This window comes from Marinococcus salis, from assembly GCF_054971365.1.
In genome coordinates this window covers 115,343-226,505 of the sequence record NZ_JBQOJB010000002.1, presented here as the reverse complement: position 1 = coordinate 226,505, position 111,163 = coordinate 115,343, and the positions used below count along the sequence as shown (strand labels likewise).

Below are 111,163 nucleotides of genomic sequence, written 5' to 3'. Positions count from 1 at the left end.
CAGGTACGTATACCTTCTCCAGAGGTGCATCCTGTACTGGTCCTGGTACCTGAGAGTTTTTCCTTTCCGGCTGTTGGAGAGGATTGCTCCTTCGGTGCTGTAAAATACGTTTACAGACTCTCCCAATACATTCATCTGCGAAACCAATATTTGTGTTAATTTCAGTTTAAACATCCCTGCTGGAAAAGTAAACCTATTTTTGACAGCCGGATCTTAGCAATATACTGGAGAGAATCGGTGTAGAAAGGACTAAAGCAGGCGTACAGCTGTATTTAAGCCGTGAGTCAAAAAAATATAGTGCGGGCTTTTCTTTTAGGCCGTTATGGTTCATGATTTATTAGGAGAGAGATTTAATCGCCGTACTGTTTGTGAGTTCACGGAGAAAGAAGGAAAGGATTTATGCCTGGGAAAATAAAAGATATATTAATTATGCCGCAGGATTATAATAATCAGTCGCTGAAAAAGGATATGGCTGCGGGATTTACCATCTTTGTTATGATTGTCCCGCAGGGGATGGCCTATGCCGTGCTTGCCGGCCTGCCGACGGTCATGGGGCTGTATGCCTCTCTGCTTCCACTCATTCTTTATGCGCTGTTTGGCACGTCAAAGCATCTGGCCATCGGGCCGGTAGCGATGGCATCCATTCTTGTGTTTTCCGGCGTGTCCCTGTATGCAGAGCCGTCGACGCCGGAATACGTAGGGCTTGTGCTGCTGCTGACGGTAATGGTCGGAGTGGTGCAGGTCTCTCTTGGCCTGTTGAACGCCGCTGCGTTTGTAAAGTTTATTTCCCCGAATGTGATCAGCGGGTTCACGTCGGCAGTGGCGATTGCAATCGGCATGAGCCAGCTTGGCCAGTTTATGGGCATCAGCGTAGGCAGCCAGACACAGATTATTCCGCTGCTGCGGGATGTGATCGTGCATCTGCCGCAGATACATATCCCGACCCTGCTTGTAGGAATAGCCAGTCTTCTAGTGCTGATCGGGGGCCGGAAAGCAAAACGGAATTTACCGGTTTCCCTCATCGTCGTCGTGCTGAGTATTGCGGCGGTGGCGCTTTTCCGGCTCGATAACCAGGGAGTAAGCGTCGTCGGAAGGGTGCCGCAGGGACTCCCGGATTTTACCATTCCGGGCTTTAACCTGGCGGACATACAGGTGCTGGTCCCGACCGCGCTCACCATTGCGCTGATCGCGATGATGGAGACGCTTGCGATTACGAAAACGCTGAGTGATAAAAATGATTCCGGTATTAACCTGAATAAAGAAATCCGGGCGATCGGGTATGCCAATATAGCCGGGCCGTTTTTTTCCTCCTATGCGGTGACCGGCAGCTTTTCAAGAAGTGCGGTCAGCTACCGGTCGGGAGCGGCCTCCCAGGCGGCGATGATTATTACCGCAGCCGGTGTGCTGGTGACGCTTCTCTTTTTCACGTCTTTATTTTACTATCTGCCGTATGCGGTGCTTGCAGCGATTATTCTCGTTTCGGTCAGCGGCCTGATTAATATCCGGTCGTTAAAGGACGCCTTTCGCGTAAAGCCGGAGGACGGCTGGGTGTGGATCGTGACATTTGCTGCGACGCTTCTCGTCGGCATTCAGTGGGGGTTGTTAATCGGGATTGGCTTTTCCATCCTGCTGCTTTTGCGCCATATTTCCCGCCCGAATATTGTCGAAATCGGCTACGAGGAGGACACCCACAGCTATCTGGATCTGCAGCGGTTTCCGCACGCAAAGCGGGTGCCGGGCACGGTGCTCGTGCGGGCGGATACGCGCATTCATTTTTCGAATGTCGGCTATTTCGTGAAAATGGTGGAAAAAACGATTCAGGACCGCCGCAAAACGGAAGGCGGAGGACTGAAGGCCGCGATTGACATGTCCGGGGTGAACGACATTGATACTACGGGCATCGGCGCTCTGGAACAGATTATTGAAATGTTCCGGAGGGACCCAGGCGTGCAGGTATGGTTTGTGGAGCTGAAGGGTCCGGTCCGGGATCTGCTGCTGCGGGCCGGCTGGCAGGAAAAATACCCGGAAACGATTAAATACCAGACCCTCGAGGGCTTTCTGGAGCACGAAAGAAACGTACCGTTTAAGCCTCCCGAGGAGCCGAAGCAGGATTCCTGGGATTATATGATTTAACATGTGTATAGTTATGGATGAGGCTGGCAGGGAAGTCCCCGCCAGCCTGATTTGTGCTTCACCAGGATAAGGGAACTGCCTTTGAAAAACTGCTGTGCCAGGGTGCATAGCTATATACTACGAATTTAAAAAATTCGGAATAACTGTTTAAACCATAAACTACCCGGGTAAAAGTGAATAGATTTCCTAAAGGAGGTAACAGCATTGAGTAAAGACCGCAATAACGAACACGACGAAGAAAAAAACGACGATAAGCAATATAGGAATGAAGACGGTACGCTGACGACGAGACAGGGCCACCCTGTCCGGGACAACCAGAACTCGAAAACCGTCGGCAATCGCGGACCGACGACGCTTGAAAACTACGAGTTCCTGGAAAAAATCAGCCACTTTGACCGTGAACGTGTACCGGAACGGGTAGTTCACGCCCGTGGGGCAGGTGCGCACGGCTACTTTGAAGCGTACGGTTCCTTTGGCGATGAGCCGATTTCCAAATACACACGCGCAAAAATCTTCCAGGAGGAAGGCAAGCGGACACCGGCATTTGTTCGTTTTTCCACCGTGATTCACGGCGGGACCTCCCCGGAAACGCTACGGGACCCGCGCGGATTTGCCGTGAAATTTTACACGGAAGACGGCAACTGGGACCTCGTCGGCAATAACCTGAAGGTGTTTTTCATCCGGGACGCCATCAAATTTCCGGACGTTATTCACGCGTTGAAGCCGGATCCGGTCACGAACGTGCAGGACAGCGAACGGATCTTCGACTTTATGTCGCAGACGCCGGAAGCTATGCACATGCTGACGTTTTTATTCTCCCCGTGGGGCATTCCGGCTAACTACCGGCAGATGCAGGGCTCCGGGGTAAATACGTACAAATGGGTGAACGAAGACGGTGAAGCGGTGCTCGTGAAGTACCACTTTGAACCGATCCAGGGCATCCGCAACCTGACCCAGGAAGAAGCGGACAGCATCCAAAGCAAAAACTTCAACCACGCCACCCAGGATCTGTACGAAGCCATTGAAGAAGGCAACTATCCGGAATGGGAGCTTCGCGTCCAGGTGATGAGCGACGACGATCATCCGGAGCTCGACTTTGACCCGCTTGATGATACGAAGCTGTGGCCGAAGGATCAATTCCCATGGATTCCTGTCGGCAAGCTTGTGCTTGACCGCAATCCGGAGGACTACTTCAACGAAGTGGAACAGGTCGCCTTTGGTACCGGCGTTCTTGTCGACGGCATGGATTTCTCCGATGATAAAATGCTGCAGGGCCGTACGTTCTCGTACTCCGATACGCAGCGGTACCGCGTCGGCGCCAACTATCTGCAGCTGCCGATCAACCAGGCGAAGAAAAAGGTCGCAACCAACCAGCGCGGCGGACAGATGTCGTATAAAGTCGATAACGACGAAGGCCAGAATCCACACGTGAACTACGAGCCTTCCACAATGAATAACCTGAAGGAAGCACAGATGAGCGGCAAGCCTCACACTCCTTATACCGAAGGAGAAGTGAAAAAAGAAGCCATCGACCGCCAGAATCCTTACCAACAAGCGGGAGAAACGTTCCGCAAGTTCAAGGAATGGGAAAAAGATGAATTAATCAAAAACCTCGTGGACAACCTGATTCCATGTAAAACGGAAATTCAGGAAGAAATGATTGCCCACTTTAAGAAGTGTGATGAGGAATACGGCCGCCGTGTTGAAGAAGGGCTGAAAAACAGCACCTCCACAGACGGCGCAGACCAGGATTCCACGCACGGCGGGCCTGCAGGCGCCACGAAAACGGAAGAAGGCGTCCAACAGGCTGAAGAGCATGGGATTCCATCGGATCCTTATTAATTCGAAGACAGCCTGAAACAATAAAAGCTGAAGCTGGAGATCATTCTCCGGCTTCAGCTTTTTAATTGTTTACGATTATTTATGAAAAGTATTTACATGTTCGAAAGCATATTGGAAGCCCTGGCGCGAGGTGCCCGGCAGGCGCCACTCCGGGCTCAGCACTCTGATCTTAATCAACCGCAGCAGGGTTTTTGGATCTTTCTGAAACGCTTCAATATCGAGGTTTCGGTGCAGATCAATGCGAAAGAAATCATCAGGTTTTTTTACATCCTCCTGGAAGGTGATACTGACTTCGGCTAAACGGTTGCGGCAGTGAAGAACAAACTGATACGAGCCAATGCAGCGCTGATTCTGGAAGACACTGCCGGAAAAACTGCCTGTATGGTCATCAGATGGAGGTTCTTCGTGTACAGCAGCCAGATCGAGTCGAAACATGGAAAGCACCCTTTCGTAAATTTAATGGTATTTACTCTTCATTGCTATCGGGGGAACTGTAAAACTTCTTTAGGAGAAAAAGGAGCTCTCATCAAGAAAGCAGTGATTATTGCATAAATCATACGCCGCCCACGGGGCTTTCAACACGGCTGCATCAGAAAGAAACCGGAGCGGTGTGCCGTCCATCGCAAATGGGTGAAGGGAGTGAAATAGTTTGTCGATATTGTTGTACATTTGAGGGCATGCTTCCTGGATGTACGGTGCTAAGCTCCCGGCAGTACCGACGAGCAGTTCATTGCCGTTAAAAATATAACCAAAAGTAGATGTGTGCATAAACGTTGGCTCCTTTATTATGCATTAAAAAAAGCCACTCCTATCCAAAGGATAGAAATGGCCCGAAAAAAGCATTAATTCTTTTTCCTAAACCAGTTGTATATGACGCTGGGTGAACACTGAATCACTATTTGGAGTCCAGAGAAATCTGGACCCATTGTAAATATTACCCTTTAATTGATTATATATTCATGCCAAAAGAACTAATCTGCTTAAAATTTCGGAAAATAATTTCCAGGCTGTACATGTTTAAATGCAGCTGCAGTTATTGTAAATATATTACATTTAGAAGTATTCGCTTACAGATGTTTGCCGGAAAATCATTCAAGGTATAAGAACAACGTATTCGATACTGCAGGAACCAGCTGACGAGGCACAAACACTTCATGAAATACAGGAGGCTTTAACGATGGAATACATTTATTTAGGAAACTCCGGACTGCGCGTGCCAAAGTATATACTCGGGACCATTCCGTTCAGCGGAACGAAAGGATTTGAGCCGACGGGAAATATTGATGAAAACGATGCCCGCCGGATTGTGGATATCTCGCTGGAAGCAGGCATGAACATGTTTGATACCGCAAACCTGTACTCGAAGGGCGATGCGGAACGCGTGTTGGGCTCTGCGATTAAAGGGCGCCGGGATGAAGTTCTCTTAACGTCCAAAACCGGCTTTCATTTTGACAATGATCCGAATGCCCGCGGCGCGTCCCGCAGCAACATTGAAGCGTCGATTGACCGGACGCTGGAGCGGCTCGGCACGGACCATCTGGACGTGTATTTTGTGCACCTATGGGACGGACGCACGCCGGTGGAAGAAACCGTGGAAACGATGACAAACCTCGTGAAATCCGGGAAAATCCGGTATTGGGGCGTTTCCAACTACAGCGGCTGGGCGCTTGCAAGAATATTCTCCGTGGCTGAGCGTCCGGGCTACATCCCGCCGGTTACCCAGCAGATCTACTATACGCCGGAAGCCCGCGAAGCAGAATACGAATTGCTGCCGGCAGGAAGGGAGCTTGGCGTAAGCTCAATGATCTGGAGCCCGCTTGGCGAAGGACTGCTGAACGGTAAAATCGGCCGGAACAAAAAAGCACCGGCAAATACCCGTCAGGGCGAAGGCTGGCCGGAGCCGTGGATTCAGGATGAAGAACGGCTGTATCAAGTGATCGATGCCCTCGAAGAAGTAGCTGACGGCCGGAACGCAACCGTTCCGCAGATCGCCTATGCGTGGGTCAAAGACCGCCCGAACGTCGGCCCGATCGTCATCGCCGCCCGCAACGAAGAACAGCTGCGTGAAAACCTGGCGTCGGCAGATATGTACTTGACGCAGGAGGAGCATGACCGGATTGAATCCGTTGCGCGCCCAGCACCTATTTATCCACTGTGGCACCGGACGATGACCGGCTTTGAAATGGGAAGCCCGTCTGAAATGCCGTATTTGGAAGGATACAAGAAATCGATGGGAATGGATGAGTAAATTTTAATATAATGCACTGGCAATGGAAGATCTCATTGCTGGTGCATTTTTATTATGCCAGTGTATATTATAATCCGCTATTATTAATAGAAAAGATGAATTATTGATAGTTTCTAGAACGTAATTGATAGATTATGCATGTGGGCTATAGTACATTAAAAAGGGCAGATCAATATAAAATAAAGGAACGTCCGTGATGACTAAGAATTATGAACGATTCCGTTCGCAATACGAACAGGAAATAGAGAAAATGAACCAGGCAGAAAACGAGGAGCTGGTGGAGCTTTATAAGGCACAAAACCGTTTTTTCGACTGTATTTTCCGCAGCCGGAAAAAAGAAGCTAAAAAAGAGCTCGCGACAATATACCGGATTATTTCGCTCGAGCCGGAAGATGAGAAGCGGCTGCAGGTGCTGAAGCAGTATTATTTCTTTTTAATAGGCGGATTTCTGGACCGCTATACTCAAACCTTTTCGTTTGATAAAAAAGCGCTTGCCGCCTCAGTAGCCCTGATTAATGTTATGGAAGAGTGGAACCTGGAAGAGGAATTTTTTGAAGGAATCAATGTATTGGTCGACGGGATGCTTGATACCACCTGGAATGAAGACATACAAGCCTATAATAATCCGATCATTTCCAGATTTATTACGCTTGTGGAGCAGCAGCTCTACCAGGCGTTAAATACGAACATCCTCGTAGGCCAGCTGGAGGTCTCCAAAAGCCATATCTCCCGGCTGGTGAACGAAGAGCTTGGCATGTCCATCCCAAACTACGTGACCCAGAAACGAATACAGGAGGCGGCATATCTCCTGCAGACTACAACGAGTCCGGTAAAAGCCATCGCTGAACGGCTGCGGTTTTCGAGCGCCAGTTATTTTGGGGTATGCTTCAAAAGCGTCTACGGATGCACACCCAGACAGTACCGTACGTTCACCGCTCAAAGGTAACAAATAACGCAGACAGAAAGGGAGAGAGACAATGGTGGTCTCCTTGCAGCATTATAAAATTCAAAAAGCATTACGCAGTTTGTCAAAAGCACTGCATTGGGATCTTGGAGAAGCACTTTTGCGGAAAGACAGAGTATATCTTTCCATTCCCTGTACAGAGCGCCACCGGGTGGACCCCTATATTCGTATTCTTCAGGAATCAGAGACCGTTTATTTTTGGGAAGTAAGTGAAGAATTGATGAATGGGCCCGTCAAAGAAGTGCTTTATGTGGGAGCAGCTTCGGAAGCCTTTGAGCGATGGGCCTGTTCACCAATTAATAGCAGTATTAGGCAGGAGAAGGGAAAAGAAAGAATCTATGCGCACTCAGGATTTGAACCAGGCGGTAATAACCTGTTTGGCGGCAAATGGCTGTGAAATGAAGATATCTGCGCTGGTCCGACAAGTAAGCCAAACGCAGCCATTTCCAGTACATGCTAAAGAAATAAGCGACAAAGTTAGCAGTTTAGAACAGATAGACGCCGTGAAAAAAGTTAGATCTTCGTCAGGAGCATTGGCTGTTGTTTTACGAAAAGAAGCTTCCAGCGGTATCAGTCATTTATATGAAGAAATAACGAGGAGCCGTCTCTAAGCGAATAGAGGCGGCTTATTTGTGTAAATAATAAAAATTTTCTCTCTGAAGTCAGTCAATAACGTTTAAAATGTCCCGGCTGGCTCGGCGCCGGTGGGACTCCATAATGGTTCTGGCCGCTTTGCCGTCGTTTGTTTTTAGGCAGGCCACAATTGCTTCATGCTCTAAAATCGAATTGGTGGGGAGCGGGCGTTTATTTACGGTATATAAACGGGCCCGGAATAAATGATCGGCGTGAAATTCGATTAAATCGTTCAGCCGCTCGTTTCCGGCCGCTTGAATGATTCGTGAATGAAAATCATCGTCCAGAATAGCCCAGTTTTTCAGGTTTTTGCTTTCCAGAGCGGTTTTCTGTTCCGAAATTAAAGCTTCGAGCTGGGAAAGGGTCCCCTCGTTTGTATTTCGGACAGCCAACTCGGCAGCCAGGCCGTCCAGGCTCTCCGCAATTTCGTAGATTTCCATTAAGTTCTTACGTTCAATAGGGGTAACTGCGAAGCCCTTACGGGGGATGACCCGCACTAAGCCTTCGGTCTGCAGACGTATCAAGGCTTCGCGTACCGGCGTGCGGCTCATATCCAAAACCTCCGCCATCTCCCTTTCTAGAACCATTTTTTCCGGGGGAAGGTAAAGATTCCGAATCGCCTGCCGGATAATTTGATACGCTTTTTGAGGCAGGCGCTTTTCTTCTATGGAAGAAGAAAGCTGTGTTAAATGCTGGTGCAGGGTTTCATCATAAAGAATTGAAGGGGAATAATCGTTAGTGTTCATCGAAAGCCTCTCCCTGTATATAAGTTTCTATCCGTTCATATAAAAGTATAACACCTCCTTTTCGGTTAAAAAGGAGGTGTTATACTTTTATTCTTTTATTTGCGCTTTATTACGCTTTGACGTAAACCTTCGCGAGGGCTTCCAGGATAGCGTCAGTCATTTCTTTGGTGGAGGTATTTCCTCCGATGTCAGCTGTTAAATAACCGGCGGCCGTTGCATCCCGGATAGATTGATTGACGAGCTGGGCTTCTTCGGCATAGCCGAGCTGTTCAAGCATAAGTGATGCGCTTCCGATCGCACCGATAGGGTTTGCGATGCCTTTACCGGCGATGTCCGGTGCGGATCCGTGGACGGATTCAAACATGCTTGGATATCTGCGCTCCGGATCCAGGTTCGCACTGGCAGCGATGCCAAGACTTCCGGCAAGAGCACTTCCTAAATCAGAAAGAATATCTGCTAGCAGGTTGGAGGCAACAACTACTTCGAGGTCCTCCGGATGGAGAACAAAGTTGGCAGCCATGGCATCTACCAGCCACTGGTCCGTCTCGACGTCCGGATATTCCTTGCTGACTCTCGCAAATACTTCGTCCCACAGCACCATGCCATATTGTTGGGCATTACTCTTTGTAACGCTCGTTACTTTTTTCTGCTTTCTGGTTCTCGCTAAGTCGAAAGCGTAACGAATAACACGTTCGCAGCCTTCTTCGGTAAAAAGAGAAGACTGGACAGCTACTTCCTTGCCAGGACCCCGGCCGGTAAAGTTTCTGCCGCCAATACCGGAGTATTCGCCTTCGGAGTTTTCGCGAACGAGCACCCAGTTCAGCGTATCTGTGTCCGGGTGGTTTAGCTTGCTCGGCACTCCAGGGAGAAATTCAACAGGACGAATGTTTGCCCACTGGTCAAAGCCCTGGCATATCGCAATGCGGAGTCCCCATAAGCTCACATGGTCGGGTACGCCCGGGAAACCCACAGCCCCGAAATAAATAGCATCATAATTTTTCAACCTCTCAAGCCCATCCTCATCCATCATACGGCCATGCTCGAGATAGTATTCGCAGCCCCATGGAAAGTAATCGGTTTCAAAATTGAAATTGTTTGGAGAATGTTTGCTGATGAAATCTAATACCCGGATCCCTTCCTGTACCACTTCTTTTCCTATACCGTCTCCTGGAATAATCGCTAGTTGATGAGTTTTTTGATTGTCCATTTTTTTCCCACCTTTTTTGTATTTGACTTCATTATCTATAACGTATACGTAAAAGTCAATAAAAAAATAAAATTAGAGATAATAAGAAAAATAATTGACTTAACGTATACGCTAATATAAGATTTGGTTAATGAAAGCGTTATCAATAACAGGGAGGGAAAGAAATGAATTTCACAAAAACCTGGAACCACCTTTGGCATTGGAATGACCAAGTTAAAAGTCAATTAAAAAACAGCGTCAAAATCTTAACGTTTTCGCAGCCTGATCCAAAGCATGCAGATAATGTCCGGGAAGCCGAACGCCAGGAGCTGGAACAGGAAGAGCCAAACCCGCCCAATCAACCCCGGCTGTATTCCAAATTACAATTGATCGGGTTATTTTTAGGCCCGTTGCTTTTCTTATTGATACAGTTCGTTGTTCAGCCGGAAACCATGTCTGAAGAAGCGGTCTCCATGCTTGGAATGATCGCCTGGATTGCCACGTGGTGGGTAACGGAAGCACTGCCGATTCCGGTAACTTCCTTGCTGCCGATCGTCTTGTTTCCGGTACTCGGCATTATGGAAATGGAAGGAGTTACAGCTTCCTACGGCGATCCGCTCATTTTCTTGTTTGCGGGAAGCTTCATGATCGCTTTAACGATGGAGAAATGGAACCTGCATAAACGTATCGCCCTAAGCGTTATTGCTTTTGTCGGTACCAACCCCAACACAATCATTCTCGGGTTTATGATCGCCACCGGATTTTTATCAATGTGGATCTCCAATACCGCGACCACAATGATGATGGTACCGATCAGTATTGCGGTAGCCAAACATGTGTCAGATTCTTTAAAAGAGACAGAAATCGATACCTCACCCGGCGTGTTTCCGTTTGGTACGGCTTTGATGCTTGGTACAGCGTATGCAGCTACGATCGGAGGGTTTGGCACATTAATTGGAGCGCCAGCCAACACGATTTTAGCGGCAACGTTAAATAATTTATACGACGTGCAAATTGCTTTCGCCACTTGGATGATGTTTGGCGTGCCATTAGTAGTCCTGCTGGTCCCGTTAGTGTGGTTTTATCTGATCAAAATAGCTTTTCCGATGAAAGTTAATCACATTCCCGGCGGCAGGGAAATTATTAAAGAAGAACTTCGTAACCTGGGGAAGACACAGTATGAAGAAAAAATTGTACTTACGATTTTTTCGCTGACGGCGTTTGCCTGGATTACGAGAAGCTTTCTATTGGAAAACTTCATTCCGGGCATTAATGACACCATTATTGCATTATGCGGCGCTTTATTGCTTTTTCTTATTCCATCCAAAAATAAAAAAGACACAATCCTGGATTGGAATACAGCTTTAAAGCTGCCATGGGGAATTTTATGGCTGTTTGGAGGCGGGCTCGCGCTTGCTGCTGGTATTACAAACAGCGGCCTGGATAGCTGGCTTGGTGAAAAGCTCGTTGCTTTTTCCAACGCACCACTGTTTATCATATTACTGTTTATCATTGGATTGATTACCCTGCTCACCGAATTCACCTCCAATACAGCGACATCGACCATGGTTTATCCAATTGTAGCAGCAGGAGCTGCGACACTCGGCACGGATCCGGTCGTCTTAATGATTGCTGCCTGCATGGGTGCGACTTTTGCTTTCATGTTCCCGGTAGCGGCTCCGCCGAATGCGATTGTATTTGCAAGCGGTTACGTGAAGATGAGTAAAATGGCATCAGCAGGGATTTGGTTAAACTTAATATGTATTGTTATTTCCTGCTTGATCGTCTTGTATTTTGTGCCAATTGTTTTTGGCAATTTAAGCGTTATGTAATATTTCAATACCGTCAATGGAGGAAAACTATGAAAATCGTCATTGCTTCGGATTCGTTTAAAGAAAGCTTAAGTTCAGTGGAGGTGGCAAATTATTTTCGTCAGGGATGGGAACAATTTTCCTCGCAAAAAGTGGAATTTGATATTATTTCGATGGCAGACGGAGGAGAGGGGACTTCAGAAGCACTGCAGCACGCATTGGGTACAGAAGAAATTCAAGTGCCGGCTCATGATCCGCTGATGAAGCCGATCACCGCCTCGATGCATATTTCTAAGAAACATAGTACCGCTGTTATAGACGTAGCTTCTGCCTCAGGCCTGGATAAAATACCTGAGGGTGAACGAAATCCCTCCCTCGCTACTTCCTATGGAACAGGGGAACTCATCAAGGCCTGCCTGGATTATGATGTTGACCGGATCCTCATTGGACTCGGAGGAAGCGGTACGAACGACGGTGGAGCCGGCATGCTGCAGGCGTTAGGAGGGAAGCTGCTGGATAACAACCACCAGGAGCTTCCGTACGGCGGAGTGTTTTTAAAACAGCTCGATACATTGGACATGACTTCGCTGGATCCGCGGCTGGCAAAGAAAGAAATAATCGGTTTATGTGATGTAGATAACCCTTTAACCGGGCCGCGGGGAGCAAGCTACACGTTTGGTCCGCAAAAAGGAGCATCTGAAGCAGCCATGGCTTCGCTGGAAAAAGCATTAAGCACATTCGGCAAAGTACTTAACACCTATACAAATAAAGCTGTAGGTGAACAACCTCATATGGGAGCGGCTGGAGGTCTGGCGGCCGGACTGGCCGGGTGTTTGAAAGGCCGGCTGGAGTCGGGGATTTCATTTATTTTAAAAGAAAACAATTTCTATGAACGGGTGCAGGGCGCTTCCTTAGTCATTACGGGAGAGGGAAAAATAGACTTCCAGAGCGCTTTCGGAAAAACGCCGGTGGGTGTTGCGAAAGCCGTGCAAAAAATAAATCCATCGATTCCAGTGATTGCGATATGCGGCCAGCTTGGGGAAGGCTTTGAAAGTGTATATGAGGAAGGAATTACAGCCGTTTTTAGCGTCAGCGAAGGTCCTTCCACCCTGCAGGAAGCTCTCAAAGACTCGAAAAACCTGTTAGCACATCTGGCAGGCAATTTGTCTAAATTCTATGGACAAATGATGAATTAGAGCAAAAAATAAAGAAGAGAGAACGAGCAAAAAAAGTCGTAACAAAACGCTTGAAGCTGGATATTATCCGGCTTCTTTTTTATTTTGCCTCCATTAAAACCTCGAACAGCTATTCTATAATTCGTTTAATTTTGCAACTATTTTTAAAAAATCCGCTTTCACAGTTGAATAATTGATTAGTATGTTTTATATTTCAACATGTAAGCGTTATTATATTTACTGTTGCAAATTGCAAATATTAAAAGGAGGTTGTATAATGCGTATTAAAGCGAACATGGAGAAAATCCCTGGCGGCATGATGGTCGTGCCATTATTGCTTGGGGCTCTGATTAACACCTTTGCACCTGGTATGCTGAGGATTGGAGGCTTTACCCAGGCGCTTTTTGTCGATGGCGCGCTGGTTTTAATTGCTTTATTTTTACTTTGTGCAGGGGCGCAGATTAATGTAAGAAACGTCGGAACCACTGTGGGTAAAGGGGTCACATTATTAACAGTGAAATGGGTGGTAGGGGCAGCCTTCGGTTTAATCGCCTACGCCTTTGCCGGCACGGACGGTTTATTCCTTGGCCTGGCTCCGCTCGCTATCATCGCAGCTATGACCAACAGTAACGGTGGATTGTATGTAGCGCTAGTCGGCCAGTACGGAAAAGGAGATGACCGGGCGGCCTATTCCATACTGGCGCTTAACGACGGTCCTTTTTTAACCATGGTTGCCTTATCGATATTTGGTGCGATTGGCTTTGTGGACGGCCTGTTCTCGGTTGTTGATTTTGTCGCCGTGCTACTGCCAATTATCATTGGCGCGGTGCTCGGTAACCTGGATGAAGAAATGAGAGATTTTCTGGATTCCGGAAGCAATATGTTAATTCCGTTTTTCGCCTTCGCGCTGGGGATGGGGATTAACTTTGCGGACATTTTAGCCGGTGGGCTCGGCGGGATCGTGCTCGGGCTGATGACTGTATTTCTTACCGGCAGCGCTGGCTACTGGGTATTCAAACTGTTCAACTGGAACCCGATTGTAGGCGCATCGGAGGGCTCTTCAGCAGGAAACTCAGTTGCCACTCCGGCAGCGATAGCTTCGGCCAATGCCGCCTTCGCCAGTGTGGAATCTGTGGCCACTGTCCAGGTCGCAGCGAGCGTTGTAACTACTGCTATCCTGCTGCCTATTTACGTAGGCTTTCTTGTAAAACGATTGGAGAAAAAAGGAAAACTTCAAGCGTATCTTCAATGACATTTAACGTAAAATGAGGGGATTTCAAAACATGAAGTCCTCTTATTTTTGCCAGACGAGGTGATTTTAATATGGATATATGTATTGTGGCTGACGACTTAACGGGAGCCAATGACTCCGGGGTGCAGTGCGCCCGGTACGGCTACCGGCCGTCGGTGGCTGTAAATGCAAGTGATACAAATGCGTTTGTGCATAAAGAAGCGCTCATTATTGACACAGATTCAAGGGAAATGGCTTCTGAGCAAGCCTACCGGACCGTCAAAGATGCTGTCCGTCCATTGACAGAAAGCCCTCCGAAATTAATGTATAAAAAAATTGATTCTACGATGAGAGGAAACATTGGAACAGAATTAGACGCCTTATATGAGGCTTTTTCCCCGGATTTTATTCTGGTGAACCCCGCATATCCCGAGAACGGAAGAAGGGTGATAAACGGGGATTTATATGTTAACGGCAAATCTTTAACAGAGACCGGCATATCTACGCTTCCGAATCAGAGCGTCATTTCTTCAGCAGTCATCGATCTCCTTCAGGCACAAAGCAGTAATAAAGCTTATCACCTTACGGAAGGGGAAATATCCTCCGTGGAGCTTCCGGCACTGCTGAAACGCCTGAAAACGGAGGGCGTGGTATATCTCAGCTTTGACGGGGAAACGGAGAAGCAGATGGTAGATCAAAGCCGTGCGCTTGCAGCTGCCGGATATGACCTCATCTGGGCAGGATCCGCGGGGATAATGAAATTTTTACCCGAGATTTATCGTTTAAGCGGGAGCGAATCATCAGCCGAAAAAGCAGACCGGCTACACGAGTGCGAATCCGTGTTGGTTGTTGCTGGCAGCCGGAGTGATATCACCCAAAAACAAAAAGCTCACCTCGAGGCGGGTTATCCCGGGTGGACGGTGCCTCCGGAGATTTTTCTGGATCCCGGGTGGCAATCCGGGCCTTCCATCCAAGAAGTGCTCCAGGCGGTTTCAGAGCACAGCCATCCAGTGATGCTTATTTCGACGGATACCACGTCAGAGGCTGTAGAGAACGTGAAAAATAAAGCAGAAGAGATAAATATGCCCATGGTGGAAGCGACGAAAACAATTGCCGAAGGTTTAGGCAAATTAACTCGCCTGGTGTTCGATATTAATACGTTTGATGCGGTCGTCATGACGGGCGGGGACGTAGCGAAAGCAGTGTGTCTTTCGCTCGAGAGTACAGAATTTGAACTGATCCAGGAGTTTGAGCCGGGGATCCCCCTGGGACGGCTGCACGGATATTACCATCCGCTCGCCATAACGAAGGCAGGGGCTTTTGGGACGGAAAAAACATTCGTGCATGCGATCGAAATGCTGAGAGGAGAGATTTTAACATGACAAAGCCAGTTATTGGAATCACGATGGGAGATGCGGCAGGCGTAGGGCCGGAAATTATTGTCAAAGCCTTAGCAGGCCCATCGGTTTATGACTACTGCACGCCCGTGGTAATTGGTGACACCGGACGTTTAGAGGATGTTATAAAAATAACGGGCACCGGCCAGACGGTGGTGTCGATATCGGAGCCCTCGGAAGCAAAAGCGGATCCGGCCGTCATTTATTGCATCCAGGTAGGAAATCTGGACCCGGGTCTTCCATTTGGGCAATTATCCTTTGAGGCAGGAAAGCATGCATTTTTATATTTGGAAAAAGCCGTGCAGCTGGCCATGGCCAAGCGTATTGATGCTATATGTACAGCGCCGTTAAATAAAGAAGCTCTTCAGGGGGCAGGATACAATTATCCGGGGCACACGGAAATCCTTGCGGACCTGACCGGAACAGAGGATTATTCCATGATGCTTTCCGCTCCCAATCTAAAGGTGATTCATCTAACGACCCATCTGGGGCTGAAGGATGCCATTGAAGCGATAACGCCGGAACGCACGTATAATGTGATTCGTCTAGCTCACCACACGCTCTCCAAGGCCGGTGTTACCCAGCCAAAAATTGCCGTATGCGGCATTAACCCGCATGCCGGGGAAAACGGATTATTCGGCTACGGCGAAGAAGAAAAACAGCTGCTCCCGGGCATCCAAAAAGCTCAGGAGGAAGACATCCATGTGGAAGGGCCGTATCCAGCAGACACTTTATTTTTTCGTGCGGGACGCGGCGATTTCGACGTCGTCGTAGCATGTTATCACGACCAGGGCCATGCGCCGGTGAAGGTACTGGGCCTGGAGGCCGGCGTGAACATTACGGTTGGCCTCAATTACGGCGTCATACGCACGTCGGTCGATCACGGCACTGCCTTTGACATAGCAGGAAAAAATATCGCGGATGAGCGCAGTCTTCTGGAGGCGCTCACCATTGCAGCGGAGCTTGCTCCTAAATAATTCATTCTCCATAGTGTGCCTTTTTTCGTGTAAAATATGAAGAAAATTGCATTAAAGGGAGTAAGCAAATGTTGAAAATAGGAATTATAGCTCCTTATGAAGGCTTAAAGGAAGTAGCAACCAGGATTAGTGCTTCTCACCAGGAAGTAAGGATAAACGTAGAGTCAGCAGACCTGGAGGAGGCTGTGGAGCCGGCCCGGCGTCTGGAGGAGCTGGGTTATCATGTATTGATCAGCCGGGGAGGGACAGCGCAAATTCTGCGTGAACGGTCCTCTCTGCCCGTGGTGGAAATTGATGTTTCCGGCTACGATATTTTGCGCACGCTGCTTTTGTTCAAAGACTCGAAGGACCCTATAGAGCTGATTGGATTCCCCAATGTCTGCCATGGGGTGAATCAGGTGGCGGAGCTGCTTGGCATATCCATTTCCTATCAGGTTATTCACAGCTCTCAAGAAGTGCAGCAGGCAGTAGAAAATGCCATCAGCCGGAATATTCAAGTTATCATTGGAGACACGGTAACTTTAACAACCGCCCGCCGTTTTGGACTGGAGGGAATCATGATCACCTCCGGGCCGGAGTCGGTGGAACAGGCTGTGGTTCAGGCTAAGGAAGTCGGGAGCGTGCTGCTTTACCAGGAAGCCATGAACACAAGCTATCACCATCTGCTGGAGCATCTACCGGAAAGTATTGCCCTTGTTAAAGAAACAGGAGAATTAATGTTTGCCAACCAGCCTTTTTTAAACCTGTTTCAATTAACATCACATGCAAGTAATTATGCTGATAAAAACGATATTTTACAGAGCTTACATCAAAAAATGCTGAATTACGCCTTCCTTCAGGAAAACTTTAGCATTAATGGACGCAGTGTAATTGCAGAAGGGGAATTTTTAGTTGAAGGAAAAGAAAGGCTTTATTTTCTGAAAATCAGTGATGAAAACAGATACAGGGTGGAACAAAACGGTTTAGTTATTCAGCCGCTTCAGTCAGACATTGTCTCCTTTGGCCAAATTTCGACAGCTGATGAGCGGGTACGTTCCATTGTGGAACGGGCGAAGAAGTTTACGGAATCCGTATACTTTCTCCAGGGTGAAAATGGTACAGGGAAGCGTTCCATTGCTGCTGCCCTGCATCATTATCGTAATAACTATATTGAAAATCAATGGGAAGTAATACTGGACAAAGACTTCGATGAAATGGCGATGAAGCGGCTCGAAGCGATGATTTTATCGGGGAACGGGACGTTTTACATGAAAAACTGGGAGGCACTTTCAGCTGAACGGCTGGAACAGCTTTTTGAGGCTGCCTTTGATTCTGTGGCGGTAATTATTTTTGCTGCTGCAGACACCAACCAACCTCTGCTTCAGGAAAAGTTTCAAAAGAAAAGCATCGTGCTTTCGCTTCCGCCTTTACGGGAGAGAATTGAGCATTTGCCTGAGTATATACGCACCTTCATTGCCAGAAACAATTCAAAATACGGAAAACAGGTGGTGGGAGTGGAAAGCGGGCTTTTGCTGGAATGGAAATCCTATCGCTGGCCTGGGAACTTGCACGAACTGCAGGAAATGGTTGAAATGGGAGTGAAAAAATCCGAAGGCCCGTACATTTCCAGGGAAGCCGTTCAAACTAATCCAGCATCCGCATATGGCGCCAGGGAACTGCTGGACCTGAATCAGTCACTGGATAACATCGAGAAGCAAGTAATCAACTTGGTGCTGCAGGAAGAAAACATGAACCAGACCCGGGCGGCCCAAAGGCTGGATATTAACCGGTCCACGTTATGGCGCAAGCTTAAAGGCTGAAAAATAAAATTTATATAATGAGAAATAGACAAGCACCTCCACCAATGGGGGTGTTTTTTCTTATGGGAAAAAGCGTAAAGCCTTTTCCTTGCTTTAAAGCGGACTGTACGGGTTACACTGAATGCATCACTTCTCCAGGGATTGCGGAGAAGTGAGGGGAAGAACAAACATATTAATGACAAGGTGGGACTCAGCTATGAAAGCAAATATCATGTACGAAGCGGGCGACGTCCGCGTAGAAGACGTACCGAAGCCGCAGCTCGAGGAATCGACAGACAGCGTATTGAAAGTCGTCGCTGCCTGTATCTGTGGAAGCGACCTGCATCCGTACCGCCATATGCATGCCGATGAACAGGGCGGAGGCGAACCGATGGGCCACGAAGTGATCGGCCGAATCGAAGAAATGGGCTCTGGCGTGACGGACTTCAAGAAGGGGGATCTCGTCGTGGTGCCATTTGCATATGGAGACAATACGTGCCCGTACTGCCGGGAAGGGCTGCAGACATCCTGTATGAACGGCGGATTTATGAGCGGCTGCCAGGCCGAATACGTACGCATACCGCAGGCGCAGGGAAGCATGTTTAAGCTTCCGGACGAGATCGGTGATGATTCGCCGCTGCTTCCGTCCCTGCTGACGATTTCGGATGTTTACGGCACCGGCTACCATGCCGCAGTGATGGGCGGCGTAAACGAAAACACCACCGTCACGGTCGTAGGCGACGGAGCCGTCGGGCTGCTTGCGGTGCTGTCTGCGAAAAAGCTCGGAGCCCGAAAAATCATATTAATGGGGCGCCACAAGGAGCGTACCGATCTCGGAGTGGAATTCGGTGCCACCGACGTTGTTTCCGAGCGCGGAGATGAAGGCATTGCCAAAGTCCACGAGTTGACGAATGGGGAAGGCACCCACGTCGTACTGGAGTGTGTCGGGCTGATGCCGGCCTATGACATGAGCGTGGGCGTTGTCCGTCCCGGCGGCGTGATCAGCCGTGTGGGCGCGCCGCAGTACGAAGAGGCAGGGGTAGGCTTTGCGAGTCTCTTCAGGCACAATATTACGCTCACGGGAGGGCCTGCTCCGACACGTGCCTATATGGACGAACTGCTGCCGGACATTCTGGACGGTTCCCTCAATCCGGGCCGCGTGTTTGACGTCACGATGGGAATTGACGACGTTCCGGAAGGCTACCGGGCGATGAATGACCGCGAAGCACTTAAAGTATTGGTAAAGCCGTAGAATAAGCGGATAACTGTTAAGGGGAAAGCACAATTATTTGTGGTTTCCCCTTAAATTTTCAGTGCGGAAGCCGACAGCAGATCTGGCGAAGCGGGGAAACCAGTAAAGAAGCAGTTGCTTTCAGGGGAGGCTTCTCTTATACTAAAATCACTATGAATACAGAGGTGAGGCCGTGTGGATGACCCCCGATCATGGAGGTTATGGCTGCAGATACAACGGGAGTAGCCGTTCGGGATTAGCGTTGAAAGAAAACTAAAACCTAATCACGGAGGTGAAGCCTGTCTCTTTAAAGGACAGGGAAAATGATTACACTGAACTTAACTATATTTGTGGTTTTGATTGCATTGACAGCGTTTTTTGTCGGTACTGAATTTGCCATTGTGCGTGTGCGCGGCTCCCGGATTGATCAGTTGATTGAAGAAGGAAATAAGCGGGCGATGACGGCGAAAAAAGTGACAAGCAACCTGGACGAGTATCTTTCTGCCTGCCAGCTCGGTATCACCGTGACAGCGCTCGGCCTCGGGTGGATTGGTGAACCGACCGTGGAGCGGCTGCTGCATCCCTTGTTTGAGCAGCTGGCGCTGTCGGACACAGTAGTTACCCTGCTCAGCTTTGGTATCGCCTTCGGCTTTGTGACGTATGTCCATGTTGTGGTCGGGGAACTCGCTCCAAAGACACTGGCTATTCAGAAAGCAGAAGCCTTAACGCTGGTCGTTGCAACCCCTATTCGGGTGTTTTACTGGATCATGTATCCGTTTATCTGGACGTTAAACGGATCTGCGCGCCTGTTAACCCGTGCATTCGGCCTGCGGCCCGCCTCGGAGAACGAAGAAGTGCATTCCCAGGAAGAGCTGCAGCTGCTGTTGTCTGAAAGCTATAAACGCGGAGAAATCAATTCGGCAGAATACAAGTATGTCAACAATATATTTACGTTTGACGACCGGGTTGCCCGCGAGGTGATGGTGCCAAGGCCGGATATCGTGGCACTGTCTGCAGATCAGACGATTAAGGAAGCTCTCCCGGTCATCCGGAAGGCTACATTTACCCGGTATCCGGTTATGGGTGAAGACAAGGACCATATTATTGGCAGCGTGCATATTAAAGAACTGCTGATGGATCCAACGTCGGCAGACGAAGCATTCCTCGAGCAAAAGCTGGCAGATATCGCGATTCCAATTATCCGTGTAATGGAAAATACCCCGATTTATGATCTGATGCTTGAAATGCAAAGCAGGCGTACACAGATGGCGCTGCTGTTTGATGAATACGGAGGGACCTCCGGTATTGTAACGCTTGAGGATATACTTGAAGAAATTGTCGGTGACATTAAAGACGAATTTGACACCGCTGAAGAAGAGGAAGTAGTTCACCTTGGCGAGCATCATTATAAGCTGAATTCCAACGTATTATTGAGTGAAGTAAACGATCTGCTTCCGATTCGTGTTGAAGAGAATATGGATGTGGACACGATTGGCGGCTGGATGTATATGCAGCATGCCGAGGAAATTCACGAAGGGGTTTATGTGGACGAGCAGAATTTCCGCTTCCGGGTCGTGGAAGTGGAGGACGGCCATATTCACACGATTGAAGTGCTGCCGCAGGAGCAGGAAGCTTCTTAGAAACAAGACAGCGTCCCTATAATAGGGGCGCTGCTTTATTTTGGTCTTTTTATTTGAACAATATAAATTTTTTGGGGATGGTTCATCTTTCCATATTTTGAAATAATGAACTCAAGCTGACATACGTCAGGCAGGAGTATTTACCAGCAAAGGAGAGTATGTATGGTTACCTTTTTGTTGCTTTGTATCGTGCTTTCAGGCATCGGCCTATGGATATACGGGCAGAGGAAGCGTGCGCGAATGGCGGTGTTTACCGGAAGCCTGGGCGTGGCAGCTCCGCTGCTGTATGTCGCCGGAGGCGGACTGCTGCTGCCGCTTGCGCCGCTGCTGTCGCTCGGCGCTGTTTACTGGACGGTGGACAGAGCCCGCGGGAAGCGCTAAAACCTGTATGTAAAGCAGCCGCAGCAGCTAGCCGTGCTTTCTCTAATCGTTGCGGCAGTAGGAAAGAAAAGAAGCTTTATCAGTTGCAGATAATTTTCAAGTGTGCATTGTTGAAATTACATATGGACCTGTGAGAGTATATAAAAATACTAAGCAGTAAGTTCCACAGCCGGCTGGAAAATACTTTCATGCCGGCAGGCCCAGGCGTTGATTCGTACTGGCAAATTCCCTGCCCGGCCCCGGACAAATACATTGCAATCATTATTACGTTTACTTATCGTCTTCCGGGGTTATATATAAAGATATTAGAGAACAGGCAGCGGAGTTGGCAGATGGGGGAAATGAAAGCAGGCATTCGCCGCAAAAATACAAGTATGGGGGCAGGACAAGCACAAGAGCCATGGCGTCACTGAGTACTATCAAACGCATGGTTTCACTGGAGAAGCTTGTGCTATGGAAAGGGGTATTTTTTTATGCAGGACCAATGCGAAAATATTACGCTGGACGACATTATGTTAACGTGTGACGGATACTTACACATTATAATGGAAGGGGAGCGGTCGCTTCATTTGAAAGACAATGACGGCTTCCGCTATTACTACGATAAGAAAACCCAGTGGATTTATGCAGAGAACGGAAGGGGCGGATGGAATTTCCTCGATGTAGTGGAAAAGCCTCAAACCGCTTCCCATAAAGGAGGCACCCTCCTCGAACGAGTGAAGCTGCGGCTGAAAAAGTGGAAATGGGCTTTTGATAATTAATGGCGCTCATGCTTATATGAGCTGAGTTATATGCAGAGACTCCGGATGAGGGAGCCTCTGCTTTTTTTATTATCAAAAAGCGGTCCCCATGCCGGAGACCGCTTCGTGGTAATTTTCGTTATTTCATCGCCTGCTGCATTGCGTCAAAGACTTCCGTGTTCTTCAAGTTTCCGGAGAACGCTTCTTCTCCCGGGCCTTCGGCATAAACGGTAATGTCTACAGCGGTGTGATCCGTGCTTGTCCAGTCAATGCCGGAACGTTCACTTAGCACGTGGTTAAAGCCAAGCTCAAGCGATTCTGCTTCTTCCACCATGGTTTCTTCTTCGTCCGTCATCGTCATGCCGGTATGCTCTTCAAATACTTCGGCAGGCTCCTCGTCGCCGAGAAGCACCTGCTCCTGCATCGCCGCTCCCGTCGCCGTTACGTCCTTCAGCTTGGAAGGGTGGTTTTCCTCTGTCGCTTCGCTGGCGCTTCCGCCCGTGTCGTGGTCACTCGCTACAACGACGAGCGTATCTTCATGCTCCTCCGAGTAAGCTGTCGCTTCTTCCACGGCCTTTTCGAAAGCTTCGGTATCAGACATCATCCATGCAGGGTCGTTGGCGTGGCCGGCCCAGTCAATCTGGCTGCCTTCCACCATCAGGAAAAAGCCGTCTTCGTTCTGCGATAAGTGGTCAATGGCCGAGGAGGTCATTTCGGAAAGGGACGGCTGCACCGGGCTCTGCTCCATAGAAGTGTTCATAGCGTCATCCGCAAACAATCCCATGATCCGGTCGCCTTCTGCTTCTTCCATCGCACGCTCGGTTTCTACATATTCAAAGCCGGCATCAATGGCTTTATCCACATAGTTTTCTCCGTCTTCCCGGATGCCGCCTTCAGATTCCGGCAGGAAGTGTTCACGTCCGCCGCCGTACATCAGGTCCAAATTTTCGTTTTCTGCCATCTGTTTCGCGATTTCTGTATAATTGTTCCGGTCTTCTACGTTAGAAGCAAAAACGGCCGGGGTCGCGTGAGTGATCGTCGATGTTGCGACAAGCCCAGTCGATTTGCCCATGTCAGCGGCGTCATCCAGAATGGAAGGCATTGTTTCGCCCTCCGGCGTTGTGCTGATCATGCCGTTGTTAGTACGTTCACCAGTAGCATATGCGGTCCCCGCAGCGGCAGAGTCCGTAATAATAGAATCGGCAGAGGAAGTGTCCACTTTGCCGGTCGTCATGTCGCGTTCTTCCCATACCGGCTCTCCGTCTTTATAAAGACTGTAGTTTTTCGACACGCTGTCCGAAAACCCGTCTGGAACCATGAGGATGACGTTTTCCGCTTCCGTTTCTTCCGATGCCTGCTTCGAATTTTCCTTGGCTGCAGTGTCTGCATCATCGTTTTCCGACGCCGCGGCAGTACCAGCAATAAGGCTGCTGGCCCCGAGTAGTACAGCCGCTTTCGTTGAACGCTTCCACTTCTTCATTCAATGACCCCCTATATGTTTGTAACCGTGGATAACTCCACGCCCCTTACTATAAATGGAATTTATGAAGTGAATGTTAGAGTCATTTAAACATCGTGTAAAGGAAATAATGGAACCGGAGCCAAAAGCTTCATATTAAATTGAATACAGTTTGCGCTGTCAATTAAACAATTGTTTGACTGTTTGCTTAAATAGGTATAAGATTCAATTAAACAAACATTTAATTGTTAAATTGAAAGGAAGATCTTAATGGCTAAAACAACGGAACAGTGTGATATATATTGCTACGACCCGGAAAAGGTGTCCCGTGTCCAGACACAGGTCGGGCAGGTGGATGCGCGGAGTGCCTCCCAGTGGTTTAAAGTGCTTGCCGACGAAACCCGTTACAAAGTAGCTTACGCCCTCAGCGTGGAAGGGGAGCTGTGCGGCTGTGACCTGGCAAATATTTTGGGAACCTCGACCGCCACCGTGTCGCATCATTTACGGATTCTGAAGCAGGCAGGGGCTGTCACCTACCGCCGCGAAGGGAAGCTGGTTTTCTATACTCTTTCCGGCAGCCAGATCCCTCACCTGCTCGGGGGCATGGAACCGGGAAGGGAGGAGACGTCAGTTGGCGTTTAAAGACGAGACCCTTGAACGAAAAACCACCGAAGAAGAAGAAAAGGAAGGATGCTCCTGCTGCAGCGAAGAAGAATCCAGCCGGCCGTCTGCTTCGCGGTCTTTTTCCATCCAGCTGACCCCGGTCGAAGAAGCGTCCTGCTGCAGTTCAAATGAGGAAGCCGAGAAGGACAGCTGCTGCACACCGGCCCCATCGACGGAAGAAGAGGAAACGGAAGCTTTTGATGCCGGTGAAAATGCGTACACCTTCCAGGTAGAGGGGATGGACTGCCCCTCCTGTGCGGCGACGCTGCAGAAGGGCGTTTCGCGGCTGGCGGGCGTCCAGGAGGCAAAAGTACAGTACACTACCGGCAGTATGCAGGTATCAACGGACGGGACCGTGGCTCCGGCAGCGATTCAGCACACCGTGCAGCGGCTCGGGTACAGCACGCAGGTGCCGGCAGCGGATACAGGCGAGACCTATAATATTTACGGCATGGACTGCGGCTCCTGCGCGGCCACGGTGAATAAGCATTTTGCGCAGCTTGATGGCGTGCGGGATGTGCAGGTGCATTTTACGACAGGAAAAATGGTCATCGACCATCAGCTTTCCCGGGATACCGTGAAACGTGAGGTCGAGCGGCTTGGGTTTGAAGCGGCTCCTGTCACAGAAGAAGACTCTTCTTCCAGGCAGCCGGAGGCTTCCCCGCTCCGCGGAATGACGAACACAATTGTTTCCGGGGCGCTTCTGCTCGCCGGTATTGCCAGTTCACTGACGCCGGCTCCGGCGCTCATTTCGATTCTTTTGTATCTTTCCGTTATTGTGGTGGGAGGCTACAAGCCGGCGAAAAGTGCCTATTATGCTATCAAAAGCCGGTCGCTTGATATGAACGTCCTCATGATGGGCGCCGCCATCGGCGCTCCGCTCATCGGAGAATATTTTGAAGGGGCCCTGGTCGTCTGGCTGTTTGCGCTGGGGAACGCGCTGCAACAGTATTCCGTCGCGAAAACGCGCAAATCGATCAGCCACCTGATGGATCTGGCCCCGGCGGAAGCCTGGGTGAAAACAGGAGACACGTGGGTCCGGCGTCCGGTAGAGGAAGTCCGGATAGGACAGACGATGCTGATTAAGCCGGGAGAAAAAATTCCGCTGGACGGCACCATCCGTTCAGGCACCTCCATGATTGACCAGTCCCCGATTACCGGGGAGTCGCTTCCGATCGATAAAGCCTCCGGGGATACGGTATACGCCGGTACGCTGAATGACTATGGCAGCCTGGAGGTAGAAGTGACGGCACGACCGGAGGATACGACGCTTGCCAGAATCATTCATCTGGTGGAAGAGGCGCAGGAGCAGCAGGCGCCGACCCAGAGCTTTGTGGACCGGTTTGCGGCGATTTATACGCCGATCGTGTTTGCCGCTGCTATTGCGGTGATTGTGGTGCCGCCGGCCATTGGTTTTGGGGGCTGGTCCGACTGGGTGTACCGGGGACTGGCGCTGCTTGTCGTAGCCTGCCCGTGTGCGCTCGTCATTTCAACACCTGTCGCCATCGTTTCAGCCATCGGCAATGCGGCTAAGCAGGGCGTGCTGATTAAAGGCGGGGCCTTTCTTGAAGCCGCCGGTACACTGAATGCCCTGGCCTTTGACAAGACTGGGACGCTCACGGAAGGAAAACCGGTCGTGGAAAAAGTGTATGCGGCAGATGGCGACGCAGACCGGCTGCTGTCGGTTGCTTCGACCCTGGAGGCGTATTCGAACCATCCCATCGGTCGTGCCATTACAGCATACGCCGGAGAACAGAAAGTGGCCTCCCGGGAAGGAACAAACTTTTATGCAGAGCCCGGGAAAGGGGTGGCCGGTACGATTGAAGGCAAATTGTATGCTGCCGGAAAGCCGGAGTGGCTGAAAGAGAAGGGCGTCCAGATAGAAAAATACGAAGAAGAAATCCAACAGCTTCAAAATGAAGGCATGACTGTTGTGCTGGTCGGCGACGAGGAGAGCGTGCTGGGCTATGTAGGCGTAGCCGATAAAATCCGCCCGATGTCCTCGGGAGCAGTACAGTCGCTTCATAAAAACGGTATTCGCGAGTTGACCGTTCTTACTGGCGACAATGAAGGGACTGCCGCGAAAATTGCGGGCCAGGCAAACATTGATAGGTATATGGCCGGGCTGCTGCCGGAGGATAAGGCAAAAGCCGTACGCACCCTGCAGCAGGAAGGCCGGCGAGTCGGCATGATCGGAGACGGCATCAATGACGCTCCGGCGCTTGCCACCGCCGATATCGGCATTGCCATGGGCGGTGCCGGAGCTGACACCTCGATGGAAGCGGCGGATATTGTCCTGATGGCGGACAACCTTGAAAAGCTTCCGTATACGATCCGCCTCAGCCGGAAAGCGCTGCGCATTATTAAGCAGAATATCTGGTTTGCGGTGCTGATTAAAGTGGCTGCACTGGCGCTGATCGTGCCGGATCTGCTGACGCTTTGGATGGCGGTGCTGAGCGATACCGGAGCAGCCCTTATCGTGGTGGCGAACAGCCTAAGGCTGTTCCGGCTGCGGGGGTAGCTCGCCGCGATATAAATGTAAAAGCCAGACGGACCGCCCGTCTGGCTTTTTGCTGTTTAGTTATTCAGTGCCTGGTCGAGGCTTTCAATATTATCTTCCATTAAAGACACATAGGTGGCATCATTTTCAATATCTTCTTCCATGACGCTGGACAGGTTATGCAGGTAGGCAACATCTGCGCCGATTTCCTCCTGTACCGTTTCTGCTGTTTGAGAAGGAATATTCTGTTCCAAAAGGATGGTATTAATGTTATTTTCTTCTGCTGTAGCGACAATCTCGTTGATTTCCTTCACAGAGGGCTCATCTTGGACATTGATGCCGCTGACAGGAATTTGTTCGAAGCCGTACCGCTCTTCCCAATAGCCATAAGCCGCATGGGAGACGATAAACTGATTGCTGTCACTATTGTCAGCCACGTCCTGGAATCCCTGGTCAACGTCTTCAAGATCGGACACCAGGGCCTGGTAGTTTTCTTCAAACGTTTCTTCCTGCTCCGGCATTTGTTCCACTAATTCATTCTTGATGCTCTCAGCAGCCTGCTGGGCACGGACTGGGTCCAGCCATACGTGAGGGTCTACGCCGCCGTGGCTGTGCGAGTGTCCTTCTTCACCGTGGCTGTGTCCTTCTTCACCGTGGCTGTGTCCTTCTTCACCGTGGCTGTGTCCTTCTTCACCGTGGCTGTGTCCTTCTTCACCGTGGCTGTGTCCTTCTTCATCGTGGCTATGGTCATCTCCGCCGTGGTTGTGCGAATGTCCGTCAGAGGCTTCCAGCAGCTCCATGTTATTGGTCACTTCGAGCACGGAAACGTCCTGGCCGTCGACCGTGCTCTTCGCTTCTTCCGCAAATCCTTCCATACCGCTTCCGGTCATAACAAACAGGTCGCCCTCGGCTATGTTAGTCAGCGTCTGGGGGGTAGGGTCAAAGGAATGGGCATTGGAGCCGGGTGGAACGACGTTTTCAACATTCACATAGTCGCCGCCGATTTGTCTGGCAAAGTCCTCCCAGGCAAACAGGGTGGTGTAAACGTCCAGCTTTTCGTTTTGCGCCTGCTGGTCTTCGTTATTATCCCCGGAAGCGTTTTGCTGGTTTTCGCTTCCCGTGCTGCAGGCCTGAAGCAGGACAGCGCCGGCAAGTATAGAAGCACCTAGTGCAGTTTGTTTTTTCATTTATACTCGATCCTTTCTGTAAACAGCTTGCTGATTGAGAGATAATTAGTGGGCGATCATTTCATGAGTAATTTCCTCGCCATTCATATCTGACGGGTAGTAGGTCGGCCAGTTTTCGACTTCTTCCAGCAACTCACCGTTATCGTCCCCCCAATAAAGGTGGTAATGCCCGGCGTCGGTCGGAGCAATGCTGTGGTCGCTGAACTGAATGTATTCAGGCATACCTTCATCGCCTTCTTCTAATTCGAAGACAAATCGAACGCCGCGGTTGCCGGCTTCGTATTCCAGAATCTCATGGCCGCCGGAAGCGTATCGCCCGGTCATTTCTTCTCCGTCCTTCATGAAGGAAACGGTGCCATCCTCTTCAATAGTAATTTCATCCACGTCGGTCTGGTAGCCTTCCTCGTAATATTCTTTGTATTCTTCCTGCGTCATTTCACCATCTTCTTCCGCTTTGTGGGCGAATACTTCATCGAGCGTGCCGTCTTCCAAATAAGGATAAACAGACTGCCATTCGCCGGCCCAATCGGAAAGAGGGCGGTCTTCTACTTCATTATTGTAGAAAAAGCCGTTGTAAATGCGCTGGGATTCGGCGTCCTGGGCGTGGCTGTGGTCATGACTGTGATCATGGCTTTCCTCATCATGACTGTGGTCGTGGCTTTCTCCTTCTTCGTGGTTATGGTCATGGCTTTCTTCTTCATTGCCATTGCTGCTTTCGTTCTGATCGTCACTTTCTTCCTGCTCATTGCTTTGGTTTTCTTCTCCGGAGCTTTCCTGGCTCTGTTCCTGTGATTCTGAAGAGTCACCGCTCCCCGAGCTTTCCTCCGTGGAATTGCCGCAGCCGGTGATAAGCATCGCGCTGACGGTCAGGGCACTTAACCCTTTTACTGGAAATTTCTTCATCATTACCACTCCTTGTAGTTAATCGTATTCATTACGATTTAATAAATAAAAATATAATAGCTTACTAGATGCATGTACTACGTGCAGGCATGCTGGGCTTCCTGTTGAATGCATGCAGCCGCGGTGCGGGCTCCGGCAATATTTCGGGCGGTGGGCCCGATCGCTAAATCGGCCAGCGGTCCGCTGACATACAATCCCCTGGCCCAAACAGGGGAATACGGGGCAAGTGCCGGGTAGCCGCAGGGGGCAAGCGGCAGCTGGCACGAGTTGATGAGCCGAAATAGAAGAGGATTCTGGGCTGGGTGGTACTGGTCGCCGGTGGCACAAAGAATGGCCCGGGCCTCCCATGTCGCAGAGCTTCCGTGAAGAAGCCAGTGAGACTGGCGAGAAGTGACCCGGCGGATAGGATCCTGCCTAACTTCAAGGCGACCAAGGCCCTGCTGTCGCTGCACCTGGCGGTAAAGATTTTTCGTAATCGATCCGGACCGGCGGGCGCGGGTGATGGCGTGCCGGCGTTCGGAAAATGTCGAAGTGTTTCTGCAAACCTGTCGATATTTGCCGCCCATCCACTCAGGAGCAGCATCATATTCCCACACGCGAAGCGGGTGGCGGAGGGCGAGGGTAACTTGGCCCGGAAAGCGGCGGCTAAGATCCAGAGCCTTCTGAACACCGCTCATGCCGCCGCCAATGACAGTGGCTGGCGGACGAACAGGTTCCGGTTCCTGCTTTTGATGAATATGACAGGCGCCACCCTGATCTGCAACTGGTAGCCATGAAGGAAGAGAGCAATGCTCCTTAGTGCCCGTAGCGAGGACGACGCGCTTCGTAAACAGCGATCCCTGATCCGTTTCCACCATCCAGTAAGGACCACGGCGTTCGATGTTGAAAGCGTGAGCTTGTTTGAAACAGGACGTAAGGTCCATTTCTTTGATTACCTTCGCGCAATGATGGCGGAACAGGGAGATCGAGGGTTTCTTGCTGGAACCGGAAAAATGACTTGAATCGTAATGATTACGTTTTGAGAAGCTGAATAAATCCCGCACGCGAGGGTGAAGGTGATGGACGCCAGGGGAACGCAAGTATTTCATGCCTACCCGTTCGGTCATCGTATTCCAGGCTGACAACGGCCCGGGGCCCGAATCAATCAGAAGCAGTCGTTTGTCCCGTGTTAACGAAGGATCGTCGTATGCCAGGTGGGCGGCCGTCGTGCATCCGTGGATGCCGGCACCGATAATGATCCAGTCAAGCATGCGGATGTTCATCTCCGGAATTTACATGATGATGCGGCGAAACGAGCCAGGGGAAAGGGTCGTGAAAGTCGCTTTCGCTCGACTGCTGTTCCTCCTCGGTCAACAGGCACGCCGTCAGTTCCCGGATCACCTGCTGCTGGTCCAGATGCTGGCCGATAATCACCAGCTCGGTGCACTTGTCGCCGGTTACCGGGTCCCAACTGGCCTTCAATTCCGGCTGCTCTTCAAGCATTTCGTATTGCTGCTCCCGCGAAAGGGAGGCGACCCAGTACGACACCGGCTCAAGCTGAATCGACGTACCTGCCTGGGAAAGTAACAGTGCCGTATCGTTTCGGGTGACGCACCAGATGATGCCCTTCGCCCGGATCACTTGTTTCGGAAAGGCCTCCAGGTATGCAAGAAGGCGCTCAGAATGAAACGGTATCCGGCTTCGAAAAACGAACGAAGAGATATGATATTCCTCCGTTTCCGGCTCATGCTCCTGCTCGAGCTCCTGCAGCCAGCCGGGCGCCTGCAGAGCTTCGTCAAACGAAAATTTCCCGGTGCCGAGCACGCTGGAAGAGGCCACACGGCCAAAAGCCGTTTCAATGATTTCGGCGTTTGGCTGAAGAGCTCTCAGCATGCTTGTTAAACGATGCACCTGCTCCGGCTCCAAAAGGTCCGTTTTGTTTACTAGCAGAACATCACAAAACTCAATCTGCTCAATCAAGAGATCGGCAATTTCCCGCTCGTCGTCATCTGCCGCGCCCTGGCTGCGCTCCAAGAGCGTTTCGCCTGATGTGTAATCCGACCAGAAGCGTGCGGCGTCTACCATGGTGACCATAGTGTCCAGGCGGCAGCTTCCGCTGAGGTCGATCCCTGACTCCTCATCCTCGTATGTAAACGTCTGGGCGACCGGGATGGGCTCGCTGATGCCGGTGGATTCGATTAAAATGTAATCCACGCCGCCCTGCCCAGCGATCCGCTGAACTTCCTGAAGCAGGTCGTCCCGCAGCGTGCAGCAGATGCAGCCGTTGGACATTTCCACCAGATTTTCCTCCGTGCGGGAAAGCATACTGCCCCGCTCAATCAGGCCGGCATCGATATTGATTTCACTCATATCGTTGACAATGACGGCTACTTTCCACTCCGTCTGCTCGTGCAGCAGATGGTTCAGCAGGGTCGTTTTTCCGGAACCCAAATAACCGCTTAGCACCGTTACCGGTATCGGTGAAGACATACTGGACTCCTCTTCATACATAAACATAAATCGTAATTGTTACGATTTGGATACTTTTATTACTTTATAAAATATTTTTATGTCTGTCAACGCCTGTCTGTAATTTTTAAATGAAGCTTATTTCCATGACAAACAAAAAATCCCCTCGGAAAGGGGATCGGCTTAAAAAAATTAAATTAGGAACCTAGGGAGGAGGGCTCACGGTCCTGGACGGTGATTATTCCGCACGATGAGCACGTCACAGGACGCGCGGCGGACGGTATTTTCAGAAACGCTGCCGAGCAAAAACCGTTCGGTCCGACCCATGCCGGAGGCCCCGGCAACAATCAGATCCGCCTGATATTTGCCGGCTGCTACTTCGGGGATCATCGATTTCGGCGTCCCGTATTCCACCGAGTAGTGCACAGAGGTAAGATCATAGTTTTCCAGTTTGTTTAATGCACGGTATTCCTGGAGTAATTCGCCGGCTCGCTCCTGGTACACGCTGATGATGTCCTCCGTATAGGGTTCAAGCGATGATAATGACTGGGTGTTTAGCACATAAACGACCTGCGTGCAGCTCTGGAGCCTGGCTGCCATGCTCATTCCGGCATGAAAGGCACTTTTTGAGGCGTCCGAGCCGTCGACGGCAATTAACAGCGAGCGGTACACGGCTGTGGTATCACTGTTTTTAACAATCCAGACGTCGCAGGAAGCGCGGCGGACAATTCCGGCAGAGACACTCCCGAAGCGCTTTTTCCCGGAGGTGCCGGCCCCGGAGCCGCCGGCAATAATCAAATCGGGCTGAAACGATGCTGCAATGTCTCCGGCAATAACGGTTTTGGGAATCCCCTCTTTAATGAAAACACGCACATGCTGGATGCCGGCGTTTTCGGCTGTTTCTCTTCCCTGGGTGATAATCGCGCTTCCCTGCTTGTTTAGGGCGTGAAGCATTAAATCCGGGTACTGTTTCCTGAGTTCTTTGATGCTGTGGTAATCAACAATATGGCAAAGGGCGAGCGTGCTGCCGTGGGCAAGAGCCGTCTCAATGCCTTTAGACAGGGCGGCTTTTGATTCTTGTGAACCATCGAGGGAGATGAGTATCCGGCGGTAGGGAAGAGGCATTAGGATTGATTCCTTTCTTTTTCCCCGCTGCACAATTTACGGAACGTAGTATAGAGAACATAAACAAAGGAAGTGAGAGAGGCAGCCTGGATCCACCGAAGCTTTGCATGCAGGCGCCGGGCATACAAAATGCCTGTCCAGAGACCGATGGTAAATAAGCAGAATTTCAGCACACCAAAATCAACCACAGAATACGAGCGGGCGGCTTTGTGTATACGCCTAATTAACTGTTTCATCATGCACCTCCATTTATAGAATACAGGCTTCATGACAGGAACAACACAGCAGGGCGGTACAAAAGAGCTTAGGAAGGGACTACATGAGAGGAAAGTGTTCTGAGGCGACATAGTACGTAATCAATCTCTCTTTTTCCCCATAGGCAGCAGGCGCAGCGAGGGGGACAGATTCAATGGCTACCACGTTCATCACCCGCTGTCGGAAACGGATTTCATCTCCTAATTCAAAGCTGACCTCGGTATAATGCTCCAGAAAAAGCTCCTCCTGAAGCTCCATGGCGCTGCCGATAAACCACAGCTTGTTCGGCTCCTCCGTATTTGCAGCAAGGTACACGAAACGGACGAGAGAGTATTGTCCTGCCTGAAAAGGTTCAACCGGGCGGGTACGTGCCGAGACGTCCATATAACGTGCTCCTTTCAGTAATTATTCAAAATTGCCGGCAAGTGGAAATAGCAAAATAAATGAATTATGGATACATTAATAAAGTAAAAAATACCAGGGTCTTAGTACCTCTACAATTACCAGTATACACGTAAAATAGGTAATTGCATCATCACAAAGTCCTTCAGTATTTACTCGCAACTAAATGCATACAAAAATAATTATGCCTGCAAGACGAAGCTTTCGTGCAGACACGTAATTTTCCCGTAAATGCCTGGCGTGAAAGGCAGAAGCAGCAGCGAAAGAGTCAATGGTTTACCAAGAAAAGCTGTGGTCTGTATAAAAACGATGACATGTTTTACGGAGACAGCAGCCAATGAACAGTAAAAAAGCCTGCTGCGGACGATGGCACAGAGGCTGTATGCAAGTATATAAACATTTATTTACAGCAAAGGAGCAAGCAGCCGTGAAAAATTCTCCTTCATCCGGACGGCCGCCGAGCGTTTCTCGTATTCGTCCCAGGTTAATTCCCGGCAGAGAGCCTGATCGGATTCAAATACTGCTCTCATTTCACGGGCGGTTGGCTGGTCATACATAAAGGCATTAAGCTCGAAATTAATGCGAAAGCTTTCCAGCAGGCCGGGGTCCGGAATAAAATAGAGCGTCTGAATATAAATATAGTCATCAGCTTCCTGGATCATTTTAAAAAGCCGCTTTTAATCTGGCTGCGGGCCATGTCGGGACCGCTCTGGATGAGCTGCGTGGATCCCCGTCTACCTGCCGGACCTTGGGAAGCGTAGTATCGGCAGAAAGAGAGGAGGACGAACTGCCCTTGTGCCAGTCAGAAATGAAATAGTCCTGCAGTCAATAAACGGATCCTCCCTGCAGACGCAAATGAAAGTCCCGCCAACGGCAGGGAAAACAGGACCAGGGTCCAGGCCCAGGTAGCGGTAGCGCTTTTTCGCCCGCGTAAAATAATCAGCAGCATACACCCAATATTAAAAATGAAAATAAAATAGCCAAGCGTCTGCCACCATTCCAGGTTTGTCATCAGCGGTCATTGTCTCCTTTAGGCTTCATGATAAGATCTCTGCTGGGCACCCTCGCGCTGGCGGTCGTATTCTCTGCCGTAATGCCTGCGGGCATGGAATTCGTGAATGAGCCGGATCGTGGGGCGGATAAGAAACTGAAAGCTGGCCACAACAAACAGCGTAACCCCGAGAATCCGCCACGGACCTTCAAAGTAAAAGCAGATGCTGCCGATAAAAAACCACAATCCCAATAAAAAATCGTTGATCGTGTAAAGCGTATGGTAAATCTTTTTTAGAAATGTTAAAACGTAAGCCGGAGGCACTGGCTAACCTGTTACGGCTGCATCTGCTATAAAACACAGGGCAGCTCTTTTTAAGAACAGCTTAATTGCTTTTGCTTTCGCGACGCACGGATTAATTTGCCCCGGCTTCTGGCAATGAATTTACCTCAGAAATGTAAAAGAATTTTTTTAAGTATGTTTAAGGAGGTGACCCTCTGGGAACATTTTTAATAGCACCATGGATGATAATGATTTGGTTTTGAACAAGTGGCTCAATGAACCAATCATAATATACGGACTGGCTATAATTACAGGAATGAATGCCTGCTAATAAGCCGAGAGAGGTAGCGATAGATGTGCCTTTTTCGGCTTATTTTTTATGGGCTGACTCCGCAGGACGTATAGAGTGGGGAGATAAAAGCTTTCAAAACCAAGCGATTATCAAATTAAATATAGAAAGGATGAAGCATCATGGCAAACAATAACGAAAACAACAACAAAATGACCCGCGAGGAAGCCGGCCAAAAAGGCGGCGAAAAAACGAGCCAGGAACACGGCAAGGAATTTTATGAAGAGATCGGCCAAAAAGGTGGGGAAACCTCCGGCAACGGCAGCAATAATCAGAACTCTGGCTCCAACCAGAGCGAAAATACGATGAGCCGTTCCGAAGCCGGCCAAAAAGGCGGGGAAACGACCAGCCAGGAACACGGTAAGGAATTCTATGAAGAGATCGGTCAAAAGGGTGGCGAAACCACCAGTGAAGAACACGATAAGGAATTCTATCAGGACATCGGCCAAAAAGGCGGAAAAAATTCCGGCAACGGCTCGAATAACAACAGCGACTCTAACAACCGCCGCTAAACAGGAAGACGCCCCGGTTCCGGCATGACCCCTACGATCGTGCCGGAAGGTCTTCATCAGCTTATGATCGCGAAGCCAAGGCGTTCAGGCGCCTGGCGTTTCCACCCACGTTAGCATGTAAGGAGGAATTATCATGGCAGATCAATCATTTAAAACCGGTGAAAAAGCACCGGAAAGCGGCACGTACCAGGTTAAAAGTCTCGTAAACGGAAACAATGCGAGCGAAGACAACACGACCATTCAATTGAACGAAGGCGATCAGTTCCCGCCCTCCCCTTCGGAAAACGAAGCGGCCTATTGGGAAAAGTCGTCTTAACTCCTAATTTAAAATGAGTCATAAAATAATGGGCGGAATCCAATCAGATTGGATCCCGCCTTTTTTAGGGCATTTTTCACCTGGAATAATGAAAGTTATTTTCCCGTCGTCTGCTGACCCAGCAGGACTGGTTCTTTTCTTTACCCCTCACATAGCGAACAGCTTCTGGGTTTAAAGATCTAAATGCAAGGGAAACAAACAAAGCAAGCATACGTAAAGTAAATAGTTAGTCCTGCGAAAAAGGGCGCCTTTTCGTAAATAAATAATAAAGTGCTGGCTGTAATTAGAGGAATCAAGCCTGCTAATAAGCCGGAAAGGGGAAAGGCACCTTTTCGGCTTATTTTTTATGCTTTCAGGCAGCAAAGCGGGTTAGCCTGTGTGCTTTTGAAGAAATAGTTAATTTGCAGGAGGGGGAGGCGGGCTTTCGTTCATCGGCCATATAGAACAGAGGGTGGTGCATTTGTTCAACCACATAATTGACGGCATCTCCTTAATGGGCTGTGAAACAGTGAGTACTGGTGTCCCCTCTACGGTTGCAATGGAGATAGCCATTTCAGAAGCGACATGGAAGTCTGACGTCAAAACGCTCGGAACGCTGCAGCAGGCGTTAAACGACTGCTTTTTGGCCGACGGGTAAGGATTGATTCAACCATGTAGTTTTAAGGAGGAAAGCATATGGATGATTTACAATCGTATATCATGGATCTGAACCACAGTGTGGATAATTTACTCTCCCGTCTTCCTATTTTTAACGACGCCCTGGAGGTGCGCTTCCATCTGATATTAAAGGAAAAGAAAGCAATGATAACCACCGTGTTAGACGAGCTGGCCCATGAACCTTCCGATGATCAGAAGATCAAGCGGTGCCTGAAAATCATTTACCGGGACGATGAAGTGGAAAAACTGAATTTTCAGGCGTGGAAGCGGCTGTGTCAGCAGAATCAGGCCGTGGAAGCCTCGTTGCTTGAGCACATGGAACAGACGTTCAGCCACATGAAAGAGGTACTTGAACACGTGGCAGAGGGCACGGATCATTTGTCGCGCCGGAATATCCGCTACGTCGCACCGGCATTATACAAATAAAGAAGAAACGAGGGATACCAATGCAATGGGGACCATACCGAACAGACACACATATTGATACGACAGGAGCCGTCGACCGCTGGGTCCACAGTACGTGTAATTTATGCTCGATCGGCTGCGGTACGGAAATCGCAGTTAAAGATAATCACATTGTCGGCATACGGGGGAAAACGGAGCACGACATCAACCTTGGCCGCCTCGATCCCAAGGCGAAGGATCAGTGGATTCCAAATAACCATTCGACCCGGCTCTTGAGCCCGTTAATACGCAACCAGCAGGGCGAGCTCGAGGAAGCGTCCTGGGACGTGGCGATGGATTTAATCGTTCAAAAGGCGAAAAAAACCGTAGAAGAAAAAGGCGGGGACGGCTTTTCCATTTATTCGACCGGCCAGGGCTTTTTAGAGGATTATTACTCCATTGCAAAAGTCGGAAGGGCCGGCCTGAAAACCCACCTGCTGGATGCCAACACCCGGCTTTGCACTGCAACGACCGAATGGTGCCTGCTGCAGTCGTTTGGGGCAGACGGGGTACCAGCCGCATTCGAAGACCTCGATGTAGCCGAAACCGTCATGTTCTTTGGCCATAATCCGGCCGAAACCGGCACCGTCTTTTTTGAACGGGTGATGGAACGGAAAGAAAAGACGGGAAAACCGTATATCATTGTCGTGGATCCAAGAGAAACATTAACGGCCCGGCATGCAGATCTTCATCTGCAGCTGCAGCCTGGAACAAACGTGCCGCTCATGAACGGCCTGCTCCGGGACATCCTCCACCACGGACGGGTGGATCAGCCGTTCATTGAGGAGCACACCATTCACTATGAAGAAATGAAAGATTCCCTGGAGGAATGGTCCTTGGACCGAGCGAGTGACGTGACCCGAATACGAGTGGAACAGCTGCAGGAAGCAGCCTGGCAGCTGGGGAACACCGACAGCCTGGTATCCACGACGCTGCAGGGCGCCTTCCAAAGCAGCGATGCCACCGCCGCCTGCGTAGCGATCAACAATATGCATTTGGCGCGGGGGCTGATCGGAAAGCCCGGCAGTGGGCCGCTGCATATGGCTGGCCAGCCGAGCTCCTCCGGCAACCGGACCGTAGGCGGCGTCGGCACTTATCCCGGTAACCGGAATCCCGAAAACCCCGACCATCTGCAAGAAATCGCCAATTTATGGAACGTGGACCAGGAATCCCTGCCAGTGGGACCGGAAAAAGGGATTATTAAGCAAATTGAAATGATGGAAAAGGGAAAGATTGGATTTTTCTGGAACATTCATACCAACCCCCTGGTCTCCCTGCCAGACCGGGAACGGGCGCGAAAAGCGATGGAAGATGTATTCGTGGTCGTACAGGATCCATTTCTCACTGCAACAGCGGACGTAGCTGATGTCATCCTTCCGCCAGCCATGTGGGGCGAAAAGGAAGGCACGATGGAAAACGCCGACCGGACGATCAATGTGCTGCGAAAAGCGGTGGACCCGCCTAACGGGGTATGGACCGACTTTGAGATCCTCGTGGACTTCAGCCGGCGGATGGGCTTCACCGATAGGGACGGGGAGCCGTTAATACAGTACAGAACCCCGGAAGAGGCCTTTGAGGAATGGAAACGAGTATCCGAAGGGCGTCCGAGCGATATGACCGGCATGACGTACGACCGGCTCGAAGAAGCGAACGGGATCCACTGGCCGGCGCCCAAAGCCAACCCCGAAGGGACGACGCGGCTGTATGCCGATGGAGATTTCCGCACAAAGGTAAATGACGCCCAAAGCTTCGGAAAAGTCATGGATACTGGCCGCCCGTACACGCAGGAGGAGTATGAAGCGCTGAACCCGAACGGAAAAGCCATCTTCCATGCAACCCATTACTTCGGGCCGCCGGAACAGACGAAGAAAGCCTACCCGTTATGGCTGAATACGGGCCGGTTGGTGTGGCACTGGCATACCCGCACGAAGACAGGGCTGTCGCCGGATTTAGAGGAGAAAGCACCGGAAGCGTTTGTGCAGCTGCATGAAGATGACGCCCGGCAGCTGGAAGTGGCCGATGCCGAAGAGGTGCGGGTCGTGTCCCCGCGCGGAGCCATCACAGTACCGGTGAAAATTTCGGTAGAAGTGAAGCCGGGGGAAGTGTTTATTCCATTTCACTACGGCAACTGGGACGGTGAAGCCTCGGTCAATGAACTAACGATTGACGCGGTGGATCCGTTATCCCATCAGCCCATGTTAAAGCACGCCTCCTGCCGGATTGAAAAGATATAAATATACCAAAACAGCCTAAAAGGAGGGCGGCATGCAGCTAAACAACGCCGTTTTAGAAAACCAGCCTCCGTCCGGGGCAATTGTGATGGCATGGGGGATCTTTCTGCTAGGTCCCTTTGTCGCTTTTTCTCCGTTGAACAGCTGGGCTGGCGTCATGTTAACTGCGGTAACGGCGCTTCTGTGGGTCTATATTTTCGTTTCCACCGTTTACACGTGGGCGAGCCCGCGTACTGATAAACTTGCGAATATAGGAGATGTTCCGTTTTTTGGTATTGGCACGTGGGTGGCCGGGAGCTCTGTGCTTGCCCAGCTGCTTCTGGAATATTCCTCGTGGGCTATGGTGCCTGTGTATGGTTTGTCCGCGATCAGCACAGTGGTCTGGGGCGTCTACATCGGGGCGGCGGCAAAGAAACTGGGCGCCCTTGTCCGGGACCGTGAAAAGAGAAAGCAGGCACACGGTGTGCTGCTGTTAACGACGGTCAGCACCCAGTCGCTCATTCTGTTGTATTTGAAAATGTTTCCGGCTTCCTTTCCAATGGGGGTCGGGGCAGGACTGTTAGGGATTGGCCTTCTTTTCTACATCGCGAGCCTCCCGCTGATTCTGCAGCGCTTCTGGAAACACTGGGCCAATACCAACTGTATGATCCACGGAGCCCTGTCCATCTCCGGTGCTGCCGCTATCAAGCTGGCGGTCTTTCCGTCCGGGCTTTTGGCCGGGTTCTGGGTCCTTACTGCGGCAGCATTTATTTTCATTGAGAGCCTGGAGATATTCCGCGCCGCAAAAAGAATTGGACACGAAGGACCTATAGCTGGTTTAGGCGTTTATGCGGTAACGCAGTGGTCCCGGAATTTTACGTTCGGCATGTTTTATGTTTTTACGAAAAACCTTTCTCTTCCTGAAGCAGCGAGTTTTTTAGCCCCTGTTAAAAATGGAATCCTTACGGCTGGGCCGTGGGTGCTGCTGGTGTTACTGGTAGTGGAGGGAATGCTGTATATTAAAAATAACATCATAGCAGCAAAGACTGAGGCTTAGGTTGAAACAAAGCCAGGGCCTCCGGGAAATCTTTCCGGAGGCCCTGGCTTTACTTTCATGGCGTGCGTGATGTCTTTGTCGACGAGCCGCCAGTTCACCGGGCAGCTGGTTAAAAATCCGATCGCCAGGTGCCTCATTGGCTGGTGAAGATAACGCTAGACTGCCACATCGGCATGTCGCTGTGCCCTTTATCGGCTGCGGAGGTCTAGGGACGTCTGCAATAATGATCGCTGTAGAAATAAATGCGGCTGTCAGAAAAACAACCGCAATAAATTTATTTCGCTTTGAAGAGATATCATTGGGAAGTCGCTGCCTCCCACTTGGACTCCCAGCGCTGTTTTAATTCCGGAAGGGCAGACACGCAGGTGATAATCCATTCCCTTTCGCGAAACTCCTGCAGAGCGGTAAACAGATCATCTACATTTGTAAAAACATCCTCTGGAGGCGTCCAGCCATGTTGTTTCAAATCCGTCCGGGTCCCGGCGATCACTTCCCTTTCTTGGGAAAGTTTGACAAAAGTAAAATACTGCATCGGTTCGCTCCTTTCAATAAAACAAAAGTTTAACTATAGGTTACCTGTGTGCTTGGATCGAAATAGAACAGTACATAACGGTGTTCGGCCTTCAGGCTGCCAGTAACAAACACGTCCTGCAAGGAATGCTGGAAGGATGGTTTCTCGTTTTCCCATGCCTGCTGGATAGCTGTCCGCTCCGCGTCAGCCCGGTACCTTTCCACCAAACGCGGATGGTGCTCAGAGGCCATGGCTTGCTCGAACGGGGTCACGATATTTTTTTGCCGGGCGAGCAGAACATGCTCGTCGATCCACCCCCACGCTTGCGACTCGTTCATGCCGTGGCTTTCAGGTGTAGGCAGGGGAGAGGCCCCCGGCCGCGCTCCGCCGGCAAAGCTTAAAGCAGGAGAAGTAAGCGAACAGGCACCCTCTTCAACCAGCAGCAAGCAGGAGGAATGGGAAAAATTCCAGTCCAAATACATTTGTCTGGAAGTGAACTTTAGTTCTGCCTGCACAATCTCCTCCAGGGACGGCCGTAAGTAGCGGAAGGCGGTCGTCCGGCATTTCTCGACAGAGTTGTGTTGGTCCTGTGCCAGCAGGGATTCTTCCATAGGAGCTAAAAACCCTTGCAGACAAATAGCGAGATAAGGGGGCGAGAGAATGACTTCGACGGATTGGGGTCCCTTACAAAAATTTTGTTGAAGCAGTTTGCCTATTTTCCCGACAGTGTTCGTCGTTACGGGACGTTCTTTTTCCAATTATGATCACTCCAATTTCTATTCTATTGATTAAAAGCCTAAAAAAAGCCAGAAAGACCCAAGGGGCTTTCTGGCTTATCACTAGCTTTTTGCGGGCTGGTGATTTTACCAACTGATTTATTAAAGCGCCAACATCCCAATAGAACTGGTAACGCCGTTCTGTCTAAAAACGACGATGTTCAAGCGAAAGATGCTTTTACGCTTACTTCTTTTATATATATTATTATCGTTAAAAAACATGAATAAACATGAATTATAAAGAAAAAGGAAAAAAAGGACTCCAGGCCCAGAAACAGGAAGAAAAAACAGGGAAGGTTACATGGTTGAGAAGAAAACAAGAAAATAAAAAGAAAAGCTTGTTTCTTCAAAGAAAAGCTTATGGAGGGAGATCAGCGTTATTATATAGTGGCCTTGTATTTGAAAAGTGCTTAAAAGTCTTCTCAAAATAATTGAATATATTTTTCTTTTTCATCAATTCAAACTAGAACTAAAGTAAGGGTTCGTTCGTACCTCGGAAGGGTAAGAAAAAAGTGGGGAGGCTTATTGATAAAGGGAGTGATTGTTCCGCTGTAGGGAATTCAGCAGCAGAGGTTAATATGCTTTCTCATCGGTATATGCCAGCTCATCCTATAATAAACCCCGGAGATACATACCTTATGAATGAAGAGGAGGGTCCATATGAAGACAGAAGACAAGCAAAAAGAACTTGCCGTCTTTACCGGCCGGCTATTGCGGGATTCATTCGGTAAAGGACCTGAAGCGGCTTACGTAACGATCGGTGACAGCCACGTGCTGGTGTTTCTTAAAGGGTTTATGAGCCCGATCGAGCAGCAGCTCCTCGAAGACCAGGGTAAGGAAGCCGTGCACACCCTGCGGGAAAGTATGATGAAAAAAATTGTCCCTGAGGTGCGGGAGTATGCGGAAGAATTGACCGGGTCTTCGCTGAATGAATTTTTCTACGACTGGGATATGGAAAGCCGTACCGGAGTATTAGTCGGGCTAAAGCCTGAAGCTTACCAGCAGTCACAGAAAGCCTCTGAGGCCTTGCAGCAGAAATACCGGCACAAAGAAAAAATTGAGCAGACAATCCGGGACATTAGCGAAACGGCGGAGCGGGTTCCGGATTATATCACTTCGGTGCGGGCTGATAAAAGGACCATCCTTATCGTGCGGACGGGGATTTTGGTTTCCATTGAACAGAAATTCATTGACCTGGGTTATGAACGTACCTTGCGCATTGCCAAGCGGGAGCTGGAAAAAGAGATGTTTTACAAACAGGATCTGTTTGCAGATATTCTAGGGGTCGACGTCCGTGATATTTTTGTGGACTGGAATTTTGACAAAGATAAAAGCACCGTGGTTTTAGTGACCGATCCGGTTGAGTAGCATCCGGGCGTTCAGTTCGGCCAGCCGTTATCGGTCAAGGTGGCTGAAGGAAATCAGGTTTTTTTGATGCTGAAAGGGAATAAGAAAAAGTATTGTTTTTAATAAAATAAATACGGTCCAGGTTGTAATTAATAGATCGAATGCTATTAATAAGCCGGAAGGTCACTTAAGACGCTTCTGGTTTATTTTTGTATTAGCGCCCATTGCAAAAGTGAGTAGAAAAGGAGGAAAAGCATGCCGTATTGGTTCTACCGGTTACTGCCAGGTCCGGTAAAACGTCTGCAAAGCATGTCGAAGCGCCAGCGCTGGCATGAAATCCGGTCCAGCCTGTGGGTCGTGCCGGCCCTCTATATCGTCCTGGCCGCGCTGCTAGCGGTCGTATCGTATTGGATAGAATTTGGCCTGAAGCCGGGATGGCAGCTTCTGGCTGCCTTCACCACGGAGTACCAGCTGACCGAAACGATGTACAGTACCATGCTGTCAGGGATCTTAACCCTTAATGCGTTTACCTTTAACTCGATGCTCATGGTACTTACAAACGTGTCAAATCAGTTCACGCCACGCGTGATGCTGAATTTTATTTCGAACCGGAAAACGCAGCACGCAATCGGAGTGTTTAACGTCTGTTTCTTTTACCTTCTGATTGTCTTTTTCTTTCTGGACGGGTCGATGAGTCAGTATACAATATTCCCAATTACTGCAGTGCTGATGACCGGGTTTTCGGTTTTGAACTTTGTCTTATTTATCAATCACGCGGTGAAGTGGATGCAGGCGCCGAGCATTGTCAACGACATGAAGCGGCAATCCCAAAAACGCATTTTGCACACGCTGCATGAGGATCTCGAATCTCACCGGGCCGACCACCCCGAACGAATTACGCATCCAAACCACTCCCCTCTGGATCAGGAGCATGCGCGCACCATCACCTCCGAAATGACGGGGTATGTGCAGATTATCGATTTTGGCCAGCTGATCCAGCAGGCGAAACAGGACGGCGTCATCGTTCAACTGCGTGCAAGCGTAGGGGATTTTGTGCTCCCCGGATTTGTCCTGCTGGATTACTGGAAATTGGCCGATGAAGGGTCGACGGTCGTAAATGAACAAAAATACCGGGAGCTTTTGTTTATGGGCGACCGGAAAACCGAAGTCCAGGACCTGGGCTACGGGGTGCGGAAGCTGAAAGATATCGCCATCAAGGCGATGGCCAACGATGAACCCGGCACCTTCGAAGACACGCTGCATCAAATGGTGGATCTGTTGCGTTCGATTGCGGATGTAACTTCTTTTACCTCTTATTTGACTGACGAGGAAGGGACGCTCCGGCTCATCATGAAAGAAGAAGCTTTCGAGGATTATCTGTATGCCGCCTTTGGGCATATCGGTGTATACGTCAAGAAAGATCCTGTGCTGACAAATATGCTGCTACGAGCGATTGTCATTCTTAGTGGAGCGCTGCCTGAGCGAGAAAAAGCGACATGCTGGCATTTTGGCCAGGTGGTGGCGCAGTCGTTTGCCGATACGTTTGCCCATGCCACCGAACAGCTTGAATTTTATACGTCGTTGGAAACTCTTTCAGTGGAAGCGCGGGATCCGGACACCTTTTACCAATTGATTGAAGAATTTATCCGCAACGGGCTTCTAGACGCTAAATACGGCCGTTTTGATTAGAGTCGCCCGTTCATTACTACTGGAAAAACAGAGAGGAGAATAACATGAATAATCAAGTGTATGACACGATTATTGTCGGCGGGGGACTGGCCGGGTTGGCAGCTGCCCGGGAGCTGGGCTGGCAGGGTTATTCGGTGCTGCTGCTGGAAGCGAGAGATCGATGGGGCGGACGGGCTTGGTCGGATGAACGCCTGGGGCAGAAAATTGAAATGGGCGGCACATGGTTTCACTGGATACAGCCTCACATATGGACAGAAGTCATGCGTTACCAGCTAGCGGTCACTCATACGCCTCCGCCGGGTACCGCGTATTGGATTGCTAGAAACCAGCGAAACAAAGGCGCCACTGCCTCCCTCATGAAGATGATGGATCAGGGGATGGCAGCGTTGGAGAAAGAAGCAGAAGAAGTCTTCCCCCATCCTTTCCAGCCGCTCACCGGAGGGAGGCTCTCATCGATCGACCATCTTTCCATTGATGAGCGGTTGAAGGAATTACCGTTGACTCACGAGGCATACGACCTTATGCATAGCCTTTGGTCTTTGACTTTTCACGGTTCTCCGGAACAAGGCGGGCTGGCCCAGGCCTTGCGATGGCTAGCCCTTTCCCGGTGGGATTGGAAAACGATGCTGGAGTTATTTGCCGCCTATCAATTAAAGCAAGGCACCGAGACGCTCCTAAATCACATGGCGGAAGATGTGCGCGGCGATAAGCGACGGGGCGTTCAAGTGACAAGCGTGGAAGAACAAGCTCAGGCCTACAGTGTCCAAACCCAGCGTGGAGAGACCTTCGAAGGAACGTCAGTCATGATCACTCTTCCGCTGCAGCTATTATCCAGCGTGTCGATTTCACCGCCATTGTCTAGAACAAAAGAGCTCGCCATCAGGGAAGGACAAACGTCGAAGGGCATCAAGGTATGGGCGCGAGTGAGAGGGTGGGACGAACGATCGATCGCGCTTGCCCCCGCTCATTATCCCTTGAACTATGTCCAGTATGAAGGGAACGTGGGCGAGGACCAGCTGCTTGTCGGTTTTGGTCCGGAAGCCAGTCGGTTGAATGGAGAAGACGACAGGGAGGTCGAACAAGCACTGGCGCATTGGGAACCGGGCGTACAGGTGATGGAAAGCACGGCGCATAACTGGGTGCAGGATCCGTGGAGTAAGCAGACATGGACAATGTACCAGAAGCATCAATTAACTGAATTTCATCGCGCCCTCCAGGAACCGGAAAGAGGCCTGTTTTTAGCTGGTTCGGGCTATGCGGACGGATGGGCAGGCTTTATGGACGGAGCTATAGAGAGTGGTATTACCCGGGCACGCCGAGTCGCAGAGTACCTGCAAAGCCAGTGCGAATAGCGCCTCCCCTCGCTGGGTCTAAACCAACATTTCTGGAAGCGAATTGACAGATGCCAGTTTAGACGCTTTAGCAGGTAATTGGGGGCTGTAGTGGTCCTTCTCTCAGAATCAACCGGACAGAAAATCATCTGTATTTTGGCTTCTTATGCTCTTCTTCGGCAGCTACAATGCTTTGATTGCCTACTTGTTGATACGCGGAGAAGAAAAAAAGGATCAAAGAAATGGGCGTCTACTTTGCGGTCCTCGCGATCCATTTTGTGACTGACGAGCATTCCCTGCGGGACGCCCACGATGCCGCCTGCGACCTGTACGCCCGCTGGGTGTTAGCGATAGGCATTCTGGTGGGCGGCCTGTCGGGGAGAATTTATCGTTTTCCATCCATGGACCATCACGGTGTGGTTCTCCTTTTTAATAAAAAGCGTGCTGCTCAATGTCTTAAAAGAAGAACGGCCGGGAGAGCGGCAAAGCAGTTTCGGGGCATTTGTCGGCGGGGCAGCGCTGTATACGCTATTGCTTGGACTATAAGAGGGGCGAGTGATACGGGCCAGTACCTCCCGTACCACGGTACGTTAATATAAACCTTTTGACAGGAATAAACTGAAACAATCTCTTATCCAAAAAACGAAAACACCGCTTCCAGCCTGCACGGAATGCGGTGTTTCTTTGCTCTTAACCTCCGGCGATCCACATAAAAACGTAATGCTTGGGGGGGTTCTTTATGCATTTATTTGCTGCTTTTGTAATCAGTCCTTGCCCTGGCCTCTATGCCAGGATGGAACCAGTTTTGCGGGAACGCCCAGAGTCATCACGGCAATGCCAGCCATTATCAATAAAAAGCCGAGAAAGAAATGGATCGTCAATGCTTCACCAAGCAGCAGCCAGCCAAGAACAGCTCCGGCCAGGGGCTGAAAAAAGTAAAACAATGACCCAACACCGGCTTCCATCAGCTGCATGCCTTTATTCCAAAGAAAGAAACCGCCTGCGGTCGAAACGATGCCCAGGTATAATACGCCGGAGAAAACCATTATATTAGGGACGGCCAGACCGGCGGCCTGAAGCTCCCATCCTGCAAAAGGGATCGTTAAAAGCATTCCGAAAAAGATGCCGTAGGCAGTAATTTCAACAGAGGAAAATTTAGCCGACGCCCGTTTTACATAAACCGACAGAAGAGCCCAGGAAATAGCTGCCATCACCAGAATCAGGCTCCCGAGCAAATACGCTCCCATGCCGGCATTCCATTCAATGATGATGACCACGCCAGCGCTTGCTAAAAGCAGGGCAACCAGCTTTTGGACAGTGATGGCTTCTTTCAAAATGATTCTGGCGAACAGCACGAGAAAGACCGGCGTCGTCGCTGTCAGAAGCGATGCTGTGTGCGCGTCTGCCAGATCGACTCCGATAAACTGAAACGAAATGGTCACCAGGTACCCGATAAAGCCGATCCAGCCAAGCAGCAGCCAGCCGCTTCTTGTTTTGGCTGGGCGGGGTATGCGGCTCCACCGCAGAATGGCAAACAGCACCGTACAGCCAATGAGATAGCGAATCACCATCAGGCTGAACGGAGGAATATAGTCCAATACGTATTTACTCGCAACAAACATGCCTCCCCAAATGCCTGCAGCGAGGGATAAACATAGTGCGCCGAGCAGTGTTTGATTCATCTTGTTTCATTTCTCCTTTGAGAATTAATATAGCTGTAGAATAGAGTGAAACCATTACGGAAAGGAATATAAGCAGTTATTCACGGTCGATGACCATATTTTTCCTGAAGATTGAAGCCAAACTAAAAGGGCCATCCCTCTCCTTTGGGAGAAATGACCCGAAAACAGCTTTTGTTCTCTTTTCTTGGCCATAAAGCTATATGGTTCGATGGAGGGAATACTTATAGTAGCCCGGCGTCCCATGCAGCTTTACTAAAGGTTGCGGAGCATTTACGGGCCTCCTCTGTTTAGGCACCGGTTAAATTCTTATACCCAAAATAGCAGCCGCATACACTCGACCTGGTCTGGACCTCACATGAAAACAAGAAGTAATCCATATCCAGACCCGCAGAGTCCCGTGATCGTCGAAGCAATCATGCCTGGTTCTCTCTGGTTATTGAGGAAGCCGTCACGAGCGAAACTGAAGCATTTGTCCATTTCTCCTTCCAGCGTTCTTTCAGTTCCGGCAGCTCGGAAATGCAGGTAATGATCCATTCTTGCTCGCGGAACTCCTGCAGGGATGTGTATAATTCATCTATAGTGACAAAAGTGGCGTCGAATGACTTCGCCCCATGTTTTTTTAACTCCGGGATAGCCCCAACGATTACCTCTCTCTCCCGGGGGTATTGAATATAAGCAAAATAAGGCATAAAGATCTCCCTTTCGTTATTTATTGCTGCTAAAAATAAAAAAGCCATTCCTAAAGAAACCCCTTTAGGAATGGCTTGAAGTCTAAGCGCTTTTGTCTTAGCTTCAGGGCCGCAGCACGTTAATTATAGCTGGATATGAAAAAAGAAAGAGAACTCGTTAATACTCTATAGATAGTTATAGGACCTCCGGCAAAATAAGACAAGACGTATTTTTTTCTGTATATAGTTTTTTATTATGTACCAATAATACAGGTTATTATTAATGATAGATGCGTGATTTCATGCAAAACGCTGCCCTTGTAAAGTTTGTTTCAAGAAGGCAGGAATGTTATGTTAAAGCTAACGCGTGGCCCTCATCAACGCTAAAAATGCCCGTAACCAACAGAATTGTCCTGACGGCGGAAAACATTGGAGACGGTAGAGCTCACGATGACCTGCCCCGATAATGCTGTTGCTTGTTTGAATAATTTTGAACGCGGAAATCTGCAATGACACCAGGCAAACAGACCGTGGAAAATGTAAGTGGTCCAGGAGACTGCTTGCTTATTTTGGTGCATTTTAAGGATGGACGATCGGTACCTATGGATACAACGGAATACCGACAGGCAAAGTCGTCAGACAATTAGTGCTGAGGAATAAGCCGCAGGGATATTTCTCTCTGGGGTTTTTTGTGTTTTCAACTCCGCAGAGAAAAAATGCTGCGCGTTTCCCGAAGAAATAGCGGGAAAGGAGGCATGAGCGGAACGTCAAACACATAAAAATCAACGGATGAATGAGGAAAGTCGTTCTCCTGGGACGCTTCAACTGAATTGTCCAAAGGAGCCAGACTATGGAAGAGATACGAACCGAACACGGGGAAATTGCCGGCTACATCGGAAAACTTATACGGGACAATTTTGGAAAGGGGCCGACGTCCGTGTATGTTACCCTTGAGCATCCGTTTCTGGTCATTCACCTGCGGGATTTTTTGGCACCGATGGAAGCCATTCTGATAAACCAGGGCGAACACAAACGGGTGGAGGAAACAAGAGACTTATTGTTTGAACAGCTCCAGACGGAGATGCGCGCCCAGCTGGAAGTGATAGCTAAAATTAATATCCAGGAGATGTATTTTGACTGGGATCTTAAGCAGAAGCGGGGCGTCATTCTTAGTGTCATGTCGGAAGACACTTCGGAATGCGAGGCTCAGTGGCCGGCGCATTTAAACTACCAAAGGTTCAAAAATAAAGTGATTGAGTTGAGCGAAAGGGGCCAGAAGGTACCGGCCTCGACGGAATCGTTCTGGCTGAATGACCGTACGATTGTGATCAAACGGACCGGGGTCTTCGTGGAAATCGAAAAAGAGCTGATTCAGGCGGGGTACACAAACGAGCTCAAGGAAGTGAAGAAACCCCTAGAACTGAGGTTGATTCACCGGGCAAGCTTGGAGTCCCTGATTGATGGCAATATTACCGAAACCTTTGTTTCCTGGCATTTCACCGGAGATAAAGGGTACGCTGTGCTCATTATGCAGCCGAAAAAGTAATTTCCTGATAAAACAGGGTGAAAAAAAGCGCCTTCCGGCTTAGCCGGGGGCGCTTTTTGATGAAGCCTGAGCGCTTGTTTCTGTTATTATCGTTGAAACAAAATCCGTTTCCCGGATCAGAACAAGGCCCGTTTTTCTGGGGCGAAGTGGCACTTCATACGGGACAGAGCCAATTCATCGGCTGCCAATGGAGGAAGTGAGACCGTCTGCACATGTGCTTGGGCATCCTGTACTTCCCAGGGTGTATGGTGAATGCCTATTTCGACCAAACCGTTTTTTACAGGAGACCAGGCATAATACCGTTCAAGCAGCCAGTGATCCAGCGTCCCTTCCAGCGGGCAGTAAGCGTCAGACGATGCCCGGTAGGTGCCTTCAAAATAAAAAGCTTCTTTCCTCCGGCGTCTGCTGGTGCAGTGGAAGGCCTCAGTTTCTTTATGCATACGCATAGAAGCATAATAGTACGGAAGCGATGCCAGCCGCGCTCCCAGAACATTTAACAGCTTGTCGGCATCTAAGCTGAAAAAGAAAATGCCGGGGGTGCTGCCTCGCCGGACATACGTACGCACGTTCAGCTCCAAATACTTATGCAGGTAAGGAAAAGAGGGAAGGCTTCTTATGTGCATGTCGGTTACCTGAAATGGCAGGACCGTTATCCAGGCCTCGCCGTCAAAGGTATCCAGTTCAAGTCCTGGGGGAAGATACTGCTCAACTTTCCCTGCGCGCACCGGACAATGCAGAAACAGCATGTCGCTCCACCGCTGGCTCATCACCCACGGCCCGCGTGGAAGGCTTGTGCGCCGGTGGGCCGTAGTATTTAAAATGTCCTCATACATCAAACCCCTCCTTGTTAATGCGGCACGTGAAATATATGTAGTATGTGCTATTCACGATCCATCTGGATTGAAAACATACAGGGTATCAAAGACCGCCCGCCGGTTTATTTCCCTTATGTCAGTGCAGGGGCGCCGTGACAGACGTTTAAAGCCAGGAAAGTCTGGGAACGTATAAGTTAGACCCATGCGAATGAAGCATTATTAAAAAAAGTGTTTACGAAAACGAACGATATAACTCTGGCAGTAATTAGAGGAGAAATGCCTGCTAATAAGCCGGGAAAGGGAACGCGCCCTTTTTCGGCTTATTTTTTATGATATATATTATTTATTGAACCAAGGAGGTAAGAACATGTCTCCACCGAACGATCAGGAGAATAATATAAAGAAGCCGGAAGACGAGTCTTCGGAGGGCGCTGCTGAGCATGCCACAGAGCCGTCGCTCATTGTCGGCCTTGTTCCGGCGCCGGGAGCCGCTTCCGAAACGATTGATGTGCTGTACCCGGAGCTTGCCGAACTGTTTTCGCAAGAGGTAGATGATGAGTACGCCTGGGACATTAAGGTGGTAGTGGACTCATTAACGGGCTCTGCCGAGGAAGCGGCCGCTATTCTCGAAGAGGCCCAAACGCTTAAGGACCGGCGTGGCTGGGATTATGTGATTTGCCTGACGGATCTACCGCTGTTCCGGGACGAGGATTTTCTCGTTGCCGAGGCCAACGTGGAGCGCGGGATTGCCCAGCTGTCGATCCCGACGCTCGGTGCGCTTCCAATCATGCGCCGGGTACGCGAATCGCTGCTTCAATTAACGAGCGAAATGCATCACGGCAGCTCCGACGAAGCCCGGGACCGCCAGGAAGAAAAACAGTCTTCCATGGGCAGTTCAAGAGGGAAATATGTACGAAATACCGGGGCCCGGCAGCTGCTCGGGGACAGTTTGATTGAACGGATCGCCCCGGTGTACCGCATTCGCCCGGATGAAAGCAATGACACGTCTGATACACGGTACGTAGCCCGTCCGAACATTAACGGGTATTCCCGGGTGGTCACGGGAATGGCGCGTGCGAACAACCCGGTAAAGGTGTTTACGGCCTTTAAGAGTGTAATCGCCATCGCCTTTGCCACCGGCGCCTATGCGCTAATATTTCCTACTCTCTGGCAGCTCGGGGCAGCATACGGGCCGGGACGCTCCATCACCTTAATGGTCGTAGCTTTAACCTCGTTAACCGTCTGGATGCTTCTCGCTCACGGGCTCCTCGAAAGACCTTCGACAAACCGGTCCAGAAGCATCAGGCGGTTGTATAATTCAGCAACGGTGCTGACGATCGGGTTCGGGGTGATATGCTACTACTGTATCCTGTTTCTGCTGTTTTTCCTGGCCGTGTTTTTGTTTATTCCAACGTCGATGCTGCAGTCCAACTTAGGCGTAGGGCAAAATGTCGAATTTCCGTACTACCTGTCGCTTGCCTGGCTCGCAGCGTCGCTTGCAACCTGTATCGGGGCGCTTGGGGCCGGGCTGGAAAACGAGGAGACGGTGCTTACCGGCACCTACGGCCACCGGCAGCTGGAGCGGAAAAAACAGGTGCAGCGGGAACGGGAAGAAGAAAGAAAGCAGGAACAAAACCGGGAACGTTAAATGGAGAAGAAGCTGCCAGCTCAGCCGGCAGCTTCTTCGTTCACGTAGCGGATGTATTTGGTGAGCGTGAGCATCGACTGCAGGCCGAGCCGGTCCATCAGTGCTTCCGGCGACACGCCGCTTTCGAGCTCTCGCACGATGTAGCTGTTGCGGAAATGGGTGGCGGAAATCGCCCGTTCAATCCCGGCGCGCTTGCGTTCCTCGCGGATCATTTTCTGGATCGCAACCTCGGTTAAATTTTTCGGCTGGTCGTTTTCATAGCTCCAGCGGTACGTCTGGCGCTGAAAGTCAAATGCGACAAACAGCGGCTCGCCGTCAAAGGATGGGCGCACGGCCTGCGGGATCACGTCGAGGTAATAGTACAGCTGCTTCTGCAGCTCCTTCGTCAGCTGGAGCGTCCGCGGGTTGCCCTCGGTAATGTCAAGCTCGCCGCGGGTCAGGTGCAGGTGTTCGATCCGGATGGAGGCGAGCTCGTGCATGCGGAGCCCGTAGTCGTAAAACAGCTTTAAAATCACAATGTTTCGCGGAGCGAGCATCGGGCGCACGGCCTGCTGCTTGTCGGACAGCCCGGAGTCGGACTCGAGCGTATCCATGAGCTGCTTCATTTCCTTCGGGGTGATCAGCTCCTCCTCCTGTAGCACGTTCCAGACGCTGTCGTCGACCGGAAGCTCCGCCATCGGGTTGGAGGCAATCCGCTGCGTGTCGCGCAGAAAGCGGAAGTAGCGGACGAGCACGGTCTGGATGCGTTTGAGCGTCCGGAGCTGGTAGTGGCGCTCCTCGACGAGAATATGAAAATAGGTGGTAATATCGCCAGGGGTGACAGCTGCTTCTTCACCGTCGAGCACCACATCGATGAACCGGTGAAAGTCGGCCAGGTCGTATTCGTAGCGCTTCAGCGTACTCGGTTTGCGCCCCCGGGACTGCAGGAAGGAAAGAAAGGCCTGCATGCCGTCCGGAAGCAGCTCGGGTTGCAAATTCATCATCATTCCTCCTGCTTCGTATGTCGTTTAAGCATCGCGGCTTGTTTGTTTGGCACTTAACCCATATTATAGTATGTAGAGGACAGGAAAAACAGGAGGATCTAAACTATTGCAGGATTTTGAGAACCAACAGGTAGACAAAGAACGGGTTGTACTAATTGCGGTGCACAAGGATGATACCGATGAGGCGACGTTTGAAGCGTCCCTCACCGAGCTTGAACAGCTGGTGGAGACGGCGGGCGGCACGGTTACGGCTGTGCTGACGCAGAGCAGGCGTTCGCTCGATTCGAAAACGTACGTCGGGAAAGGCAAGCTCGAGGAAGCGGTGGCGACCGCCGAAGAGCAGGGAGCGGACCTTTTGATCTTTAACGATGAGCTCTCGCCCGGCCAGATTTCCACAATTACGAACCAGACCGGTTTGTACATCATTGACCGCACCCAGCTGATACTTGATATTTTCGCCGGCCGTGCGGCATCAAATGAAGGGAAAATGCAGGTGGAGCTTGCGCAGCTGAACTACATGCTGCCGCGCCTCCGCGGGCAGGGCGAATCGCTGTCCCGGCTCGGCGGCGGAATCGGCACACGCGGCCCCGGGGAAACGAAGCTTGAAACCGACCGGCGCCATATCCAGAAGCGGATGGACGATATCCGCAGAAAGCTCAAGCAGGTCAAAAACCGGCGCAACCAATACCGCGAACGGCGCAAGGAAAAGAACGTGCTGCAGTTTGCACTCGTCGGCTACACGAACGCCGGCAAATCCACGATTTTAAACGCGCTCACCGAAGCGGACACGCTCGAGGAAAACGCGCTGTTTGCGACACTCGATCCGCTCACGCGCCGGGTGGAGCTGCCGTCAGGCCTCGAGGTGCTTGTGACCGACACGGTCGGGTTCATTCAGGACCTGCCGACCGCGCTGATTGCGGCGTTTCAGGCGACGCTTGAAGAAGTGAAGGAAGCAGACGTGCTGATCCATGTGATGGACGGCTCGCACCCGCGGGCGGCCGAGCAGGCGGCTACAGTACGCGGACTGTTAAAGGAGCTTGAAGCAAGCCATATTCCGGCGCTCACGGTCGTAAACAAGCGCGACGCCGTTGAAGACGAGCCGGTCGTAGCGGCGGACAAGCCCTCGATTTCCATCTCGGCCCGGAAGAACGAAGACGTGGAGCGTTTGCGGGAATCGATGGAAAGCTTGCTGCTTGAGCAGCTTCAGCCGTACCAGGTGGAAATTCCGCTCGCCGACGGGCACGTAATGCAGCGGTTCAAGCATGAAACGATCGTGCGCGAGGAAACGCTCGATGAAGAAAACGAAAGCTGGATACTTTCCGGGTATGTGCAGAGCGACCAGGCCATCCACCGGGAAATCAAGCAGTATGCTAAAGGAGATGCCGGGGCCCGATGACACGTGAGATGATGGAACAAAAGCAGCTGCAGCAGGCCGAGCGCCGGATTGCGCCGCAGCTTGAAGCAATTGCGGAACGGGAGCTTGTGAACCAGCAGCGGGTGCTCGACATTTTCCGGAAGCATAACGTGTCGGCGTTTCATTTCCAGCACTCTACCGGCTACGGCTACGATGACACCGGGCGCGAGGTGCTCGACCGGGTGTATGCCGATGTGTTCGGTACCGGGGCGGCCATCGTGCGCCAGCAGTTTATTTCCGGAACACACGCGATCAGCACGGCGCTGTTTGCGGCGCTACGTCCCGGCGGACGGCTGTTGTATGCCACCGGCACGCCGTACGACACGCTGAAGACGGTCATAGGCCTCGACGGCAGCGAAGCAGGGACGATGAACGAATGGGGCATCGGCTGCGACGTGGTGCCGCTCGCCGGCGGCTCTGTAGATATGGGTGCCGTGCACGAGGCGGTCACGCTGGACACGCAGGTGATTGCGTTTCAGCGCTCGCGCGGCTACGACGACCGTCCCTCGATCGGCCTGGAGGAAATGAAGGAGTACATGGCGGAGCTGAAACAGGCGTACCCGGACATCGTGCTGTTTGTGGACAACTGCTATGGGGAGTTCGTGGAGACCTCTGAGCCGGGCCACATCGGCGCGGATTTGATGGCGGGCTCGCTCATTAAAAACCCGGGCGGCGGCATTACCCGCACCGGCGGCTATATTGCCGGGCGGAGCGACCTGGTTGAAAAGGCGGGGGCAAGCTTTGCCGCGCCCGGCATCGGCCTCGAAGGCGGAGCGACGCTCGGCATGCTCCAGGAGATGTTTCAGGGACTGTTTCTCGCGCCGCATGTCGTCGCGGAAGCCCACAAGGGAGCAGTACTGACCGCGGCGCTGATGGAGGAGGCCGGCCTGCAGGCCTCACCGGCCTCCGGGGAGGAGCGGACCGATTTGATCCAGTCCGTGCAGTTTGGCGACCGGGACAAAATGATCCGGTTCTGCCAGGCGGTGCAGCAGTATTCCCCGGTCGACTCCGGCGTCACGCCGCAGCCGAGCGCGATGCCCGGCTACAGCGATGAGGTGATCATGGCCGCCGGCGCGTTCATCCAGGGCTCAAGCATCGAGCTTTCCGCCGACGGGCCGATCCGCCCGCCGTATACGGCCTTCGTGCAGGGCGGATTAACGTATGCGCACGTGAAAATTGCCGTTAGCGAAGCGTTAAAAACGATCCAATAAGCGACAGACGGGCAGGTCCTCCGAAAGAGGGCCTGCTTTTTCTGTACATTTACCTGGAAATAAGTGAAAATAGAAAAGAAACAATAAGTTCTGAAAATTTTGATGTAAAAATAGCTTACATGAACTTGACGGAAAAGCTTACATCATGTAGGATATACTTAGTTTCAATGAAAGGGGGCGTAACGCATGAATGATCATGTACGCCGGAATACCCCTTTATTTCCGATTGGGATCGTCCAGAAGCTGACGGAACTCACCCCAAGGCAGATTCGCTATTACGAAGAACACGGCCTGGTGTTTCCGACACGGACCGAAGGCAACCAGCGGTTGTTTTCCTTCCGCGACGTGGATCGTCTGCTTGAAATCAAAGCGATGATGGAGCGGGGCGTGAACCTTTCAGGCATCAAGGAAATCTATGAGTTAAAAACGTATTCCGAGGAACCAAAGCAGCCCTCGGCACCAAGAAGTCATGATATGACCGATCGCGAACTGCGCAAGCACCTCCGCAAGGAAGTGATGATGGCAGGCAAATATTCGCGTCCGTCCATGATTCAGGGACAGCTGTCGCGGTTTTTCGACTAACAGCAGGATTAACTTTTTCCCGGCTGCGGCCGGGGGAAAGATCTAATAATTCACTATTCCAGTTTTAGAGAGGAGTCACAATTAACATGGCAAACACGAGAAAAGACATTTTAAAGTTTGCAGAAGAGGAAAACGTTAAGTTTATCCGTCTTCAGTTTACTGACTTGCAAGGAATTATTAAAAACGTGGAAATTCCGGTGGACCAGCTGGATAAAGCATTGGACAACCTGATGATGTTCGACGGTTCTTCCATCGAAGGCTTTGTGCGTATTGAAGAATCCGATATGTACCTCTATCCGGACCTTGACACATGGATTGTTTTCCCATGGACCCCGGAAAAAGGCAAAGTCGCACGTTTAATTTGTGACATATATGAGCCGGGCAAGCCTGGCCAGGATCCAACACCATTTGAGGGCGACCCTCGCGGTATTTTGAAGCGTGTACTTAAAGAAGCAGAGAAATTAGGCTTCACCGACTTCAATATTGGACCGGAGCCTGAATTCTTCCTTTTCAAAAACGATGAAAAAGGCGAGCCGACCACAACCCTGAACGATAAGGGCGGTTACTTTGACCTTGCGCCGACCGACCTCGGCGAAAACTGTCGCCGCGATATCGTGCTTGAGCTTGAAGACATGGGATTTGAAATCGAAGCTTCCCACCACGAAGTGGCGCCGGGACAGCACGAAATCGACTTCAAATACGCCGATGCCATCACGGCCTGCGATAACATCCAGACGTTCAAGCTCGTGGTTAAAACGATCGCGCGTAAGCACGGCCTGCACGCCACCTTTATGCCAAAGCCATTGTTCGGCGTAAACGGCTCCGGTATGCACTGCAACATGTCCCTGTTCAAAGGCAAAGAGAACGCGTTCTACGACAAGAAGACCGATTCCCAGCTGAGCACAACGGCTATGCAGTTCTTAGCAGGTACTCTTGAGCACGCGAAGGCGTTCACGGCGCTGACGAACCCGATCGTCAACTCCTACAAGCGTCTTGTGCCAGGCTACGAAGCACCAGTATACGTGGCGTGGTCCCTGCGTAACCGCAGCCCGCTCGTGCGTATCCCGTCCTCCCGCGGCATGAGCACGCGTATCGAAACGCGCAGCCCGGACCCGGCAGCGAACCCGTACCTTGCGATTGCAGCAATGCTCGCAGCCGGCCTGGACGGCGTCAAGCGGAAGCTCGAGGCTCCAGAGCCGACAGACCGCAACATCTATGTGATGGAAAAAGCAGAACGCGAAGAGCTCGGCATCGAGGACCTTCCGGCAGACCTGAACGAAGCGCTTCAGCACCTGCTGAACGACGAAGTTCTCGTCAACGCCATTGGCCCACACGCCATCGAGCACTTCGCCGAAGCAAAAGAAATCGAGTGGGACATGTTCCGCAGCCAGGTTCACCCTTGGGAAAGAGAGCAATTCCTCTCCACGTACTAAAATCGATAAAACCCTTCAGCCGCAATGGCTGGAGGGTTTTTGTTTTTATCTTATATTTTCATTTTATAAAATGTCTCTAATTACAAGACGTAAAGAACTTGAACAAAATATAACTCAAGAAATTGAAAAAATATAAGATGGAATTCTACCAGCCCACTGGAGGACATTGAACGACGGCACCACGCTGTGATTTGATGTCTTCCTTTTTTGTTAAGAGGTATTTATGAAAAAGAAACGGCAGGAGAAGAAGCAGCAACTGACGGAGGGAGAAATTAAACGTGCCTCAGTTGATTGAAGGGGGATGCAGATGCTTATTGGTAACCTTATGCTTCTCTAATGTTGCAGGTTTGCTAACAATTATTTCCATTATCAATAACAAAGAGACAGAATCCCCGTTGATACGGTACGATGACATCGACCAAAACACCATCGAGAAAGGATTCTGCCTCATGTCTACCGTATCATATTCCTCCTGCATCGCCAACGCCTTTGATCAATGGAACCTCCGGTTCTTTATGTCCGCCCCAGCTGCCCGGCATATGCAGAAGCTGCTGGAAGGCTGGACCCGGGAGCACCGTAACGGGAGCGTGAAGGCCCTGCAGGAAGCTGCGAATCATCACGCCCACCATTCATCGGTGACCCGGTTTTTTCGCACGTCCCGGGTGGATGACCATGCCCTGGAGCGTAAGCTCCAGCGCTCGGTACTGCAGCACATCCGGCGGCAGGCTTCCTCCACCAACCCGGTGCTGATCGCCATCGATGATACCGTCGTTCCCAAATCGAAACCTTCGTCACAGGCGCACCACCCGATGGACGACGGCGGATACCATTTTGATCATCAGACCGGGACGACCGTTTACGGGCATCAATGGCTCACCATCATGGCAGGCACGAACAAGCGCCTGTATCCTTATCATATCGAACGGTATGAGAAAGAACACGGACCCAGTAAAATCGATCTGGCCCTTCAGCAGCTTCGTATTATCGACGTGGGCGATCGTCCCGTGTATGTCCTGGCTGACAGCTGGTACGCATCGGAAAAACTGATCCGTACTGTCCGGGACCGGGGCTGGCATTTTATCGGTGCCATCAAAAGCAACCGCGTGCTCGACACGGCCCCCATGCCGTTACCAGCCAGAGACTGGGCCCAACGGGCCCGGCAGGTGGAAGATCTGGACCTTGTGACCGTCCGGAGCACCACGTATGAAATGGTCCGGTTTCAGGGTCGGTTGAAAGGTGGCCTCTCGGGCGTAGTCGTTGGTTCCCGGGCTTCTGCTTCCCACGAAGCGTACCGGTTTTTCTTTTCCACCGACCCCTCGATGACCGCGGCGGACGTCTTATCCTGGTATCAGCACCGGTGGGCGATTGAAACCTTTTTCCAGGAAGCCAAGGGCAAGCTGTCGATGGGCGGATACCGGTTGCGGAGCGCCCCGGCCATCCGACGCTACCTGCTTCTCCTCCAAACCGCCTGGCTGCTGCTTGCGTGGGCATTTGCGGGCACCATCAGTGAAGCCTTTCATGCCAGTCACCAGGATCACCGACGGCGAGAGATTGCGGATATTTATCAGCGCGCCCGTGCGGGCGCCACCCTGGAAAGTGTGTATGACGCTTACCGTGTGGCCTGACCCGCAAAGCCATCGGTTGGATGATATTGTCGATGATTTCCAATATTTAAATCCATGACCAACATTTGTTTTCAAAACTGCAACATTAGAGATGCTTTTATGGTCATCCTTTTTTATAAATTAATGTAAAAAAATAGAAGGAAATCTTCTAAAATTGACGAAAGGTAAACTTATAGAATGGCAAGACTATTATCTTAGGGGGGATTAAAATGACAGAAAAAATTCAAGTAGGAGATACGTACCGCGATAGGGACAGTGGAAAGGTATATGAGGTAACGAGGTTTAACGGCAACTCTGTAGTGCTCACAAAAGAAGAAACGTCATTAGCTGTGATCCCAATCATGGAAGAAGGAGTTCATTTACCAGGCTTTGTAAAGATATAAGTCACTATTATAATTGTAACGCTTTGGAGAACTTTTTATGCGTTGAGGAAATTCTCCATAAAACATAAAATTAGCAAAGAATTTATAAGTCTTAGTGTGCCCATTGTTTTTTACATGACTTTCATCCCAAATACGCATTTAGACGTTTGCTTCCCCTGTATAAAGAGGTAGAGAAGGATACATAAAAAAATAAGGGATGATAAAAAATGAATAAAGCACATTTGATTACGGAGAAAATGGCGCTGGAGGAAGAGTACGATAAAGGTGAGGTTCCGCACGATGAATACACCGAGCGTGTGGAGGAGCTGCAGCAACAGCTGGAGAAGCCGAACTTTGTAAAATAAATGTAATTATGAAAAGTTAGAATACTATGGTAGTGTGTAAGCAGAAGGTGATAAAATGAGCAACTTTGCTTACATTAAACGCGGAAAAACCAATGAAATTCTCATTGGAGCGTACAAGGAAATCGTCAATGCGTATTACGGAGAAGATATTTACTCGTTTGATACCGAAGAGGAATTATTTCACAGCATTCAAACGTACCGTCAAAAAGAATATATCATCACCCGCCTGAGCGAATTACCCATCATCGACGCGATGTGGCAAAAGGCAGGAGGCGCCCGCTGCGAAACCGAGTAGCGGGTTTTTTTGTGTTCAATTGCAGGAAGGTCGTATGAAGCAGCTATAAAAAAGTTCACCTTACATAATAATTTTTCATCCCCCGAAATGAACCTTCCAGACAATATACAACATGGGGAAGACGAAAAATAAACGTTTTCTCTGAAATTTATAAAGAGGTGAAAAGCGTGAGTAAGCATCAGGAACTGCGGGCCATCATGAAGAAAATGAGCGGCCAGGACCACATCATTACGGTGCCGCGTATCTTTATCGAATATTTGGACGGCGATCTAAACACGGCGCTCGTTTTAAATCAGCTCGTGTTTTACGCCGATAAAACGAAGCGTACCGACGGCTTCTTTTATAAAAGCTACGGGGAATGGGAAGAAGAAACTGGATTAACCCGGCGCAAAATCAAAGGGTCGATCGATAAACTGGTCAACAAGGAGCTGGTCACCACCAAGCTGAAAAAAGCTAACGGGGCACCAACGCTGCACTATGCGCTGGATTACGACAAAATGCTTGCTTCCATTACGGCAAAATGTGCAAATCCATCCGAACAGCCTGTCACTAACCCGGATTCGGACAAAGTGTCGGATTCCATAACAGATGATTTGCAGTTGAATTCCACAAATGAATTAAACAGTAGTCGACAGGCCTTCGTCAGCGTTGTTCCGTTTTACGAAGAGAATTTTAGCGGAATAATGACAGCCTATCACCGGGAGCGGCTGGATGATTGGTGTGAGGCGCTTTCCCCGGAGATTGTGCTTCGGGCCTTAGAGATCACCATTCTTCAGGGCGGACGCAGCCTGAAATACGCTGAGCAGATCCTGAATGATTGGCAGCGGTTCAACTGCCAAACGCTTGATGATGTAGAGAACTACGAAAAAACGAAAAAACAGCAGAAGGAGGCACGCCGACATGGAAGAAGCAGCCAAAGGCATCCAGAAGGTACTCGCCAGTCTCGAAAAGAAATCAGCCGAAATGAAAAGCAATCCACTCTCGGCCGCGGATGGTACCGGCCGGGAAGCTGATTACCAGTGTCTGGCATGCAAAGACCAGACCGGCTGGCTGGAAAAGGTGGAGGGAGTGGAGAAATGGGTCATCTGCCCGTGTATTCGCGAGCGACGGACGCAGCGGCTGCTCCAGTTCAGTGAAATTACCGAAAGCTTCCGGAATGTCACCTTCGGGCAGTTTCAGACCGACAACGTGGATCCGCAGGTAGCGAGTATGAAAGAAGCCGCGCTCGCCTATTACAGTACTTACCAAGAGCTCCGGAAGCAGCGGGAGAACAGCATGCTGATCATGGGGGTTCCGGGCTGCGGTAAAACGCATATTTTGACGGCACTCAGCAACAACCTGATGCAGCGTAAAAAGCTCGAGGAGGAGGGCGGACAGCAGCAGGGCGTATCCGTCCAGTATTTTCCTTACGTTGAAGGGTTTAACGACCTGCGGGACGACTTTAATCTGCTGGAGCGGAAAATGGAGCGCATGAAAAAGGCGGATGTGCTGTTTATCGATGATTTGTTCAAGCCGGTGAAGCAGTGGACGAAAGACGGGCACGAGCGGGTGCCGCGGGCGACGGCCTGGCAGATCGAGCAGATGTACGCCGTGATTAATCACCGGTATCTGAATCACCTGCCGATTCTCGTTTCCACGGAGCTGATCATGGAAGAGCTCGTGGAGGTGGATGACGCGCTCGCGTCCCGAATCGTGCAGATGTGTAAATCCTTCCTGGTGACGATCACCGGGCCGAAGAATGACTTAAACTACCGACTCAAAGGAGTGTATTAAATGGTGCCAGCATGCGGGGTAGTAATGCAGGGAAGAAGATTGAACGAAGCGGAAGAACAGCTGCGAAAGGAGCGGGTGCGGAGAAACATGGAGCGCTTTAAAGAAGCGGAACGGAAATTTGAAAGGCAGAAACTGGCGATGGAAGCATAATTTATAGGTGAACTGATAAAAACGTATGTTAAATCTTTTTATTATTTTAGCAAACAGAATGTAAAATTATTTATTTCTGGGAGGCAGAATAACGACGGGAATCATCATTTGAAACATCTTTAACCTTCCTTTCATTATGTTCTTATGAAAAAGGAATTGCCGTTTTTTACGGTTCTAAAACTCGTGTTTCTCAGAAATTTAAATAAGCGAAGAAATAAATCGATGATAAAGAGGCATTCAATTAAAATCGAGTTAGACCATCCAAAAATTAGGGGATAGATGAATATATAGTGGGGTGGTTTAATGAAAAGAAGAATCAGGCTTACGGCGCTTTACGGCAGTACGTTTCTTGTTATTAGTATTATTGTGGGTTACATATTTGATGGGGAGTTCGATAAAACCTTTGTTGCCGGTCATACTATCGGAGGAATTATCATTGGATTATTTATAGCACCGCACTATCAGGAAAATTCTGAAGAGAAAACACCAAGGCTGGTACGCATCAACAGAATTATTACAAACACCGTATATATCTTCCTGATACTCTTTTTCATTATGTTCAGCTTGAATTTTATATTTGATTCCACCAATTGGAAAGCTACGTCGTTCTCTGCGATTCCGCTAATCATAGCTTTAATTATCAAACTTATTTATCGATGGCGGGTAAAAAAATTTAGGGGGTAGAGGAGATCATCGCATGTATGCATCGAAATAACGAAAGCCCTGCAGCCGTAGTGACTGCAGGGCTTTTTGTATTAGCAAATAATTTTTCTGGTGGAGTAAGACCCCCAATTTATTCGGTCAAATTAACTGTTGCAGAATTGCTTCCAAACATACCTTCATTTAGTTGAGCTTGTAAATCGTCCGCTTCAGCAACATCAGGGTTTACATCGAAAACGACTTCACCAGAAATTGTAGAATCAGGATTGACTTGTTCTAAGAATAATTCAGAGTTCCCACCGTCAGCCTCATACGTATTTCCATTACTAAGTAATGAAATATAAGAAGAATCCATTGTTACAGCTTCGCTTCCATTGTTGGTCACTTCAACATCCAAAACGATGAAAGTCCCATCTGCTTCAGCTTCCATGCCTTCCATACCAGCTGTGTCAGAGGTTTCCATTCCGTTTACAATATAAGTCACTTCTCCAACCTGAACTTCTTCGCCGGTGCCATACGTTTCTTCCTCAGAACCTCCATCTTCCGACGCATTACTTTCTTCTGGAGAACTTTCATTGTTACTGCTGTCGCCAGACGATTCCTCTCCGTCTCCGCCAGTAGCCATCACAATGATCATAATAATAATGACCACTAAGACGAGGGCACCGATGCCTGTCAAACAGCCTTTAAACATTTTTCCCATAAAATTGAACCTCCTACATATGTAATGAAACGAGGTTAATTTTACCATTGGCACTATCAATTGGCAATTATTTTTTCATACTTTTTTCACACGTTGCAATACTTTTTACTCAATATTCTTTATTCTGACGTTTCAAGCTGGCTGTCCTGCGCCGGCTCGTTTTCAACCTCAATATCACTATCCTCCGCAACGTCTCCCAAAACCAGCGGGACTTCCGTATTAGGAGCAAAACCATCGAAGCCGCCGTACACCGCTATGGTTAACCCCACCTTCAGGTAGCTGTCCTCTGGGGCTGTGACTAAAAAAGTATTTTTCTCCCCTGAAGGTGCATACATTCTATAAACGCGTTCGTCGTAAGGGTTAAAATTCTCGCCGGGCGAATATTCATGAGTGATCTTTCCCTCTACCACGATAGGGGTGTTTTCTTGCATCCCCTCGTAATACGGCTCAGCTGCGTTCTTTAGATTCTCGTCGAAATCGCTTTCTTCAGGCGGCTGGGCCACTGATTCCTCCGGGGCAGAGCTTTCCTCTGTATTATTACTGTATGGTTCTTCAGAGGCTTCCTGCTCGTTGTTCTCCTCCTCATCCGGGGAAGCATTCTCCCCCAAACTACAGCCCGCAGAAAAAATACCGATAGAAACTCCCAGGATGAGCAGCATCATTTTCTTTTGCATCGAATCCCTCCAGCCTGTACTAAATATAAAAGCATTCGTTTATTTATAATACTACTATTTATATCTTCATGCTTTTTGTATAAATTCCTTTAAGTGGAGGGGAAAGAAATAAATGAAGTGTGGGCATCATTTTGGGTTGGGGAAAGCCTATAGGGAGGGCTATAAATTTAACTAAAATGATTTTTGGATTTTGGGACATCCACTCCATCTTTTATCGCTATAAGTTTTATGCTTTTGGAATGTGGGAATATTAATCCCAATCCATTAGTTCAGGTATCTGGATCACTTATTAATAAAGGAGGTCTTTTGTATGGATGAACTGAAGGAACACTTACTGCAGCAGGCAAAGTCGGTTAAAGAAGGACAATCAATTGAAGCATCAATGGGCCGGGAAGAAGAAGCCTTTGACGAACTGATTGCCGAGGGTCATATAAGCGCTAAGAAAGTGGACGGTACAGCTGAGAATACAGTGGAATACGTCGACATCAGCACATGAAAGCATGAATCCAGTAAAGCATCTGCCTCCAGGGCGGGTGCTTTTTAGTTTGTAATAAATAAAGGTTTTCTTCTGGCGGTTAAAGGCTATAGTGACCACTACTAGCAGCAGGAGGGATTTAAATGAACGAGGAAGCAATAAACGCAAAGATAGAGGAGCTCGAACAAGGACTGGACTGTTCCAGCGATACGCTCGAAAACGATCATAACGTGCCTGTGAATAAAACAAGGGCGGCTCGCGGAGCGGCTGTCATATATAAATATGGTGGCGAAGACCACACTAATACTGCGGATGAGCCGACGAATCTTCGGGTTGAATTTGACAGAAGTCCAACCGGCGAATGCACCGCAAAAGCCGTTTTCCAGACCAACCGGCATAACACGGAAATTGCAGGTGGGGAAAAGCCATTTGAAGCATTGTATTTATCGAATACAGAAGGAAACACATGGAAAATTGATGCCCCTGACGGCAAAGAACTGGAGCAGAATGATCTGGACAAAATCCTGGCGTACACTTTTCAAAGCTATCTATTGGAATAGTGAGTACGAGCCGGCAGCCTATTCGGGCTGCCTTGTTGTGTAGAATTAAAAAAGGCTCTGTGCGCACACAGAGCTAGCTGAGGGGGATATGCTTTCGCCATGTACTGGCATCTTCCACCAAGAAGAGGATATGAGAAAAGTGGTGCATGGTCTATATTAAAGCGCTTTCAACATAAAATCACGAGGCATTAGTCCTTTTTTACAAATTGAGCCTATCCTGTTATAAAAAAGGGCCCCGCGGGGAATACGGGGCCAGTCTCAGGAGCGGGATGAAATATTCATCCCACAAGCACTTTATCGGATGAACAGTATTCATTAATGAGTCCTTGGATAGAAATAATATAAAAAATATTAAAAGAAGTTTCTGTCTGCTGCAGACGGCGCTGTTAACGATTGCTGGCTTTCTGAACAGCCTGCTCGACCGTTTCTTTGGAAACGTTGAATTGGTCTGCGGTGACTTCCACCGGGCTGTTGCCCGAATCAGTACTTTGCCCGTACGCCGGCCCGGCCCAGTAAAAATACATGTCCAGTTCTTTGTCTGTCGGGTAGTTTTCCTCCTGCTTCGGCAGTCCTTCGTTATTAATGGAGCCGTACACTGTGTCGATTTCGTGGTTGCTGTAGTCTCCGGGCTCATCGTTTTCGACCGCCTCAATGTCTCCGTGAGGGAAGTAATCCGTTTTCCCGTAAACATACCCGCCGTAATCGATCGCTTCTTTGGCGTCGACAAAGTTGATCGTCAGCAGATGGAACTTTTCTTTTTTCTTTATGTCCATGATCACTTCGTCACTGATGGTGTCGATAACAGTTTCATCAATGGAAGTGGGCGCTGCGTCCGGAATCACATAATAATTTACATAAACAGCGTCATTGTAATTAGTATTTTCGCCCTTGTGCAGTGTATAGGAAGGAATGTCCAGTTCGGAGGCTCCCCCGGTTTGTTCTTTTTCGTATGCCGTGAACTCATCCTCCATCTTTTCGGATAAAACGGCGCACGGCACGCCATCATGATTCGAATCAAGGCCGCCCGGGTCATTCTCAGAGCTGAACTTGTGCTCCGTCCAGTAGGCATACAGCTGCTGATCGTCCTCGAAGTCGCTGCAGCTTTTTAGCGCCGTATTATCTTCGGCCGCTTCTGTTTCTGCAGGGGCAGCTTCCTCCTCGCCGGGGTCATTTATTGGTGTGCCCGCAAATAACGCTGCGGCGATACCAATCAAAAGACCCAGGTAAACCATGAAAGCCATAACAGCCTTCCATCTTGCACCGGACCGGAACCCGGGCAGCCGGCGCCATTTATGTTTCTTCTGCATGAAATCCCCCCTGGATACTCGGCATACCCATCTGCAATTACAGGTGATTGTCCTGTTTTATCTTTTTTAGAAAATATGCTTCCTTCGATTTGAATTCCAGTTCATCGATTTTACTTATAATGAAATGATACCTGGAAATTTCGTTGCTGATTTTTAACCCTTTTAATAACGCATCCACCGCCTGGCGGATTTCCGCAGTCTCCCGAAGGCTTTCAAACACGATGACGTTCCGGGTAACCAGTCTTGCTTTATCGTGATTGGCCAATTGGGTAATCAAATCAAACAGGTTGTCATAATTGCTGGTTTTCGTATTGTTGATTAAATCGACACTAATCAGAAAGACTCCCATCGAGCATCCCCTCCTGGACCTGTTGGGACGGTATCTTCATTCATGTTCAACGTGAAACGGCAAAGCTCCGGGGTCAGTCCTGCTTTTCCTTTTTCTGTCTGGCATAAGTCACCCAGCCGATGTAAATGACAATGAAAGCAGCAATTATCGAAGCCATCGTGTCCTGCCTCCCGTGATTTGTTAAGCCTATTGTACCACAGGGAATTCGAGGAGGGGGTTGTCAAAGGTGTCCGGAAGCTGTCTTTTGGGCATGGAGTGGAAAAATAAAGCGTAAAGGGGCGATGGCGATGTATTATGAACCGGGAACGCGCGTATTCAGTGAGGCGAGGCAGCAGTGGGGCGAAGTGATACTTCAAAACCGCCATAAAGGGCCGCAGTGGTACTACGCGAAATTCACCCCGGTCCGGTCGGGGTGGCATCATGAAAGCGACCTGTGGGATGCGGAGGAGCTGTTCGCGTGCAGCTGGGACCGTCACCGGGCGGGAACAATCTGACCGCGCCGGCGTAATTTTATTCTCCCCGGTGGTCGTTTCCCCGGATTAAATGTAAAATAGGTGGCGGTGTTATAAATTTGGGAGGGATCGTTATGTATACATCTATTATCTTTTTCATCGAAGACGGGGACCGGCTGATTGTGCCAAAGTCCAACGAGACCCCGAGCGTGGATGAAATTATTGAGAAGCTGAAAAAAGGCAAAAAGCAGGACCTGAAAATGTCCGAGGCCTTCAGCGAATGGTTCAACACCGAAGTGGAGTGCAAAAAAGTAACCAGCGTCAGCGTCAACTTTATTTAACAGCGAGCATCTGCCTGCGGGCGGGTGCTTTTTTCATCGATTAAAAAATTTTCGGTGGATGGTTGTAAAAAAGGAGGCCCGGGTTCCTTTACTGTACAGGACGGCAAAAAGCCGGCACCTATTCGCTTCAGGAAAGGATGATGAGCATTGGCACAAGCATTGGGGCATCAGCTGATTACGTACGGGGAGGATCATCTCGGCACGCCGTATGAATTCGGCGGCGACGGCACGGATACGTTTGACTGCAGCGGCTTTGTCCGCTACGTGATCGAGTATGTAACCGGGGAAATTATTCCTCGGACCGCAGCCAGCCAGTCGGAAACAGGGACGCCTATTGCGGAGGAGGACCTGCGGACCGGCGATCTCTTGTTCTGGAAGGACACCCGCTCGGAGGATCTGAACCATAATGAAGTGACCCATGTCGGCTTTTACGTGGACGGACAGACGTTTTTAGGGGCGCAGGGGTCCACCGGCGTGGCGTTTGCCGATTCGACGCGCGACTACTGGCAGTCCCGTTACGTTGGGGCACGGCGTGTCGTCGACAGTACCGCAGCCCCGCTCACCAATGTAGGCGGAAAAGGAGACCTGCTGCGGGTGGTCGCCAGCCAGGTGAATTACCGCAGCGAACCGTCCTGGGACAGCGGTGCCGTAGCGGGAAAAGTCACGGAGGGTGAGGTGTTTACGATCGAACGCCGCGTGCCAATGAAGGAACGCTCGGATCTGTTTGAGCTCATCTCCGGCACGTATATTACGACGCATGAAAACTACGTGGAGGTGCTGCCGCAGGGGTAAGTTAATACGGCAGCAGCAATAGAAAGCAGGCCCGGCATGCGCTGCCGGGGCCTGCTTTTTTCGTTTTATTTACGTTTCGCAGCCGACGCCGTCTCCGTCACGGTCGAGATGGCTGCCGTAGCCCGGGTCACCTTCGCGGACCGGGGCGGCCCCTGCATTGCGGGCCGCACTGCAGTTGTCATAATACACGTCTTCAGAGGATTCTTCGCTGCCTGAAGAGCCGGAGTCTTCCGAGTCACTGGAATCTTCGGAAGTTTCTTCGTCACCGTCCTGCTCCTCGTAGCCGTCGTCGGTTACATAACCATCGATCGACCAGATGCCGATGCCGGCCGACCGTGCGTCCGCCTCCGCAGCTTCAAATTCGTCGAGGTACTCCGTGTTTGGTGGGTAGACGGCTACCCGGGCGAGTCCTTCCTCAATCAGCTGCTGGTTGAAGTTTTCCCCGTCCACAAACACGTAGGCAAGCAGCCGGCCGTAATAGTCGCGCTCCTCGACGCCGAGCTCGAGCCGCACGTCTTTGCCGTCCAGTTCACTGGTCGTAAATTCCGCAGCCTCCGGTCCGAACGGCTGCACGCCCATCTGCGGGTGCTTGGTTTCCGGAGTGTCGACGAGAATGAGGCGGATGCGTTCCTCCCCGCCTTCGTATTCTACATCGATTGTATCTCCATCGACGACGTTGGTTACTGTCGCGTTGGTGTCTTCAACATCAGAGGCGGAAGATGTGTCTGCCGATGCTTCTTCTTCGGTACTTTCGCTGTCTTTCTTTGTTTCAGCACTGCTGTCGGACGATGTATTTTCGGTGGTGGCTTCTTCAGTGCTGCTGGCATCTTCCTCGTTCGAAGCGTCTTCCTGTTGCTGATTGTCTTCTGTCGTGTCGTCATTTTTACGGCCGGAGGATTCCTGTCCATCAGCATTTCCGTTATTTTCTTCTGCCTGTTCTTTTGGGTCTGTAGTATGTTCATTCTCCGCCGGTTGCTCGCTCGCTTGTTCTTCTGCGGCCTCGTTGCCGCTTTCCTGGCCGGGCTCTTCACTGCATGCTGTGAGAAAGAGCGTGAGCGCCAGGGTGGAGGATAAAAGCGTTAATGGTTTTTTCAATAGAATCACCCCGCTGCATAATTGGTTAGCATATAAACAGGAAATAGATGGACGTAATGTATGAAAAAAGTAGCGGTTGTTAGTATTAGTAATAGTGTACAAGAAAGCAGAGTAAAAGAAAATAACTAACCTGACAGTGTATTTAGTTGTCTGTGCGCAACAGAATGTAACTGCAAAAAAAATACACGCCTGAAAATTCCTATGTCATAAAATGACGGTAAAAAAGCCCTCTGCGTCTTTGCAGCGCAGGGGCTGGAACCAATACTATTTCGGCAGATAGTCGTTTCGCACAATCAGCACATCACAGGCAGCCCGCCGCACGAGACTCTCCGAAACGCTGCCAAGAAAGAGGCGTTCAGCGCGTCCCATTCCGGAGGAACCGGCGACGATCAGGTCCACTTCGAATTTGTTGGCGGCCTCGGTTGGAATGACTACCTTCGGTGCGCCGTATTCGATGGAGAAGTCAATGGCGGAAATGCCGGCTCCGACGCTCAGGCTGCGGTATTCCTCAAGCAGGTCCTTTCCGCGTTCTTGGTACATTTGGATAATATCTTCAGTATGGTATTCGGCCGAGGAGATAAACGGCGTATTCAGCACATATACGACCTGAACCCGGCTTTTCTCCCGTTTCGCAATGTCGAGGCCGGCATAGAGGGCGCTGGTAGACACCTCGGAGCCGTCCACGGCAATCAGCACGGAGCGGTACGGTGCCGGCGGCTTTTCGTTTTTAACAATCCAGACGTCGCAGGAGGCATGGCGGACGATGCTCGCGGCAACGCTTCCAAAAATCCTCTTTTCAAACGTGCCGGCTCCGGAGCCCCCGGACAGGATCAGGTCAGCTCCGAATTCGTGGGCAATTTCGCCGGAAATCAATGCTTTAGGAGGGCCTTCCTTCATAAACGTCAGCACGTTTTTCACGCCCTGGTCTTCAGCGCTTTGTTTGGCCCGGTTTAAAATATCGGTGCCGATACGTTCCGACGCGCTTAACAGATCCGGCGACCCCCGGCGGAGCTCGCGGATATTGTGGTAATCGATGATGTAGCAGAACGCGAGCGCGCTGTCGCAGGTGAGGGCGGTTTCAACCCCTTTTTGAAGGGCGTATTCCGATTCCTCTGATCCGTCGAGGGCCACGAGGATGCGTTCATAATGCAGCGTCATTGCAATCAATCCCTTCTGGCTTTTTAGTATACCTATAGTTTAGCTCATTTTTTCTTTCCTGCGTGTGAGGAACCTCACATCCAACCGGGACTTTTCAATTTATACTGGTTTCATAAGCAGTTATAAGTAAAAACTATTACAGCCTGAAGCGGCTGTGAAAATAAAGCACAAAGGAGTTTCGGTATGACGGATGGATTAAAGCATATTACCTGGATGGAAATGGTGAATGAATGTGGAGACGTGCCGCGTACGCTGCCGGAATTAACGAAAAAAGCGGAGAACAATTCGGAAATCGCCTGCCTGCTGCCCTTTTACGTGTACTACTTTCATACGTATGAGTGGCAGGAATACTCGTTAATGACAGAGCATGCGCTTCCCGGGACGCTGAACCAAGCCGCCTTTATCGCGCTTGACACCCCGTCGCTGCAGGCATCGTCGCAGATGAAGCGGTACTTTTACGGGCTGTCTTTCATCAGCAGGCTCCCCGAAGACAGGAAGACGGCGTTTACCCTCGAGGAGTGGACGCTGCACGTCTTCCGGAAATACTACTCTTTAACGACGAAGGCAGCGCTCCCGTCCGGGAACGCGAAGCCGAGGCGGACGGGGACGCGGATTTTCCGGGTCATGTAGACACTGGCGGTAAATATGAGAGCGTTTGCGGAATGAGGGAACATAAAGGAGGACTGGTTGCACATGCAAAAGCACCACTACGAAAATCTCGGGGAAAGTACAACAGCAGCAGGGGAAGAGGAGTATATACGGTTTGTGTACATTTTCAGCGAGCCTGGCCACCGGGAGGAAGTGCTCTACATTGGTACGAAAGAACATGTTCGAAAGCACGCCCGGGTGGACCTTTTAAATATCGACCTGGAGCTTGCGGACGCTGTCACGGTAGGGAACCGGACGTTTAAAATTGTCGGGATTGAGCGGGTGGCGCCTTTTGAGACGGTGCAACGGACGTACCGGGGCGGCATGGTGACGTATTATTTTTCGGAAGCGGAGCTGCCGTTATCCTGAAGGCTGAAAACATAATAGAAAATAAACGTACAGAGGAGATGCGATATGTATAAAACCATTCTTGCTGCTGTGGACCGGTCCGACGAAGCGAAACGGGCAGCCCGGACGGCGGTCATGCTTGCCGGCCGGTTTGAGGCGACGCTTGTACTGGCGCACGTGGTGAACGAACGGGATTTCAGCGCGTTTCAGTATTACGTTCCGTCCGCCTGGGAGGAAACGAAAAAGACGAACGAAGCGATGCTGGAGCAGTATACAGCCGAGGCCGAAAGTGGGGGCGTGACGAAGGTGGAGACGGTGCTGCGCTCCGGCGCTCCCAAGTCGACGGTGCCAAGAGAGCTTGCTCCGGAGTTTGGCGCTGACCTGATCGTGACCGGGGCCTCCGGGATGGGCACCGTGGAAAAGCTGGTAATGGGGAGTGTGTCGAGCGGCATTCTCCGGAAAGCCAGAGAGGACGTGCTTGTCGTCCGGAAGGAAAGCGCCGGTGGGTACAAAAAAATTCTTGTAGCTGTGGACGGCTCCGAGGAAGCGGGCCTGGCATTTGAAAAAGGCATCCAGCTCGCGCTCCAGACAGGCGCAGAACTGTTTATCGTACACGTGTTTAACTCGTACCTGCTGTATTCCACCTCCCTGAATGCCCGTATCCTAAGAACGATCGAAGACGACGACCGGAAAATGCTGGAGGACTATAAAGCTGAAGCAGAGCGCCTCGGCGTTGCAGACGTAACGACGTCGCTGCTGTACGGGGCGGCCAAGCTGATTATTCCGCAGGAATATGCCATCCAGCATGAAATTGACCTGATCGTAAGCGGCGCCTCCGGCATGAACAGAACGGAGCGACTGCTGCTTGGAAGTGTGGCAGAAGGTATTGCGCACCGGGCGATCTGTGACGTACTGGTGGTGCGGCAGCCGCTCGAGCACAGAGAGCAGTAAGCTATTTTCCGGAATGGATCAGCCCCGTCCGGTAGGCGTACTCCACCAGTTCCTTTCTCGTTTTCATCGCGAGCTTTTCCATCAGGTTGGTGCGGTGGGCTTCGACGGTTTTCACACTGATCACGAGTGTATGGGCAATTTCTTTATTGGCGTAGCCGAGCGCTATATAGTACAAAACCTCCCACTCCCGCGGGGAGAGCCGCCTCGGGCTGCGGACGGAAGCAGGCAGGTGCTGGGCCTGCATCAGCGCGTGGAAGGAGGCCGAGGTGTAGCGCGTGCGCCGGGCGGCAGCCCGGATAGCCCCGTATAAATCATCAAGGGAATCGGTGTGCAGCAGGCACCCGGTGGAGGCGCGTTCGTATACCTGCTGCAGGAACGCAGGCGTTTCCTCCCCGGAGACTAAAAACACGGCCGGAAGTAAAGGGCGGCTCGCGATAGCCGGAGTCGGTGATAGCGTGCCGGCGTCGACGACGCAGACTGTCTGCGGGCTGCTGGGCGGAAAAGCATCTGCAGGCGGCCAGCCGGAGCTTTCCCTGGTGACGGTAAAGTCAGAAGCTTCGTCCAGCAGCGCTCGTAACGCTTTGCGGTAAATCGGACGCCTGCTTACTAAAACGATCGCAGTCATACTGTCACCTTCTTATGCATGGTTAGACGTTCATACGGCCAGGCGCTTCGGGAACTACTGCCCAGGCAATTAACCATGAAGTGTTAAAAAAACAGGAAAAAATAATTAAGGGTTTTCCCTTATATTTTTTGAAAATCCCCTTTGATAGTATCATAGTAACACTATCGAAGGAGATGGAAATAATGGGCAGGCCCCTTCAAAGTCTTCCAGTGCACGAAAAACCGGACGGTTCTTTTGCAAGTTTGCTGTCTCCTGAAGAATTTGAGCGTTTTCAAGCGCGCACGCACCTGGCGCATAAACGGGCCGGCACGTATCTGTATCGAGAAGGAGACCCTTCGGATTATTTCTATTTTCTCTATGAAGGCACCGTGAAAATCCAAAAAGGCACGAGCGACGGAAAGGAACTGACGATCACGCTGCTCGGACGCGGGGACCTCGCCGGCGAATACGGCAGCCTCCAGGCCGTGCGCCATGATTTTTCCGCCAAAGTTGCCGCCGCCAGCACTGTCGGCGTGATCAAAAAAACGGAAATCGAAGCGCTGATCAGAGACTCCGGCGCCTTTTCCCTGAAAATGATGCGGTGGATGGGCAGCAATACGCTAAAGGAGCAGTCAAAATTCCGGGATCTGCTGCTGTACGGCAAAAACGGGGCGCTCGCTTCCACGCTGATCCGGCTCAGCACGACATACGGAGCTGCCCGCGAGAATGGTACCGTCGTGCTGCAGCTGAAGCTTACCAACGCCGAGCTCGGGGAACACATCGGCCTGTCGAGGGAGGGCGTGAACCGCTGCCTGAACGAATGGAAAAAAGCAGGCGTACTCTCCTATGAGAACGGCCTCATTGTTATTCACGATATGCTCTACCTGCGCCGGCAGTGCAACTGCCCGCTGCACAATCTCTGCTCAAGTGACATATGCCGCCTGTAGCAATTTGAATTCCCCGGTGCCCCGGCAGGCACCGGGGTTTTTAGCGTTTACAAAACCTAGGGCCGCACTACCATTACGCTGCACCCGGCATTTTTTGTCAGATGCTCGGAGACGCTCCCGAGAAAAAGTTTTTCGACGGCGTTTAAACCGGTAGCGCCGGTCACGATTAAATCGACGTGGTATTTTGGCACCACCTCGCTCGGAATCGTTATTTTCGGCGAGCCGTATTCAATGTCAGCCACAACGTCTATAACACCGAATTCCTCCGCCTGCTTTTTGTATTGGTCGAGTCGCTGGCGGGCTTCGTTTTCTGCTTCGCCGATAATTGAAGAGTCGTAGTTACTCATTGGCCGGTGGGCATTTTGATTGATCACCTGGGTAATTACAAGCTGGGATCCCTGGGCTTTGGCAATCGGAAGCGCCGCCTCAAACGCATGACCTGCTTCCCTGGAGCCGTCTACAGCAACCAAAATAACGTTCATTGTATGCATAATCTGCCTCCTCCTGAGTTTATCGGATATACTGTCTACTTCTCGTTTATACAGGTGTTTTCCTGTTGCCGGGGACGGTAAATTACACATTGGCCGATTAAGTCCGGAAGCAGCAGGGAATTAAACCGGTAAATACGCATGGGAGGTGCTTAAACATGCTGAGCGTTACCGCTGCTGAAACGGATCATTTCATGGAGATTGAAATAAGCGGGAAATTGACAGAAGAAGACTACGACACGTTTCGTAAATGGTTTCACTCCGTCAAGCAGGACGAGACCCCGATTCATCTGCTGGTGGTGGTAACTGACTGGAAAGGGATGACGCTTCAGGCAATAGGCGAAGATCTGAAGTGGCTGCGGCGCATAAAGGAATTTCAAAAAATGGCGTTTGTCAGTGATGAACAGGGCATAAAAGCAGCAGAAGCATTTGGGGCGCTCCTGCCCGGAATTGAGACAAAGTATTTCCGGCAGGCGGAAAAGGCGCAGGCACGCGAATGGCTGGCACAATAAAATCACGAACGGAAAGGAGCCTTTCCTCCGCATGGATGAGGCAAACGTTAAATTAGCTGTACAGGGAGAAAACGAGATCAGAAAGGAACAGAGAACAAGCTTTATTCCCCGCATCGGTGAAACGGTGGCTCTGGAGCCGGATGAAAAATTCAGGGTGATCGATATTGAGTACACGATGTTTGGAGAAAATACGGAAGCGGCAGAAGTCGTCGCCCTCGTGGAACGACTGTAAAGCTCCGAAGCGTCTCTTTAAAAGGGGCGCTCTTTATGGATTTATTTCCATAATATAATTATGTTAACTAAACAGGAAAATGATTACTACGGCAGTAAAAGCGGGTAAAAAGGATTAACGACCATGAAACGTATTTTAAAGGAGGCAGGGACGTGAATAAAAAGCAGAAAAAGCAGTTGGACAAATTGATTGTCGACTATTTGAAGGACCGGGGAAAATCCCATGAACTGAAGGTAGCAGACGAGCTGTCGGAGCGGTTTGAGGGAAAGCTCCATGCCGCTACCGTACTTGTGAGGATCGACAGAATGAAAAAAAGCAACGATCTGCGCCACGAGGCCAGAGCTGTCCACGATACGATCGTCTGGGCGAAAAAACTGTAGCAGAGCGAACTGCTATCTGGCACGTCTGCTCAATTGTAAAAAGCATGATTCAGGTTTTTAATTCTGCCGGAACAGGGAAAGACAAGCATTAGGAAGAACGGCAGAACGAAGCCCTACTATCCTACAGCTTACGGAGGAGGCATATGAGAAATGGAAAAAGTAGAATTTCAGTTTATCACGTGCGATAAAAGAGGAGAAATTCCAATAGAAAGCGGCATACTAACGATCGAAGATGACAATACATGGCAGGCAGAGCTGGTTAATTTCACCGGCGGCATGGAGCTGTTTTCCGATCAGGGAAACGAATTCCGCATGAAAGATAACGCTCTGGTGGAGTACGAAGGCAAGGGCAAAGCCTCCAAAACCGATAACGAAGAAGCAGAAGGAAATATTGTCATCAAAGGCCAGGGGAAAATTAGCAAATACTAATAAGCATCCCGGCCGGGGTGCTTTTTCAATGGCAAAAATGGCAGCCCGCCTCTGGCGCCTGAGTATGAAAGGAGGAATTTTTTATGGACACGTATTATGAGCATCCCGAATACCGCCCGTTTTTCCCGAATGCGCTGAACGCTTCACATTCCATAGAGATACTGGATTTCGACGGCCTGGCGCTGCTTATACAGATGACCGACGAGGCGGTGGAATCACCGCACCGCCCGGACGCGGACGATATGCTGCACTGGCTGTGGGACATCGGCATCGATTATTTGGAAAACAATAATCCTGGCGACCGCCAGCGGATGGTTATTACAGAAGCAGATATGGAAAACGGGACGTTGATTACTTCCTACGAAAATCTTTTGAAGGAATTTGAGGACAACGGGTACTGATCAGCGGTTAAAAAACCTTATAGGAGGCAACTATGTCATTTCATAATTCAATAGGGAAAAATATCAGGATCGCGCTTGCGGATATAGCGAAGGAAGACAAAGTGCTGAACCTGATTCTTCCTCCTAAAAGCATGGAAAAATTTATTATCGTAAAAATAGATTCCATTGATGAAATGGGAGTATGGATCGAGCACGAAATAGAAGCCGAGCTTGATGAAAATGATGACGGAGAAAAGCTGCTGCAGACCCAGCGCGAGAAAAAGTTCGTCCGTGCAAAATTCCTGATCAAGTGGCACTACATCGAAGGCGCCTATGCCCCGCTCGATGATGACGTTAACAGCAAAATGAAATTTCTGCGATAAAAGGAGGAGCCGCACATGGACAACTGGATTCACCAATTATCAAGCACCGCACGGCAGAACAAAAAAAACGCGTCGACGGTGGAGGAAGAAAAGCAGATGGAAAGCATACGTGACTGCTCGGAGCAGCTGAGAGGCATGTTTGATGAATTGATGGGCACCATCAACGGCCGGTCGGATTTAAAAGTGGAAAAGGTTAAAGGCCACAAGCATGTGAAATATTTTTACGGGGTTTCCGAGCTCATTGTTGAGTCCGGCGACATTTTCACCCGCAAAGGTTTTTTGGAAATGAGCTTTAAAATCCGCATTAATGACTCTGCCTACAACGTCAGTGACGTCCGGCCCCGCAGCGCTTATTTGAAAGATTTAAATTCATGCAGGTGGGAAACAGAAACAGGCACGGCATTTGATGAAGAACAAGTGTCGCTTTTATTTAAGCAGGCACTGCTTCCTTATATTGAAGAATAAAAACAACAGTAGCAGCCGATATATTTCGGCTGTTTTTTTGTGTTATTAAATTGTCGCTTTTGATTTGTGTTTAAAAATATACAATAATAAACAGTCATTAATGTTTCAAATTTAATACACTACAATAATTTCCGAAGCCCGTGACAGGTTAAAAAGAATCATAAAATAAAATTCATAAATTGAAAAATAATAGTACTTTATTACTTGAAATTGGAGTATTATTAAAGAGAGGGGGAAGAACGATGGCTGTCGTGTATGTTAACCGTCACGTTCGTTATGTTCAGGTATTGTTAAGCGATGAAGGCAGTCTATTGCACTGTTTGACGTGGGAAACCGATGAGGGAGTGGTGTTTGACGTACATGCGCTCGACGACAGCTCGTTTTCCCCAAAGTATGACCGGATTTATGTGCCCTTCGACCAGAAAACAATGACTCTCCATGGAAACACGTATATTTTGTATTAGCCGTAGTTTGTATCCAGGCGCCAAATAGCTGAAACTAAACAATTTTTACTGGTGTTTTATTTTATATACACATTGGTGTATTGAATATGTTGATGATTTGTTGCTTGTGTAGTTTGAAGAATGTTTTATTTTTAAGACAATGCATGGTTGTTGCTTTACGGATACGGATTATCTATTGGAACAGGGATTGTCTGCGGATGGTGATGGCTGCCTGGCATTTCCTATGCAAGGGGGTGCAGGAGTGTTATGCTTTGGGCGGGACAGAAGTTGAAAGGAGCTTGTGTTATCTCTCAATTTTCGTATGTAATCGATGAACAAGGTAACGAAGTATTCGTAGGGACGGAAAAAGACATTAAGGAAATGTTTCCGGACAGGGAGAAACATATTTTTAACACCGAAGAAGAACTGCTGGGCGGTATACGTAATTTCCGGGAAAATGAACGGATTATATCCGTGGTGAGCAATCTCCCGGTGCTGAATGAACACTGGAAGGATAAGGACAATATGTAAAACAGGTTTGCTTTTTACTGGGCAGCTTTTGGACGGGCCTGTGATTACCCGGGCTCGGGCCGGACTTTTTGATAAAGTCCGGTTTTTTTATTGATACGGGCGTTTAAAAGCCCGGGCGTAGTATAATGAGACGAGCACCTCCCATTTTTGTTAGAGAGGAAGATGTTTATGAAAAAGAAAAGAAATTCTGCCTGGCTGCTGCTGCCGCTACTGCTTCTGCAGGCCTGGTGGCTTTACCGGGAAGCGGAAAAACAGGGAAAAGCCAAATGGAAGTGGAGCCTGTGGGGGTTAACCCAGTTTCCGGTGCCGGCGGTTGCTTTTTATATTGTTCACAAGTGGAAAGAGTGAGCCGGGTGCTTCTAGTTGATGGTTTTAAACCGGCATCCAGGTGTAATAGCATAGTAGGAAGCGAGAAAAATGATGGACCGGCAGCACCTATTAGAGTGAAGGGGCGACAAACATGAAACAGGAAACGCAGGAAATTAACGAAATTATATTGGACGAATCGGCACTGCAGTTTGAATCGGCATACTTGTATCTGGAAACATCTGATCCCGATCGAATCGGAGAAAGTGCCTGGACAATCGCCATTTATAATGTCGAGCAGCAATTTTCCGAGGAATTTACCGGCCGAGACAGCATCAGCATCCGGATCAAAACTGAAGAAGCTGAGTACCAGGGGCTCGTTCAATTTAAGAATATCGAAGGCAGCGATAAGAAGCACTGCCACCTGGACGGCCTTGACGAACTGGTGCAGGTGTAACTTATGCCTGGAACGAGGGCGGCAGCTGGGGCTGCCGTTCGTTTTTTATATAGCTGGCCTCCCGATGGACGTTTAATACGCGTAAAATAGGGGATTATAGCTGTGAAAAGAGGATCGATGATTGGAAAGGAGAGAAAAACATGAGTCCAAGAAAAGAAGCGATGGCCCAGCTGGCCGGAAGAGTGGAACGCGGAGAAATTGGAGCGGAATGGTCGCCGGTGGATGAAATCGAGCAGGATCGTTTCCAGGAGCTTGTCGAGCACGGCTACGTCACGTACGCCGACGCTTCCGGGGAAAAGGAAGAGGCGGTCTACAGCGGCATTGCCATCACAAAAGAAGGCCGGGAGCTGTTTGAAGAATATAAGCGCCAGGTAGATGAATAACATGAACGTATCCGGCGGACGGTGTTAAACCACCCGCCTTTTTTCATAGACGCTGGTGAACGCGAAGAAATTTGAAGATTGAACCACCGCCTGGCACGGGAATGGAAGCAGACAGAAACCATAAAACCCAGGAGGATGCGATGCCGACATTAACGCTGGAATCTATTAAAACAGTTACTACAAATGAAGTAATTCATATAAACGATGGCAAGCTCTACGCAGGAGAAGGACCGTTGGAGCGCTGGACAGTGTCCATTATGGACTGTGAAAACAAAGAATTTTTCTATCAGGCATTCAACAGCGCTTCTCCCGCGCTGGATTTGTTTTTCCGGACCGGGGAAGGCTTTCATTTTGGCGGCCAGGTGTACATCACCCGGGCGGATGAGGAAAATATAGAGCTTGAAGGAAGCAGCGCGCTTCAGGAACAGTCTTAATTCCTTCATTAAAAATCGGATCTAAGGAGGATGACTATGCCACAGGAACCGGATTTTTCCCGGGAAGGCTGGAAAGGCTACCGGGTACGCCCGCTCCATTTTGCCGGTGAATCGCTCGAAGTGTATCACGAAACAGAACTGGCTCTGCTCGTCCAGGTGACTACCTCGGCGATGGCAGCAGAAGCAAGTTTAAAGGAAGAAAACGTGCCGGAATGGTTATGGGAGATCGGTATCGATTATCTGACCAGCAAACAGCCGGAGGAAAGAAAACGTCTGGTAATAACTGTGCAGGACGTCACGGACGGCGAAGTAAACAAAGCGTATGAGAATTTACTACGGGATTTTGAAGCACCCTCGATCTGAGAGGGTGCTTTTTGCTTCTATTATATAGAAGAAACAAGGGGGAGCACTGGCAGAAAGAGCCGCAGGAGGAGCTTTTCGCTCGCGGACAGGGAAATTCTTTCAGAAAAAACGGGCAGGTGGCTTCTCGAACGGAAAAAACTGTGGTATAAATAAGTGGAGGGGGTGGATGACAGTGGCTTTAGTGGAATTCAAATGCAGAACGCAGCCGCAGGTGACGTACAGCAGTGACGGTCATGAAATTCATTACAAGGTGATTGAATACGCCGACGGCTATGAAGTGGTGCTTCATTCGATGAGTGATTTTCAGCCGGCCGATGAAAAACTGCTGTTTCATCAGGGAAGTCAGGTCATTCACGCCAAAGAGCATACTTACGTATTAGACACCTGTGATTGTGTATACAGCGGGGAGTCCGATGAAACGATCGATCACTCGATCTGTCACAAACCATATTCTAAATCCATGTAGCGGTTAAACGGAGCTTTCCTTCCCGGGAGGCTCTTTTTTGTGGTAGACGCTTGCGCGCATACAGGCTCATATTTGTAATCATTCCGGAAAAGAGAAAGGGGCATACACATGCTGCATTTTGAAAAAAAGGACCTGCACAATTTAAACCACGCGGAGGCGCCGTACGTCTCCATTTACCAGTACGGAAAAACGGATATCAGCAGCCATCCCTCCGACAGCAGCCGCGTGGGACTGTCCAAGCAGGGTATGATGAAGCTGGTGAACTACTGGATCCAGGAAGGCAACCTTGATGATAACGACAAACAGCAGATTAAAGAATGGCTTGACGAGTAACCTCCGGAAGGCGCGGCAGTGAAATTTCGGGTTTAGCAGGAAGGGCGCCGGGAAAAGGAATCACAATTCACCAATCGAAAAACGAGCTTCGGGCACAGCTCAGTGCTGAAGTCGTTAAAGGGGGGAATCGTGATGGCACGCCTGCTTGACTTTTACCAGGGACCGTATGAAGGGAGCCCGGGAGAGTCGGAACATTTCAATGGACCGGTGCTCCACATTTTTGAGCGCGGCCAGCTGCTGCTGTCGATGCAGATTACGGCAGAAGCGCTCCAGAAAAATGAGCTCAGCGTAGACATGATGACGGTGTATGAGTGGCTCTGGCACCGGGGGCTTGAATTTATTGAACGGGAAAACATTACGGCAGCCACGGTGGTAATAATAACCGACCGGGATATCGAAAAGGATGAAATCATTACGGATTACCGGACGCTTGCTTTTCGGAGATAGAACAAAACAGGGCGCCTGCATTCAGTGCAGGCGCCCTGTTTTATGGGATTAAAAGATGGTGCGGAAAACGCCGGTGACTCTGCCGAGTATCGTACAGTTTTCTAAAATAATTGGATCCATGGTGGCATTTTCAGGCTGCAGCCGGATAAAGTTTTCTTCTTTATAGAACCGCTTAACCGTCGCTTCCATTTCGTCTGTCATTGCAACAATGATATCGCCATTATCTGCGGTCTGCTGTTTTTGGACAACGACAAGGTCCCCGTCAAAAATCCCGGCTTCAATCATGCTGTCACCCTGGATGGTAAGCATGTAGACCTGCTCCTCATCGGTCACCATCCGCTCCGGAAGAGGAATGTATTCTTCAACATTTTCCACCGCAGTAATAGGCTCCCCGGCCGTGACTTTACCGATGACCGGAACATACACGGCTTTGCTTTCGTGAATCGGCTCGCTGCCCTGTTCTTCAAGCTCAAGTACTTCAATCGCCCGTGGCTTTGTCGGGTCGCGGCGGATTAGATTTTTGTTTTCAAGGCGGGCGAGGTGCCCGTGAACCGTGGAACTCGAAGCGAGTCCGACAGCTTCCCCGATCTCCCGTACCGAAGGCGGATAGCCTTTTTCTTTTACTTCTTCTTTTATATAATCAAGAATTTGCTGCTGGCGCTTGGATAGCTTCATCTCCGCACCTCCTTTTGAGGAATTTTTCTGAATAAAGTATAGCATGAGGGGAACAAAAACGCAAACACCCGTTCTAATATTTTTGTTGACGGGAACAGGCATTCTGGTATACTGGATGAATATAAGAACATACATTCTCATTCAGGGGGGAACGCACACATGAATAAACTAAAAACTTTTACTTCCACGGACTGGACCATGCTTGCCTTGTTTGCATTTGCGCTTATGTTTCTGGTATATTCAGCGGACGCTTCAATCACTCCGGAAACGCTGGACGGCACGGATACAGACCGGCCGGCAGAAATCGTCCATGAAGAACAGCATCCGGTTTTAAAAGACAGGTTAGTCTACCAGGAAGAGCCGTGGGAACGGACAGTGACATTTGACGCTCCCGAACAGTAAAACCCGAACGGAAAGGACCGCAAAGACATGAAAACATGCATTATCTATGCCCGGGTAAGTACGGAAAAAGAAGAACAGCAGTCCTCGCTTGCCAGGCAGCAGGAAGAGCTGGAGGCTCTTGCGGCCGCGAATGGCTGGGCTGTGCAGCAGGTCATTACCGAACAGGAAAGCAGCTATTCGGTGGAACGGGACGGGCTTCTCCGCGTGTTTGAGCTTCTTGATGATACCGAAGCGGATACGCTGTTAATCACGGACGATACGCGGCTTGGACGTGGAAATGCCAAAATCGCCGTGCTTCACGAACTGCAGAAACGGGGGACGTTCATCTATACGGTAAAAGAGGACGGAGAGCTCGAAATTGCGGATACTGACCATATGATTATGGATATTTTGTCCATCGTCGAAGAACACCAGCGCCGGCTGCATAATTTCAAAATTAAGCGGGGGATGCAGCGGGCGGTGGAAAACGGCTATCATCCGGAGGAAAACTTCGGACTGAACCGGAGCGGCGGGCGAAAGAAAAAAGAAGTGCCCATTGAAGAAATTGTTAAACTGAAGCAGCGGGAGCTGACGTTTAAAGATATTGCCTCTACGCTCCGCGGCCTCGGCTACGATATTTCCAAAGCGACGGTGCACCGCCGTTATAAAGAACACGAAAAGCAGGCGGCGGAAACAGAGCAGCAGTGATTTATTTGCGGGAGCGCCAGGTTTTTAATATAATGAATAAGGAACGCACAATTTAAGGGAGGCAACTTATGCTTTCGAAAGAAAAAATTGACCGCATTAATGAGTTGGCCAAACGTCAGAAATCGACAGGGCTGACAGCGGAAGAAGAAGAGGAACAGCACGCGCTGCGCCAAGAATATTTAAGCAAATTCCGTTCTTCATTCAAAAACCAGCTCGAAAACGTCAAAGTGGTGGACGAAGAAGGCACGGATGTCACTCCGAACAAGCTTGAACGTGTGAAACGACGGAACCGCAGCTTCCGGCATTAAGAAAAGGAGGCCTGGTCTTGAAAAAGAGCAGGCCTTTTGATTTTGTTCTTTCTCCGCTAACCCGCTTGTGTAATCGTTTTAAAACCTTTATCATAAAAACGTACATGTACACGGAACCCCCTGCTGAGCCACTTGAGTGGCACGGGTTTCCATAAAAATACATACTGTGGAGGGACATATGCATGGCAATTAGCACAGAACAATTAGCAATCAACACGATCCGGACGTTGTCCATCGAAAGCATCGAAAAAGCCCAGTCGGGCCACCCGGGGCTTCCGATGGGCGCCGCGCCGATGGCATACGCACTCTGGACCAAATCCATGAACCATAATCCGGGCAACCCGTCCTGGTTTAACCGTGACCGCTTCGTGCTGTCGGCCGGCCACGGATCGATGCTTCTATACAGCATGCTGCACTTGAGCGGCTACGACCTGTCGCTCGACGAACTCAAGCACTTCCGCCAGTGGGGAAGCAAAACACCGGGGCATCCGGAATACGGCCACACCCCGGGCGTGGAAGCAACGACCGGCCCGCTCGGGCAGGGACTGGCCATGGGCACCGGCATGGCGATGGCCGAACGCCACCTGGCGGCCAAGTACAACACGGACGATCACGCCGTGGTGGACCATTTCACGTACGTGCTCTGCGGCGACGGCGACCTGATGGAGGGCGTGTCCTCCGAATCGGCGTCGCTGGCCGGCCACCTGCAGCTTGGCAACCTGGTGGTGCTGTATGACTCCAACGACGTGTCGCTCGACGGCGCCCTGAACCAGTCGTTTTCGGAAAACGTGCTGCAGCGCTACGAGGCGTACGGCTGGCATACCATCCTGATCGAAGACGGCAACGACGTGGCGGCCCTCGAGGCAGCGATTGAAGAAGCCAAGCAGTCCCCGAAACCGTCCATGATCGAAGTGAAAACCGTGATCGGGTACGGGGCGCCGAACAAAGGCGGCACGAACGCGGCCCACGGCGCGCCGATCGGCGATGAGGAATACAACCTGGTGAAAGAAGCCTACCAGTGGGACTACGACGCGTTCCATGTCCCGCCGGAAGTGACCGAGCTGTTTGCGGAAGTGAAAGCCTCCGGCGCGAAAGCGGAACAGGAATGGAACGAGCTGTTCGCCTCCTACAAAGAGGCCAATCCGGAACTGGGCAGCGAACTCGAGCAGGCGATCGCCGGCGGGCTCCCGGACGGATGGGACGCGAAGCTGCCGGTCTTCACCGATGAAAAAGCAGCGACCCGGGCTGCGTCGGGCGATGTGCTGCAGGAAGTAGCGGCCGCGGTGCCGTCCCTGTTCGGCGGATCGGCGGACCTGGCCGGCTCCAACAAAACGCTGATCAAAGCGGAGAACGATTTCAGCCGCTACGACTACACCGGGCGCAACATCTGGTTCGGCGTCCGGGAATTCGCGATGGCCGCCGCCGTGAACGGCATCCAGCTGCACGGCGGTTTGAAGCCCTTCGGCTCGACGTTTCTCGTGTTCTCCGATTACCTGCGGCCGGCCCTGCGCCTGAGCGCGCTCATGGAGCTTCCGCTCACGCACGTGTTCACCCACGACAGCATCGCGGTCGGCGAAGACGGCCCGACCCACGAGCCGGTGGAACAGCTGGCCGCGCTCCGGGCAATTCCGAACCTGAACGTGATCCGGCCGGCGGACGGCAACGAAACGGTCGCGGCCTGGCGCGTGGCGATGGAGAGCGAAACCACGCCAACGGCGCTGGTGCTGACCCGCCAGGGCGTGCCAACGCTCGAAGACACGAAGGACAAAGCGGTGGAAGGCGTGCGCCAGGGAGCGTACGTGATCGGCGAACAGGCCGAGCACCCGGACCTGCTGCTCGTCGCTTCCGGCTCCGAGGTGTCGCTCGCGGTGGACGCGAAAGCCCGGCTGCAGGACGACGGCTGGACGGTGAATGTCGTCAGCATGCCGAACTTCCACGCCTTCGACCATCAGTCCGAGGACTACCGCCGCTCGGTGCTGCCGGACGGCGTGCCGGCGATGGCCGTGGAAATGGGCTCCTCCTTCGGCTGGTACAAGTACGTCGGCGCCGAGGGCGCCGTGTACGGTATTGACCGCTTCGGGGCGTCCGCGCCGGGCGGGGAAGTCGTGGAAAAGTACGGCTTCACCCCCGACAAGGTGGCCGAAGCAGCCAGACAGCTGATCAAAAAATAGCAGTGTTTGTGGAGAAAGCAGCCTGCGGGCTGCTTTCTCCTATTTTTAACCGAAAGAAAAACAGAGGAGCAGGCGCGGGGACTTTCGAATCGATGCTTTCTTTACCTAAAAGAATGCGTTATAATAAACAAGGTCTGTTTAGAGACGCTAACAACACACACATATATGTTAGGTATTCGGGAAAGGGGTAAGAAGACACATGGGCTGGCTATGGTTAACAATTATCGGCATTGTCATTTTACTGGTTGGTATAGCCATCGGTTTCTTTATCGCAAGAAAAACGATGATGAACTACTTGAAAAAAAATCCTCCTATTAATGAACAAATGCTGCGCGTCATGATGATGCAGATGGGGCAGAATCCGTCCCAGAAGAAGATCAACCAAATGATGAAAGCAATGCAGCGACAACAAGATAAGAAATAACGATCAGCACCCTTCTAGCTTCTGGAGGGTGCTTTTTTATCCATAGAGAGGAGGACAACCGGATGCGCGCTTTTTGGGATTTACGCTGGTTTTTCTGGCAGGAGCGGTTCAAGTACAGCTTTGGGATCCTGCTGCTTATTATTGTAGCGCTGCTGTCGCTTCTGCCGCCGTATGTGGTCGGAGTAGTGGTGGATGCCATTGAGCAGAACCGCCTGACCACGGACATGCTTGCCGGCTGGATGGGAGCGATGATGGCGGCAGGAATATGCATGTACGTTCTCCGGTACGTATGGCGCATTATGATTTTTGGTTCCTCGCTTCATCTCGGGCGCACGCTTCGTTACAATCTGTATCAGCACTTTACACGGATGAGCAGTGATTTTTTCGGACGGAAGCGGACCGGGGATTTGATGGCGCACGCGACCAATGATATTACCGCGGTGCAGATGATGGCCGGCCAGGGGGTTTTAACGATTGTGGATTCGCTCGTCATGGGAGGATTCGTGGTACTGGCGATGGCGGTTGGGATCAGCTGGCAGCTGACGCTGATCACGCTTTTGCCGATGCCGCTGATGGCGCTTTTGACGAGCTGGTACGGCCACCTGCTGCATCAGCGGTTTGGTGACGCCCAGCAGTCCTTTTCCCAGTTGAACAACCGGACGCAGGAGAGCATTTCCGGGGTGAAAGTGACGAAAACGTTCGGCTACGAACAAGAAGATATTCAGGCTTTTGACGAGCAGTCGCGGGACGTCGTGGATAAAAACGAGCGGGTGGCCCGGATTGACGCCCTGTTTGACCCGACCATCACACTTATTATCGGGGTGTGTTACCTGCTTGCGATTGGCTTTGGGGCCGGATATGTAACCGATGGGACCATCACGATCGGCCAGCTGACGACGTTCAGTGTTTATTTGGGCATGCTGATTTGGCCGATGCTTGCGTTCGGGTGGTTTTTTAATATTATTGAACGCGGCCACGCCTCGTATGACCGTATTCGGCAGCTGATGGCCGAGCGGACGGATATTACCGACCAAAAGGCCGGGGTGAAGGACGTACCGGCCGGGGCGGTGCAGATAGACATAGACGAGTTTTATTACCCGCGGTCGGAAACGAGGGCGCTTCACGGCATCCGTGCGTCGGTGCAGCCGGGAGAGACGATCGGAATCGTCGGGCGGACCGGCGCCGGAAAAACCACGCTTTTACGGCTGCTTCTGCGGGAGCTGAAAAGCGGGGACGGGGCCATTACAATCGGGGGAGTGCCGGCGGAAGCCTATTATCTGGATACGTACCGCCTGGCGTTTGGAAACGTGCCCCAGGAGCACTTTTTATTTTCGATGACGCTTGCGGACAATATCGCCTTTTCTAACCCTGAAGCCACCCAGCAGGACATTCAGCGCGCGGCGGGCCTTGCAGCCATTCATGACGATATCGTGGCGCTTCCCCAGGGCTATGCGACAGCGGTTGGAGAGCGCGGGGTCACGCTTTCCGGGGGGCAGAAGCAGCGCATTTCGATTGCGCGGGCGCTTCTTCAAAACCCGGAAATCCTTATCCTGGATGACGCCCTTTCCGCCGTGGACGCAACTACCGAGCAGCAGATTCTCGAAGCGCTGAAACGGGAGCGGGAGGGCAAAACGACCTTTATCGTGACGCACCGCATGAGCACGGTGAAAGAAGCGGACGCGGTATGGGTGCTGAAAAACGGTACCATCGTCGAAAACGGCTCCCACCAGGCCCTGATGGAAGCCCGGGGCATTTATGCAGAAATGGTGAAACGCGAAGAGCTAAAGGCTCAGGTGGAAAGGGGGGACCGCTGATGCTGCATGAGGATAAAGTATTAACCAAACAGGAGCAGCGGGCGATCGTCAAGCGGCTGTTAAAGTACGCAGCTGTACACAAATGGCTGCTGGCGTCGGCCTGTACGTTTCTAGTGATCGGCGTTGGAGCGGAGCTTCTCAGCCCGTATCTCGTGAAGGTGTTCATTGACAGCTACGTGACCCCGGGCGTGTTCCCCGCGGGCGAATTGACGTGGCTGGCGTCGGTATTTGCGGCAGCTACCGTTCTTTCTGCGGTGATGGTGTACTTTCACACCTACTGGTTTCAGCGGATTGCCCTGAAAAGCATCCAGCAGATCCGGGTCGACGTGTTTTCGAGCGTCGAGGGCGCGTCGATGCGTTTTTACGACCAGACACCCTCGGGGGCGCTCGTAAGCCGTATTACTAACGACACCGAGCGTATCCGGGAGCTGTATATGGAAGTGCTCTCCACGTTTATTCAAAACGGGGTGTTTCTTATCGGCGTACTTGTGGCGATGTTCTTTCTGGACGTCCGGCTGGCAGCGGCAGCGATACTGATCATGCCGCTCCTGCTTATGTTAATGGCGCTTTACCGCCGCTACAGCTCCAGGTACTACGGGGAAATGAGCGGCAAGCTGAGCCGGCTGAATACGAAGATTAATGAAAGCCTTCAGGGCATGTCGGTCATTCAGCTGTTTCGGCAGGAAAGCCGGATGAAACAGGAATTTTCCGGTATTAATGATGCCCACTACGAAGCCGGGCTGAAAAGCATGAAGATCGACGGCCTGCTGCTTCGTCCGGCGATCGATCTCGTATCGGTGCTTGCGCTTATCGGCGTGCTCTCCTATTTCGGCATTTTGTCGTTGGAAGGGGCTGTGCAGGTCGGGGTGATTTATGCCTTTGTCAATTATTTTGAGCGCTTTTTTGAACCGGTCAATGAAATCATGCAGCAGATGTCGCTGTATCAGCAGTCGATCGTTTCCGCCGGCCGGGTGTTTCATTTAATGGATATCACGACAGAGGAAGCGGCCGCCGGGCACAAACGCCAAACGGGGGAGGCGTCCCCGAGCGGGGAAATCGAATTTGAGCATGTGACCTTCAGCTATGACGGCGAGCACCCGGTCCTCCGCGACATTAACCTGTCGGTCAAAGAGGGCGAAACGATCGCGATCGTCGGCCACACCGGCAGCGGTAAAAGCTCCATCATTAACCTGCTGCTCCGGTTTTATGACTACGATACCGGCACGGTTTTTCTTGGCGGAAAGGATCTGCAGCGCTGGCCGGAACAGGCGCTGCGCCGGCACGTCGGGCTCGTGCTGCAGGATCCGTTTTTGTTTACCGGCACGGTGCGGGAAAACATTGCGATGCACAATCACGGGCTAAGCGACGAGGAAGTGCGGCAGGCCGCTGCTTTCGTCGGCGCGGACCGGTTTATTGAAGCACTGCCGAACCAGTACGACGAGCAGGTAGGCGAGCGGGGAAGCTCGTTTTCTAATGGCGAAAAACAGCTGATTACGTTTGCCCGTACAGTCGCCCATGACCCGAAGGTGCTCGTGCTTGATGAAGCCACGGCCAATATCGACAGCGAAAGTGAAGCGGTAATCCAGCAGGCGCTTGCGAGCCTCGTAAAAAACCGGACAACCATCATGATTGCGCACCGATTGTCCACGATCCGGCACGCGGACCAGATCATCGTCCTGCACCAGGGGGAAATTGCCGAACGTGGCACGCACCAGGAGCTGCTTGTCTCCGGAGGGCTGTACGAAAAAATGTACCGGCTGCAGCATGAAAATGAAGAAGTAAGATAAAAGCGGGAACAATTGCGAGCCGCCGCTGCGGGGTGTATCATAAAGGCAGGAAAGCCTTCATGTGATACACCCTATTTTTATAGAAAGGAAGGCGGCCGAAGTGAATACACTGCTGATTATTACGACCCTGACGGCTTTTTTTATGGCTTCAGTCGTGATTGTTATCCGCATGAAAGCCATCAAACAGCCGGCAACATTTAAAAAAATCGTGCTGCCGCCGTTTTTCATGGCGACGGGAGCGTTAATGTTTGTTTATCCTCCGGCCCGTCCCACCGGAATGGAAATCGGGGAGGCACTCTTAATTGGATTTGTTTTTTCGTTTCTGCTGATGGCAACCACGTCCTTTGAAATCCGGGAACGCGAGATCTTTGTGCGCCGCTCCAAGGCCTTTTCATTTATTCTGGTGGGCCTGCTGATTGTCCGGACGCTCATTAAGCTGATTATCGGCGATGCGATCGAGCCGGCGGTGCTTGCCGGCATGTTCTTTCTGCTCGCCTTTGCCATGCTCGTCCCGTGGCGCGTGTATATGGCCGTAAAGTACAAGCAGCTGGAAAAAGTGCTGCGGCGCGAGAGAGAGACCGGAGATTCCGTGCCTTCCCGCCATTCATCTTAACGAAAGGGAGAAGTGACCATGTCCAATGATGTAAACGAACACCTCCAAAATGAAATACACGGCAAAAAACTGCCTAACGAAGCGGAGCGCCGCCTGTACCTCGACACGTACCGCGAACGCGTCATCCTCGCGCTGACGAAAAAACAGGTAATGGAAAAGGGAATACGACAGGAAGTGCTGAACGCGATGCACGACCGGAAGGCAGCAGAAGTGCTTGTCGACGGTCATCTGAGCCTTGAGGCCCTGCGGCCGTACCGGAAAGCAGCCGAGACCCGCCGCGTGCCTTATCGGCGCGTCACGCTCGATGAGCCTGAGGGCACCTACGGCCTGGTCGTCGCCTCCGACACGGCCATTGACCGCGAGGACGTGTTTGCCGAGGACGAGCCGGATACAGAAGGCGGCAAACCGGAAGCGGACGGGAAAAAACCGTGGTGGAAAAAGCTGCTTGGCCTCTGAAAAACGAAAAAAGAGGCAAGCGTTTTCCGAATTTTTATCCGAAAATATTTATCTTTGAGGAAAGTTTTGCTATTCTATGAAAGTGGGTCGAGAAACAGATCGGGAAAGGCGGCAGTGAAGTAATACAGCTGCAGGCCTTTCTGCTTATCCTCATCTACTTTTTCGACAACGTTATTGGATTGTTGTATAATAGATCAAGAAGGAGGGGTACATATGGCTCAAAATCAAGACGTATTCAATGCTCGCAAGGCTTTTGAATCGAATGGCAAAACGTATTATTATTACGACATTAAAGCTATTCAGGATGCAGGAGTTGGCGATGTATCGAAGCTGCCATATTCCATTCGTGTGCTGCTCGAATCTGTACTAAGACAGTTGGACGGCCACGTAATTAAACAGGAACACGTAGAAAGTTTAGCAAAATGGGGTTCCGAAGAAGGATCCAAGCAGGACGTACCATTCAAACCATCCCGTGTTATTCTCCAGGACTTTACCGGGGTTCCGGCAGTGGTGGACCTTGCGTCACTGCGAAAAGCAATGAATGATTTCGGGGGAGACGCGGATGTCATCGACCCGGCAATTCCAGTTGACCTTGTGGTGGACCACTCGGTACAGGTGGACCGTTACGGCACTAATGACTCGCTGAACCAGAACATGAACTTTGAATTTTCGAGAAACGAAGAGCGCTACAAGCTCCTCAGCTGGGCGACCAAAGCGTTTAACAACTACAGCGCTGTACCGCCGGCTACAGGCATCGTGCACCAGGTGAACCTGGAATATCTTGCCTCCGTCGTACACACGAAAGAAACTGAAAACGGCGAAGTGGACACGTATCCGGATACGCTCGTCGGTACGGACTCCCACACGACCATGATCAACGGCCTCGGCGTTCTAGGCTGGGGTGTTGGCGGTATCGAGGCGGAAGCGGGCATGCTGCAGCAGCCGTCCTACTTCCCGGCTCCTGAAGTGGTCGGCGTTCGTCTCGTAAACTCCCTGCCGAATGGTTCAACAGCGACAGACCTCGCGCTGCGCGTTACCCAGCGGCTCCGGGAAACGAACGTGGTCGGCAAATTTGTGGAATTCTTCGGCGAAGGCCTGGCGGAAATGCCGCTTGCTGACCGCGCGACGATTTCCAACATGGCACCGGAATACGGCGCGACCTGTGGGTTCTTCCCGGTCGACGAAGAAGCGCTCAACTATCTGCGCCTGACCGGACGCGACGAAGAGCACGTGCAGCTTGTGAAAGACTACTGCAAGCACAACCACATCTTCTTTGATCCGTCCGAAAAAGAACCGCAGTTCACCCAGGTGATTGAAATTGACCTCGCGGATATTGAACCAAGCCTGAGCGGTCCGAAGCGCCCGCAGGATTTGATTACGTTATCCGACATGAAAAAACAGTTCAATGAGGCGCTGACGGCTCCAGCCGGCAACCAGGGATTCGGCCTGTCTCCGGAGGAGATCGACAACGAAGCGACCATCGAACATCCAAACGGCAAAACGTCGACGATGAAAACCGGGGCGCTTGCCATCGCAGCCATCACCAGCTGTACGAACACGTCCAATCCATACGTAATGATCGGGGCAGGCCTTGTCGCCCGTAACGCGGTGGAGAAAGGGCTTGAAGTACCGGAATACGTAAAAACGTCGCTGGCTCCAGGTTCCAAAGTTGTTACCCGCTATCTCGACGACTCCGGCCTGATGCCGTATCTGAACGATCTCGGGTTCAACCTGGTCGGCTACGGCTGCACGACGTGTATCGGCAACAGCGGCCCGCTGCTCGAAGAGATCGAAAAAGGGATCACAGACAGTGATCTCCTCGTTTCCTCTGTGCTGAGCGGTAACCGTAACTTTGAAGGACGGATCCACCCGCTTGTCAAAGCCAACTACCTGGCATCGCCGCCGCTTGTTGTCGCGTACGCGCTGGCCGGTACGGTTGACTTCGACATGTACCGTGATTCGTTCGGCAAGGACAAAGACGGCAACGACGTATACTTTAACGACCTGTGGCCATCCGCCGCCGAAGTCAAAGACTTTATCACGCAAAACGTGTCTCCGGACCTCTTTAAAGAAGAGTACGAGAATGTCTTTGACAATAACGAGCGCTGGAACGAGCTGCAATCGGACGAAAATGCAGAGCTGTACGACTTTGACGATGATTCCACGTACATTCAAAACCCGCCGTTCTTTGAAGAAATGTCCAAGGAGCCGGAAGACATTAAACCGTTGACTGCTCTGCGGGCCGTGGCGAAATTTGGCGACTCGGTTACGACCGATCACATTTCTCCGGCAGGGTCCATCGCAAAAGACAGCCCGGCCGGCCGTTATTTGATGGAAAAAGGCCTGAAGCCGGCGCAGTTTAACTCCTACGGTTCCCGCCGCGGTAACCATGAAGTGATGATGCGTGGAACATTCGCCAACATCCGGATTAAAAACCAGCTGGCTACTGGCACAGAAGGCGGTTATACGACCTACTGGCCGAACGGCGAAGTGCTGTCCATCTATGATGCAGCGATGAAATACAAAGAGGAAAACACTGGCCTGCTTGTAATGGCCGGCAAAGATTACGGCATGGGAAGCTCCCGTGACTGGGCAGCAAAAGGAACAAACCTGCTCGGCATTAAGACCGTTATTGCGGAAAGCTTCGAGCGTATTCACCGCAGTAACCTTGTGCTGATGGGCGTGCTCCCGCTGCAGTTCCAGGAAGGGGAAAACGCTGATTCCCTTGGTTTGACCGGGGAAGAGCATTTCGATGTGAAAATTGATAATACTGTAAAGCCGCACGACATGATCGACGTCGTAGCCACTGACGAGGACGGCAAAACGACTACCTTCCAGGTGGTTGCCCGTTTTGACAGTGACGTTGAGATGGATTACTACCGTCACGGTGGTATTCTGCAGATGGTGCTTCGTAACAACCTTGAAGCAGCAGAGGCAAAACGAAGCCAGTAATGGTGTAATGAAGCCTCCGGTTCGCCGGGGGCTTTGTCTTACAGAATTTAAAAATTTCACATACCGTAATGATAAAATTTGTCACACCTTTCTCAACCTCTTATAATAAAAATGAGGACTAACGCGTGTTCAACCAGGGAATACGATAAAGATGACTACTCATTTTCGTCCTTTTCCCGATAGGGGGTGCCTTTATTGCAAATTAATGAGCAAAATAATATTTACGATATAATCGATAGATGGGAAAAAGAAGAAAACAACATTACGGTCAAACGGGCCTATGAGTGCATCCGGACGCTCGAGGAGAGCGATCAGCCTTCCGGCTGCGCCCGCGTGTACGCCCTGATGGCCAGAGACCGGTGGAAGCACCAGCGCCGGTTTGATCCGATGATCCGCAACTGGCTGCAAAAAGCAGAAGAGCTCGATGACACGGTGCCGCTTTTGCAGCAGCTGCGGCCGATGGAGCGGATCGACAGCATCCAGGAAAACATTCTGGATACCCAGCTGACGCCGCTTCGCGAAACGGACCCGGCGTCGGCCCGCTACCGGGTGGCTGAACAGCTGCGGGAGCAGTGCCGGCAGATGATCCAGTATCTGGACGATACGCTCGATACGTGGAATCCGGAAGAATTGACAGTAGACTTTTTGAACGAAGTGGAAAACGAGCATTTGCGGGAGCTTCCGTTTCTGCTTGAAAACATTAAGCAGGCGTGTGAGCGGCTGGCGTCAAGTACGCAGACCTACATGGACACTGCATCGGGGTCCTTTTATTCGCCGGAGGCCGTCCGCGAAATCAAAGAAGCGATCAGCCATGTGGAGCAGCTGAAGGAAAAGTGGAACGAAGCGTCGAGCTCGCTCACGAAGGTGGGCGAGGAGTATACCGATCCGCTGGAAGAGCTGAATGACATGATCGGCCTGCACGGCGTGAAGTCCCGTGTGCATAACATGTATCATTACCTGCAGTACCAGAAGCGGCGGAAGGAGCAGGGGTACCAGTGGAAGGATGAACGAAGCCTTCACATGATTCTGACAGGAAACCCCGGCACGGGCAAAACGATGCTCGCTCGCCTGCTTGCTAAAATTTATCACCAGCTCGGCCTGCTTCAGCGCGATGAAGTGCTCGAAACCGACCGTTCGCGGCTTGTCGGCTCGTATGTCGGCCAGACCGAGGAAAAGACGATGGCGCTGATCAAGGAAGCGGTCGGCGGCGTATTGTTCATCGACGAAGCCTACAGCTTAAAACGCGAAGGCATGGCCGGAAACGATTTTGGACAAACAGCGATTGACACCCTGGTGTCTGCGATGACGAGCGGGGAATATGCCGGCACGTTCGCGGTTATCCTGGCCGGCTACCCGGAGGAAATGCGGCAGTTCCTGCATGCCAATCCGGGGCTTCGCAGCCGGTTTCCGGAAAGCAATCATATCCATCTGCCCGACTACAGCATGGATGAGCTGATGGAGATCGGGGAGAAAGTCGCGCTTGAAAACGACTTTTTCCTAAGCGAGGAAAGCAAGCGGGTGCTTGAAGAGCGGATCGAAAAAGAGCAGGTGGATGAAACGTTCGGCAACGGGCGAACAGTCAAAAACATTGTGCTCGACAGCATCTTCCAAAAAGGGGCGGCGATCGGCAATCAGGATTATATCGGCATCGATGACTTTTCGCTGTTGACGGCCGGAGATATTGAGGAACCTGAAGGCGAGCAGCCGAAGGACAAACGCTCCGCCGTCCAGCAGCTTGATGACTTTATCGGTCTCAACCACGTGAAGCAGGAAATGAAAAAGCTCGCCTCCTTTATCCGCGTACAGCAGCAGCGCCGCGAAGAAGGAGCCCCGACTGTGCCGATTCAGCTGCACACCGTCTTTTCCGGGCCGCCGGGCACCGGCAAAACAACGCTTGCCCAGGTGTACGCCGGCATCCTGAAGGAATACGGCTTTTTAAAACGGGGGCACTGCATTGTGGCCGGCCGCAGCGACCTGGTGGCCGAGTATGTCGGCCAGACGGCCGCAAAAACGAAGCGGAAGGTCCGGGAGGCCCTCGGCGGGGTGCTGTTTATTGACGAAGCATACGCCCTGATGTCGAGTTCGCGGAGCGACTTCGGCCGGGAAGCGCTGGATACCCTCGTCGAAGAAATGACCAAGCACGACGAAAATCTGGTGGTTGTACTTTCCGGCTATCCGGAGCCGATGAAGCAGCTGCTTGAAATGAATCCGGGTCTTGAATCCCGCTTTAAAAAAACCTTTTACTTCCCGCCGTACACGCCGGAGGATCTGGCGGAGATTACAGAGCGTTCGGTGGAGCGTTTTGGCTATCATTTTGAGCCGGAGGCGCGCGAGCTGCTTGAGAGCAGGTACGCTGTCTCGAACACGGACGGCAACGCCCGGCTCGCCGAAGACGTAGCCGAAGAAATCTTTCAGCAGCAGGCCTTCCGGCTGTTCCAGTCGGAAAAGAACGATGAAGACCTGCATGAGCTGACGGCTGAAGACGTGAAGCATGCGATTGAAGTACGGGTGAAATCTGAAGGAGAAGAAGGACATGAAGAGCGTTCATACACCAATTGAAGTACGATATGCTGAAACGGACCAGATGGGAATCGTTCATCACGGTTCCTATGTGGTCTGGTGCGAAATCGGGCGCACGCACCATATGAAGGAGATGGGCTTTTACTATCCGGATATTGAAAGGGCCGGCTATTTGTTTCCGGTGCTCAGCATTAACATCGATTACGAAACGCCGGCCGTCTACGGCGAGGATGTGGAAATTGAAACGTGGATTGATTCTTATGACGGAGTGCGTGTAAAATATGGGTATATTGTGACTAACGCCAAAGGACAGACGTGCATCCGGGCGTTTTCAAGCCACGTGTGCGTCCGCAAGGAAACGTTCAAACCGGTAGCTATCCGAAGGGCACTGCCGGACTGGCATAAGGCATACAGCCGGCTGGCGGAGTCCACGGCCGCCGGGTCTGCCAAAGGCGGTGGAGACGATGGCATTTGGCATTAAAGCCCACGAACTAAAAGCCTGGAAACGAAAGGCCGCGGCGGGAGAAGTGGCCCTCTTGACGCATTACTGGTATGACCCGCGCTTTCCCGACTGTGACACGGTGACGAAAGCCTCCTGCCGCGATGTGGAGACGCTCGCCCGCTGGGGCAGGCAGTACGGGTTGAAGGCCGGCTGGATCCATTACCGGGACGATTACCCGCACTTTGACCTGCTGGGAGACTATGAAGCGCATATTCTCTCGGAAGAAAAGCAGTGGACGCAGATGGAACGGTTTGGCATTCAGGCGCCCCGTTCAACTAAATAATTTAATCTGGAGGCACAATCTATGAATGCAACACAGAATGAAATTATTGAAGCATTGCAAACAACGCCGGAGATTGACCCCAAGCAGGAAATTGAACGCCGGGTGCACTTTCTGAAAGAATACGCCAAAAAAGCCGGAGTCAGAGGCTTTGTGCTCGGCATTTCCGGCGGCCAGGATTCGACGCTCGCCGGCAAGCTCGCCCAGATGGCGGTGGATGAGCTTGAAACCGAGCAGGCCGTACCGTTCAAATTTGTCGCCCTCCGCCTGCCGTACGGAAAACAGCATGATGAGGACGATGCGGCGAAGGCGCTTGACTACATCGAGCCGCAGGAAACGTATACGATTGACGTTCAGCCGGGCGTGGACGCGTCGGTGCAGGCATTTGAACGGGCCCTTGGAACCACCATGTCCGACTTTATTAAGGGCAACACGAAGGCCCGGGAACGGATGAAGGCCCAGTACGACGTCGCCGGAGCCGAAGGGCTGCTCGTACTCGGCACCGACCACGCAGCAGAAGCGGTTACCGGCTTTTACACGAAGCACGGGGACGGCGCCTGCGACGTGGCCCCGCTGTACGGCCTGAATAAGCGTCAGGGCAAGATGCTGCTGCGCGAGCTCGAAGCACCGGCCTCGACGTTTGAAAAGGTACCGACCGCTGATCTCGAAAGCGACCGTCCCGGCCTTCCGGACGAAGAGGCGCTCGGGCTGACGTACGACCAGATCGACGACTTTCTCGAAGGCCAAAGCATTGATCCTGATGCCCATGACCGGCTCGTGGATATGTATAACAAAACGGCGCATAAACGGGAAATGCCGGCAACGTTATACGATACGTGGTGGAAAGAATAAAAAGCGACTGCGGATGGTCCCCTTGCGGCCATCCGTTTTTCACAAATACGGGAAAGACTAGACGGCGGCCGCGATGTTTGATATATAGATAAAAGAAAGAAAAGGAGAGAACACCGAAATACGTTAAAGGAGAACGATAGCGCCATGCCTATTAAAGTACCTGACTATCTGCCGGCCAAAAATACGCTGGAAAAAGAAAATATTTTTATCATGAATGAAAGCCGGGCCTATCTGCAGGATATCCGCCCGCTGAAAATTGTCATTTTAAACCTGATGCCTTTAAAAGAGCGGACGGAGACCCAGATCCTCCGGATGCTCAGTAATACGCCGCTGCAGGTGGATGTGTCGTTTCTGCATCCGGATACCCACCGGTCCAAAAACACGCCGCGCGAGCATCTGTCGTCGTTCTACAAAACGATCGATGAAGTGCGGAGCCGGAAATTCGACGGCATGATCATCACCGGGGCCCCGCTTGAGCAAATCCCGTTCGAAGAAGTGGATTACTGGGAAGAGCTTCAGAGCATTCTGGACTGGAGCGACCAGAACGTCACCAACACGATGCACATCTGCTGGGGGGCCCAGGCCGGCCTGTACCACCATCACGGCATCGATAAGCATCCGCTTCCGAAAAAACAGTTCGGCGTCTACCCGCACTATATTAACGGCCAAAACGAAAAGCTTCTGAGCGGGTTCGACGACCAGTTTTACGTGCCGCACTCCCGGTACACGAAAACAAGACGGGAGGACGTGGAGGCCTGTCCGGACCTGGACATTTTATCCGAATCCGACGAAGCCGGCCTGTATATCGTAGCGACCAAGGACCGCAAGCGGATTTACGTGACCGGCCACAGCGAATACGATGCGGACACCCTGCGCGATGAATTTGAGCGCGATATGCGCCGCGGTCTGGGAACCGAGGTGCCGGAAAACTACTTTCCGGAGGACAATCACCTGTATTCCCCGCTGAAAATGTGGCGCGCCCATGCGACGCTGTTGTTTACGAACTGGCTGAACTATTATGTGTATCAGGAGACACCATTCGACTTTGCCTGAAACTGTTTCCAATCCGGAAACAGTTTTTTCAGTCCGGGGAAAAAAGATGATATAATAGATGCGTGCAAAAACAGCCGGGAACGACAACTAGGCAGAGACGCCGAAGAATGTGAGCGGAAGATTGGGTGATGGAGTTGGATGCGCTAGACGTATTGATGAATAAAGAACAGATTTTGGTGTACTTTCAGCCGATACTGAGCGCAGATAAGCTGGAGATTTCTGCGTATGAAGTGCTCGGCCGTTTTCGAAATGAGGACGGGAGTGTCGAGACGCTCGAGAACTGTTTTCGGGACCCGGGAGTGCCGTGGGAGTATAAGCAGGAAATTGACCGGGAGGTGCACCGGGCTGCGCTGGAAACGTTTGTAGCTGGAGAGCGTACGGATATGGTTTTTTTAAACGTGGACGCGTCCACCATTCTCGGAGACGGAGGAGACGGCCTGGTTGAATTTCTACTTGGGTACGAGGAATGGGGCGTGGCTCCGGCCTCGATCTGCCTGGAACTGAAAGCGACCGATTTTCAGCAGGACCTATCGCGCCTGAAGCACTTTATACAGTATGCCCAGAGCGCCGGCCTTTCGGTTGCGATTGATAATCTCGGCAAGGAAGCGATTCATCTGGAACAGCTTGCCTACTTGAAGCCCAATGTGCTGAAGGTGGACGTGACGCTTTCCGAAAGTTTTGCGGTACCGAGCATTTACCGGGACGTGCTGCATTCGCTGTCGACGCTGTCGAGAAAAATTGGAGCTTCGCTTTTGTTTGAAAAAATTGAATCGTTTAATCAGCTGAATTATGCCTGGCGCAACGGCGCCCGGTATTACCAGGGATTCTACCTTGATAAGCCGAAAGAGACGTTCATTGAAAAAGACCAGTTTCAACAACGGATGAAAAAGGACATCCATCATTTTATCGATGTGGAGCGTAAAAAAATCGAAGCCCAGATCCAGTTAACCGCCGAGCTGAACAAGCGGCTGAACGAGCGCCTCAAGCATTCAGACGTGATGGAAGACATCGACGGCTGGACGCTTCGGACCGCAGAGTCGCTCGAGGAAATGAGCTTCCGCGTGTACGTGTGCGACCGGGAGGGATACCAGCTTTCTGGGAACGCCTCGCGCCAGAGCGGCGGCGCGTGGGAATACCGGACGGAAGAGCGCCACCGCAACTGGAGCTGGCGGCCGTATTTTCTGGAAAACATTGTGCGCATGAATTTTGAACAAAGAGGCATTCTTTCCGACATGTATACGGATTTCCACAGCGATGAAATGATTCGGACATATTCCCATCCCATCACGGAGGATTTGTACGTATTTGTGGATATTCCGTACGCATTTTTATATGAAAAAGACTATCTGCTGTAACAGCGCCGGCTTCTCCTGCTACGGAGGAGCGGCGTTTTTGCATCAAAAGGAGAGCGGTAACGGTGCAGCGGCCAACCCTTGAAATGTATCAATGGAATAATGACGCAGTCCGGGCCTTTTTTTCCCGGCATACGTTTTCGCCGTCTGCGGTCAGTGAAGGAATCGAAAAGCTCGAAGGCGCCTCCGGGCCCACGGCAGGCGAAAAGAGAGATTTGCGCCGGCTGAAGGCAAAAAACAGCGCGTCGGCGTACCACGTGCTTGTCTGCGGCCACTTTTCCGCAGGGAAAAGCACGCTGATCAACCGGATGCTGGACGGGGAATGGCTGCCGGCCCATCCGGTGCCGACAAGTGCGAACGTCGTTTCCTTTTCGGCTGGAGACGCTGCCTCCTATAAGGTGACCACCGGCGGACAGACTTCAGCGGTACCGGCCGGAGCGTGGACGAATGCATGGATGATGGCCAAGGAAACCGAACGGGTGGAAGTGAGGCATCCCGAATTGCCGCTGCCGCCGGGAGTGACGCTTTTTGATACCCCGGGCATTGATTCCACCGAAGCCGCTCATCAGCGGGCCGCGGAGTCGGAATGGATGATAGCCGATGAGCTGTTTTATGTGACTGACTACCAGCAGGTGGAGTCGGAAGAAAATTTTTTGTTTCTGCAGCGGTTGAACGAGCAGTATGTCCGACCATGCCTTATCGTTAACCAGGTGGACAAGCATGAGGAAGGGGAGCTCTCCTTCCAGGCCTACCAGGACCGGATCCGGGAAAGCCTGGACCGCCGGCAGATCGAATACGAAGCTGTTTTTTTCGTGTCTGCGCTTTACCCCGAACGCACGGCCGCCTCCTGGGAAGCCCTGCAGAAGAGAATGCTGCCTGCCGCTGCCGGCCAGCGGACGGAGCGCATCCGGCAGACATGCGCGGCGAGAGCGTATTACCTCACCGTGTCCCATCTGCGCCGGCGTCTTTCTGCAGCGGAGCCGGGCGAAGATATCAAGGGCGTTTGGAAAGCGTTTACCACGCCCGGAGACCTTTACGAGGCGGTAGAGGCAGACCAGAACGCAGCCGGACAGTTCAGGCACTGGGAGGCGCAGGGAGAAAAAGCGATGCGCCAGACCATCCTCGATGCCTTTGCCCGTGCCAAGCTGATGCCCTACCATACGCGGGCGGCAGTGCGTGACTATCTGGAATCCCGCCTGGTGACCTTTCGTGTTAAAAGCTGGCTGGGCACCCAAAAAACGACTAAGGTTCGCAGGGACCGGGAAGCCCGGCTGATCAAAGAGCTGAATGAAAACATCAAAAACGAACTCGAAAATCATTTAAAACGGGACATGAAGCAGACCGCCGAACGCTACGCCGGCAGAAGCCCGCAGGTGGAAGCCGCGATTGACGCTATGGAAGTGCGGGCGGATGCTGCCATGCTCCAGGATGCGGAAAACAAGGGGGCACGCCTCACGGAAGCCTATGCAAGAACTTACTGCCGCAACCTGGAAGAAAAAATGCAGACGGCGTACCGCCGGCAGCTTGCTGAATGGATGCCGCTCTTTTTAGAAGCGGCCCGGGACCAGAAGCAGACGGAAGCCCGGCAGCAGGAAGCACAAGCAGCAGCCAACCGGAAAGCCTGGCGGACTTATGAAGACTGGCGCCGCGAATTTTATCAGGCAAAGGACCTGCTTGAGGCCCAGCAGCAGTGGTGGTCCGGGCATGCGGTGCCGCTGTCTCAGGCCGGCCTCGAGACAGAACCGGCAGCGCAGGCAGTAGCCCCCTCTGCGGAGAATAAAACCTATTCGGTAAAAAAATGGTACGAAAACTACCTGGCCGCTTCTGGGGGAAGCCGGGACAGCCGCCCCGATCCGGAGGCGACGGCAGAGCAGTGGCGAAAGCTTGCCCGGCTGGTGAAGCCGTACGTACCGCTTGAAGGCTTTGCCCAGCGGCTGGAGGCCCGGGCGGCAAGGCTCCGGGAGCAGTCGTTCCGGGTGTCCTTTTTCGGCGGCTTCAGTGCCGGGAAATCCACGGTAGCCAACGCCATGGCGGGAGAAACCGTCCTGCCGGTGTCGGCGAATCCAACTACAGCGGCGATCACTCATTTGAAAGCACCGGACGGCCGGCATCCGGACCGGAGCGCAGTGATTTATTACAAGCAGCAGGCCCATGTGCTTCAGGACATGAACGACCTGCTGGCCCCGTTTGAGGTGCGCCTGGATCATGTCACAGAGTGGCACGACCGGTACGATGCTTACGAAGAACAGGCCCGGGCACGGGCGGAAAAAGCAGAAAAGCAGAAGCGGACCGAGCTGGAACAGGAGCAGCTGGAGCCGCTCGCCTTCGATGCGATGCGGGAGGAAGAAAAAAGAATGCTTGATCAGTACGCCTCCTCCTACGAACAGCAGCAGCGCAGCGCGGGCCATTCGGAGGCAGTCTCCCTCGAAGCCTTTCAGCAGGCGGCTGGAACAGAAGCGCAGGCGATGATGATTGAACGGGCGGACGTTTATCTTGCTTCTCCGTGGACCGGGCAGGGCATGGAAATAGTCGATACCCCCGGTATTCATTCGGTGTATCAGCGCCACGCAGACATTTCCTTCCAGGAAATGCAGCGGGCGGACGCCATTTTGTTTTTATCGTATTACAACCATGCATTTTCGCGCGGGGATAAAGCATTTTTGGAGCAGCTGGCTGCGGTGAACCAAACGTTTTCCTACGATAAATTGATTTTTCTCGTAAACGCAGCGGATCTTGCTTCTAACCGGCAGGAGCTCGAGGAGGTGCTTTCGTATGTGCGCGAAGAGCTTGCCGCCATTGGTGTCCGAGACCCGCTTGTCCTGCCGGTTTCCGGAAAAGTGTCGCTGCAGGACAAAACGGCCGGCGGCCTGGAAGGGTTTGAGGCCGTGTTTGAAGAGTTTCTTTCCACGACGCTTGAAACCACTGTGATCAAAGAGGGAAACCGGGAGGCCGAAGAGCTCCGCTCCTACGTGGAACGAACACGGGCACAGGCGGAGCGGACGAATGCCGAACAGGCGCGGGAGAGACAAAACGAAATCATGCAGCTGGAGCAGTTCCTCGCACAGGACAAGTGGACAGAGTCATGGAAGCGTATCGACAAGCGGCTTGCTGAGGAAACAGAGGAATTGTTTTTCTACGTCCGCCAGCGGTTGTTTTATTATTACCGGGAAGAATTTATGTTTTGGTTTTCGCGGGCGTACTTTCATGACCAGTCCTCGTTTCGTTCCCAGCTGCGCCGGAAAACGACAGAAGCAGTCCAGCAGGTGCTGCAGCGGTTCATGCAGGAAACAAGGGTTACGACGGCGCGGGTAGAACGGTGGGTCCAGCAGGCGATGAATGAAGAGGAACAATACTGGAGGCAGCAGCTGCCGAACCATTTTCGTTATGTGTTTTCGGGAGAGGACGAAGCTTTTCCGGCAATCGAATTTTCTCCGCCGGAGGTGCCGTTGGTCGCCGAAGCGGTGGAGGGGGAGTGGAAAACGCTCTCGCACCATGATTTCTTCCTGAGAGGGGAAAACAAAGCGTACCGGGAAGTGCTCGAACAAAAGCTGCGGCCCGTGGTCGAAGAAGAGCTGCAAATAGTGAAAGCAAACGTCTATGCCTGGGCGGAAGCGGCAGCGGCAGCCCGGTGGAAGCAGCGCACGGACGGCTGGGAGGCGGCGGCAGCCCGGCAGACAGAGTGGCTGAAGCAGGAAAAAACAGAAGATAGCGAGCGGGAATGGGCGCGGCTGGAAGCAGAGCTCCGGAGGCTGGTTGGACAGACGGAGTGAGTGTGTTATACTACAAGTACTCTGCAAGATAAAGGATGGGGACATGAACGGAACAAATATTTTTTTAGACGACGTCCGACAGTCTCCGGATAATCACGTATTGGTGAAAACAGCGGAAGAATGCATGCGACTGCTGCAAAACACGGCTGACGTCAGCCATCTGTCGCTTGACCATGACTTGGGAACGAAGTATTTTAACGGTTTTTCCGTTGTGCTGTATTTACTCGAAAAACAAATTATACCTTCAAAAATTACCATACACTCAGCGAATGCAGTGGGCGGCAAACGGATGTACCGGAGACTAATGGAAGCGCGCAAGTCCGGGGAGCTTCCGGAACGAGTGAAGATCCTGCACCGGCCGCTGCCGTTAAACGCCTAAAAAGAAGCCTTCCGGGGCTTCTTTTTTATATAACGGGGGAAGCTTTGCTATAATGGACAATGAAAAAGGAGGGGGAAGCTATGCAAATACAGCTGACCGACCGGGCGGCCGACGCGATTCGCCGCCTGGAGGATAAACAGACGATTACGATTGCCTACGAATTTACGGGCGGGTGCCAGGGGCTGCAGGAATTCCAGCTGCATGCCTCTCCCGGGACAACGCCGGAAGCCAGAGCGGCCGACGAAGATACGTGGCATCTGCTGGAGCCGTCGCCGGTGCTTGACTATCATCCAACGCTCAAATGGATGCTGAAAAATAAAAACCAGACCATTGCCAACAACATTCATTTGTATGAACAGACGGAGGCGTAAGGAGGACAGGTGATGGAGCGTTTAGTGGATATAAAAAACGTCAGCGTGCGGACGAACGGGCGGAGCCGGCTGGAGGACGTTTCGTTTGCAGTCAATCAGGGCGAACACCGTGCTCTTCTCGGCTTAAATGGTTCCGGCAAAACCACGCTGCTGCAGGTGATTTTAGGGCAGGTATGGGCCACGGAAGGAGAAGTGCACACCTGGTTTGGCCGGCATGGCAGGGTGAACATGCAGAAGCTCCGCCGGGAAATCGGCATTGTCAGTAACGCCCTGGACGATCAGTACCAGCACCGCGCGGGGGAAACTGCCCGCAACGTCGCCTTAAGCGGTTATTTTGCGAGCATCGGTGTTTACGAACAGGCACCGGAGACGGCCATGGAACGGGCGGAGGAAGCTCTGCGCACGTTCGGGGTATCACAGTACAGAGACGTACCGTATGCCGCGCTTTCCCAGGGGGAGAAGCGCCGGGTAATGCTTGCGAGGGCGTGGACGACAGGAGCAAAGCTGCTCCTTCTTGATGAACCCTGTACCGGCCTCGATGTGAAGGGAAGAGAGGAGCTGATCGAAGGGCTTGAAACGTCGCTGCAAGTCCCGGAGGCACCGACCGTGCTGTATGTAACCCATCACCTTGAAGAGCTGCCGGGAGCCGTAGAAGCTGCAACGATTATGAAAAATGGCCGGGTTCAGGCGGATGGAAAGAAACAGAACGTGCTGACGGATGAAGAGGTTTCCAGCGCGTTTGATGTAGCCGGGAGCATCCAATGGCATGAGCAGCGGCCGTGGTTTATTACGGGAGGAGCTCCGATACGCTGACCGCCGAACGTAGCCGTTCGGTTCGTAACTAAAATTTCAATTACCGTATTTATTACAAAAATAAAATTGAAAAGCTAGGAGAAAAAAGCAAAAAAGAAGCCCCATCCTTATTTAGGAAAGGGCTTGAGAGCATATTTACGTATCAAATGAGGCTACAATTTTCCCGCGTGTATGGCCATCCTGCATTTCCTGTAGTGCTTTCGGGACCTCCTGGAAGCTGATCGTGCGGTTGAGGGAAGGCTTCACTTTTCCCTGCGAAGCAAGCTCTCCAAGCTCCCGTGCCATGTAGCCGAGGTCTTTAATCTGTGCTTCATCATCAGAACGGTACACAAATCCAAGTGCCACTTCATGAATCGAAGGGGCGAGCGTTTTTGCTACGTAGTGGGAAAGGTCGGGCCATTCAACCACAGCAATCAAATGCCCGTTAAACGCGAGGTAATCCAGGGCTTCGGTGGCTGTCTCGCGGCCGACCAGATCAAGAACCACATCGACCCCACGGCCGTCGGTTAATTTGTGTACTTCTTCCACCACGTTCTGGCTGCGGTAGTCAATCACCTGATCGGCCCCCAGCTCTTTCACGTAGTCTGCATTTTCGTCCGAACAGGCGGAAAACACGGTGAGCCCAAGATGCTTGGCAAGCTGTACGGCAAAGCTTCCTACGCCGCCGGACCCAGCCTGAATCATAATCGTCTGGCCAGGGCGGAGCGGGGCCTTCCGGTACAGCGACTGGTAGGCCGTGAAACCGGCCGTCGGCATCGACGCTGCTTCCACATGCGTCAGGCCTTTCGGCACTGATGACACCACGTCCGCCCGCGTAGTCGTAAATTCCGCAAACCCACCGTCTTCTGTCATATTTCCATGATAATACACTTCATCACCGGCTGACCAATCGGTTACATCCGCGCCAACTGCATCGACTACCCCGGACACGTCCAGTCCCGAAACGTGAGGGAACGACCATTCCGGGAGAGGAGATTCCATTAATTTATAATCGACCGGATTTAATCCCACAGCGTGAACTTTGATGCGGAGCTCATGAGCTTCCGGCTCCGGCACCTCCATATCGGTTTCCTGCAGCTGGCCGGGGCCGCCGGCTTCATTTATAACAAGTGCTTTCATTTTATCAGCCTCCTGCTCCTTCTATACCTTCCCGATACGAGACAAAAACATCCAAAAATGAAAAACTCCTGGCTGCAAATCTTTAACACCGGCCGGGCGGGGCCGATATATAAAGTAAAGAGAACCGGGAGGGAAACGGCATGTCTTTAGCAAGTGAAAAAAATATTCTATTGGAATCAGGAACCAACGAGCTCGAAATCGTTTTATTTTCCGTCGGAAACAGCCAATTTGGCATTAATGTCTTAAAGGTGCGCGAAATCATTCATCAGGTGGAGGTCACTCCGGTGCCGAACCATCATGAGCACGTCAAAGGAATTGTGCGCCTGCGCAATGAAGTCATTCCGGTCATTGACCTGAAAAAAGTACTGCGTTACGACGGAGCCGACGATGCCCGCCACGATAAATACATTATCGCAGAGCTGAACCAGGTGAAAGTAGCCTTTCACGTCGAAGAAGTGTCGCGTATTCACCGGATCAGCTGGGAGGATATTGAAAAGCCCAATGCTTTGTCCCAGGGGATTGAAGCCCGCTCCATCGGTATTGTCAAAATGGAGCATGCGATGGTCTTTCTGCTCGACTACGAACGAATTATCAGCGATATCTCCCCGGACACGCTGTTTGACCAGCATCTGCCGGCCTATACGCCGGAACGGGAAAATGCGACCGTGCTGATCGCGGAAGATTCCCCTGTGCTCAAACACTTGATTGCCGATACCCTTGCAGAAGCCGGCTACAAGCGCCACCGTTCCTTTGAAAACGGACGGGAAGCCTATGAATACCTCGAGGAATTACTGAGGGACGGGGGAGCCGCAAGCCTTCCAGATCTAGTGATTACTGACATTGAGATGCCCCAGATGGACGGCCATCATCTTACCAGGAAAATCAAAGAGCACGACCATCTCCGCCACGTCCCGGTCGTTATTTTTTCTTCGCTGATTACAGCGGATTTGTTCCATAAAGGGAAAAACGTCGGAGCTGACGCCCAGGTAAGCAAGCCGGAAATTAATACGCTGGTCAAAACGATCGACAGCTGCATCCGTGCCGCGACCGGTCGCTGACTCCCTGTCCGGACGCCCTCTGCCATCAGGTAGGGGATTTTTTTATAAAAAATTCGAAAAATATTGAAATAACCGTTGACTGTATTATAACAACGGTATATACTTTGAATTACATTATAACAACATTAACAAAAAGGAGCGATTTAGGATGCGTCATTTCACAAGATCGAAAGAAGACCGTTACACCCCGGAAGAGGAAAACCGGACGATTCTCGATATGATTAATGACTACCATACCAACACTAAATAACGCTCACGTCTCGAAAAGGCTTCCCGTATGCAACTGCGGGAAGCCTTTTCTGTGTTATAACACTAAAAACAGCCGGGATAGAAAAACAAACATACATTCGCTATAATGGAAGTATGCTGAGGTGAACAATCATGAAAAAACAATCCTTACAGGAGTTAATGCAGTGGATGAAAACTGACTCGTCCATTGCCCCCAATATAGAATTCTGGCACACCGTTGATGAACGGCCGGCGAAAACGGCTGATTTCCCGGCACAGCTGCATGAGCGCTTGCGCGCCGGGCTTGCCGCCCGCGGCATCGATTCGCTCTACACTCATCAGCATTCGGCGTTTGAAGAGGCCTACGGCCGGAGGAACAATGTCGTCACTATTACGCCGACCGCCTCCGGGAAAACCCTCTGCTATAACCTCCCGGTGCTGCAGACGATCATGGACGAGCCGGAAGCGCGCGCGCTGTACCTGTTTCCGACCAAGGCTCTCGCGCAGGACCAGAAAAGTGAAATTAATGAATTTATCGAGGAGATCGGGGCTTCCATTAACAGCTACACGTATGACGGGGACACCCCGCCGACGATCCGGCAGTCGATCCGGCGCGCCGGCCATATTGTCATGACTAACCCCGACATGCTGCACTCGGCCATTCTGCCGCATCATACGAAATGGGTGTCGCTGTTTGAACACCTCCGCTATATCGTCATTGATGAAATTCATACGTACCGCGGTGTGTTCGGGAGCCACGTGGCGAACGTGCTCCGCCGGCTGCTGCGCATTGCCCGCTACTACGGGGCAGAGCCGACATTTATCACCACCTCTGCGACGATCGCCAATCCGCGCGAGCTCGCCGAGACCCTCACCGAACAGCCCTTCACACTCGTAGACAACAACGGGGCGCCGCAGGGGAAGAAGCATTTTGTGTTCTACAATCCGCCGGTGATTAACGAAGCGATGAATATCCGCAAAGGCGTCCTCTCCGAAGTGAACCGGCTCGCCAACACATTTCTCGAGCAGCACGTCCAGACGATCGTGTTTACGAAAAGCCGGGTGATGGTGGAGGTGATTTTGAGCCACCTGCAGCATTTAAACAGCAAACAGACCGGCCAGCAGAGCCTTGTGACCGGCTACCGCGGCGGCTACCTGCCCAACCAGCGGCGGGCCATTGAAGAAGGGCTCCGTTCCGGCGACATCATGGGCGTGATTTCCACCAACGCGCTCGAGCTCGGTGTCGACATCGGGCAGCTGCAGGTGTGCATCATGTCCGGCTATCCGGGATCGATTGCAAGCGCCTGGCAGCAGGCCGGGCGCGCGGGACGGCGTCAGTCGGAGTCGCTGATCGTAATGATCGCAAGCTCCAATCCGATCGACCAGTACATGATCCAGCATTCCGACTATTTTCTGGAGAAAAATCCGGAAACGGCGCGCATCCATCCCGATAACCTGATCATTCTCGTGGATCATGTGAAATGCGCCGCCTTTGAGCTGCCGTTCCGGGACGATGATACGTTCGGCGGCGTTGACGTGCGCGACGTGCTCGAGTACCTTTCGGAGGAAAATGTCGTGCACCACCGGGGCTCCAAATGGTACTGGATGAGCGATTCCTTTCCGGCGCACGGCATCAGCCTGCGCTCGGCCTCGCAGGAGAATGTTGTCATCATCGACCAGACGGTGCCGTCCGCGTCGAAGGTGATCGGGCAGATGGACCGCTTCAGCGCGATGACCCTGCTGCATGACGAAGCCATCTACATTCACCAGGGCGTGCAGTACCAGGTGGTTTATCTGGACTGGGACGAGAAAAAAGCGTACGTGGAAGAAGTGCGGGTGGACTACTATACCGATGCCAACATGGCCGTCGAGCTGAAAGTGCTCGAAGAGGACAACACGGCGGACTATCCGTCGTACCACGCCGGTTTCGGCGACGTGATGGTGCATGCCAAGGTGACGATTTTTAAAAAAATCAAGCTGGCGACGTTTGAAAATATCGGCTCCGGCACCGTGCACCTGCCGGAGGAAGAATTGCATACAAATGCCTGTTGGATCCATTTCCCCGAAGACACCGTCCAGGAATTTGGGCGCGACACCCTGGAGCAGGCAATGATGGGGCTGGCAAACGTCCTCCGGCATACGGCACCGGTGCGGGTCATGTGTGACCCGTCCGACATCCATGTCGTCCCGCAGATGAAGGCGACCCATTCAGAGCAGCCGACGATCTTTCTGTACGACCGCTACCCGGGCGGCGTCGGCCTGTCGTCCACTATTTTTGCCGACCTGCCCGAGGTGCTCCGCGACTGCGCATCGTTGATTGACGCCTGTCCGTGCCATGACGGCTGCCCGTCCTGCATCGGGTCGGATATTATGCTGAGCGGAAACACGAAAGCGACCGTGCTTGCTTTCATTCACCGGCTTCAGGCCGAACAGGAGGTGAGCCCCGCCCGTGAACATGAAAAATAAACTCAAGCGAATGAAAACGCACCTGCAGGAAGAATCCCCGGCCGCTCCCGCTCCCGCAGAACCAGCCGCCGGCATCAGGCATCTGGAGGAGTGGGAGGCCTTTGGTGCTGTACCGAAACAGTACGACGGAGAAACGATTTTAAAACGCACCGTGACGTATCCGCTCGACTACGTTCACGGCAGCGCTTCGTTTGGCGAGCTGTTTACGGTGTTTGACCGCTGGCAGCAGGAACCCGCCTTTCATCCACTGCATCCGGAAGGGCGCCGGCCGGAGGATCTGCTGTTTTTTGATACGGAAACGACCGGGCTGAAAGGGGGGACCGGCACCACCATCTTTCTGCTCGGCGGCGCGCGCGTGTACCCCGACCGGGTCGAGGTAACACAGTACTTTCTCCCCGGGCCCGAGCATGAAGTGGCGCTGTATCATTATTTTCTGACCGAATGCTATTCGGCGGAAAACCTGGTCACCTATAACGGCAAATCCTTTGACTGGCCCCAGGTGCAGACCCGCCACACCCTCGTGCGCAACCAGGTGC

Annotated in this window: 123 protein-coding genes and 2 riboswitches (2 of these 125 cut by a window edge); of the genes, 92 read left to right on the top strand and 31 right to left on the bottom strand. The window is 51.3% G+C overall.

What is annotated here, in order from left to right; genetic code table 11:
• Positions 1-24: riboswitch (glycine riboswitch) on the bottom strand (it extends 54 nt beyond the left edge of the window).
• A 3-nt stretch (positions 25-27) separates the two neighbouring features.
• Positions 28-135, bottom strand: a riboswitch (glycine riboswitch).
• A gap of 264 nt (positions 136-399) precedes the next feature.
• Together ACTTK6_RS02960 and ACTTK6_RS02955 are read left to right on the top strand one after the other, a co-directional pair.
• On the top strand, positions 400-2,133 hold the full coding sequence (locus ACTTK6_RS02960; protein ID WP_462832614.1) for a SulP family inorganic anion transporter: 1,734 nt from the start codon (positions 400-402) through the stop codon (positions 2,131-2,133).
• A 204-nt stretch (positions 2,134-2,337) separates the two neighbouring features.
• A complete protein-coding gene (locus ACTTK6_RS02955; RefSeq protein ID WP_094908379.1) occupies positions 2,338-3,975 on the top strand; it encodes a catalase in 1,638 nt (545 codons plus the stop codon).
• Positions 3,976-4,050: 75 nt separating this feature from the next.
• On the opposite strand, the gene ACTTK6_RS02950 is transcribed toward ACTTK6_RS02955, so the two are convergent.
• On the bottom strand, positions 4,051-4,410 hold the full coding sequence (locus ACTTK6_RS02950) for a hypothetical protein (protein ID WP_094908380.1): 360 nt from the start codon (positions 4,408-4,410) through the stop codon (positions 4,051-4,053).
• Positions 4,411-4,479: 69 nt separating this feature from the next.
• Entirely contained in the window at positions 4,480-4,743 is a 264-nt protein-coding gene (locus ACTTK6_RS02945) for a hypothetical protein (protein ID WP_094908381.1), read from the bottom strand.
• 409 nt (positions 4,744-5,152) lie between these two features.
• Between ACTTK6_RS02945 and ACTTK6_RS02940 the strand changes: the two genes are divergently transcribed.
• The 4 genes from ACTTK6_RS02940 to ACTTK6_RS02925 all read left to right on the top strand — a co-directional run bounded on the left by ACTTK6_RS02940 (position 5,153) and on the right by ACTTK6_RS02925 (position 7,798).
• On the top strand, positions 5,153-6,223 hold the full coding sequence (locus ACTTK6_RS02940; protein WP_094908382.1) for an aldo/keto reductase: 1,071 nt from the start codon (positions 5,153-5,155) through the stop codon (positions 6,221-6,223).
• 196 nt (positions 6,224-6,419) lie between these two features.
• Entirely contained in the window at positions 6,420-7,169 is a 750-nt protein-coding gene (locus ACTTK6_RS02935; protein WP_094908383.1) for a helix-turn-helix domain-containing protein, read from the top strand.
• Between the two features lie 31 nt (positions 7,170-7,200).
• Positions 7,201-7,584, top strand: a complete 384-nt coding sequence (locus tag ACTTK6_RS02930; protein WP_462832613.1) for a hypothetical protein — start codon at positions 7,201-7,203, stop codon at positions 7,582-7,584.
• Positions 7,526-7,798 carry a hypothetical protein gene (locus tag ACTTK6_RS02925; RefSeq protein ID WP_462832612.1) on the top strand — a complete coding sequence of 91 codons (273 nt, stop codon included), beginning with the start codon at positions 7,526-7,528 and terminating at the stop codon, positions 7,796-7,798. Before ACTTK6_RS02930 ends, ACTTK6_RS02925 begins: the two co-directional genes overlap by 59 nt.
• A 51-nt stretch (positions 7,799-7,849) precedes the next feature.
• Here the strand turns inward: ACTTK6_RS02925 and ACTTK6_RS02920 are convergent, their stop codons facing one another.
• Positions 7,850-8,566, bottom strand: a complete 717-nt coding sequence (locus ACTTK6_RS02920; RefSeq protein WP_079476390.1) for a GntR family transcriptional regulator — start codon at positions 8,564-8,566, stop codon at positions 7,850-7,852.
• Between the two features lie 109 nt (positions 8,567-8,675).
• Positions 8,676-9,773 carry a tartrate dehydrogenase gene (locus tag ACTTK6_RS02915; protein ID WP_462832611.1) on the bottom strand — a complete coding sequence of 366 codons (1,098 nt, stop codon included), beginning with the start codon at positions 9,771-9,773 and terminating at the stop codon, positions 8,676-8,678.
• A 164-nt stretch (positions 9,774-9,937) separates the two neighbouring features.
• Between ACTTK6_RS02915 and ACTTK6_RS02910 the strand changes: the two genes are divergently transcribed.
• The 10 genes from ACTTK6_RS02910 to ACTTK6_RS02865 all read left to right on the top strand — a co-directional run bounded on the left by ACTTK6_RS02910 (position 9,938) and on the right by ACTTK6_RS02865 (position 22,134).
• A complete protein-coding gene (locus ACTTK6_RS02910) occupies positions 9,938-11,584 on the top strand; it encodes an SLC13 family permease (protein WP_462832610.1) in 1,647 nt (548 codons plus the stop codon).
• Positions 11,585-11,613: 29 nt separating this feature from the next.
• The gene (locus ACTTK6_RS02905; protein ID WP_462832609.1) at positions 11,614-12,759 is read left to right on the top strand and encodes a glycerate kinase family protein; all 1,146 of its coding nucleotides are present in this window, start codon (positions 11,614-11,616) and stop codon (positions 12,757-12,759) included.
• Positions 12,760-13,015: 256 nt separating this feature from the next.
• Positions 13,016-13,990 carry a 2-keto-3-deoxygluconate permease gene (locus ACTTK6_RS02900; protein WP_079476394.1) on the top strand — a complete coding sequence of 325 codons (975 nt, stop codon included), beginning with the start codon at positions 13,016-13,018 and terminating at the stop codon, positions 13,988-13,990.
• 71 nt (positions 13,991-14,061) lie between these two features.
• Positions 14,062-15,351 (top strand): four-carbon acid sugar kinase family protein, encoded by a 1,290-nt coding sequence (locus tag ACTTK6_RS02895; protein ID WP_462832608.1) that lies wholly within the window; start codon positions 14,062-14,064, stop codon positions 15,349-15,351.
• Complete coding sequence (pdxA, locus tag ACTTK6_RS02890; protein ID WP_462832607.1) at positions 15,348-16,343, top strand: 4-hydroxythreonine-4-phosphate dehydrogenase PdxA; 996 nt, start codon at positions 15,348-15,350, stop codon at positions 16,341-16,343. The genes ACTTK6_RS02895 and pdxA overlap by 4 nt, the downstream gene beginning before the upstream one ends.
• A 68-nt stretch (positions 16,344-16,411) precedes the next feature.
• Positions 16,412-18,142 carry a PrpR N-terminal domain-containing protein gene (locus ACTTK6_RS02885; RefSeq protein WP_462832606.1) on the top strand — a complete coding sequence of 577 codons (1,731 nt, stop codon included), beginning with the start codon at positions 16,412-16,414 and terminating at the stop codon, positions 18,140-18,142.
• 196 nt (positions 18,143-18,338) lie between these two features.
• Positions 18,339-19,373: a zinc-binding dehydrogenase gene (locus ACTTK6_RS02880; RefSeq protein ID WP_462832605.1), complete on the top strand. Its 1,035-nt coding sequence runs from the start codon at positions 18,339-18,341 to the stop codon at positions 19,371-19,373.
• 302 nt (positions 19,374-19,675) lie between these two features.
• Complete coding sequence (locus tag ACTTK6_RS02875) at positions 19,676-20,992, top strand: hemolysin family protein (protein WP_462832604.1); 1,317 nt, start codon at positions 19,676-19,678, stop codon at positions 20,990-20,992.
• Between the two features lie 162 nt (positions 20,993-21,154).
• Positions 21,155-21,373, top strand: a complete 219-nt coding sequence (locus ACTTK6_RS02870; protein WP_462832603.1) for a hypothetical protein — start codon at positions 21,155-21,157, stop codon at positions 21,371-21,373.
• A 473-nt stretch (positions 21,374-21,846) separates the two neighbouring features.
• Positions 21,847-22,134, top strand: coding sequence for a hypothetical protein (locus ACTTK6_RS02865; protein WP_079476400.1), 288 nt, complete (start codon positions 21,847-21,849; stop codon positions 22,132-22,134).
• 118 nt (positions 22,135-22,252) lie between these two features.
• Here ACTTK6_RS02865 and ACTTK6_RS02860 read toward each other — a convergent pair whose 3' ends face one another.
• Entirely contained in the window at positions 22,253-23,593 is a 1,341-nt protein-coding gene (locus tag ACTTK6_RS02860; RefSeq protein WP_462832602.1) for an alkaline phosphatase, read from the bottom strand.
• Positions 23,594-23,842: 249 nt separating this feature from the next.
• Here ACTTK6_RS02860 and ACTTK6_RS02855 point away from each other — a divergent pair, with 249 nt between their 5' ends.
• Complete coding sequence (locus ACTTK6_RS02855) at positions 23,843-24,214, top strand: ArsR/SmtB family transcription factor (RefSeq protein WP_462832601.1); 372 nt, start codon at positions 23,843-23,845, stop codon at positions 24,212-24,214.
• Positions 24,204-26,756 (top strand): heavy metal translocating P-type ATPase, encoded by a 2,553-nt coding sequence (locus ACTTK6_RS02850; RefSeq protein WP_462832600.1) that lies wholly within the window; start codon positions 24,204-24,206, stop codon positions 26,754-26,756. The genes ACTTK6_RS02855 and ACTTK6_RS02850 overlap by 11 nt, the downstream gene beginning before the upstream one ends.
• A 56-nt stretch (positions 26,757-26,812) precedes the next feature.
• Here ACTTK6_RS02850 and ACTTK6_RS02845 read toward each other — a convergent pair whose 3' ends face one another.
• The 10 genes from ACTTK6_RS02845 to ACTTK6_RS02800 all read right to left on the bottom strand — a co-directional run bounded on the left by ACTTK6_RS02845 (position 26,813) and on the right by ACTTK6_RS02800 (position 34,370).
• Positions 26,813-27,922, bottom strand: coding sequence for a metal ABC transporter solute-binding protein, Zn/Mn family (locus ACTTK6_RS02845; RefSeq protein WP_462832599.1), 1,110 nt, complete (start codon positions 27,920-27,922; stop codon positions 26,813-26,815).
• A gap of 45 nt (positions 27,923-27,967) precedes the next feature.
• On the bottom strand, positions 27,968-28,825 hold the full coding sequence (locus ACTTK6_RS02840) for a ZinT/AdcA family metal-binding protein (protein ID WP_462832598.1): 858 nt from the start codon (positions 28,823-28,825) through the stop codon (positions 27,968-27,970).
• A gap of 77 nt (positions 28,826-28,902) precedes the next feature.
• On the bottom strand, positions 28,903-30,075 hold the full coding sequence (locus tag ACTTK6_RS02835) for an NAD(P)/FAD-dependent oxidoreductase (RefSeq protein ID WP_462832597.1): 1,173 nt from the start codon (positions 30,073-30,075) through the stop codon (positions 28,903-28,905).
• On the bottom strand, positions 30,068-31,294 hold the full coding sequence (locus ACTTK6_RS02830) for a GTP-binding protein (protein WP_462832596.1): 1,227 nt from the start codon (positions 31,292-31,294) through the stop codon (positions 30,068-30,070). The genes ACTTK6_RS02835 and ACTTK6_RS02830 overlap by 8 nt, the downstream gene beginning before the upstream one ends.
• 198 nt (positions 31,295-31,492) lie before the next feature.
• On the bottom strand, positions 31,493-32,398 hold the full coding sequence (locus ACTTK6_RS02825) for a universal stress protein (protein ID WP_462832595.1): 906 nt from the start codon (positions 32,396-32,398) through the stop codon (positions 31,493-31,495).
• Positions 32,398-32,634, bottom strand: coding sequence for a hypothetical protein (locus ACTTK6_RS02820; protein WP_462832594.1), 237 nt, complete (start codon positions 32,632-32,634; stop codon positions 32,398-32,400). Before ACTTK6_RS02820 ends, ACTTK6_RS02825 begins: the two co-directional genes overlap by 1 nt.
• Before the next feature lie 79 nt (positions 32,635-32,713).
• Positions 32,714-33,037: a hypothetical protein gene (locus tag ACTTK6_RS02815; protein ID WP_079476408.1), complete on the bottom strand. Its 324-nt coding sequence runs from the start codon at positions 33,035-33,037 to the stop codon at positions 32,714-32,716.
• Positions 33,038-33,459: 422 nt separating this feature from the next.
• A complete protein-coding gene (locus ACTTK6_RS02810; RefSeq protein WP_462832593.1) occupies positions 33,460-33,717 on the bottom strand; it encodes a phospholipase D-like domain-containing protein in 258 nt (85 codons plus the stop codon).
• A gap of 140 nt (positions 33,718-33,857) precedes the next feature.
• Positions 33,858-34,067 carry a PLDc N-terminal domain-containing protein gene (locus ACTTK6_RS02805; RefSeq protein WP_462832592.1) on the bottom strand — a complete coding sequence of 70 codons (210 nt, stop codon included), beginning with the start codon at positions 34,065-34,067 and terminating at the stop codon, positions 33,858-33,860.
• Between the two features lie 18 nt (positions 34,068-34,085).
• Positions 34,086-34,370 carry a YrhK family protein gene (locus ACTTK6_RS02800; protein ID WP_462832591.1) on the bottom strand — a complete coding sequence of 95 codons (285 nt, stop codon included), beginning with the start codon at positions 34,368-34,370 and terminating at the stop codon, positions 34,086-34,088.
• Positions 34,371-34,799: 429 nt separating this feature from the next.
• Between ACTTK6_RS02800 and ACTTK6_RS02795 the strand changes: the two genes are divergently transcribed.
• From ACTTK6_RS02795 to ACTTK6_RS02770, 6 genes are all read left to right on the top strand, one after another.
• The gene (locus ACTTK6_RS02795) at positions 34,800-35,189 is read left to right on the top strand and encodes a KGG domain-containing protein (RefSeq protein WP_462832590.1); all 390 of its coding nucleotides are present in this window, start codon (positions 34,800-34,802) and stop codon (positions 35,187-35,189) included.
• 133 nt (positions 35,190-35,322) lie between these two features.
• Positions 35,323-35,505 carry a YjzC family protein gene (locus tag ACTTK6_RS02790; RefSeq protein ID WP_462832589.1) on the top strand — a complete coding sequence of 61 codons (183 nt, stop codon included), beginning with the start codon at positions 35,323-35,325 and terminating at the stop codon, positions 35,503-35,505.
• A 460-nt stretch (positions 35,506-35,965) separates the two neighbouring features.
• Positions 35,966-36,142, top strand: a complete 177-nt coding sequence (locus ACTTK6_RS02785) for an STAS domain-containing protein (RefSeq protein ID WP_462832588.1) — start codon at positions 35,966-35,968, stop codon at positions 36,140-36,142.
• A 38-nt stretch (positions 36,143-36,180) separates the two neighbouring features.
• A complete protein-coding gene (locus ACTTK6_RS02780; RefSeq protein WP_462832587.1) occupies positions 36,181-36,588 on the top strand; it encodes a hypothetical protein in 408 nt (135 codons plus the stop codon).
• 20 nt (positions 36,589-36,608) lie between these two features.
• Entirely contained in the window at positions 36,609-38,840 is a 2,232-nt protein-coding gene (locus ACTTK6_RS02775; protein ID WP_462832586.1) for a molybdopterin oxidoreductase family protein, read from the top strand.
• 31 nt (positions 38,841-38,871) lie between these two features.
• Positions 38,872-39,873, top strand: coding sequence for a TDT family transporter (locus tag ACTTK6_RS02770; RefSeq protein WP_462832585.1), 1,002 nt, complete (start codon positions 38,872-38,874; stop codon positions 39,871-39,873).
• Positions 39,874-40,168: 295 nt separating this feature from the next.
• On the opposite strand, the gene ACTTK6_RS02765 is transcribed toward ACTTK6_RS02770, so the two are convergent.
• Together ACTTK6_RS02765 and ACTTK6_RS02760 are read right to left on the bottom strand one after the other, a co-directional pair.
• Complete coding sequence (locus tag ACTTK6_RS02765; protein WP_462832584.1) at positions 40,169-40,405, bottom strand: hypothetical protein; 237 nt, start codon at positions 40,403-40,405, stop codon at positions 40,169-40,171.
• Between the two features lie 29 nt (positions 40,406-40,434).
• Positions 40,435-41,142: a Na-translocating system protein MpsC family protein gene (locus ACTTK6_RS02760; RefSeq protein WP_462832583.1), complete on the bottom strand. Its 708-nt coding sequence runs from the start codon at positions 41,140-41,142 to the stop codon at positions 40,435-40,437.
• A gap of 248 nt (positions 41,143-41,390) precedes the next feature.
• On the opposite strand from ACTTK6_RS02760, the gene ACTTK6_RS02755 reads away from it, so the two are divergent.
• From ACTTK6_RS02755 to ACTTK6_RS02735, 5 genes are all read left to right on the top strand, one after another.
• Positions 41,391-41,591, top strand: a complete 201-nt coding sequence (locus ACTTK6_RS02755) for a hypothetical protein (RefSeq protein WP_462832582.1) — start codon at positions 41,391-41,393, stop codon at positions 41,589-41,591.
• 229 nt (positions 41,592-41,820) lie between these two features.
• A complete protein-coding gene (locus tag ACTTK6_RS02750) occupies positions 41,821-42,528 on the top strand; it encodes a Na-translocating system protein MpsC family protein (protein WP_462832581.1) in 708 nt (235 codons plus the stop codon).
• A gap of 234 nt (positions 42,529-42,762) precedes the next feature.
• On the top strand, positions 42,763-44,196 hold the full coding sequence (locus ACTTK6_RS02745; RefSeq protein ID WP_462832580.1) for a DUF2254 domain-containing protein: 1,434 nt from the start codon (positions 42,763-42,765) through the stop codon (positions 44,194-44,196).
• 44 nt (positions 44,197-44,240) lie between these two features.
• Complete coding sequence (locus tag ACTTK6_RS02740) at positions 44,241-45,548, top strand: flavin monoamine oxidase family protein (protein ID WP_462832579.1); 1,308 nt, start codon at positions 44,241-44,243, stop codon at positions 45,546-45,548.
• A 221-nt stretch (positions 45,549-45,769) separates the two neighbouring features.
• A complete protein-coding gene (locus tag ACTTK6_RS02735) occupies positions 45,770-46,126 on the top strand; it encodes a hypothetical protein (protein ID WP_462832578.1) in 357 nt (118 codons plus the stop codon).
• A 165-nt stretch (positions 46,127-46,291) separates the two neighbouring features.
• On the opposite strand, the gene ACTTK6_RS02730 is transcribed toward ACTTK6_RS02735, so the two are convergent.
• Entirely contained in the window at positions 46,292-47,209 is a 918-nt protein-coding gene (locus ACTTK6_RS02730) for a DMT family transporter (protein WP_462832577.1), read from the bottom strand.
• A 413-nt stretch (positions 47,210-47,622) separates the two neighbouring features.
• On the bottom strand, positions 47,623-47,946 hold the full coding sequence (locus ACTTK6_RS02725; protein WP_462832576.1) for a hypothetical protein: 324 nt from the start codon (positions 47,944-47,946) through the stop codon (positions 47,623-47,625).
• 781 nt (positions 47,947-48,727) lie between these two features.
• Here ACTTK6_RS02725 and ACTTK6_RS02720 point away from each other — a divergent pair.
• Positions 48,728-49,423, top strand: a complete 696-nt coding sequence (locus tag ACTTK6_RS02720; RefSeq protein WP_462832575.1) for a Na-translocating system protein MpsC family protein — start codon at positions 48,728-48,730, stop codon at positions 49,421-49,423.
• Positions 49,424-49,539: 116 nt separating this feature from the next.
• Here the strand turns inward: ACTTK6_RS02720 and ACTTK6_RS02715 are convergent, their stop codons facing one another.
• Positions 49,540-50,256: a YqjF family protein gene (locus ACTTK6_RS02715; protein ID WP_462832574.1), complete on the bottom strand. Its 717-nt coding sequence runs from the start codon at positions 50,254-50,256 to the stop codon at positions 49,540-49,542.
• A 349-nt stretch (positions 50,257-50,605) separates the two neighbouring features.
• On the opposite strand from ACTTK6_RS02715, the gene ACTTK6_RS02710 reads away from it, so the two are divergent.
• Positions 50,606-51,886, top strand: a complete 1,281-nt coding sequence (locus tag ACTTK6_RS02710; RefSeq protein ID WP_462832573.1) for a hypothetical protein — start codon at positions 50,606-50,608, stop codon at positions 51,884-51,886.
• A gap of 20 nt (positions 51,887-51,906) precedes the next feature.
• Here ACTTK6_RS02710 and ACTTK6_RS02705 read toward each other — a convergent pair whose 3' ends face one another.
• Complete coding sequence (locus tag ACTTK6_RS02705; protein WP_462832572.1) at positions 51,907-52,866, bottom strand: tyrosine-type recombinase/integrase; 960 nt, start codon at positions 52,864-52,866, stop codon at positions 51,907-51,909.
• A 109-nt stretch (positions 52,867-52,975) separates the two neighbouring features.
• Between ACTTK6_RS02705 and hflX the strand changes: the two genes are divergently transcribed.
• From hflX to ACTTK6_RS02645, 12 genes are all read left to right on the top strand, one after another.
• Positions 52,976-54,265, top strand: a complete 1,290-nt coding sequence (gene hflX, locus ACTTK6_RS02700) for a GTPase HflX (protein ID WP_462832571.1) — start codon at positions 52,976-52,978, stop codon at positions 54,263-54,265.
• Positions 54,262-55,494, top strand: coding sequence for a methionine gamma-lyase family protein (locus ACTTK6_RS02695; RefSeq protein ID WP_462832570.1), 1,233 nt, complete (start codon positions 54,262-54,264; stop codon positions 55,492-55,494). Before hflX ends, ACTTK6_RS02695 begins: the two co-directional genes overlap by 4 nt.
• A 186-nt stretch (positions 55,495-55,680) precedes the next feature.
• Entirely contained in the window at positions 55,681-56,076 is a 396-nt protein-coding gene (locus ACTTK6_RS02690; RefSeq protein WP_079476415.1) for a MerR family transcriptional regulator, read from the top strand.
• Between the two features lie 86 nt (positions 56,077-56,162).
• Positions 56,163-57,509, top strand: a complete 1,347-nt coding sequence (gene glnA, locus ACTTK6_RS02685; protein ID WP_079476416.1) for a type I glutamate--ammonia ligase — start codon at positions 56,163-56,165, stop codon at positions 57,507-57,509.
• A 449-nt stretch (positions 57,510-57,958) separates the two neighbouring features.
• Entirely contained in the window at positions 57,959-59,134 is a 1,176-nt protein-coding gene (locus ACTTK6_RS02680) for an IS701 family transposase (RefSeq protein ID WP_462832569.1), read from the top strand.
• Positions 59,135-59,343: 209 nt separating this feature from the next.
• A complete protein-coding gene (locus ACTTK6_RS02675; RefSeq protein ID WP_158219134.1) occupies positions 59,344-59,517 on the top strand; it encodes a hypothetical protein in 174 nt (57 codons plus the stop codon).
• Between the two features lie 206 nt (positions 59,518-59,723).
• A complete protein-coding gene (locus ACTTK6_RS02670) occupies positions 59,724-59,861 on the top strand; it encodes a hypothetical protein (RefSeq protein ID WP_462832568.1) in 138 nt (45 codons plus the stop codon).
• 55 nt (positions 59,862-59,916) lie between these two features.
• On the top strand, positions 59,917-60,156 hold the full coding sequence (locus tag ACTTK6_RS02665) for a hypothetical protein (protein WP_462832567.1): 240 nt from the start codon (positions 59,917-59,919) through the stop codon (positions 60,154-60,156).
• A gap of 167 nt (positions 60,157-60,323) precedes the next feature.
• Complete coding sequence (locus ACTTK6_RS02660) at positions 60,324-61,169, top strand: DnaD domain-containing protein (RefSeq protein WP_462832566.1); 846 nt, start codon at positions 60,324-60,326, stop codon at positions 61,167-61,169.
• Entirely contained in the window at positions 61,057-61,929 is an 873-nt protein-coding gene (locus ACTTK6_RS02655) for a DnaA ATPase domain-containing protein (protein WP_462832565.1), read from the top strand. The genes ACTTK6_RS02660 and ACTTK6_RS02655 overlap by 113 nt, the downstream gene beginning before the upstream one ends.
• On the top strand, positions 61,930-62,079 hold the full coding sequence (locus ACTTK6_RS02650) for a hypothetical protein (protein ID WP_462832564.1): 150 nt from the start codon (positions 61,930-61,932) through the stop codon (positions 62,077-62,079).
• A 303-nt stretch (positions 62,080-62,382) separates the two neighbouring features.
• A complete protein-coding gene (locus tag ACTTK6_RS02645) occupies positions 62,383-62,763 on the top strand; it encodes a hypothetical protein (RefSeq protein WP_462832563.1) in 381 nt (126 codons plus the stop codon).
• Positions 62,764-62,872: 109 nt separating this feature from the next.
• On the opposite strand, the gene ACTTK6_RS02640 is transcribed toward ACTTK6_RS02645, so the two are convergent.
• Complete coding sequence (locus ACTTK6_RS02640; protein ID WP_462832562.1) at positions 62,873-63,442, bottom strand: DUF4352 domain-containing protein; 570 nt, start codon at positions 63,440-63,442, stop codon at positions 62,873-62,875.
• 119 nt (positions 63,443-63,561) lie between these two features.
• Complete coding sequence (locus tag ACTTK6_RS02635; protein ID WP_462832561.1) at positions 63,562-64,116, bottom strand: hypothetical protein; 555 nt, start codon at positions 64,114-64,116, stop codon at positions 63,562-63,564.
• 310 nt (positions 64,117-64,426) lie between these two features.
• On the opposite strand from ACTTK6_RS02635, the gene ACTTK6_RS02630 reads away from it, so the two are divergent.
• Positions 64,427-64,612 (top strand): hypothetical protein, encoded by a 186-nt coding sequence (locus ACTTK6_RS02630; RefSeq protein WP_462832560.1) that lies wholly within the window; start codon positions 64,427-64,429, stop codon positions 64,610-64,612.
• A gap of 122 nt (positions 64,613-64,734) precedes the next feature.
• Entirely contained in the window at positions 64,735-65,151 is a 417-nt protein-coding gene (locus ACTTK6_RS02625) for a hypothetical protein (RefSeq protein WP_462832559.1), read from the top strand.
• A 386-nt stretch (positions 65,152-65,537) separates the two neighbouring features.
• Here the strand turns inward: ACTTK6_RS02625 and ACTTK6_RS02620 are convergent, their stop codons facing one another.
• Positions 65,538-66,458 (bottom strand): hypothetical protein, encoded by a 921-nt coding sequence (locus tag ACTTK6_RS02620; RefSeq protein WP_462832558.1) that lies wholly within the window; start codon positions 66,456-66,458, stop codon positions 65,538-65,540.
• Positions 66,459-66,495: 37 nt separating this feature from the next.
• A complete protein-coding gene (locus tag ACTTK6_RS02615) occupies positions 66,496-66,807 on the bottom strand; it encodes a hypothetical protein (RefSeq protein WP_462832557.1) in 312 nt (103 codons plus the stop codon).
• 287 nt (positions 66,808-67,094) lie between these two features.
• On the opposite strand from ACTTK6_RS02615, the gene ACTTK6_RS02610 reads away from it, so the two are divergent.
• The 3 genes from ACTTK6_RS02610 to ACTTK6_RS02600 all read left to right on the top strand — a co-directional run bounded on the left by ACTTK6_RS02610 (position 67,095) and on the right by ACTTK6_RS02600 (position 68,392).
• Positions 67,095-67,301, top strand: a complete 207-nt coding sequence (locus ACTTK6_RS02610; protein ID WP_462832556.1) for a hypothetical protein — start codon at positions 67,095-67,097, stop codon at positions 67,299-67,301.
• A gap of 92 nt (positions 67,302-67,393) precedes the next feature.
• Positions 67,394-67,600 carry a hypothetical protein gene (locus ACTTK6_RS02605; protein WP_079476428.1) on the top strand — a complete coding sequence of 69 codons (207 nt, stop codon included), beginning with the start codon at positions 67,394-67,396 and terminating at the stop codon, positions 67,598-67,600.
• Between the two features lie 147 nt (positions 67,601-67,747).
• The gene (locus ACTTK6_RS02600; protein WP_079476429.1) at positions 67,748-68,392 is read left to right on the top strand and encodes a C40 family peptidase; all 645 of its coding nucleotides are present in this window, start codon (positions 67,748-67,750) and stop codon (positions 68,390-68,392) included.
• A gap of 69 nt (positions 68,393-68,461) precedes the next feature.
• Here ACTTK6_RS02600 and ACTTK6_RS02595 read toward each other — a convergent pair whose 3' ends face one another.
• Together ACTTK6_RS02595 and ACTTK6_RS02590 are read right to left on the bottom strand one after the other, a co-directional pair.
• Positions 68,462-69,487 (bottom strand): thermonuclease family protein, encoded by a 1,026-nt coding sequence (locus tag ACTTK6_RS02595; RefSeq protein WP_462832555.1) that lies wholly within the window; start codon positions 69,485-69,487, stop codon positions 68,462-68,464.
• A 264-nt stretch (positions 69,488-69,751) separates the two neighbouring features.
• Positions 69,752-70,645: a universal stress protein gene (locus tag ACTTK6_RS02590; protein ID WP_462832554.1), complete on the bottom strand. Its 894-nt coding sequence runs from the start codon at positions 70,643-70,645 to the stop codon at positions 69,752-69,754.
• A gap of 183 nt (positions 70,646-70,828) precedes the next feature.
• Here ACTTK6_RS02590 and ACTTK6_RS02585 point away from each other — a divergent pair, with 183 nt between their 5' ends.
• The 3 genes from ACTTK6_RS02585 to ACTTK6_RS02575 all read left to right on the top strand — a co-directional run bounded on the left by ACTTK6_RS02585 (position 70,829) and on the right by ACTTK6_RS02575 (position 72,592).
• Positions 70,829-71,275, top strand: coding sequence for a hypothetical protein (locus ACTTK6_RS02585; protein WP_462832553.1), 447 nt, complete (start codon positions 70,829-70,831; stop codon positions 71,273-71,275).
• A gap of 63 nt (positions 71,276-71,338) precedes the next feature.
• Positions 71,339-71,662, top strand: coding sequence for a hypothetical protein (locus tag ACTTK6_RS02580; protein ID WP_462832552.1), 324 nt, complete (start codon positions 71,339-71,341; stop codon positions 71,660-71,662).
• A gap of 45 nt (positions 71,663-71,707) precedes the next feature.
• A complete protein-coding gene (locus ACTTK6_RS02575; protein ID WP_462832551.1) occupies positions 71,708-72,592 on the top strand; it encodes a universal stress protein in 885 nt (294 codons plus the stop codon).
• 1 nt (position 72,593) lies between these two features.
• On the opposite strand, the gene ACTTK6_RS02570 is transcribed toward ACTTK6_RS02575, so the two are convergent.
• Positions 72,594-73,217 (bottom strand): response regulator transcription factor, encoded by a 624-nt coding sequence (locus ACTTK6_RS02570; RefSeq protein WP_462832550.1) that lies wholly within the window; start codon positions 73,215-73,217, stop codon positions 72,594-72,596.
• 182 nt (positions 73,218-73,399) lie between these two features.
• Here ACTTK6_RS02570 and ACTTK6_RS02565 point away from each other — a divergent pair, with 182 nt between their 5' ends.
• The gene (locus ACTTK6_RS02565) at positions 73,400-74,143 is read left to right on the top strand and encodes a Crp/Fnr family transcriptional regulator (RefSeq protein ID WP_462832549.1); all 744 of its coding nucleotides are present in this window, start codon (positions 73,400-73,402) and stop codon (positions 74,141-74,143) included.
• Positions 74,144-74,199: 56 nt separating this feature from the next.
• On the opposite strand, the gene ACTTK6_RS02560 is transcribed toward ACTTK6_RS02565, so the two are convergent.
• A complete protein-coding gene (locus ACTTK6_RS02560; protein WP_079476437.1) occupies positions 74,200-74,634 on the bottom strand; it encodes a universal stress protein in 435 nt (144 codons plus the stop codon).
• A 155-nt stretch (positions 74,635-74,789) separates the two neighbouring features.
• Between ACTTK6_RS02560 and ACTTK6_RS02555 the strand changes: the two genes are divergently transcribed.
• The 17 genes from ACTTK6_RS02555 (at position 74,790) to ACTTK6_RS02475 (ending at position 81,575) form a co-directional block, all read left to right on the top strand.
• Positions 74,790-75,143, top strand: coding sequence for a SpoIIAA family protein (locus tag ACTTK6_RS02555; protein WP_462832548.1), 354 nt, complete (start codon positions 74,790-74,792; stop codon positions 75,141-75,143).
• A 31-nt stretch (positions 75,144-75,174) separates the two neighbouring features.
• Positions 75,175-75,375, top strand: coding sequence for a hypothetical protein (locus tag ACTTK6_RS02550; RefSeq protein ID WP_079476439.1), 201 nt, complete (start codon positions 75,175-75,177; stop codon positions 75,373-75,375).
• Between the two features lie 152 nt (positions 75,376-75,527).
• Positions 75,528-75,755, top strand: coding sequence for a hypothetical protein (locus ACTTK6_RS02545; RefSeq protein WP_079476440.1), 228 nt, complete (start codon positions 75,528-75,530; stop codon positions 75,753-75,755).
• Between the two features lie 150 nt (positions 75,756-75,905).
• Positions 75,906-76,184, top strand: a complete 279-nt coding sequence (locus ACTTK6_RS02540; protein ID WP_462832547.1) for a hypothetical protein — start codon at positions 75,906-75,908, stop codon at positions 76,182-76,184.
• 83 nt (positions 76,185-76,267) lie between these two features.
• The gene (locus tag ACTTK6_RS02535) at positions 76,268-76,585 is read left to right on the top strand and encodes a hypothetical protein (protein WP_079476442.1); all 318 of its coding nucleotides are present in this window, start codon (positions 76,268-76,270) and stop codon (positions 76,583-76,585) included.
• Positions 76,586-76,617: 32 nt separating this feature from the next.
• On the top strand, positions 76,618-76,947 hold the full coding sequence (locus ACTTK6_RS02530; RefSeq protein ID WP_079476443.1) for a hypothetical protein: 330 nt from the start codon (positions 76,618-76,620) through the stop codon (positions 76,945-76,947).
• A 15-nt stretch (positions 76,948-76,962) separates the two neighbouring features.
• On the top strand, positions 76,963-77,412 hold the full coding sequence (locus tag ACTTK6_RS02525; RefSeq protein ID WP_462832546.1) for a hypothetical protein: 450 nt from the start codon (positions 76,963-76,965) through the stop codon (positions 77,410-77,412).
• Positions 77,413-77,654: 242 nt separating this feature from the next.
• Positions 77,655-77,876: a hypothetical protein gene (locus ACTTK6_RS02520; protein WP_079476445.1), complete on the top strand. Its 222-nt coding sequence runs from the start codon at positions 77,655-77,657 to the stop codon at positions 77,874-77,876.
• A gap of 267 nt (positions 77,877-78,143) precedes the next feature.
• Positions 78,144-78,386, top strand: coding sequence for a hypothetical protein (locus tag ACTTK6_RS02515; RefSeq protein WP_462832545.1), 243 nt, complete (start codon positions 78,144-78,146; stop codon positions 78,384-78,386).
• Positions 78,387-78,554: 168 nt separating this feature from the next.
• Positions 78,555-78,734 carry a hypothetical protein gene (locus ACTTK6_RS02510; protein WP_462832544.1) on the top strand — a complete coding sequence of 60 codons (180 nt, stop codon included), beginning with the start codon at positions 78,555-78,557 and terminating at the stop codon, positions 78,732-78,734.
• A 112-nt stretch (positions 78,735-78,846) separates the two neighbouring features.
• On the top strand, positions 78,847-79,149 hold the full coding sequence (locus ACTTK6_RS02505) for a hypothetical protein (RefSeq protein WP_079476448.1): 303 nt from the start codon (positions 78,847-78,849) through the stop codon (positions 79,147-79,149).
• A gap of 140 nt (positions 79,150-79,289) precedes the next feature.
• Complete coding sequence (locus ACTTK6_RS02500; protein ID WP_079476449.1) at positions 79,290-79,532, top strand: hypothetical protein; 243 nt, start codon at positions 79,290-79,292, stop codon at positions 79,530-79,532.
• A gap of 140 nt (positions 79,533-79,672) precedes the next feature.
• Entirely contained in the window at positions 79,673-79,966 is a 294-nt protein-coding gene (locus tag ACTTK6_RS02495) for a hypothetical protein (RefSeq protein WP_079476450.1), read from the top strand.
• A gap of 36 nt (positions 79,967-80,002) precedes the next feature.
• On the top strand, positions 80,003-80,329 hold the full coding sequence (locus ACTTK6_RS02490; protein WP_462832543.1) for a hypothetical protein: 327 nt from the start codon (positions 80,003-80,005) through the stop codon (positions 80,327-80,329).
• A 166-nt stretch (positions 80,330-80,495) separates the two neighbouring features.
• Positions 80,496-80,795: a hypothetical protein gene (locus ACTTK6_RS02485; protein ID WP_091610843.1), complete on the top strand. Its 300-nt coding sequence runs from the start codon at positions 80,496-80,498 to the stop codon at positions 80,793-80,795.
• A gap of 108 nt (positions 80,796-80,903) precedes the next feature.
• Positions 80,904-81,128, top strand: a complete 225-nt coding sequence (locus ACTTK6_RS02480) for a hypothetical protein (RefSeq protein ID WP_079476453.1) — start codon at positions 80,904-80,906, stop codon at positions 81,126-81,128.
• Positions 81,129-81,257: 129 nt separating this feature from the next.
• Positions 81,258-81,575, top strand: a complete 318-nt coding sequence (locus ACTTK6_RS02475; RefSeq protein WP_143745442.1) for a hypothetical protein — start codon at positions 81,258-81,260, stop codon at positions 81,573-81,575.
• Between the two features lie 48 nt (positions 81,576-81,623).
• On the opposite strand, the gene lexA is transcribed toward ACTTK6_RS02475, so the two are convergent.
• Positions 81,624-82,250, bottom strand: a complete 627-nt coding sequence (lexA, locus tag ACTTK6_RS02470) for a transcriptional repressor LexA (protein WP_079476455.1) — start codon at positions 82,248-82,250, stop codon at positions 81,624-81,626.
• Positions 82,251-82,409: 159 nt separating this feature from the next.
• Here lexA and ACTTK6_RS02465 point away from each other — a divergent pair, with 159 nt between their 5' ends.
• From ACTTK6_RS02465 to ACTTK6_RS02370, 20 genes are all read left to right on the top strand, one after another.
• The gene (locus tag ACTTK6_RS02465; protein ID WP_462832542.1) at positions 82,410-82,652 is read left to right on the top strand and encodes a hypothetical protein; all 243 of its coding nucleotides are present in this window, start codon (positions 82,410-82,412) and stop codon (positions 82,650-82,652) included.
• A 27-nt stretch (positions 82,653-82,679) separates the two neighbouring features.
• Positions 82,680-83,339, top strand: coding sequence for a YneB family resolvase-like protein (locus tag ACTTK6_RS02460; protein ID WP_079476457.1), 660 nt, complete (start codon positions 82,680-82,682; stop codon positions 83,337-83,339).
• A gap of 68 nt (positions 83,340-83,407) precedes the next feature.
• Positions 83,408-83,647, top strand: coding sequence for a DUF896 domain-containing protein (locus tag ACTTK6_RS02455; protein ID WP_079476458.1), 240 nt, complete (start codon positions 83,408-83,410; stop codon positions 83,645-83,647).
• Positions 83,648-83,829: 182 nt separating this feature from the next.
• Positions 83,830-85,818, top strand: a complete 1,989-nt coding sequence (gene tkt, locus ACTTK6_RS02450) for a transketolase (RefSeq protein WP_462832541.1) — start codon at positions 83,830-83,832, stop codon at positions 85,816-85,818.
• A gap of 199 nt (positions 85,819-86,017) precedes the next feature.
• Positions 86,018-86,242 (top strand): YneF family protein, encoded by a 225-nt coding sequence (locus tag ACTTK6_RS02445; RefSeq protein WP_022792130.1) that lies wholly within the window; start codon positions 86,018-86,020, stop codon positions 86,240-86,242.
• 62 nt (positions 86,243-86,304) lie between these two features.
• Positions 86,305-88,056 (top strand): ABC transporter transmembrane domain-containing protein, encoded by a 1,752-nt coding sequence (locus ACTTK6_RS02440; protein WP_462832540.1) that lies wholly within the window; start codon positions 86,305-86,307, stop codon positions 88,054-88,056.
• Entirely contained in the window at positions 88,056-89,843 is a 1,788-nt protein-coding gene (locus ACTTK6_RS02435) for an ABC transporter ATP-binding protein (protein WP_462832539.1), read from the top strand. The genes ACTTK6_RS02440 and ACTTK6_RS02435 overlap by 1 nt, the downstream gene beginning before the upstream one ends.
• 100 nt (positions 89,844-89,943) lie before the next feature.
• A complete protein-coding gene (locus tag ACTTK6_RS02430; protein ID WP_462832538.1) occupies positions 89,944-90,456 on the top strand; it encodes a CcdC family protein in 513 nt (170 codons plus the stop codon).
• Positions 90,457-90,474: 18 nt separating this feature from the next.
• Entirely contained in the window at positions 90,475-90,912 is a 438-nt protein-coding gene (locus ACTTK6_RS02425; RefSeq protein WP_079476461.1) for a YueI family protein, read from the top strand.
• Between the two features lie 213 nt (positions 90,913-91,125).
• Positions 91,126-93,864, top strand: coding sequence for an aconitate hydratase AcnA (acnA, locus tag ACTTK6_RS02420; RefSeq protein ID WP_462832537.1), 2,739 nt, complete (start codon positions 91,126-91,128; stop codon positions 93,862-93,864).
• A gap of 195 nt (positions 93,865-94,059) precedes the next feature.
• Positions 94,060-96,423, top strand: a complete 2,364-nt coding sequence (locus tag ACTTK6_RS02415) for an AAA family ATPase (RefSeq protein ID WP_462832536.1) — start codon at positions 94,060-94,062, stop codon at positions 96,421-96,423.
• Positions 96,398-96,865 (top strand): acyl-CoA thioesterase, encoded by a 468-nt coding sequence (locus ACTTK6_RS02410; protein ID WP_079476464.1) that lies wholly within the window; start codon positions 96,398-96,400, stop codon positions 96,863-96,865. Before ACTTK6_RS02415 ends, ACTTK6_RS02410 begins: the two co-directional genes overlap by 26 nt.
• Entirely contained in the window at positions 96,849-97,169 is a 321-nt protein-coding gene (locus ACTTK6_RS02405) for a hypothetical protein (protein WP_079476465.1), read from the top strand. Before ACTTK6_RS02410 ends, ACTTK6_RS02405 begins: the two co-directional genes overlap by 17 nt.
• A 21-nt stretch (positions 97,170-97,190) precedes the next feature.
• Positions 97,191-98,018 carry an ammonia-dependent NAD(+) synthetase gene (gene nadE / locus ACTTK6_RS02400; RefSeq protein WP_079476466.1) on the top strand — a complete coding sequence of 276 codons (828 nt, stop codon included), beginning with the start codon at positions 97,191-97,193 and terminating at the stop codon, positions 98,016-98,018.
• A gap of 144 nt (positions 98,019-98,162) precedes the next feature.
• On the top strand, positions 98,163-99,071 hold the full coding sequence (metA, locus tag ACTTK6_RS02395; RefSeq protein ID WP_079476467.1) for a homoserine O-acetyltransferase MetA: 909 nt from the start codon (positions 98,163-98,165) through the stop codon (positions 99,069-99,071).
• A gap of 128 nt (positions 99,072-99,199) precedes the next feature.
• Positions 99,200-100,426 (top strand): EAL domain-containing protein, encoded by a 1,227-nt coding sequence (locus tag ACTTK6_RS02390; protein ID WP_079476468.1) that lies wholly within the window; start codon positions 99,200-99,202, stop codon positions 100,424-100,426.
• 62 nt (positions 100,427-100,488) lie between these two features.
• Positions 100,489-104,193, top strand: a complete 3,705-nt coding sequence (locus tag ACTTK6_RS02385; RefSeq protein ID WP_462832535.1) for a dynamin family protein — start codon at positions 100,489-100,491, stop codon at positions 104,191-104,193.
• A gap of 43 nt (positions 104,194-104,236) precedes the next feature.
• On the top strand, positions 104,237-104,572 hold the full coding sequence (locus ACTTK6_RS02380; RefSeq protein WP_079476470.1) for a cyclic-phosphate processing receiver domain-containing protein: 336 nt from the start codon (positions 104,237-104,239) through the stop codon (positions 104,570-104,572).
• An 80-nt stretch (positions 104,573-104,652) separates the two neighbouring features.
• Positions 104,653-104,943: an iron-sulfur cluster assembly accessory protein gene (locus ACTTK6_RS02375; RefSeq protein WP_079476471.1), complete on the top strand. Its 291-nt coding sequence runs from the start codon at positions 104,653-104,655 to the stop codon at positions 104,941-104,943.
• Between the two features lie 12 nt (positions 104,944-104,955).
• Positions 104,956-105,756: an ABC transporter ATP-binding protein gene (locus ACTTK6_RS02370; RefSeq protein WP_462832534.1), complete on the top strand. Its 801-nt coding sequence runs from the start codon at positions 104,956-104,958 to the stop codon at positions 105,754-105,756.
• Between the two features lie 135 nt (positions 105,757-105,891).
• Here the strand turns inward: ACTTK6_RS02370 and ACTTK6_RS02365 are convergent, their stop codons facing one another.
• Positions 105,892-106,875 (bottom strand): zinc-binding dehydrogenase, encoded by a 984-nt coding sequence (locus ACTTK6_RS02365; RefSeq protein WP_462832533.1) that lies wholly within the window; start codon positions 106,873-106,875, stop codon positions 105,892-105,894.
• 140 nt (positions 106,876-107,015) lie between these two features.
• Between ACTTK6_RS02365 and ACTTK6_RS02360 the strand changes: the two genes are divergently transcribed.
• The 3 genes from ACTTK6_RS02360 to ACTTK6_RS02350 form a co-directional block, all read left to right on the top strand.
• The gene (locus ACTTK6_RS02360) at positions 107,016-107,933 is read left to right on the top strand and encodes a chemotaxis protein (RefSeq protein ID WP_462832532.1); all 918 of its coding nucleotides are present in this window, start codon (positions 107,016-107,018) and stop codon (positions 107,931-107,933) included.
• Between the two features lie 381 nt (positions 107,934-108,314).
• Positions 108,315-110,627 (top strand): DEAD/DEAH box helicase, encoded by a 2,313-nt coding sequence (locus ACTTK6_RS02355; protein ID WP_094908035.1) that lies wholly within the window; start codon positions 108,315-108,317, stop codon positions 110,625-110,627.
• A protein-coding gene (locus ACTTK6_RS02350; protein WP_079476476.1) for a ribonuclease H-like domain-containing protein crosses the window boundary here: on the top strand, positions 110,617-111,163 show its start. It continues 689 nt past the right edge of the window; only the first 547 of its 1,236 coding nucleotides appear in the window; its start codon is at positions 110,617-110,619; its stop codon lies off the right edge, out of view. Before ACTTK6_RS02355 ends, ACTTK6_RS02350 begins: the two co-directional genes overlap by 11 nt.

Bases quoted from the DNA above. Each gene is read 5' to 3' on its own strand.
- ACTTK6_RS02570 (WP_462832550.1), bottom strand. From the start codon at position 73,217: ATGACTGCGATCGTTTTAGTAAGCAGGCGTCCGATTTACCGCAAAGCG.
- ACTTK6_RS02625 (WP_462832559.1), top strand. From the start codon at position 64,735: ATGAACGAGGAAGCAATAAACGCAAAGATAGAGGAGCTCGAACAAGGA.
- ACTTK6_RS02355 (WP_094908035.1), top strand. From the start codon at position 108,315: ATGAAAAAACAATCCTTACAGGAGTTAATGCAGTGGATGAAAACTGAC.
- ACTTK6_RS02585 (WP_462832553.1), top strand. From the start codon at position 70,829: ATGACGGATGGATTAAAGCATATTACCTGGATGGAAATGGTGAATGAA.
- ACTTK6_RS02690 (WP_079476415.1), top strand. From the start codon at position 55,681: ATGAATGATCATGTACGCCGGAATACCCCTTTATTTCCGATTGGGATC.
- nadE (WP_079476466.1), top strand. From the start codon at position 97,191: ATGAATGCAACACAGAATGAAATTATTGAAGCATTGCAAACAACGCCG.
- ACTTK6_RS02865 (WP_079476400.1), top strand. From the start codon at position 21,847: ATGCAGGACCAATGCGAAAATATTACGCTGGACGACATTATGTTAACG.
- ACTTK6_RS02445 (WP_022792130.1), top strand. From the start codon at position 86,018: ATGGGCTGGCTATGGTTAACAATTATCGGCATTGTCATTTTACTGGTT.
- ACTTK6_RS02935 (WP_094908383.1), top strand. From the start codon at position 6,420: ATGACTAAGAATTATGAACGATTCCGTTCGCAATACGAACAGGAAATA.
- ACTTK6_RS02630 (WP_462832560.1), top strand. From the start codon at position 64,427: ATGGATGAACTGAAGGAACACTTACTGCAGCAGGCAAAGTCGGTTAAA.
- ACTTK6_RS02960 (WP_462832614.1), top strand. From the start codon at position 400: ATGCCTGGGAAAATAAAAGATATATTAATTATGCCGCAGGATTATAAT.
- ACTTK6_RS02635 (WP_462832561.1), bottom strand. From the start codon at position 64,116: ATGCAAAAGAAAATGATGCTGCTCATCCTGGGAGTTTCTATCGGTATT.
- ACTTK6_RS02810 (WP_462832593.1), bottom strand. From the start codon at position 33,717: ATGATCCAGGAAGCTGATGACTATATTTATATTCAGACGCTCTATTTT.
- ACTTK6_RS02505 (WP_079476448.1), top strand. From the start codon at position 78,847: ATGAAACAGGAAACGCAGGAAATTAACGAAATTATATTGGACGAATCG.
- ACTTK6_RS02375 (WP_079476471.1), top strand. From the start codon at position 104,653: ATGCAAATACAGCTGACCGACCGGGCGGCCGACGCGATTCGCCGCCTG.
- ACTTK6_RS02830 (WP_462832596.1), bottom strand. From the start codon at position 31,294: ATGTCTTCACCGATACCGGTAACGGTGCTAAGCGGTTATTTGGGTTCC.
- ACTTK6_RS02695 (WP_462832570.1), top strand. From the start codon at position 54,262: ATGACACGTGAGATGATGGAACAAAAGCAGCTGCAGCAGGCCGAGCGC.
- ACTTK6_RS02805 (WP_462832592.1), bottom strand. From the start codon at position 34,067: ATGACAAACCTGGAATGGTGGCAGACGCTTGGCTATTTTATTTTCATT.
- ACTTK6_RS02705 (WP_462832572.1), bottom strand. From the start codon at position 52,866: ATGAATTTGCAACCCGAGCTGCTTCCGGACGGCATGCAGGCCTTTCTT.
- ACTTK6_RS02465 (WP_462832542.1), top strand. From the start codon at position 82,410: ATGAATAAACTAAAAACTTTTACTTCCACGGACTGGACCATGCTTGCC.
- ACTTK6_RS02500 (WP_079476449.1), top strand. From the start codon at position 79,290: ATGAGTCCAAGAAAAGAAGCGATGGCCCAGCTGGCCGGAAGAGTGGAA.
- ACTTK6_RS02740 (WP_462832579.1), top strand. From the start codon at position 44,241: ATGAATAATCAAGTGTATGACACGATTATTGTCGGCGGGGGACTGGCC.
- ACTTK6_RS02440 (WP_462832540.1), top strand. From the start codon at position 86,305: ATGCGCGCTTTTTGGGATTTACGCTGGTTTTTCTGGCAGGAGCGGTTC.
- ACTTK6_RS02945 (WP_094908381.1), bottom strand. From the start codon at position 4,743: ATGCACACATCTACTTTTGGTTATATTTTTAACGGCAATGAACTGCTC.
- glnA (WP_079476416.1), top strand. From the start codon at position 56,163: ATGGCAAACACGAGAAAAGACATTTTAAAGTTTGCAGAAGAGGAAAAC.
- ACTTK6_RS02715 (WP_462832574.1), bottom strand. From the start codon at position 50,256: ATGTATGAGGACATTTTAAATACTACGGCCCACCGGCGCACAAGCCTT.
- lexA (WP_079476455.1), bottom strand. From the start codon at position 82,250: ATGAAGCTATCCAAGCGCCAGCAGCAAATTCTTGATTATATAAAAGAA.
- ACTTK6_RS02535 (WP_079476442.1), top strand. From the start codon at position 76,268: ATGGACACGTATTATGAGCATCCCGAATACCGCCCGTTTTTCCCGAAT.
- ACTTK6_RS02575 (WP_462832551.1), top strand. From the start codon at position 71,708: ATGTATAAAACCATTCTTGCTGCTGTGGACCGGTCCGACGAAGCGAAA.
- ACTTK6_RS02510 (WP_462832544.1), top strand. From the start codon at position 78,555: ATGAAAAAGAAAAGAAATTCTGCCTGGCTGCTGCTGCCGCTACTGCTT.
- ACTTK6_RS02555 (WP_462832548.1), top strand. From the start codon at position 74,790: ATGCTGAGCGTTACCGCTGCTGAAACGGATCATTTCATGGAGATTGAA.
- ACTTK6_RS02940 (WP_094908382.1), top strand. From the start codon at position 5,153: ATGGAATACATTTATTTAGGAAACTCCGGACTGCGCGTGCCAAAGTAT.
- ACTTK6_RS02560 (WP_079476437.1), bottom strand. From the start codon at position 74,634: ATGCATACAATGAACGTTATTTTGGTTGCTGTAGACGGCTCCAGGGAA.
- ACTTK6_RS02835 (WP_462832597.1), bottom strand. From the start codon at position 30,075: ATGCTTGACTGGATCATTATCGGTGCCGGCATCCACGGATGCACGACG.
- ACTTK6_RS02520 (WP_079476445.1), top strand. From the start codon at position 77,655: ATGGCTGTCGTGTATGTTAACCGTCACGTTCGTTATGTTCAGGTATTG.
- ACTTK6_RS02455 (WP_079476458.1), top strand. From the start codon at position 83,408: ATGCTTTCGAAAGAAAAAATTGACCGCATTAATGAGTTGGCCAAACGT.
- ACTTK6_RS02770 (WP_462832585.1), top strand. From the start codon at position 38,872: ATGCAGCTAAACAACGCCGTTTTAGAAAACCAGCCTCCGTCCGGGGCA.
- ACTTK6_RS02565 (WP_462832549.1), top strand. From the start codon at position 73,400: ATGGGCAGGCCCCTTCAAAGTCTTCCAGTGCACGAAAAACCGGACGGT.
- ACTTK6_RS02880 (WP_462832605.1), top strand. From the start codon at position 18,339: ATGAAAGCAAATATCATGTACGAAGCGGGCGACGTCCGCGTAGAAGAC.
- ACTTK6_RS02950 (WP_094908380.1), bottom strand. From the start codon at position 4,410: ATGTTTCGACTCGATCTGGCTGCTGTACACGAAGAACCTCCATCTGAT.
- ACTTK6_RS02900 (WP_079476394.1), top strand. From the start codon at position 13,016: ATGCGTATTAAAGCGAACATGGAGAAAATCCCTGGCGGCATGATGGTC.
- ACTTK6_RS02640 (WP_462832562.1), bottom strand. From the start codon at position 63,442: ATGGGAAAAATGTTTAAAGGCTGTTTGACAGGCATCGGTGCCCTCGTC.
- ACTTK6_RS02720 (WP_462832575.1), top strand. From the start codon at position 48,728: ATGGAAGAGATACGAACCGAACACGGGGAAATTGCCGGCTACATCGGA.
- ACTTK6_RS02530 (WP_079476443.1), top strand. From the start codon at position 76,618: ATGTCATTTCATAATTCAATAGGGAAAAATATCAGGATCGCGCTTGCG.
- tkt (WP_462832541.1), top strand. From the start codon at position 83,830: ATGGCAATTAGCACAGAACAATTAGCAATCAACACGATCCGGACGTTG.
- ACTTK6_RS02815 (WP_079476408.1), bottom strand. From the start codon at position 33,037: ATGGACGTCTCGGCACGTACCCGCCCGGTTGAACCTTTTCAGGCAGGA.
- ACTTK6_RS02915 (WP_462832611.1), bottom strand. From the start codon at position 9,773: ATGGACAATCAAAAAACTCATCAACTAGCGATTATTCCAGGAGACGGT.
- ACTTK6_RS02380 (WP_079476470.1), top strand. From the start codon at position 104,237: ATGAACGGAACAAATATTTTTTTAGACGACGTCCGACAGTCTCCGGAT.
- ACTTK6_RS02605 (WP_079476428.1), top strand. From the start codon at position 67,394: ATGTATACATCTATTATCTTTTTCATCGAAGACGGGGACCGGCTGATT.
- ACTTK6_RS02885 (WP_462832606.1), top strand. From the start codon at position 16,412: ATGTTGAAAATAGGAATTATAGCTCCTTATGAAGGCTTAAAGGAAGTA.
- pdxA (WP_462832607.1), top strand. From the start codon at position 15,348: ATGACAAAGCCAGTTATTGGAATCACGATGGGAGATGCGGCAGGCGTA.
- ACTTK6_RS02775 (WP_462832586.1), top strand. From the start codon at position 36,609: ATGCAATGGGGACCATACCGAACAGACACACATATTGATACGACAGGA.
- ACTTK6_RS02435 (WP_462832539.1), top strand. From the start codon at position 88,056: ATGCTGCATGAGGATAAAGTATTAACCAAACAGGAGCAGCGGGCGATC.
- ACTTK6_RS02680 (WP_462832569.1), top strand. From the start codon at position 57,959: ATGTCTACCGTATCATATTCCTCCTGCATCGCCAACGCCTTTGATCAA.
- ACTTK6_RS02590 (WP_462832554.1), bottom strand. From the start codon at position 70,645: ATGACGCTGCATTATGAACGCATCCTCGTGGCCCTCGACGGATCAGAG.
- acnA (WP_462832537.1), top strand. From the start codon at position 91,126: ATGGCTCAAAATCAAGACGTATTCAATGCTCGCAAGGCTTTTGAATCG.
- ACTTK6_RS02580 (WP_462832552.1), top strand. From the start codon at position 71,339: ATGCAAAAGCACCACTACGAAAATCTCGGGGAAAGTACAACAGCAGCA.
- ACTTK6_RS02405 (WP_079476465.1), top strand. From the start codon at position 96,849: ATGGCATTTGGCATTAAAGCCCACGAACTAAAAGCCTGGAAACGAAAG.
- ACTTK6_RS02490 (WP_462832543.1), top strand. From the start codon at position 80,003: ATGCCACAGGAACCGGATTTTTCCCGGGAAGGCTGGAAAGGCTACCGG.
- ACTTK6_RS02410 (WP_079476464.1), top strand. From the start codon at position 96,398: ATGAAGAGCGTTCATACACCAATTGAAGTACGATATGCTGAAACGGAC.
- ACTTK6_RS02550 (WP_079476439.1), top strand. From the start codon at position 75,175: ATGGATGAGGCAAACGTTAAATTAGCTGTACAGGGAGAAAACGAGATC.
- ACTTK6_RS02620 (WP_462832558.1), bottom strand. From the start codon at position 66,458: ATGCAGAAGAAACATAAATGGCGCCGGCTGCCCGGGTTCCGGTCCGGT.
- ACTTK6_RS02665 (WP_462832567.1), top strand. From the start codon at position 59,917: ATGAGCAACTTTGCTTACATTAAACGCGGAAAAACCAATGAAATTCTC.
- ACTTK6_RS02725 (WP_462832576.1), bottom strand. From the start codon at position 47,946: ATGGCTTTTTTATTTTTAGCAGCAATAAATAACGAAAGGGAGATCTTT.
- ACTTK6_RS02655 (WP_462832565.1), top strand. From the start codon at position 61,057: ATGGAAGAAGCAGCCAAAGGCATCCAGAAGGTACTCGCCAGTCTCGAA.
- ACTTK6_RS02540 (WP_462832547.1), top strand. From the start codon at position 75,906: ATGGAAAAAGTAGAATTTCAGTTTATCACGTGCGATAAAAGAGGAGAA.
- ACTTK6_RS02930 (WP_462832613.1), top strand. From the start codon at position 7,201: ATGGTGGTCTCCTTGCAGCATTATAAAATTCAAAAAGCATTACGCAGT.
- ACTTK6_RS02910 (WP_462832610.1), top strand. From the start codon at position 9,938: ATGAATTTCACAAAAACCTGGAACCACCTTTGGCATTGGAATGACCAA.
- ACTTK6_RS02795 (WP_462832590.1), top strand. From the start codon at position 34,800: ATGGCAAACAATAACGAAAACAACAACAAAATGACCCGCGAGGAAGCC.
- ACTTK6_RS02895 (WP_462832608.1), top strand. From the start codon at position 14,062: ATGGATATATGTATTGTGGCTGACGACTTAACGGGAGCCAATGACTCC.
- ACTTK6_RS02710 (WP_462832573.1), top strand. From the start codon at position 50,606: ATGTCTCCACCGAACGATCAGGAGAATAATATAAAGAAGCCGGAAGAC.
- ACTTK6_RS02670 (WP_462832568.1), top strand. From the start codon at position 59,724: ATGAATAAAGCACATTTGATTACGGAGAAAATGGCGCTGGAGGAAGAG.
- ACTTK6_RS02615 (WP_462832557.1), bottom strand. From the start codon at position 66,807: ATGGGAGTCTTTCTGATTAGTGTCGATTTAATCAACAATACGAAAACC.
- ACTTK6_RS02860 (WP_462832602.1), bottom strand. From the start codon at position 23,593: ATGAAGAAGTGGAAGCGTTCAACGAAAGCGGCTGTACTACTCGGGGCC.
- ACTTK6_RS02925 (WP_462832612.1), top strand. From the start codon at position 7,526: ATGCGCACTCAGGATTTGAACCAGGCGGTAATAACCTGTTTGGCGGCA.
- ACTTK6_RS02870 (WP_462832603.1), top strand. From the start codon at position 21,155: ATGGTTACCTTTTTGTTGCTTTGTATCGTGCTTTCAGGCATCGGCCTA.
- ACTTK6_RS02610 (WP_462832556.1), top strand. From the start codon at position 67,095: ATGTATTATGAACCGGGAACGCGCGTATTCAGTGAGGCGAGGCAGCAG.
- ACTTK6_RS02370 (WP_462832534.1), top strand. From the start codon at position 104,956: ATGGAGCGTTTAGTGGATATAAAAAACGTCAGCGTGCGGACGAACGGG.
- ACTTK6_RS02820 (WP_462832594.1), bottom strand. From the start codon at position 32,634: ATGAAACAGTTAATTAGGCGTATACACAAAGCCGCCCGCTCGTATTCT.
- ACTTK6_RS02390 (WP_079476468.1), top strand. From the start codon at position 99,200: ATGGAGTTGGATGCGCTAGACGTATTGATGAATAAAGAACAGATTTTG.
- ACTTK6_RS02790 (WP_462832589.1), top strand. From the start codon at position 35,323: ATGGCAGATCAATCATTTAAAACCGGTGAAAAAGCACCGGAAAGCGGC.
- ACTTK6_RS02525 (WP_462832546.1), top strand. From the start codon at position 76,963: ATGGACAACTGGATTCACCAATTATCAAGCACCGCACGGCAGAACAAA.
- ACTTK6_RS02485 (WP_091610843.1), top strand. From the start codon at position 80,496: ATGACAGTGGCTTTAGTGGAATTCAAATGCAGAACGCAGCCGCAGGTG.
- ACTTK6_RS02825 (WP_462832595.1), bottom strand. From the start codon at position 32,398: ATGCCTCTTCCCTACCGCCGGATACTCATCTCCCTCGATGGTTCACAA.
- ACTTK6_RS02495 (WP_079476450.1), top strand. From the start codon at position 79,673: ATGCCGACATTAACGCTGGAATCTATTAAAACAGTTACTACAAATGAA.
- ACTTK6_RS02675 (WP_158219134.1), top strand. From the start codon at position 59,344: ATGACAGAAAAAATTCAAGTAGGAGATACGTACCGCGATAGGGACAGT.
- ACTTK6_RS02750 (WP_462832581.1), top strand. From the start codon at position 41,821: ATGAAGACAGAAGACAAGCAAAAAGAACTTGCCGTCTTTACCGGCCGG.
- ACTTK6_RS02735 (WP_462832578.1), top strand. From the start codon at position 45,770: ATGGGCGTCTACTTTGCGGTCCTCGCGATCCATTTTGTGACTGACGAG.
- ACTTK6_RS02905 (WP_462832609.1), top strand. From the start codon at position 11,614: ATGAAAATCGTCATTGCTTCGGATTCGTTTAAAGAAAGCTTAAGTTCA.
- ACTTK6_RS02360 (WP_462832532.1), top strand. From the start codon at position 107,016: ATGTCTTTAGCAAGTGAAAAAAATATTCTATTGGAATCAGGAACCAAC.
- ACTTK6_RS02755 (WP_462832582.1), top strand. From the start codon at position 41,391: ATGAATTATAAAGAAAAAGGAAAAAAAGGACTCCAGGCCCAGAAACAG.
- ACTTK6_RS02875 (WP_462832604.1), top strand. From the start codon at position 19,676: ATGATTACACTGAACTTAACTATATTTGTGGTTTTGATTGCATTGACA.
- ACTTK6_RS02765 (WP_462832584.1), bottom strand. From the start codon at position 40,405: ATGCAGTATTTTACTTTTGTCAAACTTTCCCAAGAAAGGGAAGTGATC.
- ACTTK6_RS02460 (WP_079476457.1), top strand. From the start codon at position 82,680: ATGAAAACATGCATTATCTATGCCCGGGTAAGTACGGAAAAAGAAGAA.
- ACTTK6_RS02425 (WP_079476461.1), top strand. From the start codon at position 90,475: ATGTCCAATGATGTAAACGAACACCTCCAAAATGAAATACACGGCAAA.
- ACTTK6_RS02855 (WP_462832601.1), top strand. From the start codon at position 23,843: ATGGCTAAAACAACGGAACAGTGTGATATATATTGCTACGACCCGGAA.
- ACTTK6_RS02480 (WP_079476453.1), top strand. From the start codon at position 80,904: ATGCTGCATTTTGAAAAAAAGGACCTGCACAATTTAAACCACGCGGAG.
- ACTTK6_RS02845 (WP_462832599.1), bottom strand. From the start codon at position 27,922: ATGAAAAAACAAACTGCACTAGGTGCTTCTATACTTGCCGGCGCTGTC.
- ACTTK6_RS02645 (WP_462832563.1), top strand. From the start codon at position 62,383: ATGAAAAGAAGAATCAGGCTTACGGCGCTTTACGGCAGTACGTTTCTT.
- ACTTK6_RS02920 (WP_079476390.1), bottom strand. From the start codon at position 8,566: ATGAACACTAACGATTATTCCCCTTCAATTCTTTATGATGAAACCCTG.
- ACTTK6_RS02365 (WP_462832533.1), bottom strand. From the start codon at position 106,875: ATGAAAGCACTTGTTATAAATGAAGCCGGCGGCCCCGGCCAGCTGCAG.
- metA (WP_079476467.1), top strand. From the start codon at position 98,163: ATGCCTATTAAAGTACCTGACTATCTGCCGGCCAAAAATACGCTGGAA.
- ACTTK6_RS02745 (WP_462832580.1), top strand. From the start codon at position 42,763: ATGCCGTATTGGTTCTACCGGTTACTGCCAGGTCCGGTAAAACGTCTG.
- ACTTK6_RS02730 (WP_462832577.1), bottom strand. From the start codon at position 47,209: ATGAATCAAACACTGCTCGGCGCACTATGTTTATCCCTCGCTGCAGGC.
- ACTTK6_RS02840 (WP_462832598.1), bottom strand. From the start codon at position 28,825: ATGAAGAAATTTCCAGTAAAAGGGTTAAGTGCCCTGACCGTCAGCGCG.
- ACTTK6_RS02780 (WP_462832587.1), top strand. From the start codon at position 36,181: ATGGATGATTTACAATCGTATATCATGGATCTGAACCACAGTGTGGAT.
- ACTTK6_RS02650 (WP_462832564.1), top strand. From the start codon at position 61,930: ATGGTGCCAGCATGCGGGGTAGTAATGCAGGGAAGAAGATTGAACGAA.